This window comes from Kitasatospora sp. NPDC034533 (assembly GCF_055575155.1).
In genome coordinates, this window is the sequence record NZ_JBVITE010000036.1 from 1 (window position 1) to 85,544 (window position 85,544).

An 85,544-nucleotide genomic window follows, 5' to 3' on the forward strand; every position below is an offset into this window, starting at 1 on the left:
GAGCTGCAGTTGATCCTCGCCACCTGGGCTGGCCACTGTCCGACCTGCCACCGCGACATACCCACACCCATACGAACCTGACCAAGCCCTACTAGGGGTGTGGGCCCCGCGCCGTCGCGGCGAATTCCGGAGGGCCGCCGAGACCGAGACCGAGCCCAGACCGGCGCGGCGCGGGGCGGCGCGCTACGCCGCCGCGAACGCCGCGGCGGCGGCCGCGAAGGAGGACGCCAGCGCCGGCGCTCCCGCCCAGTGCAGGTGCAGGTAGGAGGCGTGCACGTTGCCGCCCGCGAAGCCCTCGGTGCGCGGGCCGGTCGGCAGGCGCCAGCCCCAGGCGGACAGTTCGCCGGCGCCCGGCTCGCAGACCGTGCGGTGGAACTCGTGGCCGCGCACCCTCGTCCCGGCCCGGGCCAGCGGCGAGTCGTGCAGGGCGACCGCCTCCCGGTAGCCGAGGGTGAGCCGCTCGGTCATCCGGGCGTCGGCGGGCAGCACGCCGCACATCGGCAGTCCGTCCAACTCCCGCCCCAGATAGAGCAGTCCGGCGCACTCGGCGGCGATCGGCCCGCCCGCGGCCGCGAACGAGGCGATGGCCGCGCGCAGCGGGCCGTTGCCGCTCAGCTCCCGCACGTACAGCTCCGGGAAGCCGCCGCCGATCACCAGGCCCGCCGTGCCCTCGGGCAGCGCCGAGGCGTGCAGCGGGTCGAACGGGACCACCTCGGCGCCCGCCGCGCCGAGCAGTTCGGCGTTCTCGGCGTACGAGAAGGAGAACGCGGCGCCCCCCGCCAGCGCGATCCGCGGCCGTCCGGCCACTGGCGCGACCTCGGTCGAGGGATCCCACGGCTCGGCGTCCAACTCCGGTGCCGTCCGCGCCAGTTCGAGCAGGGCGTCCAAGTCGACCGAGGAGGCGACCAGTTCGCCCATGTCGGCGACCGCCCGGAGGGCCTCCGCCGAGCGCTCCACCGCCGGGATCAGCCCGAGGTGGCGGGACGGGGTGGTGACCGCCGCCGAGCGCCGCAGCGCGCCCAGCACCGGTACGCCGGAGCCCTCCTCCAGGGCCTCGCGCAGGAGTTGCTCGTGCCGGTCGGAGGCGACCCGGTTGAGGATCACCCCGGCGAGGCGCACCTGAGGATCCCAGGAGGCGAAGCCGTGCACCAGCGCGGCCACCGAGCGGGACTGCGAGGAGCCGTCCACCACCAGCACCACCGGTGCCCGCAGCAGCTTGGCGACGTGCGCTGTGGAGGCCAGCTCGCCGCGCCCGGAAGCCCCGTCGAACAGGCCCATGACCCCCTCGACCACCGCGACGTCCGCCCCCGCCGCGCCGTGCAGGAACAGCGGCGCGACCCGCTCCGGCCCGCACAGGAAGGCGTCCAGGTTGCGGCCAGGGCGGCCGGAGGCGAGCGCGTGGTAGCCCGGGTCGATGTAGTCGGGGCCGACCTTGTGCGGCGACACCGCCAGTCCGCGCGCGGTGAGCGCCGCGATCAGGCCGGTGGCGACGGTGGTCTTGCCGGCGCCCGAGGAGGGCGCGGCGACGACGAGGCGGGGGACGGTGCTCAACGGCCTACCACTCGATACCGCGCTGGCCCTTGCGGCCCGCGTCCATGGGGTGCTTGACCTTGGTCATCTCGGTGACCAGGTCGGCGAACCCGGTCAGCGCCTCGGGCGCGTACCGCCCGGTGATGACCACGTGCTGGCTGCCCGGGCGGTCCCTGAGCACGGCCACCACCTCGTCCGGGTCGATCCACCCCCAGTGCATCGGGTAGGTGAACTCGTCGAGCACGTAGAAGCGGTAGGTCTCGGCCGCGAGGTCCCGCTTGACCTGCTCCCAGCCCTCCTTGGCCGCCTCCTCGCTGGACATCTCCTGCTCGGCGGAGCGCTGGATCCAGGACCAGCCGGAGCCCATCTTGTGCCAGTCGACGGTGCCGCCCTCGCCGGAGGCGCCGAGCACGCGCAGCGCGTTCTCCTCGCCCACCTTCCACTTGGCGGACTTCACGAACTGGAACACCCCGACCGGCCAGCCCTGGTTCCAGGCCCGCAGCGCCATGCCGAACGCGGCGGTGGACTTGCCCTTGCCCGGGCCGGTGTGCACGGCGGTGATCGGCAGCGTGCGGCGCTGACGGGTCGTCAGGCCGTCGTCGGGGACGCTCTCGGGGACTCCCTTGGGCATGTCGGTCAGGCCGCCTTTCGCATCGAAGTGGTGGTCGTACGGCCCCCGGAGCGGCTCCCGGAGCCGTGCGCGGAGCGGTTCGCGGAGCCGTGCGGGGAGCGAGCCCCGGAGCGGCTCTCGCGGACGAGCGAGGCGACGCCCTCGGCGCGCAGCTCGTCCAGGCTGACGGCGGTGCCGCCGAGCAGCCCGGCCAGCGTACGGGCCAGGCCCAGGCGGACCGGCCCGGACTCGCAGTCCAGCACCACGCTCGCGGTGCCCTGCGCCGCGAACAGCGCCGCCGCGCGCTGCGACCGGGCGAGCGCGTCCGGCCCGCCGGTGGCCCGGCCGTCGGTCACCACCACCAGCAGCGGGCGCCGGTTCGGGTCCCGCAGCCGCTCGACCCGCAGCACCTCGTGCGCCCGCAGCAGGCCCTCGGCCAGCGGCGTCCGCCCGCCGGTGGGCAGCGACTCCAGCCGGGCCGCGCCGACCTCCACCGAGGACGTGGGCGGCAGCGCCAGCTCGGCGCCCGCGGCCCGGAAGGTGATCATGCCGATCTTGTCGCGGCGCTGGTAGGCGTCCATCAGCAGCGACAGCACCGCGCCCTTGACGGCGGTCATCCGCTGCCGGGCCGCCATCGAACCGGAGGCGTCCACCACGAACAGCACCAGGTTGGACTCCCGTCCCTGACGCACCTGTTCGCGGAAGTCGTCCGTGTGCAGCACCAGCGCCCGCCCGCTGCGCCCGCGCGCCGCCTGGTGCGGTGCGGCGGCCTGGAGGGTCGCGGTCAGGTGCAGCCGGCCGAGCGCGCCCTGCGGGCGGCGGGCGCGGATGGTGTGCCCGCCGGTGGTCTCGGCGGGGGAGCGGCGCCCCTGGGCGCCGTGACCGGTGCCCCGCACGGTGAACAGCCGGGTCCGGTACGGGTCCGCGGCCGCGACCGGCGCCGACTCCTTCGCGGGGGCCGGGTGCTGGGCCGGTACGGGCTGCTGCCCGGGCTCCCCGGAGTCCGGGGAGCCCGGGGCTTGCGGGGCGGTGTCCGGGGCGGCCTCCGCGTGCGGACCGTCGGAGGGCTCGGGCGCGCCACCGCCGTCGGGGCCGCCGTCGGGCCCGCTACCGTCCGGACCACCCTCCGGTCCGTCGCCGTCGCCGTCGCCGTCGCCGTCCGGGCCGGGCCCGTCGTCCTCGGGCTCCGGGTCGTCCTGCCCGGCGTGTCCCTCCAGCGTCCGGTCCAGCTGCTCCTCGTCCAGCCCCGGCGCGTCGAAGGGGTTGCGGCGGCGCCGGTGCGGCAGCGCCAGCTGGGCGGCCTTGCGGACGTCCTCCTCCAGCACCTCGGCACGACCGTCCCAGGCGGCCAGCGCGACGGCCGTGCGGGCCATCACGATGTCCGCGCGCAGCCCGTCCACCTCGAACGCGGCGCACACGGCAGTGATCTGACGGAGCGCCACTTCGGTCAGCTCGACCTTGGGCAGCAACTCCCGTGCGGCGGTGATGCGTTCGGCGAGTGCCCGCTCGTCCTCCGCGAACCTGGCGGCGAACGAGGCCGGGTCCGCGTCGTACGCGAGCCGGCGCCGGACCACCTCGGCGCGCTCGGCCGGGTCCCGGGTGGCGGCGATCTCGACGGTCAGGCCGAACCGGTCGAGCAGCTGCGGCCGCAGCTCGCCCTCCTCCGGGTTCATCGTGCCGACCAGCAGGAACCGGGCCGCGTGGCGCACCGAGACGCCCTCGCGCTCGACGTAGGAGCGGCCCATCGCGGCGGCGTCCAGCAGCAGGTCCACCACGTGGTCCTGGAGCAGGTTCACCTCGTCGATGTAGAGCACGCCGCGGTGCGCCTTGGCGAGCAGCCCGGGCTCGTACGCCTTGACGCCCTCGGCCAGCGCCCGCTCCAGGTCGAGCGAGCCGACGATCCGGTCCTCGGCCACCCCGACCGGCAACTCGACCAGCTGGGAGGGCCGTTGGTGGCTCGTGGCGGCGTCGTGCGGCCCGTCCGGGCACTGCGGGTCGGGCGCGGCCGGGTCGCAGGCGAAGCGGCAGCCGTCGATCACGGCGATGTCCGGCAGCAGTCCGGCCAGCGCGCGCACCATGGTCGACTTCGCGGTGCCCTTCTCGCCGCGCACCAGCACGCCGCCCACGGCCGGGGAGACCGCGTTCAGCAGCAGCCCGAGCCGCAGGTCGGCCATGCCGACGATCGCGGTGAACGGATAGCGGACGTCACTCATGCCGTACCCCACTCCTGTCGTGTCCGGTCCTGCGCTCGTACCCGGCCCTGCGGTCGTACCCGGTCCTGCGCTCGTACCCTGCCCTGCGGCCGAACCCGGCTCATGCGTCCCTCCCGGCGGTACCGGGCGGGACGAACGGCAGCGATCCGGCCGCCGGCACCCCGCCCTCGATCAGCTTCCACAGCGCGTCCGTGTCGGCGTGCTCCTCGATCAGGTCGCCCAGCCGGTCCAGCCGGGCCTCGCGCGCGGCGGCGAAGGAGGTGTCCGGCGCCGGGACGAACGCCCGCCCGGCCGACTCCGCCACCTCGCGCAGGAGTTCGCGCCGGAACCCGTCGTTCTCCAGCGCGCCGTGCCAGGTGGTGCCCCACACCGGGCCCAGCCGGCAGCCGTCCAGGTGCCGCCCCGCGCCGTCGGAGAAGAACCCCTCGCCGCCGTCGACCGACACCACCCCGTGGTGGATCTCGTAGCCCTCGACGCGCTGCCCGAACGCCTCGCCGACCGGCCGGGCCAGCACCTTCCCCACGCCGAAGCGGACCCGGGTCGGCAGCAGCGCGAGCCCCTCGACCGCGCCCGCCTTCGACTCGACCTCGTCCACGATCGAGCGCGCCAGCATCTGGTAGCCGCCGCAGACGCCGAGGATCGGCAGCCCGGCCGCCGCCCGTGCCTTCAGGGCCGGCTCCAGGCCGCGCTCGCGCAGCCAGGCGAGGTCCGCGACGGTGGCCCGGGTGCCGGGCAGCACCACCAGGTCGGCGTCGGCCAGCTCCTCCGGCCTGGTCGCCCAGCGCACCAGCACGCCGGGCTCCTGGGCGAGCGCGTCCAGGTCGGTGAAGTTGGACAGCCGGGGGAAGCGCACCACCGTCACCCGCAGGACGTCGGCGCCGAGCGGCCCGCGACCGTCCGTCCGGTCGACGACGGTGGACAGGTCCAGCGAGTCCTCGGCGTCCAGCCAGAGCCCCGGCAGCATCGGCAGGGTGCCCAGCACCGGACGTCCGGTCAGCTCGTGCAGCATCTCCAGCCCGGGCGCGAGCAGCCGCGCGTCGCCGCGGAACTTGTTGACGAACCAGCCCGCCACGTGCCGCTGGTCCTCGGCGGACAGCAGCGCCAGCGTCCCGTACATCGCCGCGAACACCCCGCCGCGGTCGATGTCGCCGACCACCACCACCGGCAGGGCGGCGGCGGTGGCCAGACCCATGTTGGCGATGTCGCGGTCGCGCAGGTTGATCTCGGCCGGCGAGCCCGCGCCCTCGCAGACCACGACGTCGAAGCGGCGGCGCAGGTCGGCCAGGCACTCCAGGGCGCGCTCCAGCAGGACGGGCTTGCGCTCGCGGTAGTCCAGCGCGCCCACCTCGGCGACCGGCCTGCCCAGCAGCACCACCTGGCTGCGGCCGTCCGCGCCCGGCTTGAGCAGCACCGGGTTCATCGCCGCCTCCGGCTCCACCCGGGCGGCCTGCGCCTGCATCGCCTGGGCACGGCCGATCTCCGCGCCGTCGGCGGTGACGAAGGAGTTGAGCGACATGTTCTGCGCCTTGAACGGCGCGACCCGCACGCCCTGGCGGGCGAGCCAACGGCAGATCCCGGCCGTCACCACGCTCTTGCCCGCGTCCGAGGTCGTCCCCGCGACCAGCAGCGCGTTCGTCATGCCCTTCCCCTCTTCCCCAGGAGCGCGCGCAGCAGCACGTGCCCCGCGACCGTGGTACCCAGCGCCAGCGCGCCCACCCGCCGGGAGAGCGCGCAGGCGCGCTCGATGTCGTCCACCGTCACCGGCCGCAACTCCTCGCCCAGGACCGGCCGGTGCTCCACCCGCTCGCCGTACCGGAGGGTCCCGCCCAGCCGGACGCCCACCGCGCCGGCGAACGCCGCCTCCGCCTGGCCCGCGTTCGGGCTCGGGTGCGCGGAGCCGTCCCGCCGCCAGACCCGCCAGGCCGTCCGGGGCGCGGGCGCGGCGGCCACCGTCAGCAGCGCCGTCAGCCGGGCGCCCGGCCAGCCCGCCAGGTCGTCCAGCCGGGCCGAGGCCCAGCCGAAGCGGGCGTGGCGCGGCGAGCGGTGGCCCACCATGGCGTCCAGGGTGTTCACGGCGCGGAAGGCCAGCAGGCCGGGCGTGCCGGCCAGGGCGCCCCAGGTCAGCGCGTTCACCACGGCGTCGGCGGTGTTCTCGGCCACCGACTCGACCACCGCCCGGGCGATCTGCTGCCCGTCCAGGGCGCTCGGGTCCCGTCCGCACAGGTGCGGCAGCCGCTCCCGGGCCGCCGCGAGGTCGCCCGCTGCCAGCGAGCGGCCGATGGTGCGCGCCTCCCGGGTCAGCGAGGTGCCGCCCAGCACCGTCCAGGTCGCGGCCGCCGCCAGCGCCGCCCGGCCCAGCGGGCGCCGGCCCGCGGTGCGGTCCAGGGCGAGCGCGCCCGCCGCGACCGCCCCCACGCACAGCGCCGTGTAGCCGGCGCCGGCGGCCCGGTCGTCCCGCCACAGCCGCCGTTCCAGGCGGGTCGCGGCGCTGCCGAAGGCGGCCACCGGGTGACCGCGGCGCGGGTCGCCGAAGCGGGCGTCGGCGGCGTAGCCCACGAGGGCGCCGAGCGCGTAGGCGGCGGCACGGGCGGACGGGCGCGGCGTGGACGCGCGCTGCGTGGACGGAGGCGGCGGCGGAGGGGTCATCGGCCGCACGGCGGAAGGCAGCTCGGAGTCCGGCAGGGCGGGGCAGCCTGCATCGCGTGCGTGTCCTCACTCAGGGTCCGCGCCCTGGATCGACGTGACGGGGGCGAGAGTCTCCTGGCTTCCGGGTCAGACGCACCCCCGGAGCCTTCCAGCGGCCGTTCGACGGCCCGCCGTGGCGATGTTCCGAGCGTGCTCCCCGGTGACAGTGGCGGGACCGCGCCGGACTTCCACCGGCTTCCTCTCCATGCCTCCGTTTGGCCCCAGGATCCCATCACGGGCCCGAACCGGGAGTCAACCGAGGTCACGGAGGGGTTGGTCACACGCGGGCCCGGCTGACGGCTTGTGGGATCGCCGCCACTACACCTGTCGTCTCCGTCTCCTTCCGTCGTCTCCCGGCCGCCTCACGTCTCCTCCGGGCTCCTCCGGGCTCCTCCGGCACCCTCGACGGCGCGGGGCCGGCGCCCGTGTGACCCGAACGGCTCAGTCCGGTGGCCGGGTGGGCGGCGCGCCGGTGAACTGGTGCACGGACACCGTCCGGTGCGTGGGCGACAGATCCGTGGGCACGCGAGCAACAGAGCCGTGGGCGTCGGAGATCCGTGGGCCTCAGAGCAGAGCAAAAGAACAGGGGAGCGAGATGCGTTGGGGAACCGCCGCCGTCGTGGCGGCCGCCGCGGTCGGGGCAGCCGTGCTGGTGGTCGGTCGTCGGGCCTCCGAACGGATGGTCCGTCCGGTGACCGCCCTCCGGGAGTCCGGCCCGGTCCTGGTGCGGGAGCTGGCCCCCGGCCGGATCACCTTCACCCCCGGCCCGGAGAGCCTGCGCCGCGGCCGCTGGGCGGTCGAGTGGGGGGACGGCGGACACGCGGTCGTCGAGGAGATCCTGCACAGCGACGAACAGGGCGTCACCCGGCGGCTGGTCCGCGCCGACCGCGGCACCCTCACCCCCGGCACCGAGGTCCGCTTCACGCCCCGGGTCCTGCTCGGCGACCCGACCGAGGCGCTCGGCCTCGCCTTCACCGAGACCGCCGCCGACGGCGAGCTCGGTGCCCTGCCCGCCTGGCGGCTCGACGGCAAGCGCGGCACCTGGGTGATCCTGGTGCACGGCCCGGAAGCCGACCGCGGGCAGACCCTCCCGGTGCTCCCCCTCCTCCACCGGCTCGGCCTGCCCGTCCTCTCCGTCACCTACCGCGGCGACCGCGGCGCCCCCGCCTCCCCGGACGGACTGAGCCACTTCGGCGAGACCGAGTGGCGCGACGTCGAGTCGGCGGTGCGGCTGGCGCTGGACAGCGGTGCGGGCAAGGTGATCCTCTACGGCTGGTCCCTCGGGGCGACCATGGTCCTCCAGACGGCGGCCCGCTCGGCCTGGTCGCAGGCGATCCGGGGCCTGGTCCTCGACTCGCCGGTGCTCGACCTCCCGGCCTCGGCCCGCCGGGACGCCGCCCGGGCCGGTTTCCGGGGCGTCGCCGCCGAACTCGGCGCCCTCGCGGCCGAAGGGCGCACCGGCGTCGACCTCGCCGACTTCGGACGCATCGCCGACGGCACCGACCTGCGCGTCCCCACCCTGCTGCTGCACAGTCCCGAGGACCGGATCGCACCCTTCCGCACCGCCGAGAAACTGGAGGCCGTCCGCCACGACCTGGTCAGCCTCCGGCCCTTTCCCGGCGCCGACCACGCCACCCTCTGGAACACCGCCCCCGACCACTACACCGAACTCCTCCGCCGCTGGCTCACGCCGCTGCTTTAGGGAGATGCGCGCCCCCCGGTGGCGCGGGCGGTTTCGACCGGGCCCCGTCGGCAATTTCCGGCGGGCTTCCCCCCGTCCGTGCGTGAACGTTTCCCCATTCCGCCGTGCGGACGCGAGAAGTCGGACCCGCCGACTTCTCGTGCGGAAAGATCCCCCCGGTCCGCCCGGCATCCGTCCGGATTCGGGCTGGACAGCCTCGCCGGAAGTCGCGGGAGCGGTTTTCCCGGAGGTAAACCATCCTGTCGCCAGGGGTAAAAATGTGCCCGGCGCCCACGCCCCCACCCCTACCCACCGTGACCGATCGAGCATTCTGGGCTACCGGCGCATTCGAAGTGGCATGCTCAGATCACATGTTTCCGGCCAGGCGGTTTGCCGTTGTTGCCCGATCTTGCGGAGGTGCCACCGCCGGTCGCCCGGTCGTACGGACAACCGGATGTGACAGAAGGCCGGTACAAGGGGAAGACTGCTCGACGTGACGTCTCGGAACCCGCGCGACCGTGATGCCCCGCTCCCGCCGACGATCGGTACCGGTGCGACGGTGACCCGTCTCCCCGGAACGGCCCAACGGCCCGCCGGTGGCAGGCCGGGTGGGGTGGGTGTCCCCCGTAACGGAGTACCCCGGCGACGAGGACCCGCTCCGGCTCCCGGGCGAGGCCGGGTTCCCGTGCCGGAGGGATTCCCGGCACCTGCCGAGCTGGCACCGCTGGCCCGCCGGATGCTGGTGGACGCCGTCCGGATCGCCCGCTGGGCCGGTGAACTGGCCGAGGTCGACAAGCGTGGCGAGCTGCTCCCCGAGGACGCCCGCGCGGCGGGCCGGGCACTGGCCATGACGGTCGGCGCCGCCGCCAAGGCGTGGGGGCAGGCGCTGCTGGTGGGCCTGGTGGAGCCCCGGGACGGCGGGGCCGGCCCCGGCTGGCGCCTGCACGCCTGGGAGCACGACGACGAGGCCGTGATCCGCGGCTGGTCGGCGCTGTTCGACGCCTGGACCCTGCTCGCCCCCGTGCCGCCCGCCGCCCTGCGCGGTGTGTTCGCCGTGCTGGCCGGGCAGGCCGTGGACCAGGCGCCGCAGCTGCTCTCCTTCCTCCACCTGGTCGACGGGCCGGTCGCCGAGAGCGAGCTGCTGGAACTGCTGCGCCGAGGCCTGGACGAGCGCCGGGTCGGCGCCGGCCTCGGCGGGCCGGGACTGTCCCCGGTGCCGCACGCCGCCTCGGCCGTCTCCGCCGTCCGCGGGACCTGCCGCGAGCCGCAGATCGACACCCCGGCCGCGCCCTCGGACGTGGCCGCCGTCCTGGACTGGATGCTGGACGGCCTGGCGGCCGTCGGCGCCCTGACGCGCAGGAACGACGCCGCCGAGCTGTCGCCGCTCGGCCACTGGGCGGTGCGGGCGAAACTGGAGGAGATCTGCACGGTCGCCCAGACGGCGGCCGGGCACATCGAGCAGAGCGCCTACGAGCTGCTGAACGCCTGTGCGGACTACTCGCCGGGCCCGGCCCGCGCCGAGTTCCGCGCCTGGGTCGCGGCCCGGCCGGCGGACCGGGCGGTGGGCGAGCTGCTGGAGGCCGCCCAGGGCGACGACGCACTGGTGCGCGGACTGGCGTTCGAGGCGCTGCGGGTGGCCGGAGGCCCGGCCGAGCAGGCGGTGCGCGCGGCGGTGGACGAACCGGTGCTGCGCCCCTACGCACTGCTGTGGCTGGCGGAGCGCGCCGACGAGGGCGTCGCCCCGGCGGACGTGCTGGGCGCGGTGGACGCGGCCTGGCTCTGGGTGGACACCGCGGCCGCGGTGCTCGACCACGGGGAGACGGAGCTCCTGGTCGGCCATGTCGAGGGAGCCTCGGCCGGCGATCCGGTCCGGCTGTTCGCCCGGGCCCGGCAGTCCGGGCACCCGCGGGCGGCCTCGGTGCTGACGGCGGTCTCAAGCGTGCACCCGGACCCGGGCGTGGCCCGGGCGGCCCGTCGTTCGGCGTTCAGCGTGCACACGGGCGGCGCCTGAGTTTTATGACAATTGCGGGGAAGTTCGGAGTCCGCGGAGAGCCCGGCTCCGGCGCCCGCACCGGCGTCGCCCGGCCACCCGACCGCCTGGGGACCGCTCGCGACCCCGACCGCCCGGGCACCGCTCGCGACCGCCCGCAGCCCGGGCACCGCTCGACCGCCCGTCCCCGTGGCGTCCGCCGGTCGTCACACATGAGTCAGGGCCCGGAACCGAGAGGTTCCGGGCCCTGAGTTTTATGACAATTGCGGGACTCAGCCGATCCGCGACTCCGCCCGGCGGGCACGGACGTCGCCGACCTTCTGCCCCACCTTGCGGCGGATGACCAGCAGCGGCGCCATCGCGGCGAGCGTGATCTGGGCGAACGCGCCGACGTGCATCAGCGTGTTGCCGTTGGGCAGGCCGGTCGCCCAGGCGGCCAGGCAGCCGATGGAGACCACGATCCAGCAGAGCGTGGCGGTGGCCAGCAGCCCCTGCGGCTTCGGGTACTCGATCCGGCTGACCATCAGGTAGGCGGCGCCGAAGATGGCGAGCAGACCGGGCAGGAACGGCGGGTCGAGCAGCACGATGGCGATCACCGTCATCGCGCCCATCGGGCAGGGCATGCCCTGGAACACCCCGGGCCGCATCTTGACGGCCGAGAAGCGGGCCAGCCGCAGCACCACCGCGAGCAGCACCGTGATCGCGATGAGCGCCGACAGCTTGCTGTTGGAGCCCTGGGAGACCATGCCCCAGACCGCGACGAAGTAGGCCGGCGCGATGCCGAAGCTGATCAGGTCCGCCAGGTTGTCCAGTTCCGCTCCGAGGGCGGAGGAGCGCAGCTTGCGCGCCACCAGGCCGTCGAAGAGGTCGCACATCGAGCCGATCAGCAGCAGCGTCACGGCGGTGGCGGCGCTGTGCCGGTCCGGAGCGGCGTCCGGGTTGGTGATGTGCGGGACCAGGACCCCGGTGGTGATCGAGTAGATCGCCAGGAAGCCGCAGACGGCGTTGCCCAGGGTCAGGAAGTCGGCGGTCGACAGGTGCTGGGGAGAGCGCGGAGCGCGCAGCTCGCGGTCACGTGCCCAGCGGCGGCGGCGCAGGGCCGTCTCCTCGTCGTCCAGGCCGACGATTGTCTCAGGATCAGTCACGGTCAAGGCGCGTCACCCCGGCTGTGGTCTTCTGGCCGACCTCGACGCCGACCTCGACGCCGGCCGGCAGGTAGGTGTCGACCCGGGACCCGAACCGGATCAGACCGATCCGGTCGCCCTGCTCGACCTTGGTTCCGGCGTCCACGTACGGCATGATGCGGCGGGCCACGGCCCCCGCGATCTGGACCATCTCGATGTCGCCGAGCTCGGTGTCGAAGTGCCAGACGACCCGCTCGTTCTGGTCGCTGTCCTTGTTGAAGGCGGGGACGAAGCCGCCCGCGACGTGCTCGACCGACGTCACCGTGCCCGGCAGGGGCGCGCGGTTGACGTGGACGTTCAGCGGGCTCATGAAGATCGCGACCCGGGTGCGGCCGTCCGGCCAGGCGTCGATGCTCTGCACCACGCCGTCGGCGGGGGAGATCACTCTGCCCGTGCCGACCTCACGCTCGGGGTCGCGGAAGAACCACAGCATGCCCGCGCTGAGCGCGCAGGCGGGTACCGCAGCCAGGGCCCACTTGCCGCTGCGCCGGGTGAGGGCGGTGGTCACGGCGGCCGTGGCGAGGGTGGGGACGAACCAGGGGGTGGCTCCGCGCGCGATGGTCACGCGGGGTCGCCGACCGGCCGTCGGGGCTGCGAGGGCATCGCGGTCCGTGACGGAGGTGTGAGGGGACGGGCTGATGGGCATCGAAGACCTTTGTCGCGGGGGATCATGGCCGCTGGACGGGGGCCACCGCGGGATCGGTAATAGAGGGACGGCTTGCTGTCCCGGTGGATGCTATCGGGAGCACACGGTGGGTGGGCAACCCGCCTGCTCGTTCATGTGTCCGGTGGCGGCGCGTGCGCGCGTCCACCTCTACGACCGTAGCTCGCCCCGGTCCGGTTCCCAAGGGACCGGACGAGGCTGGTGACTCTTGTCTCAACGGGTCAGCCGACGGAACCCCGGCGCACGACACGGGCGTGGCGGCCGCGAGCGGGTGTGCGGAAGCGGCCGCAGGGCGCGTCGCCGCAGCTGTACGCCCTGTGGCCGCTTCCGGAGGGCCGTGCCGGACCCAGGCGGACCAGGCCGGGCCCGTGACGGGGCACGGCGCTCCGCCGGGACGGGCCCGCACGCCCGTCGATCGGCGGTTCGAGGGGGCCGCCCGGCGCGGTGACCGGTCGACGGGCGGCCCGGCGGTCAGTCGGCGATCCGGTACTCCTCCAGGAGCCGGCGCCCGACGATCATCTTCTGGATCTCCGCAGTACCTTCACCGATGAGCAGCATCGGGGCCTCGCGGTAGAGGCGCTCGATCTCGTACTCCTTGGAGAAGCCGTAGCCGCCGTGGATGCGGAACGCGTCCTCGACGACCTCCTTGCAGTACTCGGAGGCGAGGTACTTGGCCATGCCGGCCTCCAGGTCGTTGCGCTCGCCGCCGTCCTTCTTGCGGGCGGCCATGACCATCATCTGGTGGGCGGCCTCGACCTTGGTGGCCATCTCGGCGAGCTTGAACTGGATCGCCTGGTGCTCGGCGATCTTCTTGCCGAAGGTGGAGCGCTGCTGGGCGTAGGCGATGCCGAGCTCGAAGGCGCGGCGGGCGACGCCGCAGCCGCGGGCGGCGACGTTGACGCGGCCCACCTCGACGCCGTCCATCATCTGGTAGAAGCCCCGGCCCGGCACGCCGCCGAGGACGCGGTCGGCCGGGACGCGGACGTCCTGGAGGACCAGCTCGGTGGTGTCGACGCCCTTGTAGCCCATCTTCTCGATCTTGCCGGGCACGGTCAGGCCGGGAACCCGGGGGTTCGGGCCGAAACCGGCCTCCTTCTCGATCAGAAAGGTGGTCATGTTCTTGTACGGGGTGTCGCCGCCCTCGTCGGTCTTGCAGAGGACCGCGACCAGGGTGGAGGTGCCGCCGTTGGTGAGCCACATCTTCTGGCCGTTGAGGACGTAGGTGTCGCCGTCCTTGACGCCCTTGGTGGAGATGGCCGAAACGTCGGAGCCCAGGCCCGGCTCGGACATCGAGAACGCGCCGCGGATCTCTCCGGCCGCCATCCTCGGCAGGAAGTGGTCCTTCTGCTCCTGGGTGCCGTGGGCGTTGATCATGTGCGCCACGATGAAGTGGGTGTTCACGATGCCGGAGACGGACATCCAGCCGCGGGCGATCTCCTCGACCACCAGGGCGTAGGTGAGCAGCGACTCGCCGAGGCCGCCGTACTCCTCGGGGATGGTGAGGCCGAACAGGCCGAGCTGCTTCATGCCCTCGACGATGGCGGTCGGGTACTCGTCCTTGTGCTCCAGCTCGGTCGCGACCGGAATGATCTCCTTGTCGACGAAATCCCGCACGGTGGCGAGGATGTCCCGCTGGATCTCGGTGAGGCCGTCGGTCTGTGCGAGGCGTCCCATCGTGCGGCTCCGGAAGGTCTGAGGGTCTGCGGAAGGTCGGGGAATCCCCCGGGGGGGGATTGCGGGGGCCCTGCCGGCGTGGCTGCGGCAGCAGGGCCCCCGTACCGGGTGGGGCGTGGCCGATGACGGCGGCCTGCCCGTCCGGGGTCTTTCGAGGGGGCGGTCCGAAGCCGGAGGCCCCGTCGGAAGGGGGGAGTCCTCTTATAAAGGGGACAGGATCAGGAGAGCGGGGTCGGACGGCCGGGCTGCTCGCCGCCGCGCCGCTCGGTGTAGGTCCCGGTCGGCACCATCACCTTGCGGCGGAAGACGCAGACGACCGTGCCGTCCTGCTTGTAGCCCTTGGTCTCGACGTACACGATGCCCCGGTCGTCCTTGGACTTGGACGGCCACTTGTCGAGCACGGTCGTCTCGCCGTAGACGGTGTCGCCGTGGAAGGTCGGCGCGACGTGCCGCAGCGACTCGATCTCCAGGTTGGCGATCGCCTTGCCGGAGACGTCCGGGACGGACATGCCGAGCAGCAGCGAGTAGACGTAGTTGCCGACCACGACGTTCTTGCCGAAGTCGGTCGTCTTCTCCGCGTAGTTGGTGTCCATGTGGAGCGGGTGGTGGTTCATGGTGAGCAGGCAGAAGAGATGGTCGTCGTACTCGGTGACCGTCTTTCCGGGCCAGTGCTTGTAGACCGCGCCGACCTCGAACTCCTCGTAGGTGCGTCCGAACTGCATGGCCTCAGGCCTCCGGGATCTCGAACTTGGTGGTCCTCTGCATGCCCGCGGCGCGGCCCTTGCCGGCGACCACCAGCGCCATCTTGCGGCTGGCCTCGTCGATCATCTCGTCGCCGAGCATCGCGGAGCCCTTGGCGCCGCCCGCCTCGGAGGTGCAGTAGTCGTACGCGTCGAGGATCAGCTCGGCGTGGTCGTAGTCCTCCTGCGAGGGCGAGTAGATCTCGTTGGCGGCGGCGACCTGGTCCGGGTGCAGCACCCACTTGCCGTCGAAGCCGAGGGCGGCCGAGCGGCGGGCGACCTCGCGGTAGCCCTCCTGGTTGCGGATCTGGAGGTACGGGCCGTCGATCGCCTGGAGGTCGTTGGCGCGGGCGGCCATCAGGATGCGCATCAGGATGTAGTGGTAGGCGTCGGCGCCGTAGCCGGGCGGCTGCTCGCCGACGACCAGGGACTTCATGTTGATGGAGGCCATGAAGTCGGCGGGGCCGAAGATGATGGTCTCCAGCCGGGGCGAGGCCTCAGCGATGGCGTCGACGTTGATCAGGCCCTTGGCGTTCTCGATCTGCGCCTCGATGCCGATCTTGCCGACCTCGAAGCCCATGGTCTTCTCGATCTGGGTGAGCAGCAGGTCGAGCGCCTTGACCTGCCCGGCGTCCTGGACCTTGGGCAGCATGATGCAGTCGAGGTTGGGGCCGGCGCCCTCGACGACGGTGATCACGTCGCGGTACGTCCAGTGCGTCGTCCAGTCGTTGACCCGGACGACCTTGGTCTTGTCGCCCCAGTCGCCGTTGTTCAGCGCGTCGACGATGTTGTGGCGCGCGCTCTCCTTGACCAGCGGGGCGCAGGCGTCCTCCAGGTCGAGGAAGACCTGGTCGGCCGGCAGGCCCTGGGCCTTCTCCAGGAAGCGCGGGTTGCTGCCGGGCACCGCGAGGCAGGAGCGGCGCGGACGCAGACGGTTGGGCGCAGTCATAAGAATCGAGGGTTCCTTCCCAGTGGTCAGCTGGTCAGCTGGTCAGTTCGTGGCCGCGGTCGGTGCGGGCGTCCACGGCTGGAGCTTGTTGGCGAGCCGGATCTCGTCCACGATCCGGCCGATGATGGTCGTGATGCCGAAGTCCTTCGGGGTGAACACGGCGGCGACGCCGGCGGCCCGGAGGGCCTCGCCGTCCGCTGCCGGGATGATGCCACCTACGATCACCGGGACATCCTCCACCCCGGCGCGGCGCAGCCGCTTCAGGACGTCGGGCACCAGTTCGCCGTGCGCGCCGGAGAGGATGGACAGGCCCACGCAGTGCACGTCCTCCGCGACGGCGGCGGAGACGATCTGTTCCGGGGTCAGCCGGATGCCCTGGTAGACCACCTCGAACCCGGCGTCGCGGGCCCGGACGGCGATCTGTTCGGCGCCGTTGGAGTGCCCGTCCAGGCCGGGCTTGCCGACCAGCAGGCGCAGCTTGCCGGCTCCCAGCTCCTCGGCGGTGGCGGCGACGGCGGCGCGGACCTGCTCCAGCTCGCCGCCGGGCTCGGCGGCCACCGCGACGGGAGCGCCGCCCACGCCGGTGGGCGCGCGGTACTCGCCGAAGACCTCGCGCAGGGCGAAGGCCCACTCGCCGGTGGTGACGCCGGCCCGGGCGCAGGCGAGCGTGGCCGGCATCAGGTTGGCGTCGGTGGCGGCGACGGCCTTGAGGCCGGCCAGCGCCTCCTGGGCGGAGGCCTCGTCGCGCTCGGCGCGCCAGGCCTCCAGGGAGGCGAGCACGGACTGCTCGGAGGCCGGGTCGACGACCATGATCGCGGTGTCGAGATCGGCGGTGAGCGGGCTCGGCTCGGTGGTGTCGAAGCAGTTCACCCCGACGATCCGGTCCTCGCCGGACTCGATCCGGGCCCGGCGGGCGGCGTGCGAGGCGACCAGGTTGGACTTGAGGTAGCCGGACTCGACCGCCGGGATCACTCCGCCCATCTCCAGCACCTTGGCGATCTCCGCCTCGGCGCCGGCCAGCAGCTCGGCGGTCTTCGCCTCGACGACCTCGGAGCCGTTGAAGAGGTCGCCGTACTCCAGCAGGTCCGACTCGTAGGCCAGCACCTGCTGGATGCGCAGCGACCACTGCTGGTCCCACGGCCGCGGCAGTCCGAGCGCCTCGTTCCAGGCGGGCAGCTGCACGGCGCGGGCGCGGGCGTCCTTGGAGAGGGTGACGGCCAGCATCTCCAGGACGATCCGCTGGACGTTGTTCTCCGGCTGGGCCTCGGTGAGGCCGAGCGAGTTGACCTGGACGCCGTAGCGGAAGCGGCGCTGCTTGGGGTCGGTGACGCCGTAGCGCTCCCGGGTGACCTTCTCCCACAGCCGGGCGAAGGCGCGCATCTTGCACATCTCCTCGACGAAGCGCACCCCGGCGTTCACGAAGAAGGAGATCCGGGCGACCACCTCGCCCATCCGTTCGGCCGGCACCTGGCCGGAGTCGCGCACGGCGTCGAGCACCGAGACGGCGGTGCACATCGCGTAGGCGATCTCCTGGACGGGCGTGGCCCCGGCCTCCTGGAGGTGGTAACTACAGATGTTGATCGGGTTCCACTTGGGGATGTTGCCGACCGTGTAGGCGATCATGTCGGTGATCAGCCGCACCGACGGACCGGGCGGGAAAACGTGCGTCCCGCGCGACAGGTACTCCTTGACGATGTCGTTCTGGGTGGTGCCGGTGAGCGCGGCGATGTCCGCGCCCTGCTCCTCGGCGACCACCTGGTAGAGCGCCAGCAGCCACATCGCGGTGGCGTTGATCGTCATGGAGGTGTTGGTCCGTTCGAGCGGGATGCCGTCGAACAGGGCGCGCATGTCGCCGACGTGGCCGATCGGGACGCCGACCCGGCCGACCTCGCCGCGGGCGAGGACGTGGTCGGAGTCGTAGCCGGTCTGGGTCGGCAGGTCGAAGGCGACGGACAGTCCGGTCTGGCCCTTCGCCAGGTTCCGCCGGTAGAGCGCGTTGGAGTCGCTCGCGGTGGAGTGGCCGGCGTAGGTGCGCATCAGCCAGGGGCGGTCGCGCTTCCGGGGCTCGGTCATCAGACGTTCCTGAACCGGTTGATGGCGGGCAGGTGCCGCTCCCGCAGCTCGTGGTCGGTGACGCCCAGGCCCTCCTGCGGGGCCAGGCAGAGCACGCCGACCTTGCCCTGGTGCTTGTTGTGGTGCACGTCCAGGGCGGCCTGGCCGGTCTGCTCCAGGGAGTAGACCTTGGACAGGGTCGGGTGGATCCTGCCCTTGGCGATCAGGCGGTTGGCCTCGAAGGCCTCGCGGTAGTTGGCGAAGTGCGAGCCGATGATTCGCTTGAGCGACATCCACAGGTACCGGTTGTCGTACTGGTGCATGTACCCGGAGGTGGAGGCGCAGGTGACGATGGTGCCGCCCTTGCGGGTGACGTACACCGAGGCGCCGAAGGTCTCCCGGCCCGGGTGCTCGAAGACGATGTCCACGTCCTCGCCGCCGGTGAACTCGCGGATCTTCGAGCCGAGGCGCTTCCACTCGCGCGGGTCCTGGGTGTTCTCGTCCTTCCAGAACCGGTAGCCCTCGGCGGAGCGGTCGATGATCGCCTCGGCGCCCATGGCCCGGCAGATCTCGGCCTTCTCGTCGCTGGAGACCACGCAGATCGGGGTGGCGCCGCCGGCCAGCGCGTACTGGGTGGCGTACGAGCCGAGGCCGCCGCTGGCGCCCCAGATCAGCACGTTGTCGCCCTGCTTCATCCCCGCGCCGTTGCGCGAGACCAGCTGGCGGTAGGCGGTGGAGTTGACCAGGCCGGGGGAGGCGGCCTCCTCCCAGGTCAGGTGACGGGGCTTGGGCAGCAGCTGGTTGGTCTTCACCAGGGCCAGCTGGGCCAGGCCGCCGAAGTTGGTCTCGAAGCCCCAGATGCGCTGCTCCGGGTCCATCATCGTGTCGTTGTGGCCGTCCGCGGACTCCAGTTCGACCGACAGGCAGTGCGCGACGACCTCGTCGCCCGGCTTCCAGGCGTTGACCCCGGCGCCGGTGCGCAGCACCACGCCGGCGAGGTCGGAACCGACCACGTGGTACGGCAGGTCGTGGCGCTTGGTGAGCGGCGACAGCCGGCCGTAGCGCTCCAGGAAGCCGAAGGTGGAGACCGGTTCGAAGATCGAGCTCCAGACCGTGTTGTAGTTCACCGCGCTGGCCATGACGGCGACCAGGGCCTCGCCGGGGCCCAGCTCGGGCAGGGCCACCTCGTCGAGGTGAAGGGACTTGCGGGGGTCCTTGTCGCGGCTGTCGAGGCCCGCGAACATCTGCTCGTCGTCCTTGTGGAGCGTCACCGCTCGGTAGGACTCGGGGAGCTTGATCGCCGCGAAGTCCGCCGACGTGGTGTCGGGGCTGAGGATCGCGTCGAGGATTTCCTGCATGGCTGCCTCCGAAGGCGTACCTGTGTGAGGGGCACAGGGCGTCTGGGGGAGCCGGGAGCGGACACCGGCTTCGCTGAGGTGGGTGGTGGGCGGGTCAGGCTGGGCGCCCGGGGTGGGCCGGGCGGGTCTGGCTCTGCTCCCGGGGTGTGGGAACGCCGGACGACGGCGCGCCGGGTGGGGAGCCGCGGCGCCGCGACTGGTGGGTAACAAGGTAATGGCACCCTGTGCCACTCGTAAAGACACCGGGTGTCAGGAATTCCGGCGGCCGTCGAGGCCGTGTGACGCGCGTTGCGCGGGCATGCGAAGGGCCCGCGCCGACGCTTCGGCACGGGCCCTCGCTGCTGCTATGACCTGCGGAAATGCTGGGCTTACGGCTCGCGGGCGCCGCTCAGTGCCGCCCGGATGCTGTCCACCACGACCTCCAGTGGAGCGTCCGTCCGGGCGACTGTGATGAGCACCTCACCTCCGGGGCTGGCACTCAGTGCGCTCTCCGCCCAGGTGTCCCCGAGGGTCCCACTGGCACCCGGTGCCACCACCGATCCCCGGCGCCTGGCACCCGGCGCGCTGGACGCCCAGAAGGTCCGCCGGATCACCTCGAAGGAGTGGTCCAACTGCGCCTCCACGTCCCCCCGGCCGCCGGCCCGCAGCCAGCGCCGCAGCACGTGGTTGTGGGCCGCGACCACCGCCGCCGCCGAGACCTCCGCCAGCATCGAGTCGTCCTCGCCGCCCCGCTGCCAGCCGGACGGGATGGACTCGCCGGTGTCGAAGCGCCCCAGCAGGTAGCGGGTGAACAGCCGCTCGTACCGGGCCACCACGGCGATCTCCCGCTCGCGCAGCGCCGGGACCTGACGGATCAGCTGGTACCGCGCGACCGACACCCCCGGGGTGGAGGCGTACATCCGCAGCACCTCCTTGATGCCCCGGCAGACCACGTCCAGCGGGTGCTCCTCCGGCTCGGCGCTGGCCAGCAGGTCGGCCACCCGCACGAGGGTGTCGTCGTGGTCCGGGAAGATCGCCTCCTCCTTGGACCGGAAGTACCGGAAGAAGGTGCGCCGGGCCACCCCGGCGGCGGCCGCGATCTGGTCGACCGTGGTCTCCTCGTAGCCCTGCGAGGCGAACAGCTCCATCGCGGCCGTGGCCAGGTCCTGGCGCATCTGCTGGCGCTGCGCCGCCGCCCGGCGGCTGCCCGGCCCGCCGCCCTCCGGTCCGGCGCCCCCGGTCGAGGAGGCGGTCCGGTCGGCGCCGCCGTGCGGCCCGGCGGGGTGCTGCGGGGAGGTTGACTGAACCCGATCCATGTCCGGAACGCTACACGGCCCGGGCGGCGGGGCCACGGCCCTTCCCCGGTGCACCGGCGCGACCGGGCCGGTCACCGCCGGGCGGGGCCAGCGCGAGGACACCGTCCCGGGGCTCCAGCCGGGGCGCGCGGAGGGCCCGCCGGAGGGCGCGGAGCCGTACGGCTGCGGTCCGGTCCCGCGCGGTCCGGCCGGCGGCGGCCCGTACGGCGTCCCGTACCGGCCGCCCCCGGCCTGGGGGGTGGTCACCGGCGCGTGTGGTCGCGGAAACCGCGGCCGGTCTTGCGGCCCAGGCAGCCCGCCGCGACCAGGTGCTCCAGCAGCGGCGCGGCGGCCAGGCCCGGTTCGCGGAACTCCTGGTGCAGCACCTGCTCGATCGTCAGCGAGACGTCCAGGCCGACCACGTCCAGCAGCTCGAAGGGGCCCATCGGGTAGCCGCAGCCGAGCTTCATCGCGGTGTCGATGTCGTCCACCGTCGCGTAGTGCTCCTGGAGCATCCGCACCGCGTCGTTCAGGTAGGGGAAGAGCAGCGCGTTGACGATGAACCCGGCCCGGTCGCCGCACTCCACCGGGTGCTTGCCCACCTCGGCGGTCAGCTCCAGCACGGTCGCGGTGACGTCCGGCGAGGTCAGCACGGTGGAGACCACCTCGACCAGCTTCATGGCCGGCGCCGGGTTGAAGAAGTGCATGCCGACCACGTCCTGCGGCCGCGAGGTGGCGGTCGCGCAGCTGATCACCGGCAGCGAGGAGGTGGTGGTGGCGAGCACCGCGCCGGGCCTGACGACCTTGTCCAGCGTGGCGAACAGCTCCCGCTTGGCTTCCAGGTCCTCGGCGATCGCCTCGACCACCAGGTCCACCCCGGCCAGCTCGGAGTACTCGCCGACCGGGGTGACCAGCGCCAGCGCGGCGTCCCGGTGCTCCGCGCTCATCCGGCCCCTGGACACCGCGCGCCTGAGCGACTTCGCCAGCAGCGCCTTGGCGTTCTCGGCCTTCTCCGGGCTGCGGGCGGCCAGCAGCACCGGGTGCCCGGCCTTGGCGAACACCTCGGCGATCCCGACGGCCATCGTCCCCGAACCGCACACCCCGACGGTGCGCACCCCGCGGCCCGGCACCCGGGACAGGGCGGGCCCGGTGGCCGCGTCCACCACCCTGGAGGAGCCCGGCGACTCGTAGGTGTAGAAGCCGCGCCCGGACTTGCGGCCGAGCAGACCGGCCGAGACCAGCTGGCCGAGGATCGGGGCGGGCGCGTGCAGGCGGTCCCGGGACTGCTCGTACATCGCCTCCAGCACGGTGCGCGCGGTGTCGACGCCGATCAGGTCGAGCAGCGCCAGCGGGCCCATCGGCAGGCCGCAGCCGAGCCGCATCGCGGCGTCGATGTCCTCCCGCGAGGCGTACTTGGACTCGAACATCGCGGCGGCCTGGTTGAGGTAGGCGAACAGCAGGCCGTTCACCACGAAGCCGGCCCGGTCGCCGGCCGCCACCGGCTCCTTGCCGAGGTCGCGGGCGAAGACGGAGACGTCCTCGGCCGTCCCCGGGGAGGTCAGCACGGTGCGGACCACCTCGACCAGCTTCATGCCGTGCACCGGGTTGAAGAAGTGCAGGCCGAGCACCCGCTCCGGACGGGTGGTCGCGGCGGCTATCCGGGTCACCGACAGGGCGGTGGTGCCGGTGGCCAGCACGGTGGTCTCCGGGCAGATCCGGTCCAGCTCGGCGAACACCTCCCGCTTCAGCTCCAGCCGCTCGGGCACCTCCTCGATCACCAGGTCGGCCGCGGCGGCGGCCGCCAGCTCGTGGCCGACCGAGATCCGGTCCAGCAGGTCGGTGCGCTCCTCGGCGGTCAGCCGCTCGCGGTCCACCGCGCGCGCGGTGGCCTCCTCGATCCGGGCCAGCGCCCGGGCGGCCGAGTCCTCGGTGGCCTCGATGCCGATCACCCGGCGGCCGCTCTTGGCGACCGCCACCGCGACGCCGGCACCCATCGTGCCGAGGCCGACGACGGCGACGGTGGGGAAGGGACGCTCCATCTGTCCTGACTCCTAGTCATAAAGGGCCCGCGCGTGCTCCGGCGGGGCACGCCGCCGCGCCCGGACGCCGGGGGGCGGGTGCCGCCGGAGGAGGGTCCACCCGCGGGCTGGGGAGATGACGGGGTGCGGCACACCCGGGCAGCGGCCGGTCCGCTCCGGCCGAACTGCGGATGTGCCGTGGTGCTCAGGCGCTCGAAGGTGAAGGAAGCGGCTCTGATGAGGGGAGGAACCCGGCCCACCGCGGTTCGCGGCGCCGACCGGTGAAGGCGCACCCGCGCGGGCGCCCTGGAAACGGCGGCCGCGGCCTGCCGCCGGTGCGGCTCCCGAAGCCCGGCGGTGGTGCGTGTCCGGCCACTGTAGCGAAGCTACTGACGAGTAGGAAGGGGGAGATGGCGAAAATCCGTTCAGGACAGGGGTGGTTGACCGCCGGGCGGCCGACGCGGGGCGGCTCCGCAGCGTGTCTCCTTGCTCACTCATCATCAGCGGAATGAACCGGGCGCGCTCGATCTCCGTTCCCGCTTCGTCATGTTCATGGGGGAGACGCGGGGCGACGGGGGAGCGGCTGCGAACGATCCCGGCCGCGAACGCCCCGGCAGTGAACGACGCGGCCGTGAACGCCCCGGCCGTGAACGCCCCGGCCACGGACGAGTGAACAGATGGACGGGCCTCCGCTCGTACCACTCGATAGGGGAGTTACCGGTACCCGCTCCGCCGGGCAGCATGGCGACATGAGCACCGTCGCCGCCTCCCAGGCCGCCGAACCCGCCGAGCCGTCCGGCCCCGGCGCCCTCGCGGCCGCCGTGGCGCTGCCGCCGCGCGCCGAGCGCGCCGAGCGGGCCGAGGCCGCCGTCGACCGGCTGCGCACCGCCGCCGTCGAGGCGGTCGCCGTCACCTGGGTGGACAATGCGGGCATCACCCGGGTCAAGGCCGTGCCGCTCGGCGGCCTGGTGCACGCGGCCGAGTGGGGCGTCGGCACCGCGCCCTGCTTCGACGTGTTCCTCGCCGACGACGCCATCACTACCAGTCCGATCATCGGCGGCCCCACCGGGGACCTACGGCTCTACCCCGACGTCGACCGGCTCGTCCCGCTGGCCGCCCAGCCGGGCTGGGCCTGGGCCCCGGGGGACCGCCACACCCAGGCCGGCGGTCCGCACCCCGGCTGCCAGCGGCTGTTCGCCCGGCGGACGGAGGCCGCGGCCGCCGCCCGTGGACTCAGCCTCAAGGCCGGCATCGAGGTCGAGTGGGTGGTCGCCCTGGCCGGGCCCCCGAGCGAGCCGCCGCAGTACCCGACGCACGGCCCCGCGTACGGCATGCACCGGCTCACCGACCTCTCCGACTACCTGCGGGACGTCCTGCGCGCCCTCGCCGAGCAGGGGCTCGGCGTGCTGCAGATCCACCCCGAGTACGCCGCCGGGCAGTTCGAGGTCTCGGTCGCCGCCGAGGGGCCGGTCGCCGCCGCCGACACCTCCGTCCTGGTCCGGCACACCGTCCGCGCCGTCTCCGCCCGGCACGGCCTGCGGGTCTCCTTCGCCCCGGTGGTCGAGACCGACGGCGTCGGCAACGGCGGGCACCTGCACCTCAGCCTCTGGCGGGAGGGCCGCAACCTCGGCGACGGCGGCCCCGGCCCGCACGGCCTGACCGCCGAGGCCGAGGGCTTCCTCGCCGGGGTGCTCGACGCGCTGCCCGGACTCCTGGCGCTGGGCTGCTCCAGCCCCGCCGGGTACCTGCGGCTGGTGCCCTCGCACTGGGCCGGCGCCTACCAGTGCTGGGGCCTGGAGAACCGGGAGGCCGCTCTGCGCCTGGTGACGGGCTCCACCGGCGAGCGGTCCGTCGCCGCCAACGCCGAGGTCAAGTGCTTCGACGCGAGCGCCAATCCGTACCTGGCGGTCGGTGGGGCGATCGCGGCCGGCCTCGCCGGGCTGGACCAGCGCCGGGCGCTGCCACCGGAGTTCACCGGGGATCCGGCCGCCGCCGAGCCCGGCACGGTGCCCCGGCTGCCTTCGAGCCCGGCCGAGGCGATCGCCGCCTTCGAGCGTTCCGCGGTGTTGCGCGAGGCGCTCGGCGAGCCGCTGTACCAGGCGGTGCTGGCCGTGCGCCGGGCGGAGGGGGAGCGGTACGCCGCCGCCACCCCGGAGGAACTGGTCGCGGCCACCCGCTGGCGGTACTGAGCGGTGGCCGGGCCGGAGCAGCCCGCACCCGCCCGCCCGGAGCAGCCCGCGCCGGCCCCCCTGGAGGGGCTCCCACTGGTCGACCACCACTGCCACAGCGTGGTGGCGGCCGAACTCGCCGACGACGCCCTGGCGGGGCTGCTCACCGAGTCCGACCGTCCCCCCGCGCCCGGCTGCTCGCCCTTCGACAGCGCGCTGGGCCTGGCCGTGCGGCGCTGGTGCCCGCCCGCGCTCGGCCTTCCCGCGCACACCCCGGCCGCCGACTACCTGGCCCGGCGGCGGGAGTTGGGGGCGGCCGGGGCCACCGGGCGGCTGCTGGCGGCGGCCGGGCTGGACACCTGCCTGGTGGACACCGGACTCACCTCGGCCGCGGGCCACGACCTGCTGCCCCTGGCCGAACTCGCCGAGGCCACCGGGGCGTCGGTGCGCGAGGTGGTCCGGCTGGAGTCGGTGGCCGAGGCGGTGACGGCCGGTGCCGAGGACTGGCCGGAGGCCGTCGCGCAGGCACTCGCGTCGGCCGCCACCGGGGCCGTCGCGGTCAAGTCGGTGCTGGCCTACCGGCACGGCCTGGCCGCCCCGGCCCAACGCCCCGCCCGCACGGCCGTGGTGACCGCGGCCGGAGCCCATCTGCGCGGTGGCGGCGGCCGGTTGACCGATCCGGTCCTGCTGCACCACCTGCTCTGGACGGCCGTGGACGTCTGCGCCGAGCTCGGTCTGCCGCTCCAACTCCACACCGGCTTCGGTGATCCGGACCTCACCCTGCACCGGGCGGATCCGTCACTGCTGACGGACTTCGTGCGGGCCGCCGAGCCCAGCGGCGTCCCGCTGGTGCTGCTGCACGCCTATCCGTACCACCGGCAGGCCGCCTGGCTGGCCCAGGCCTTCCCGACGGTCCACACCGACCTCGGGCTGACGGCCTCCTACACCGGGCCGCGGGTGGCCGCGGTGCTGGGCGAGATGCTGGAGCTGGCCCCGTTCGGCAAATTGCTGTTCTCGACCGACGCCTACGGGCTGGCCGAACTGTATTTGGTCGGCACCTGTCAGTTCCGGTACGGACTGGGTTCGGTGCTCGCGGACTGGCGGGCCGGCGGCGCCTGTTCCGCGTCCGACGCCGAGCGGATCGCGCGGTCGGTCGCGGCCGGGAACGCACGTCGGTTGTACGCGTTGTAGCGGTGCGATCCGCACTGGTGGCCGACGGTCCGGTGAGGGCGGCCGCACGTCGGCGAACCGTCACTTTTTAACAATCTTGTTCTCTGTTGCCCCTGTTGACGCGCGGCCCGCTAACCGCATCGCGTTGGTCAACATGTGACGATTAGATGACTACCCCTTGCGCTTATAAGCAAATATTCATTAGCGTCCCGGTCATTCCCTGGCGCGCCTGCTCATCGCAGCTGCCGCCTGACGACTCGGGAGGCCAACCCTCATGCGTGTTCCTCGGATCAGCCGTACCCGGTACGCGGCCGTGGGCGTCGTGCTCGCCACCGCCGGCGCCCTCGCGGTGCCGGCCGGCACCGCCTTCGCGGCCCCCGCCGCCGACTCGACGACCGGTCCGCTGATGAGCTACGTCGTCAACACCAAGGCCAACCACGGTCAGGTGCAGAAGGTCGAGAAGGCCATCGCCGGCCTCGGCGGCAAGGTCGTCCAGTCGTACGAGCAGATCGGCGTCGTGGTCGCCCGCTCGAACGACACCAAGTTCGCCGAGAAGCTGCGCCTCGCCGGCGGTGTCGAGTCGGTCGGCGCCAGCCGCACCAAGGGCATCCAGGCCGCGGACCAGGCCAGGGCCGACGTCGCCGCCGAGCCCGCCGTGGCGGCCGCGCCGGGCGAGGACGCCTACGAGTCCAACCAGTGGGACATGCGTCAGATCGGTGCGGACAAGGCGCACAAGATCTCGCTCGGCAGCCGCAACGTCACCGTCGGCGTGCTGGACTCCGGCATCGACGCCACGCACGAGGACCTGGCCGCCAACGTGGACGCCTCGCAGTCGGTCTCCTGCATCGACGGCAAGCCGAACACCGACTGGAAGGCCTGGCAGCCGACCACCAGCGACCACGGCACCCACGTGGCCGGCACCATCGGCGCCGCCAAGAACGGCAAGGGCATCGTCGGCGTCGCGCCGAACGTCAAGCTCGCCGCCGTCAAGGTCGTCGACGACGGCGGGTTCATCTACCCGGAGAACGCGGTCTGCGGCTTCGTCTGGGCCGGCGAGCACGGCTTCAAGGTGACGAACAACAGCTACTTCGTCGACCCGTGGATGTTCAACTGCAAGACCGACAAGGACCAGGCCGCGATCTCGGACGCCGTCCGCAAGGCCGTCGCCTTCTCGCAGCGCAAGGGCGTCCTCAACGTCGCCGCCGCGGGCAACGAGAACATCGACCTGGCGCACAAGACCGTCGACGTGGCCAGCCCGGACGACACCACCCCCGGCTCCCGCCCGGTCACCAACGACTGCCTGTCGCTGCCGACCGAGCTGCCCGGCGTCGTCGCCGTCTCCGCGGTGGGCGCCAACGGCGTCAAGTCGTACTACTCCAGCTACGGCAAGGGCGTCGTGACCGTCACCGCTCCGGGTGGCGACCGCCGCTTCCAGATCCCGAACACCCCGGACAAGGACGGCCGCATCCTGTCCACCATCCCCGGTGGCAAGTACGGCTACATGCAGGGCACCTCGATGGCCACCCCGCACGTCACCGGCGTGGTCGCGCTGCTCGCCAGCACCTTCCCGTGGGCCAGCCCCGACGAGCTGACCGAGATGCTCACCACCCACGCCGAGTCCGTCCCGTGCCCGAAGGGCGAGTTCAACCCGGGCGGCACCGGCGACTGGAAGGCCACCTGCGAGGGCCGCACGAACGACAACGGCTTCTACGGCGCGGGCCTGGTCAACGCCGAGAAGGCGGTCCAGTGGTGGCGCTGACGCGCTGACCGCGGACACCTCTGAACAGTAGGGCCGGGGAGCGGGACCACGGGGTCCCGCTCCCCGCGCGCGTTCGGTCCGGCCGGCTCACCGACCGGACCGAACGCGCAACGGACCGAGCACTGACCGGACCGGACCGGACCGGACGGGACCGGATACCGGCCGAACCGGACCGGACGGCGTCCGACCCCGGGCGCGCCTAGTCCAGGCCGGACCGCTCCTCGTCGAAGTGGTGCTCCCAGACCGTCTCCACCGACGGCTTGCCGTGCAGGTCCGGCACCTCCCGCAGCCAGGCCGGACGCCCGGCCATGGTCCGGGCCGCCCGCCGCCGCTCCGCCTCGCGCAGCTGCTCGGGCGTGGCGAAGCCCTCCGGCAGCCACTGCGCGGAGAGCACCGCCCGGGCGGCCAGGTGGGTGACGTACGCGTGCCGGACGGCGTCCACCGAGTCGAAGCCGGGCTCGTCGGCCAGCCACTCGTCCGGGACCAGCGCCAGCACCTCCTCCAGCAGCGGCACGGTGACCAGCGGGCCGAGTTCCTCGTCGGCCAGCCGGACGTCCGGGGCCGAGCCCCCGAGCGCGTGCGCGCTGAGGTCGTACCGCTTGCCGACCGCCGCCTCGGCCCCCGCCCAGCGGTGGTGGAAGATCAGCGCGGCGCCGTTGTCGATCAGCCAGAGCCGCCCGTGCCAGACCACCAGGTTGGGGTTGTGCACGGTGCGGTCGACGTTGCCGGTCAGGGCGTCCAGCCAGACCACCCGGCCCGCCTCGGCCGAGTCCACCGTGATCATCCCCGGCCGGAAGTCCCGCGCGCCGGGCAGCAGGTCCATCCCGAGGTTGAGGCCGGCGCTGGCCTTGAGCATGTCCTGGATCTCGGTGTCCGGCTCCTGCGCGGCGACGGCCGGGTCGAAGTCCACCAGCCGCAGCTCGGGCACCCGCAGGCCCAGGCGCCGGGCCAGTTCCCCGACGATCACCTCGGCGATCAGCGCCTTGCGCCCCTGCGCGGCGCCGGTGAACTTGACCACGTACGTTCCCAGGTCGTCGGTCTCCACCACGCCGGGAACGGAGCCGCCGGCCCGCAGCGGGTCGACGTAGCGCACAGCAGTCACCAGATCGAGCACACCGGTCACCCTATCCCGCCGCGTCCCGGGCGCGACCCTGTGATTGGCTTGCCGGACAGAGCGGTACCCACCACACGAGGAGAGCAAGGTCATGGGACAGGTGCAGGCCACCACCGAGCGGGTCTACGACGCCGCGCCCGAGCGGGTGTACGAGGCGCTGGCCGACTACCAGGTGACCCGCCCGAAGCTGCTGCCCGCGCAGTACAGCGAGTACGAGGTGCGGGTCGGCGGCACCGGCGCCGGCACCCAGGTGCACTGGAAGCTCCAGGCCACCGAGAAGCGGGTGCGCGACTGCCTGTTCACCGTCTCGGCGCCCAAGCCCGACCAGCTGGTGGAGAAGGACGCCAACTCCAGCATGGTGATCACCTGGACCGTCGCCGCCGTCGGCGAGGACCGCTCCAAGGTCACCGTGTCCGCCACCTGGCAGGGCGCGACCGGCATCGGCGGCTTCTTCGAGCGCACCTTCGCCCCGAAGGGCCTGAACCGGATCCACGACCAGGTGCTGGCCAACCTCGCCGCCGAGGTCCGCTGAACCGCCGAGGTCCGCTGAACCGCCGACGGCCGCTGAAGCGCCGAGGTCCGCGGAACCACCGCGTTCCGCTGAGCCTCCGGGCCCGCCGAGCTCCACCGGAGCGCGGGAATCGCCCGGGATTTCGAGCGGCTCGGTCCCCCGTGCGAGCCGAAGGCCGTACGGGTGGCCGAACCGCCACCTGCGGGTGACGCGGGCCTCCCGGCACGGCGGGGCCACCCTAGGCTCGCCGCCGTGCATATGACGATCCTTCACATCTCACAGCCGGTGGACGGCGGAGTCGCCCGCGTCGTCACCGATCTGGTCCGGGGGCAGCGGGAGGCCGGCCACCGGGTGCTGGTCGCCTGCCCGGGCGGCGGGCGGCTGGCCGAGGAGAGCGCCGCCGCGGGCGCGCTGGTCCACGACTGGCCCGCCCGGCGCTCGCCCGGCCCGGGCACCCCGGCCGAGGCCTGGCGGCTGCGCCGGATCGTCCGGGCGGCCGCGCCCGACGTGGTCCACCTGCACAGCGCCAAGGCCGGACTGGCCGGCCGGCTCGCCGTACGGGGCGCGGTGCCGACCGTCTTCCAGCCCCACGCCTGGTCCTTCGCCGCCGTCGACGGCGCGCTCGCCGCCGCCACCCTGCGCTGGGAGCGCTTCGCCGCCCGCTGGTCGCACCGGGTGCTGTGCGTCAGCGTCCAGGAGCGGGCCGACGGCGTGGCGGCCGGGGTGCACGCCGACTGGGCGGTGGTGCCCAACGGCGTGGACGTGCGCCACTACGCGCCGGCCGACCGCCGCGCCGCCCGGATCGCGCTCGGCCTGGACCTGGACGCCCCGCTCGCGGTGTGCGTCGCGCGGCTGTGCCGGCAGAAGGGCCAGGACGTGCTGCTGGCCGCCTGGCCGCAGGTCCTGCGCCGGGTGCCGCGGGCCCGGCTGGCCCTGGTCGGCGGCGGCCCGGAGGAGCAGCGGATCGCGGAGCTGGTCCGGGGGAGCGCCGACCCGGCCCGGGTCCGGCTGGTCGGGGACGTGCCGGACCCGCGTCCGTGGCTGGCGGCGGCCGACCTGGTGGTGCTGCCCTCCCGCTGGGAGGGGATGGCGCTGGCCCCGCTGGAGGCGATGGCGGCGGCCCGTCCGGTGCTGCTGACCGACGTGCCCGGCGCCCGGGAGTGCCTGCCGCCGTCCGAACTCGCGCGCGCGGTGGTGGCACCCGAGGACCCGGCGGCCCTCGCCACTCGAATGGGGGAGGCGCTGTCCGATCCGATCGAATGCGAGCGGCGCGGCGCCCGGCTGCGCGACCACGTGGCCGACCGCCATGACGTGCGCACCGTGGTCGAACAGGTGGACGTCCTCTACCGCCACCTGCTGGGCGCCGGCCCGGCGGCGGGGCGGCGCCGGGCCCGTGTCCCGGAGCGGATCTGATCGTTTCACATGCCGTGAATGACCGCCGTTTCCGGTGCTGTCGTATTCGCGCCCTCGGCCGGATATGGGGCGAGGAGTCATATCCGAAATACCTATTAATGGGCGGCTGGAATGAAACGGCAAGTCAACTTCCGTCCCGTAAGTCCCGGTTCGGTATTGTCGGATTTTGCCTGCTTCGTTCGGATTCCATGTCGGAAATTCTCGGCTGAGCCCCTCGCGATCGATTCCCTCACGGCCGATTCCCTCGCGGCCGGTCCCGCCGCGATCAGCCCCGCCGGTGGATGTCCGAAAGCGACCAGCGGCAGCAGGTGCTGTCAGGACCGCGCCCATCGAGCCGGGACGGCCGCCCCGCGCCAACCGGTGCCGGGGCGGCGTCACCCCGGGCACACAGCAGGGGAGATCGTGCGCTGATGACCATTGACCACGACAGTGTGCCGCGAGCGGGCGGGCCCCTCTACGGCCCCCGTCGGCCCGGCACCGGGCTGCTCGACCGTCCGGCGGAGGCGGCGCGCTCCCGCGCGGTTCCGTCGCAGGGCCGGCCCCGTGGGACGGTCCGCGCCCGGCTGGCCCTGTCGCTCGCCCTGGTCCAGGCCGACACCATCGCACTGTGCTCCGCCGGCGGCATCGCCAACCGCGCCTTCGACCCGGCCGCCCCGCTCGACCCCCTGCTCGGCGTCCCCGCCGTCCTGCCCCTGCTGCTCCTGCTCAACCTCACCGGCGGCCTCTACCGCACCCGGCTCACCCTGTCCGTCCTGGACGAACTGCCCGCGCTGGCCGCCCGCGCCGTGGTCGCCACCGCGTTCGCCGTCACCCTGTCCGGCTGCCTCGGCGACCGCTGGCCCGACTGCGGCCCGGCCACCCCGGCCCGGCTCACCGCCCTGCTCGGCGCCCAGCTGCTGATCGCCGCCGTCGGCCGCGCCGTCCTCTACCACCTCGTCCGGCGGATCCGCCGCGGGCACCCCGGCGCCGTCCTGGTGCTCGGCGCCGGCCGGCTCGGCCGCCGGGTCGCCGCCGCCCTGCGCGAACGCCGCGAGTACGGAATGCGCCCGGTCGGCTTCCTCGACGCCGACCCGCCACTGCTGCCCGGAGACACCGACCTGCCCGTGCTCGGCGGACGCGAGGCACTGGAACGCGAGGTGCGCCGCCACCACGTCCAGCACGTGATCGCCACCGCCGGCGGCGCCGACGAGGCCGAGACCGCCGCCACCCTGCGCGATGCCGCCCGGCTCGGCTGCCAGGTCTGGCTGGTGCCCGCGCTGCGCGAGTACGGCTCGCTGCCCGCCACCCCCCTCGCCGGCGCCGACCACCTGTGGGGCTTCCCCTGCCTGCGGGTCGGCCGCCCGGCCAGGCGCCGCCCCGGCTGGGCCGTCAAGCGCGCCCTGGACGTCACCGCCGCGGCCGTCGGCCTGCTGCTGCTGGCCCCCGTGCTCGCGCTCTGCGCCCTCGCCGTCCGCTTCGACACCGGCCCCGGCGTGCTCTTCCGCCAGCAGCGCACCGGGCTGGACGGCCGGGTCTTCACCGTCCTCAAGTTCCGCACCCTGCGCCCGAACAACGAGCACGAGTCCGCCACCCGCTGGAACATCTCCCAGGACCACCGGATCGGCACCGTCGGACGGCTGCTGCGCAAGACCTCGCTGGACGAACTGCCGCAGCTGTGGAACGTCCTGCGCGGCGACATGAGCCTGGTCGGCCCCCGCCCCGAACGCCCGTACTTCGTCATGCGGTTCGGCCAGGCCTACCCCGAGTACGCCGACCGCCACCGCGTCCCCGTCGGCCTCACCGGCCTGGCCCAGGTCAACGGCCTGCGCGGGGACACCTCCATCGAGGACCGGGCCCGGTTCGACAACCGCTACATCGAGAGCTGGAGCCTCTGGCAGGACGTCAAGATCCTGTGCCGCACCGCGGCCCTGGTGCTCCGCCCGGACGGGAGCTGACCCCGCGTGGCCCTGACCCTCCCCGCCTTCCCCCGCCCCGCCTTACCGAAGGCCCTGGCCGCCCTCACGGACCGCACCAGCCCGCTGGCCGCCGCCACCGTCCTGCTGGTCTGCGTGCCCACCGGGGAGAAGGACGTCGCCGCCGCCGTCCACGTCACCGCCGCCGACCTCGCCTCGCTCGCCCTGGTCGCCCTGACCGCGCTCGCCCTGCTGCGCGGACGGCTGCCCGCGATCAGCCGCACCACCGCCGCGCTGTTCGGCGCCGTCGTGGTCGCCGCCGCCGTCGCCACCATCGGCTCGACCGACCCCGCGGCGAGCGTCACCGGCTTCGTCCGGCTCGTCCAGGTGTTCGTCCTGGTCCCCGCCGCCGTGCTCTGCTCCCTGCGCGACCGCACCGACCAGCGGCTGGTCCTCGGCTCCTTCGTCCTCGCCGCGCTGATCCAGGGCGCGGTCGGCGCCGAGCAGTACCTCACCCGCACCGGCGCCTCCTACACCGGCCAGCCGATCCGGGCCGTCGGCACCTTCGGCGCGCTGGACATCATGGCGATGTCCAGCGTGGTCAGCTACGGACTGCTCGCCGCCCTTGCCCTGGCCCTCGCCGAGCGCCGACCCGGCGGCGACGCCCGGCTGCGCCGCGCGATGCTCGCCTCCGCCGCCTTCCTCACCTTCCCGCTGGCCGTCTCCTTCAGCCGCGGCAGCTGGATCGCCACCGGCCTCGCCGCCACCGTCCTGCTGCTGCGCGCCGACGCCCGGCTGCTGCTGCGCGGCGCCGTCCTCGCCCTGGCCGCCGCGGTCGTCCTGGTCGGCGGCCTCGGCCTCGGCGGCTCCGGTGTCACCAAGCGGCTCAGCTCGATCGGCTCCGTCTCCGCCGCGCCCGACCAGTCCGTCTCCGACCGCTACGACCTGTGGGCCACCGCCGGACGGATCTGGCAGGACCACCCCGTCCACGGCGCCGGACCCAAGGCCTTCCAGCAACTGCGCGACAGCCACGCCCCCCTGCGGCTGTCCTCCGGCAGCGACGCCGCCGATGCCACCATCGGCTTCCAGCGCGAACCGCTGCTCTCCCCGCACAACATGTACTTCCTGGTCCTCAGCGAGCAGGGCCTGATCGGCATCACCGCGTACGCCGCGCTCTTCCTCGCCCTCCTGCTCGGCTGCCTGCGCCACCGCCGCGGCCCCGGGCTCGCCGCGCTCGCGCTGCTCACCTGGGTGCTGTTCGACTTCCTCTACGCCGACATCGGGGGCACCACCACCGTGCTGACCTCCGTCGTCCTCGGCCTCGCCGCCCGGGCGGCCGAGGATGGCCCCGGGAGTCCCGTCGTCCGGACGGCCGCCCACCGCCGCCCCGTCGTACACCGCCCCGGCCGCCCCGCCGACGAGCCGGCGCCCACCGGAGCGGCCCGGTGACCACCGACCAGCCGGCCGCCCTGGCCTCCTCCCTCCCGGCCCCGCGCGGCGCCGCTCCCGACGAAGGCCCGGCCACCGCGCCCCACCCGGCCCCCCGGCGCGGCTTCCTCGCCAAGGCCTTCGGCATCACCGCCGTCCTCAGCGCCGCCGGCTCCGGCCTCGGCCTGCTGCGCGACCTCCTCCTGGCCCGCTACTTCGGCGCCAACCAGGGCACCGACGCCTTCCTGGTCGCCTGGACCGTCCCCGAGACCGCCGCACCCCTGCTGATCGAGGACGCCATGTCCTTCCTCATGGTGCCCGCCTTCGCCCTCGCCCTTGTGTTGCGCGAAGAGGACCCGGACGCCCCCGACCCGGTCCGCCAACTGGTCCGCGCCACCCTGCCCTGGCTGCTGATGACACTCGGCTGCCTGGCCCTGGCCGCCGCCGTCGGCGCCCCGTACCTGGTCGGGCTCCTCGCCCCCGGCCTGCCCGATCCGGGCCTCGCCGTCACCTGCACCCGGATCACCGCGCTCACCGTGCTGCCCTTCGGCGTGGCCGGCTACCTGGCCGCCGCGCTGCGCGCCCACCACCGCTTCACCGCCCCGGCCGGCATCTACGTCGCCCACAACCTCGGCATCCTCGCCGTGCTGCTCTGCCTCCACTCCCTGCTCGGCGTGCGCTCCGCCGCCCTCGGTGTGGCGGCCGGCAGCCTGCTCATGGCCGGCCTGCTGGTCGGTCCGTTCCTGCGCCGGCTGCGCCAGGGCCCGCCCGGCACCGGCACCGGCACCGGCACTGCCTCCGGCACCGGCACTGCCACGGGCACCGGCCGGGGCCGCCGCTCGCGCCGGGCCCTGGTGCTGATGCCGCTGGCCCTCCTACCAGTGGCCGCCTTCACCCTCACCCGCCAGTCCCAGGTCTTCGTCGAGCGCTACCTCGGCTCCGAGCTGCCCCCCGGCACCATCTCGCACCTCAACTACGCCGCCAAGGTCTCCCAACTCGCCATGACCGCGGGCATCCTGATCTGCACCGTCACCTTCCCGCTGGTCGCCCGGGCCCTCGCCGCCGGAGACCTCACCGCCGCCCGCGACCGGGTGGAGAAGGACCTCGGCCAGGCGGCCGCCGTCGTCCTGCTCGGCACCGCCTGCCTGATGGCCTGCGCCCCCTCGGTCGTCTCGCTGCTGTTCGAACGCGGCGCCTTCGGCCCGCACGACACCGCCGCCACCGCCGAGGTCATCCGGGTGTACAGCTTCGGCCTGCCCGCCCAGGCACTGATCGGTGTGATGATCCGCCCGTACTTCTCGTTGCGCCCGGTGGTCCGCCGCGCCGACGACCCGGGCGGCGAGGACGGCCGCCGCCCGCTGCTGGACTGGTACCCGGTCGCCGCGATGCTGCTCGGCCTCGGCGTCACCGTCACCACCGGCCTGCTCGCCACGCCCCGCTTCGGCGCCCTCGGGCTCGCGGCCGGCAACGCGGCCGGCATCACCGCCGTCGCCGCCCTGCTGCTGCACGGCCTGGTGCTGCGCGGCATCCCGCTGCGGCTGCGCCGGGTGCTCGGCGGCCACGCCCGGCTGGTGGCCGCCGCCGCCGGGGCCACCCTGCTCGGCACCGCCACCGCCGCACTGGCCGCCGACCCGCTGCTCTCGACCCTCCTCGGAGGCCTCACCGTGGCGCTGGCCTTCGCCGCCCTCGGCACCGGGCTCGGCGCCCGCGAGGTGCGCGGCCCGGTCCTCGCCGTCGCCCGGGCCCTGAAGCCCGTCCGGAACCCGGCAACCGTCGCCGAAGAAGGGAAGCGTCCCCATGGACAATGAACGGGGCACCGTCCGTTCGGCCCGGGCGAGCGTCAGCGACGCGCCGCCGCACCGGGCACCACTGCCCGGCAGCCGCCGCCCGGCCGGTGAACCACCGGTCCCCGGCCCCGCCTCGCCGTGGATCCTGATGTACCACTCGGTGGCGGTCGAGAAGGAGGACCCCTACCGGCTCACCGTCAGCCCCGAGCGGTTCGCCGAGCAGATCGCCTGGCTGCACCGGCGCGGACGGCGCGGCGTCTCCGTCCGCGAGCTGATGCGGGCCCGCGCCCTCGGCCGGGACGACCGGCTGGTCGGGCTGACCTTCGACGACGGCTACGCCGACTTCGCCCGGTACGCGGTGCCGATCCTCCAGGCGTACGGCTTCACCGCCACCGCGTACGTCGTCGCCGACCTCCTCGGCCGGGACAACGACTGGGACGCCGAGGGCCCGCGCAAGAAGCTGCTCACCGTGCAGGAGGTGACCGAACTCGCCGCCGCCGGCTGGGAGATCGGCTCGCACGGCCTCGGCCACCAGGCGCTGCCGGGCCTGCCCGCCGAGGCCCTCGCCCGCCAGGCCCGGGAGAGCCGGCGCCTGCTGGAGGAGGCCGTCGGCGGCCCGGTCACCGGGTTCTGCTACCCCTACGGCGCCGTCGACCGGCCCGCCACCCTGGCCGTGCGTGACGCCGGGTACGACTACGCCTGCGCCATCGCCCACTCCCCGCTCACCGGCCGCTTCGCCCTGCCGCGCTGCTACGTCGGCGACCGCGACGGCGCCTGGCGGCTGCGCGCCAAGCAGGGCCGGCACCGGCTGCGCGACGCCGTCACCGGGCTGCGCCACGGGCGGGAGGGGCACCGGCCATGAGGGTGCTGCACATCGTCACCGGCCTGGCCTCCGGCGGCGCCGAGCGCCAACTCCAGCTGCTGCTGCGGCACCTGCCGGCGCACCAGCGGTGCGAGGTGCTCGCCCTGACCAACCCCGGCACGGTCGCCGACGCGCTGCGCGCCGACGGCGTCACCGTCCACCACCTCGGCATGCGCGGCAACCGGGACCTCGGCGCGCTGCCCCGGCTGGTCCGGCTGGTCCGGGCCGGCCGGTACGACCTGGTGCACACCCATCTCTACCGGGCGCAGCTGTACGGCCGGCTGGCCGCGCGGCTGGCCGGGGTGCGCGCGGTGGTCTCCACCGAGCACTCGCTGCACGACGGGGTGATCGAGGGCCGCCCGGTCACCCGCGGCGTCAAGGGCCTCTACCTGGCGGCCGAACGGCTCGGCAGCACCACCGTCGCGGTCTCCCGCCAGGTCGCCCAGACGCTGCGCTCCTGGGGCGTCCCGCCGGCCCGGATCGAGCTGATCCCGAACGGCCTCGACACCTCCCGCTACCTCCTGCCGCCCGCCGAACGGACCGCCGCCCGCGGCCGGCTGCGGGCCGAACTCGGCCTGCCGCAGCGCAGCTGGGTGGTCGGCGGGGTGGGCCGGCTGGTCCCCGGCAAGCGCTTCGAGGTGCTGGTCGAGGCGCTCGCCGACCTCGACCCGGCCACCCGGCTGGTGCTGGTGGGTGAGGGGCCGGAGCGCGCCGCGCTGGAGCGGCGGGCCGGCGAACTCGGCGTCCGGGACCGGCTGGTGCTCGCCGGCGAGCGCGACGACGTGCCCGAACTGCTCGCCGCGCTGGACGTGCTGGCCGCCCCCTCCGCCACGGAGACCTTCGGCCTCGGCGTCCTGGAGGGCCTCGCGGCCGGGCTGCCGGTACGGCACAGCGCCTGCCCGGCGCTCGACGAACTGCCGCCCAGCGCGGCCCCGCAGGCCCGCCGCATCCCCTCCGAGCCCGCCGCCTACGCCGCCGCGCTGCGCGACCTGCGGCCGCTCAGCGGGCACACCGCCGACCCGCTGCCGCACCCCCCGGCCGTCGGCCACTACGACATCGTCCGGGTCGCCGCCGACCTGGGCGCCCTCTACGACCGGCTGGCCCGCGCCTGACCGCCCGCCACCGCCGGAACGCCGTACCAGACCCAAGGAGCAACACCCATGACCACACCGCGCCGAAGCGCCCGCCGCCTGGTCCGCCGCTGGTGGCCGGTGGCGCTCGCGGTTCCGCTGGGCGCCGCGGCCGGCGCCGGGTACGCCGTCGTCGCGCCCCCCTCGTACGCCGCCAACGCCTACGTCCTCGTGGTCGCGCAGAACCCCGGGGAGGCCGCGCTCGCGACCAACTTCGCCCAGGCGTACGGCCGTCTGGCCGGCCGGCCGCAGGTGCTCGCCGTGGCGGCCGCCGAGACCGGCCACACCCGGTCCGAGCTGGAGTCCCTGGTGCACGGGACGACCTCCCCGGACGCCCCGATGATCGAGATCACCGGCACCGGGCGGCGCGCGGAGGAGGCCGCCCGGACCGCCGACGCGGTGGCCCGCTCGCTGGTCGCCTTCGCCAACACCAGCAGCAGGGACACCAACGTCCGGCTGGTGACCCTGGCCCCGGCCGCCGCGCCGGACAAGCCGACCACGCCCTCCGGCAAGCTGGACGTCGCGGTCGGCGCCGCGGCCGGGCTGCTGCTGGGTTCGCTCGCGATGATGGTCCGCCGCCGGGGCGCGGCCGGGGCTCCGGAGGACGCCGGGAGCGTCGACGCGGCGCGGACGCCGCCGGCAGCGCCGGCTCCGGGCGCCGCGGAGGAGGCCCCCGGTGCTCCGGCTACGGTCGCGAAGGCTCCCGCCGCTCCGACGTCCGCCAAGGCCCCGACGGCGCCGCGCCCGCGCAGCGGGGAGCCGGCCAGGGCCGAGGCCAAGGCCGGTCCCGGGACCGGGCCCAAGGCTGAGCCCGAGGCCGGTTCCGGGGCCGGGTCCAGGGGCAAGGCCGCGCCCGGGGCGGAGGCCCGGAGCGGGGTCGCGACCGAGCCCGGGGGCGCGAAGGCCGAGGAGAAGTCCGACAAGAAGACCGGCCCGAATACCGCTCCGAAGGCCGGCCGGAAGCCCGCCGCCGAGCCGGCCGCCGAGCCCTCCGCGACGGCCCAGCCCCCGGTGGCGGAGCAGGCCCCCGCCGAGGGGCGGTCCGTCGCCGAGCCGAAGCCCGCTCCGGCGCCGAAGCCCGCCACCAAGACCCGGCCCGCCGCGAAGACCCCGCCCGCCGCCCAGGAACAGCCCGCCGCCGGGAGCGGCCGATGAGCACCGAGACCCGCAGAGCGGACCTGCCCGCCCAGGCGACGGCCCCGGCCTGGACCACCGAACTGCGCGTCGAGGACGACACCCTGGACGTCCTCGCCGCCGAGTGGGACGACCTGGCGGCCCGCTGCCGGACGGCCACCTTCTTCCAGTACGCCGACTGGCAGCGCTCCTGGTGGCGCCACTACGGCAGCCCCGGCCGCCTGCTCGTGGTGCTGGTCCGCCGGGACGGACGGCTGGTCGGGGCGGGGGCCTTCCGGCGGCGCGGCGGCCCGTTCGGCGGCCTGACCGGCCTCGGCGGCGGGCTGGTCGACTACACCGACGTCCTGCTCGACGACGAGTGCGCCGACCGGGCCGCCGCCGAGTTCGCCGCGGCCCTCCCGCTCACCCGCCCCTGGCACTGGCTGGAACTGCGCGAGGTGCACCCCGAGGCGGCCGTGCAACGGGTGTACGAGCACTGGCGCGGCAGCCGCCGCCGCCACCAGGACTCGCTCTGCCAGTACCTGCCGGCCGTCCCGATGGATCGGCTGCTCAAGCGGGTGCCCGGCAAGACCGCCCAGCGCAGCCGGGTGAAGCTCCGCAAGATCGCGGAGGCCGGGGTGAAGGTCCGCTCGACCCCGGCGTCCGAGGTGCCGCAGGCGATGGAGGGGCTGCTGCGGCTGCACTTCCTGCAGTGGCAGGCGCGCGGCGTCACCCCCGAGCACCGCACCGAGCGGTTCGCCCGGCACCTGACCGAGTCCACCACGGGCCTGGTCGCCACCGGCAGGGCCGCCGTCCACCAGTTCCACCTGGACGGCCAGCTGGTGGCGGTGAACCTGCTGCTGCTCTGCCCGTCCTTCGGCGGGCTGTACCTGTACGGGGCGCACCCGGTGCTGCGCGAGCGGCTGGACATCGCCGGGCTGCTGTTCAGCGCGGCGCTGGACGAGACCGTCGGGGCGGGCATCCCGCTGCTCGGCCTGCTGCGCGGCCAGGAGCCGTACAAGCAGCGCTGGCGGCCGGACCGGCTGTCCAACCAGCGGCTGCTGCTCGGCCCGGCGGGGGCGGCACCGGCCGCGGCCGTCCGGTCCGCGGCGGTGCGCGCCCGGCAGGCGGCGGCGCAGCGGCTGCGCACCCGCTTCCCCCGTTTGAAGGAGGCGCTCCTGGCCCGCCGTCGGCGCCGGCCGCCCGGCTGACCGCTCGGCCGGCGCGGCGGCCGACCGAGCGGCGGACCGCTCAGTGCCGGGCGTGCTTCGGGCTCGCCGACCTGGCCGCCGCAGGCGGTGCCGCCGGTGGTGCCGCCGGCCGGGCCGACGGGCTCGCCGTCGCCCGGCCCGGCGCGGCGGGCGGCGGGCTGGGCGCGGCGGGCGGCGCGCTGGGCGGGCCCGGCGCCACCACCGCGCCGGCGGGCGCCGGGGGTACCTGCGCCGGCGCGGGCGCCCCCCGCGAGCCGGACATCAGCTGCTTGAACGCCGCCGCCGAGCGCGGATTGCGGTCGCACTGGAAGAAGCCGTGCGGGCAGTAGTCGGTGACGGTCTGGTAGACGGTGTCGTGGGTGCGGATCCAGTCGACCATCCGCCGCACGTACTCGGGGTTGTCGCCGTTGCGGAACAGCCCCCACTCCGGGTACGAGACCGGCTTGCCGTGCGTGGCGGCGAACTCCACCTGGTCCTGGAGGCCGTACGGCTCGTGCACGTAGTCGTCGAAGGTGCCCCCGGCGGGCTGGTCGTAGGTGTCCATGCCGAGGATGTCGACGACGTCGTCGCCGGGGTAGCACCTGGTCCACGGGATGGCGTCCAGACCGCGGCTGGGCGCGAAGTCGAAGCGGAACCGTTGCCCGGGCACCGAGCGCATCGCCTCGACGATCCGCCGCCAGTAGGTCTTCCAGGCGGACGGATCGGGCTTGCAGCGGTGGGTGTAGGTGGTGCCGTTCATCTCCCAGCCGAGGGTGAGCACGGTGTCCGGCGCGCCCAGCGCCACCAACCGGCGCGCGAGCTTGATGAAGTGCGCGTCGAAGTCCCCGCGCGCCCCCTCGGCGAGCAGCCCCGCGACCTCGCCGTCCGGCACGTCCGCCTCGCTCGGCACCAGCATCGGCACGCCGAGCACCAGCAGCCGGGACGGGTCCGCCTGCCGCCACTGCGACCACAGGCCGAGCACCATCGGCTCGCCCTCGATGTCGCTCCAGCCGTTGCCCGCCAGATAGGTGTGGCCGACCTGCATGTTGGCGTCGCCCAGCCACTGGGCGTACCGGCCGATCTGCGGGATGTGGTCGTCCCAGGAGCCGACGAAGGCGCCGAACGGCGGCTCGTGCTTCGGTCGCTGGACCGGCGGGCGGGGGGCCGCCCCGCGCGGCTCGATGGCCTCCGCGGAGAGGGCGTGCCGTTCGGTCTGGCTGAACGGCGTCCCGGCCGGGACGCTGGCCGTGGCCATCAGCAACAGGGTGGCGGCGGCCAGCGACAGGCGGCCGATTCGCATGGGTCTCTCCTCCGGACGTCGCGTGAGCGGGGCGTCACGGTCTCGGCGTGGACGGACCGTGACGCCCCGCTCGCCGACAGTAGGCCCGTCGGAGGAAGAAAATGCCGGATGTCACCCTAAAGTGGGCGGTCTTCGAACGCCGTGTGCCGCAGGGGCCGGAGAGCGGCGACCGGGTAACAGATCCGTAACGGTCCCTCCGGGCCGGTGCGGCCCGTTCCGGAGAGCCCGCCGGAACGGCCGGAGCCCCGACGGCGCAGGTGGGCGGGCGGTCTTACGGGCAGGGCGCGCGGGGACGGGCACGCGCTCGGCCGGACGGGGCGGCGGCGGAACCGGGCTGACTCCTGTGCCCGGCGAAAGGTACGCTCCGGCCGTGTCCTGGAAGCCGCTGCGTGCACTGTCCCCCCGCTCGATCCTGCCTGCCTCGGCGGTGATGCTGGTCCTTGCGGCGGGAGCGGCGGCGCACGCGAACAAGCCGGTGCCGTTCGGCGACCGGGTGGCGGGACCGGGCGACGCGGGGGCGACGCCGGTGAACTCCGAGTCCCTCAGCTCGACCGACCTCGACCTGCGGGTGGGCCCGGGCCTGGAGGCCTTCCACCGGCAGACCGGCGAGCAGGCCTGGTCCTACCGCCGCGAGGGCGCCGAAGCGCTCCACCTGGCGATGGCCGGGGACAACGCCATCGTGGTCTGGGACGACGGCCTCGTCACCTCGGTGCGCCCGGGCGACCACGAGGTGCGCTGGCACCGCGCGGTGCCGGGCCTGGCCGACTGGCTGCACGGCGACGGCGAGCCCGGAGCGGACAAGCGGACCGACGCCCAGCGCAAGGCGCTCGCCCAGCAGCGGGCCGCGGCCGCGCTGCACACCGTCCAGCGGGACGGCTCGCCCTGGCTGGCCCTGGTGACCCCGAACCTCACCATGGGCCTGCGCGACGCCGACGGCGACCTGCGCTACAACGACAAGCCCGCCGCCGGCTGCGTCTTCGACCCGCTGCGCACCGTCCACACCGACTACGCCGTGCTCGTCCCGCGCACCTGCGCCAACGGCAACGGGCAGCCCGCCTCCGGGGCGATCACCGGCTACCGGCTGGACAGCAAGGGCTGGGCGATGAACACCGGTCCGGCCGCCTCGGCCAAGGTGCTGGACCGCAGCCGGGTGGAGATCACCGACGGCCCGATCGTGCCGCCGAAGGTGTTCGACACCAAGGCGGCCGCGCCCGAGACGGCCTGCGGCACCGTGGACGCGCCGTTCGCGGCGGTCCGGCCCCAGGAGGGCTGCGCGGACCCGTCGGCGACCCCGGCCGCGGGCGACCCTGCGGCCCAGGCACCGCCTGCGGCACCCCAGGGCCCGGTGGCCGCGGACCCCGCTCCCGACTCCGCCGCCGCCCCGGACGCCCCGGCGGACGCCGGCGCTCCCGCCGGGGACCAGCCGGCCGCGCCGTAGCGACCGCCGCGACCGCTCCGCGGGCGCCGGCCGACGGGCGCCGGGCCGGCGATCGTCCGCGGACGGTACTCCATTGGGGGTGACGCGGGGCCCGGTAGACTTGCCGCCATGGCTCATTTCTCCGGGCAATAGCGGGCGGCGGCGCCACGAGGGCCGCGCCGACCGCCGATGAAGTCCCCTCACGCCGACCCCGGCCCCGGGTCCGTCCCACCCGGCCGCCCGCCCACGTCCCAGGAGTAGTCCCCAGCCATGATTTCCGCCAACGCCCTCGAACTGCGTGCCGGTGCCCGGATCCTGATCGAGTCCGCGAGCTTCAAGGTCGCCGCCGGCGACCGGATCGGACTGGTCGGCCGCAACGGCGCCGGCAAGACCACGCTCACCAAGGTGCTGGCCGGCGAGGGCCTGCCCGCCGCCGGCACCGTCACCCGTTCGGGCGAGGTCGGCTACCTCCCGCAGGACCCGCGCACCGGTGACCTGGACGTCCTCGCCAAGGACCGCATCCTGTCCGCCCGGGGCCTCGACACCGTGCTGAAGAAGATGCGCGAGAACGAGGACCGGATGGCGAACGGCAAGGGCGCCACCCGGGACAACGCGATGAAGAAGTACGCCCGGCTGGAGACCGAGTTCCTCACCAAGGGCGGGTACGCCGCCGAGGCCGAGGCCGCTACCATCGCCGCCGCGCTGGGCCTGCCGGACCGCATCCTCGGCCAGCCGCTGCACACCCTCTCGGGTGGTCAGCGCCGCCGCGTCGAGCTGGCCCGGATCCTCTTCTCGGACTCCGACGTGCTGCTGCTCGACGAGCCCACCAACCACCTGGACGCGGACTCCATCGTCTGGCTGCGGGACTTCCTGAAGACCTACAAGGGCGGCTTCATCGTCATCTCGCACGACGTCGACCTGGTCGAGACGGTCGTCAACAAGGTCTTCTACCTGGACGCCAACCGCTCCTGCATCGACGTCTACAACATGGGCTGGAAGCAGTACCAGCAGCAGCGCGAGGACGACGAGAAGCGCCGCAAGCGCGAGCGGGCCAACGCCGAGAAGAAGGCCGCGACCCTGAACGCGCAGGCCGACAAGATGCGCGCCAAGGCGACCAAGACGGTGGCCGCGCAGAACATGGCCCGCCGGGCCGACAAGCTGCTCTCCGGGCTGGAGCAGGTCCGGGTGAACGACAAGGTCGCCAAGCTGCGCTTCCCGGAGCCGGCCCCCTGTGGCAAGACCCCGCTGACCGCCAGCGGCCTGTCCAAGTCCTACGGCTCGCTGGAGATCTTCACCGACGTCGACCTGGCGATCGACCGGGGCTCGCGGGTCGTCGTGCTGGGCTTCAACGGCGCCGGAAAGACCACCCTGCTGCGGATGCTGGCCGGGGTGGAGCAGCCGGACACCGGTGAGGTGATCCCGGGCCACGGCCTGAAGATCGGCTACTACGCCCAGGAGCACGAGACCCTGGACCCGGACCGCAGCGTCCTGGAGAATATGCGCTCGGCCGCGCCGGACACCGACCTGGTGCAGATCCGCAAGATCCTCGGCTCCTTCCTGTTCTCCGGCGACGACGTCGACAAGCCGGCCGGGGTGCTCTCCGGTGGTGAGAAGACCCGTCTGGCGCTGGCCACCCTGGTGGTCTCCTCCGCCAACGTGCTGCTGCTGGACGAGCCCACCAACAACCTCGACCCGGCCAGCCGCGAGGAGATCCTGGGTGCGCTGCGCGAGTTCTCCGGGGCGGTCGTGCTGGTCACCCACGACGAGGGCGCGGTCGAGGCGCTGGACCCGGAGCGGATCATCCTGCTGCCGGACGGCGTGGAGGACCTCTGGAACCCGTCCTACGCCGATCTGGTCTCCCTGGCCTGACCTGAAGTAGACGCGAAGTCCGCTTTTCAGACGAGAATATCTAGTCCTTTCGGCGTATCCGGGAATGAAGTAGATCTGGATTCCGTTTAAGGACTTTCCGTCGGCCCGCCACACGATCGTGGTCGGGCCGACGCTGCTGATCAGCTCTTTCCCGGCGAATGGCGGTATCCGCCCGGGGGCGTGCACTCTGCGTGAGCGCCCTGATGCGCTCGGATCACCACCGGCGGACCACGCATTTGCGACATCGACCTTGTCGAATGGGTGGCCAGGAGGAGAGGGATGGGTGATCATGGGAATCTGACCGAGCAACGCTACGAGGAGGCACGGGTGGCCGAGACTCTGAAAAAGGGCAGCCGGGTGACCGGTGCCGCGCGTGAGAAGCTCGCGGCCGATCTCAAGAAGAAGTACGACTCCGGGGCGAGCATTCGCGCTCTCGCGGAGGAGACCGGTCGTTCGTACGGCTTCGTGCACCGGATGCTGAGCGAATCCGGAGTGATCCTCCGGGGCCGCGGTGGTGCCACGCGGGGCAAGAACAAGGCGACTGCCGGGGCCGGTTCCTGACGGTTCGTCAGCTCTTGGGCTGGATGGCGCGGCGGCAGGACGCCGGCCGAGGAGACGACAGTCGGTCATCGACTGGGCGTCCGCCCTCGGGTCGTGCGGGCCGGCCGCCGATCGTCATGCCCGGGGCGCCGCCCGCCCCCCGTTCGTTCTCCTTCCGTCCCTCGCCGGGCCGGCCGGGCCCGTCGATCTTTCCGGGCCGGGCCCCTGCCCCTGTGCGCCGAGTTTTGTTACTCTCCGGTAGCCAAGTCCCTCGCCACCGGAGGTCCCCGCATGACCGCCCCCGCCATCGACCCGCAGGCCCCGAGCTGGGAGCGGGACGGCGTCCGCCTGGAGGTCGAAGGCGAACTCGCCGTCGTCACCCTGTGTCAGCCCAAGCGGCGCAACGCCCAGTCGCCCGCGCTCTGGCGCGCCCTCGCCGACGCCGGCCGCGACCTGCCCGGCAGCGTCCGGGTGGTGCTGCTGCGCGCCGAGGGGGTCTCCTTCTCCGCCGGTCTGGACCGGGCCATGTTCACCCCCGAGGGAATCGCGGGCGAGCCCACCTTCCTCCAGCTCGCCGCCTCCACGGACCGCGAGCTGGACGACACCATCGCCTCGTACCAGGAGGCCTTCACCTGGTGGCGCCGTCCGGACCTGATCTCCATCGCGGCGGTCCAGGGCCACGCCGTCGGCGCGGGCTTCCAGCTGGCGCTCGGATGTGACCTGCGGGTGGTCGCCGAGGACGTCCGGTTCGCGATGAAGGAGACCTCGCTGGGCCTGGTCCCGGACCTGGCCGGGACCAAGCCGCTCACCGAACTCGTCGGCTACGCGCGGGCACTGGAGATCTGCGCGACCGGCCGCTGGGTGGGCGCCGAGGAGGCCACCGCGATCGGGCTGGCCAACCTGGCGGTCCCGGCAGAGGAACTGGACGGCGCCGCCCGCGACCTCGCGGCCGCCCTGCTGGCCGCTCCGCGCGGGGCGGTGATCGAGACCAAGGCCCTGTTGCAGGGCGCTTCCGGGCGCTCGTTCGACGAACAGCGCTCGGCCGAACGGGCGGCGCAGGCCCGCCGGCTGCGGGAGCTCGCCGGGATCGGCGACTGACCGGACGGCACCCGCGCGGGGCCCGGCCCGGGGGAATCCCCCCGGGGCCGGGCCCTTTGCGCTGCGCGGAGGTGGGCGGACGTCGTTCAAGGGGCAGGGATCGTGGCGGAATGCCAGAGTTGTGGAGGTCTGCGATATAGCTGGAGCCGTACGACGGGAGATGCGCCCATGCCTGACACTCCGACGCCCGCGACCATGCACAAGCACTCCGGCGGTGGCGGCGCGCCGACCCCCGGTCCGCCGCACGGATCCACCGGCGGTGCCACTCCGATGGCGGAGCGCGGCCGCACCGCGCTGGCCGTCGGTGTGGTGGAGAAGATCGCCGGGATGGCGGCGCGGGAGATCACCGGGATCCACGCGCTCGGCTCCGGGCTCGCCCGGACCTTCGGCGCGATGCGGGACCGGGTGCCGGGCGGCAAGCCCAGTGTCGGGCGGGGCATCAAGGCCGAGGTCGGGGAGAAGCAGACCGCGATCGACATCGCCCTGGTGGTGGAGTACGGCGTGGTCATCCCCGAACTCGCCCGCCAAGTACGGGAGAACATCATCCACGCGGTCGAGCGGATGACCGGCCTGGAGGTCGTCGAGGTCAACATCGCCGTCAACGACGTCCATCTTCCGGACGAACCTGAGTTCGAGGAGGAAGAGGAGCCGGTGCCGGCGCCCGGGCAGCGGCCGAGGCTCAAGTAGCGCGTTCGGCGGGTCGGCTGGGCGGGCACGGAGCGGGGCGGGCACGGAGCGGGGCAGGCGGGTGGCGGGGGAGGCGGGTCCGGACCGGAGAAGGCAGCGGGAGACGAGGGAGTAGCGGATGAACCTGGCCATCGTCGGCCTGGTGGTGGGAATGGCCCTCGGCTTCGCCGGGTACTTCGGCGGCTTCGCGGCGTTCCTCCTGGTGGCCGCGCTCGGGCTGGTCGGCTTCGTGGCCGGGCGCCTGCTTGAGGGCGACATCGAGCTGGGGGACCTGGGAGACCTGCTCTGCGGCCGCGACCGGCGCCGCTGATGGCGGCCCCGGTAGCCGGTCCGGTTTCCGCCGCGCTCCCCGCGCCGGGGCGCCGGGGGCGGCTGCGCGTCGCCGACCGGGTGTACGCGCGGATCGCCGCCAGGGCCGCCCGGGAGGTGCTGGCCGGCGCCTGGCCCGCGGGGCGGGCGACGGGGGCGCCGCCGCACGTCTCGGTGACCGTCCCGGGGAGCACGGTGACCGTCCGGGTCGCGGTCGAGCTGCCGTTCCCGTCGGACGTCGCGGCGCTGGCCGGGGCGGTACGGGAGCGGATCGCCGAACGGGTGGCGGGGCTGACCGGGACCAAGGTGTCGAGGGTGGTCGTCGTGGTCGAGAAGCTGGTGACGGGGAGCGCCTCGTGACGGCGCGGGACTCCGAGGCGGGGGACTCCGAGCTGCGGGACTCGGGGGCGCGGGACTCCGAGGCGGGGGGCCCAGACGTGCGGGACTCCGAGGCGGGGGACGAGCCGCAGCAGGTGGCGGACCTTCGGCGGGGGAAGGCCCGCGGGCCGCGGGCGCCCCGTACGGCCGCGGCGGCGGTGGTGGCCACGGGGGTGCTGGTGGTGGCGGGGGCGCTGCTGTACGACGTGGTCGCGGTGCGGGTGGGGCAGCCGGCCCGGCGGTGGCGGGCGCAGATCGCGGACGAGCTCGCGACGCGGCACCTGGACGACCTGGGGGTCCTGGTGGGGGCCGGGGCGGCGACCGTGCTCGGCGGGTGGCTGCTGTGGCTGGCCGTCGCGCCCGGGCTGCGGCGGTGGCTGGTGCTGCGGCCGTACGGCGGGACGACCGCGGCCGTCGACCGGGCCGGGATCGGGCACCTGCTGGTGGACCGGGCGGCGGGGCTGGACGGGATCGACCACCTGAGGGTCCGGGTCGGACGGCGGCGGGTGCGGGTCTCGCTGGCGGGCCCGGCGGACCCGGCGCTGGTGCAGCGGCAGTTGCGCGACGAGTTGGCGCGGGTGGGGCTGGCACGGCCGCTGCGGCTGGACGTGCGGACGGCGAGGGGAGCCGGGGCCGTGGCGCGGGACGGCGCGGGGCCGGGACCGGAGGCGGCGGGATGAGGCGGACGGTCGTCAACCGGGTGCTGCTCGGCGTGGCGGGGGCGGCGCTGCTGGGGGCCGGGTTGCTGGTGCTGGCGGGCGGACTCGACCTGTACCGGCGGCTGGGCGCGCACCCCCCGGGGTGGTGGCCGCTCACCTCGCCGGACCAGCCGGTGGTGAGCGCGCGCTCGCGCGGGAGGTGGGTGGCGTCCTCGTGGTGGTGGCCGACGGTGATCGGCGGGCTGGCCGTGCTGGTGGCGGGGACGGCGTGGTGGCTGGTGGCGCAGCTGAGGCGCACCGGGCTGGCGAGCATCGCGGTGCCGACGCCGGGGGTGAGCGGGCTTCGGCTGCGGGTCGGTGCGCGGGCGCTGGAGGAGGCGCTGGAGGACCTGACGGTGGCGCTGCCGGAGGTCGAGCGGGCCGGGGTGCGGCTGGTGCGGGCGCCGGGGCATCCGCGGTTGCGCGGTGCGGTGCGGTTGAGACCGGGTGGGGATCCGGCCGCGCTGGTGGAGCACTTCGAGGACGGGCCCCGGACGGACGCCCGCGCGAGCCTGCGACTGGCCGAACTGCCGGCCGACCTGCGGATCCGGGTCCTCCAGGCGGTCCCCGCCGAGCCCCGGCGGGGACAGGGTCGGCGGGGTCGGCGGCCGTCGAGGGTGGAGTAGCGCGGGCCGGGGCGCCGGGCCCGGCCGGTGGCGGGTCGGCCGGGCGGACCGGTTCGCGGGGGAGGGATCAGAGCGGGCGCAGGGCGCCGCCGTCGACGGGGACCATGACGCCGGTCAGGTACGAGGCGGCGGGGGAGAGCAGGAAGGCGGCGACCTTGCCGAACTCCTCGGGGGTGCCGTAGCGGCGCAGCGGGATGCCGGCCGCGGCCTGGGCGCGGGCGGCGTCGGGGTCGGCGGCGAGGGCGTCGAGCTCGCGGACGCGGTCGGTGTCGATCCGGCCCGGGAGCAGGCCGACCACCCGGATGCCGCGGGGGCCGAGTTCGTCGGCGAGGGACTTGGCGGCCATGGCGAGACCGGGGCGCAGGCCGTTGGAGATGCCGAGGCCGGGGATCGGCTGGCGGACCGAGCTGGAGAGCACGAAGGCGATCACGCCGCCGTCGGAGAGCGCGGCGGCGGTGGTGCGGGCGAGTCGCAGGGCGCCGAGGAAGACGGTCTCGAAGGCGTCGCGCCACGCCTCCTCGGGGGCGGTCTCGACCGGGCCGGCCTTGGGGCCGCCGACGCTGATCAGGATGCCGTCGAGACGGCCGAAGTGCCGCCGGGCCTCGGCGACGAGGCGCTCGGGGGTGTCGGGGGCGGCGTTGTCGGCGACGAGGCCCCGGGCGGTGCCGAGGGTTTCGAGTTCGGCGACGGCGGCGTCGACGGCCTGCGCGGTGCGGCCGCTGACGAGCACCCGGGCGCCGTCGGCGGCGAGCTCACGGGCGCCGGCGAGGCCGAGGCCCCGAGTGGCGCCGGTGACGATGTAGGCCTTGTCTTTCAGTCCGAGATCCATGGGGGACATCTTGCCGGGTGGGGGAGCGGGGAGGACGGCAGGGGATCCGTCCCGCGCGCCCGCCGGACGGGGCTGGCGTTGACGCCGGGGGGAAGGTTTACCGTCGTGGACGGATGTGCGGGAGGAGTGGTTCGGCGTGCGGATCGGGGAGTTGGCGGAGCGGGCGGGGACGACCACGCGGGCGTTGCGGTACTACGAGCAGTTGGGACTGCTGCCGGCCCGGCGGGCGGGCAACGGGTACCGGGCGTACGACGAGGGCGATCTGCGGCTGCTGCGGGAGATCCGGATGCTGCAGGACTTCGGGTTCGGGCTGGAGGAGACCAGGCCGTTCGTGGAGTGCCTGCGGGCGGGACACCCGGAGGGTGACTCGTGCCCGGCCTCTCTGGAGGTGTACCGCCGGAAGCTGGGGGAGCTGGACGAGTGCATCGCCCGGCTCCAGGACGTGCGGGCGCGGGTGGCGGGGCAGTTCGAGCGGGCGGTGAAGGCCCGGGACGAGTTGGCCGCCGCCGAGCAACCGCCCTTGTGTGAACTGGTGAGGGAGTAGTCGTGGTGGAGATCGCGGGCGTGCCGGCGGTGACGGACGAGACGTTCGACACGGAGGTGCTGGCGGCGCGGGGGCCGGTGCTGGTGGACTTCACGGCGGACTGGTGCCCGCCGTGCCGGATGATGGCGCCGGTGCTGGCGGACATCGCGCGGGAGGAGGCGCACCGGCTGCGGGTGGTGAGCGTGGACGTGGACCGCAACCCGCGGACGCAGGCGGCGTACGGGGTGCTCTCGATGCCGACGCTGATGGTGTTCCGGGACGGGCAGCCGGTGCGGTCGGTGGTGGGGGCGCGGGCGAAGGCGCGGTTGCTGCGGGAGCTGGCCGACGTGCTCCAGCCGGTGGGGCCGACGCCGGCCGCGCCGTGAGACGGGCTGCTAGGCGGGGACGGCGTCGAGCGGGACCTCGGCTTCGGCCGCCCGCTTGGCTCGGTCCCTGGCCTCCCGGCGGGCGAGGACCCAGACGCCGACCGGGATCATCGCGGTGAACAGCCACCACTGGACGGCGTAGGCCATGTGCGGGCCGATGTCGGAGTGGTTGGGCTCGGGGATCAGCTGGGGCTGGTCGGCCGGGGCCGGGGTGGTGCCGGTGAGTTCGAGGTAGCCGCCGAGGAGCGGGGCGCCGGTCCGCTTGGCCTGTTCGTCGGTGTTGATCAGGTTGAACTGGCGGTCGGGCAGGCCGGTGCGGTCCTTGATGCCGCTGGCGCCGTAGGTCTCCTCGGCGCGCAGGCGGCCGCTGAGGGTGACCTCGCCGGCCGGGGCGGCCGGGACGGGCGGGTAGTCGGCGGCCCCGGCGCCGGAGGCGACCCAGCCGCGGTTGACCAGGACGGTGCCCTTGCCGTCGGAGAGCCGCAACGGGGTCACCACGAAGTAGCCGATGGTCCCGCTGGAGTCGGTCCGCTTGCGGACCACGAACTCGTGCGCCGGGTCGTACTGTCCGGTGGCGGTCACCGAGCGCCAGGTGAGGTCCTTGGGGACCGCGAACCCCGGCGTCGGCGACAGGGTGTCGAACGGGACCGGCGCGTCCGTGAGGGCCTTGCCGATCAACTCGTTCCGGGCCACCCGCGCCTCGTGGCGGTGCAGCTGCCAGAAACCCAGCTTGATCGTCGCGGGGATCAGCAGCAGCGCGATCAGGATGGTGATCAGCCACTGCCGGGTCAGCAGAAAACGGTACACACGGGAACGGTACGCCGACCTCACAACGGGCTCACGCACCGGGGTGCGGGGCGACCTCGCGCAACAGTTGGAGGAAGGCGTCCTCGCCGACCACCGGGGTGCCGACCTCGCGGGCCTTGCGGGCCTTGCCGCTCCAGCTGTCCGGGTCGTTGGTGACGAGCAGGCTGGTGAGGCGGCTCACCGAGGTGGCGATGTGCAGGCCGGCCTCGACCGCGCGGTCCTCCAGGACCTCGCGGTCGGTGGCGGTGTCGCCGCTGATGGCCACCCGCATGCCCTGCACCAGCGGCTTGCCGTCCTCCCAGCGCCCCGGGTTGGGGTACGGGCAGGGCGGGCGCTTCTTGGTCTGGCGGTACGTGGCGCCGGTCCAGGTGCTGCGGCCGGGGGTGGGGGACTCGTCCTCACCGAGGTCGGTGACCGCGACGCAGTTCTGGAGCGGCAGCGGCACGCCGCCGTCGCGGGCCAGGTGCAGGCTGGGGCGGAAGGCCTCGGCGAGCACCCGGGCGTCGTCCAGGGCGTTGTGGGCGTGGCGCTGGCGGACACCGAAGTGGGCGGCGAGCGAGGACAGCTTGCCGTTGGGCAGCGGCAGGCGCAGGTCGCGGGAGAGGACCATGGTGCACAGCCGCTGCTCGACCGGGGCGCGCCGGCCGGCCCGGGAGAACTCACGGGAGATCATGTTCCAGTCGAAGAGCGCGTTGTGCGCGACCAGGATGCGGTTCTCCAGCCGCGCGGCGAACTCGTCGGCGATCTGCGGGAAGGTCGGGGCGCAGGAGAGCAACTCGGCGGTGAGGCCGTGGATCCAGACCGGGCCGGGGTCCCGCTCGGGGTTGACCAGGGTGTACCAGTGGTCGGTGACGTCGCCGTCCGGGTCCAGCTGGTAGACGCCCGCCGAGATGACGCGGTCGGAGCGGCCGAGACCGGTGGTCTCGACGTCGACGACCGCGAAGCCCCCGGCGGGGGCGGCGGAGCGCTGGGCGGGGACCGGGGCGGTCCGCCGCACTCCGTACGTCTCGGGCTGGATCGGTTGCATGGTCCAACAGGATAAGGGGCCTGGCGAGGGGCTCCGGCCGGAACGTTCCGACCGACCGGCCGGAATAGAGTGGTCGGCGGGGGCGTCGTACAACTGATCGAGATCGTTCTCAGCTAAGGAACAGCCATGCGTGCCACCGTGATCCACGGCCCCAGTGACATCCGGATCGAGGAGGTGCCGGACCCGGTGGTCCAGCGGCCGACGGACGCGGTGCTGCGGGTGGTCAACGCCTGCATCTGCGGCAGCGACCTGTGGGCCTACCGCGGGGTGGCGCAGCGGGTGGCCGGGCAGCGGATCGGGCACGAGTTCCTGGGCGTGGTCGAGGAGGTCGGCGCCGAGGTGCGCGGCTTCGCCAAGGGCGACCTGGTGGTGGCGCCGTTCGTCTGGTCGGACGGGACGTGTGACTTCTGTCTCGAAGGCCTCCAGACCTCCTGCCCGCACGGCGGGTTCTGGGGGCAGGTCGGCTCGGACGGCGGCCAGGGCGAGGCGGTGCGGGTGCCGTTCGCGGACGGGACGCTGGTGAAGCTGCCGAAGGAGGCGGCGGGTGACGAGAAGCTGCTGCCCGGGCTGCTGGCGCTGTCCGACGTGATGGCGACCGGGCACCACGCCGCGGTCTCGGCGCGGGTGCGCCCCGGCGCGACGGTGGCGGTGGTCGGCGACGGCGCGGTCGGGCTGTGCGGTGTGCTGGCGGCGCACCGGCTGGGCGCGGGCCGGATCATCGCGCTGGGCCGGCACGCGGCCCGTACCGAACTGGCCCGCCGCTTCGGTGCGACGGACGTGGTGGCGGAGCGCGGCGAGGCCGCCGTCGAGGCGGTGAAGGAGCTGACCGCCGGTCAGGGCGCGCACGCGGTGCTGGAGGCGGTGGGCACCGAGGAGTCGATGCGCACGGCCCTCTCGATCGCCCGGGACGGCGGCGCGGTGGGCTACGTCGGAGTGCCGCACGGCGGCAGCGCAGGGGTCGACATCGGCCAGATGTTCGGCCGGAACGTCGCGTTGAACGGCGGCGTCGCCCCGGCCCGCGCGTACATCCCCGAGCTGCTGCCGGACGTGCTCTCGGGAGCGATCGAGCCGGGCCTGGTGTTCGACCGCACCGTCGACCTCGACGGCGTTCCGGACGGCTACCGCGCGATGGACGACCGCTCGGCCCTGAAGGTGCGGATCACCTTCTGAGTCATCCGGGACACGGTCTCCCGGCAACCGGCCCGTGCCGCCCCGCGTGGGGTGCGGCACGGGCCGGTGCCGTTCTCCGGCGCTGTTCTCCCGCGCTTTTCCCGGGTTTCTCCGGGGCTCCCCGGGGTCCTTCGGGGTCTTCCGGGGGCCTCTCCGGAGCCGGGAGGCGGCGGGCGGATCCCGGTCGTGGACGGTGTGATCGCCGCGATGGGCTGCTTTTCGGCCAATCGGATGGTCCGAGAGGGTGAACGGTCGACTGATCGCGGTCAACCCCTTTCGGGGCGGGCAGGACGCTCCTAGCATTGCGCGGCGCGCACCAGGCCTGTGACGACCCTCACGTTCGACCGTCCCCGTGTGACACATACGCCGAGGAGAGAGAGTGGATTCGCCGCCGATCACCAACGCCGCCACGGACGCCCGACTCATCGACGACAGCGAGGAGTTCCGCAGGCTGCGGCGCTCGTTCCGCAGCTTCGCCTTCCCGGTCACCATCGGCTTCGTGCTCTGGTACCTGCTCTACGTCCTGCTCTCCTGCTACGCCCCCGCGCTGATGCGCACCAAGGTCGTCGGGCACGTCAACGTGGCCCTGGTGCTCGGGCTGCTCCAGTTCGCGACCACCTTCGTCATCGCCGCCTGGTACGCCCGCTACGCGGACCGGCGGATCGACCCGGCCGCCGCGGCGATCCGCGAGGCGCACGGCGCCGTCGTCCACGCTCCCCGGGAGTCCGCCGAATGACCCTGCTCGCCAGCTCCGCCACCGAGCACCGCGGCCTGACGATGGCCCTGTTCGGCGTGTTCGTCCTGGCCACCCTCGCCATCACGGTCTGGGCCGGGCGGCAGACCAGGAGCGCCGCCGACTTCTACGCCGGCGGCCGGGGCTTCACCGGCTTCCAGAACGGCCTGGCCATCTCCGGCGACTACATGTCCGCCGCCTCCTTCCTCGGCATCGCCGGGACCATCGCGCTCAGCGGCTACGACGGCTTCCTCTACTCGATCGGCTTCCTGGTCGCCTGGCTGGTCGCGCTGCTGCTGATCGCCGAACCGCTGCGCAACTCCGGGCGCTTCACGATGGCGGACGTGCTCGCGTTCCGGATGCGCCAGCGCCCGGTGCGCACCGCGGCGGGCGTCTCCACCATCGTGGTGTCGATCTTCTACCTGCTCGCCCAGATGGTCGGCGCCGGCACCCTGGTGGCCCTGCTGCTGGGGGCCGAGGGGAACGCGGCCAAGCGCTGGACCATCGTCGGGGTCGGCGCGCTGATGATCATCTATGTGGTCATAGGCGGCATGAAGGGCACCACCTGGGTTCAGATCGTCAAGGCGGTGCTGCTGATCGCCGGTGCCGCGCTGATGACCGTCCTGGTGCTGGCCAAGTACCACTTCAACCCCTCCGAGCTGCTCGGCGCGGCGGCGAGCGCCAGCGGCAAGGGCGAGGCCTTCCTCCAACCGGGGCAGAAGTACGGCAGCGGCACCGCCAAGCTCGACTTCATCAGCCTCGGCGTCGCGCTGGTCCTCGGCACCGCCGGTCTGCCGCACATCCTGGTCCGCTTCTACACCGTCCCCACCGCCAAGGCGGCCCGCAAGTCGGTGCTCTGGGCGATCGGCATCATCGGCGTCTTCTACCTGATGACCCTGGCGCTGGGCTTCGGCGCGACCGCGCTGGTCGGCCCCAAGGCCATCAAGGCGGCGAACGCGGCGGGCAACACCGCCGCCCCGCAGCTGGCCGAGGCGCTCGGCGGGGGCGCCGGGACCACCGGCGGCGCGATCCTGCTCGCGGTGATCTCGGCGGTCGCCTTCGCCACCATCCTCGCCGTGGTCGCCGGGCTCACGCTGGCCTCCTCCGCCTCCTTCGCACACGACCTCTACGCCAACGTGATCCGGCGCGGAAAGGTGTCCGAGAAGCAGGAGGTGTCGTCGGCGAAGTGGGCCGCGGTCGCGATCGGAGCGGTGGCGATCGTGCTCAGCCTCTTCGCGGACAAGCTCAACACCGCCGCCCTGGTCGCCCTGGCCTTCGCGGTCGCCGCCTCGGCGAACCTGCCCACCCTGCTCTACTCGCTGTTCTGGAAGCGCTTCACCACCGTCGGCGCGGTCAGCTCCGTCTACGCCGGGCTGCTCACCTCGGTGACGCTGGTGGTCTTCTCCCCGGTGGTCTCCGGCGCGAAGACCTCGCTCTTCCCGCACTCCGACTTCCACTGGTTCCCGCTGGAGAACCCCGGCCTGATCTCGATCCCCGTCGGCTTCCTGGCCGGCTGGCTCGGCACGCTGCTGTCCAGGGAACGTTCCGACCCGGCGAAGTACGCTGAACTGGAGGTCCGCTCGCTGAGCGGGTTGGGCGCCCACTGATCGTCCCTCGATGACTATGCTGGCCCGGCCCGCCGTGACGGTGGCCGGGCCGGCCGCATCTCGGGGAAGGACGCACGTGCTGCTCGACACGTTCGGACGACAGGCCGTCGACCTGAGGGTCTCCCTCACCGACCGGTGCAACCTCCGCTGCACCTACTGCATGCCGGAGGAAGGCCTCCAGTGGCTGGCCAAGCCGGACCTGCTGACCGACGAGGAGGTCGTCCGGCTGGTCACCGTCGCGGTGCGCGACCTCGGCGTGCGCGAGGTCCGCTTCACCGGCGGCGAGCCGCTGCTGCGCCCCGGGCTGGTCGCCGTCGTGGCCGCCTGCTCCGAACTGGAACCGCGCCCGGAGCTCTCGCTGACCACCAACGGCATCGGGCTGGCCCGCACCGCGACCGCGCTGCGCGAGGCCGGACTCGACCGGATCAACGTCTCGCTGGACACGCTCGATCCCGAGGTGTTCCACACCCTCACCCGCCGCCACCGCCACCAGGACGTGCTGGACGGGCTGGCCGCCGCCGAGGCCGCCGGGCTGGCCCCGGTGAAGCTGAACACGGTGCTGATGCGCGGGGTCAACGACCACGAGGCGGCCGACCTGCTGGCCTGGTGCCTGGAGCGGGGTTACGAACTGCGCTTCATCGAGCAGATGCCGCTCGACGCCCAGCACGGCTGGGACCGCACGTCGATGGTCACCGCCGCGGAGATCCTGGACCTGCTGCGGGCCCGCTTCACGCTCACGCCGGAGCCGTCCGCGCGGCGGGGCGCGGCACCCGCCGAGCGCTGGCTGGTGGACGGCGGCCCGGGTCGGGTGGGTGTGATCGCCTCCGTCACCCGCCCGTTCTGCCGGGCCTGCGACCGCACCCGGCTGACCGCCGACGGCCAGGTGCGCAACTGCCTGTTCGCGACCGGTGAGACCGATCTGCGCACCGCGCTGCGCTCGGGCGCGGACGACGCCGAGCTGGCCGCGTCGTGGCGGGCGGCGATGTGGGGCAAGAAGGCCGGGGCCGGGATAGACGACCCGGAGTTCCTCCAGCCCGAGCGGCCGATGTCCGCGATCGGCGGCTAGCCGGCCGGAGCGGCTGCGCGCGGGCCGGAGCGGCTCCGCGCCGGTTACTGCGCGGCCTCGGGGGTCCAGTCGGCGAAGGCGACGACCTCCTTGAGGAAGCCACGCACCCCGAGGAACCGGGACAGGTGCTCGCGGTGCTCGTCGCAGGCGAGCCAGGTCTTGCGGCGGTCCGGGGTGTGCAGCTTGGGGTTGTTCCACACCAGCACCCAGCCGGCGTCCGCCCGGCAGCCCTTGGCGGAGCAGATCGGCGTCTGCGGGGTGTCCATCGGGCCGTCCTCAACGATTGGCGGGGGAGTCTGCACCGCCAGTCTGTCACGACCGCTCAGGGTGATCGGAGCCGGGCATGGCGACGCCGGGCAGCCACGGGGGGAGCCGCCCGGCGTCGGTCCGTCGCTCCGACGGGGGATGCGGAGCGCGTACGCAGTATGTCACGCCCCGACCCTCGGATGGGGAGGTCTTGCATGATTAATCTGAGCTTCTTTTGAGCTTTCGCCGAGCCAGACCGGGGCGAACTGGCCTGAAAGGGACGGTCAGTTCACGTCCTGTGAAGGATCGGTGGCCGCGGCCTTTGCCTCTCCTGTACCAGAGTTCGCACCCGCCCCACCCGTCCCACCGGGGCCGAGCATCAGCGGGGTGTCGAACGGGATGTCGAAGGTGCTCGGCAGCCCCGGGGCCCGCTCGCGGCCCGCGTTGGCGATCAGCACCGCGAAGTACGGGAGCAGCACGCCGCCCGCCAGGGCCGCGAACGCCAGTACCCGCTGGACGTCCCACAGCACCACCGCGAGCAGCACGCAGGCCGTACGCACCAGCATCGAGATGACGTAGCGGCGCTGGCGCCCCCGGACGTCCTCGGTGAGGCTGCTGCGCGCTCCCGTGATCCGGAAGACCTGCCCGCCGTCGGCGCTCTTGCCCATGTGTCCTACCGCCCTCGTCGCGCACCCGCGCGCCTGGCCGCGCGGCCTCCTCACGGTACGCCCGGGCGCGGGCCGCGACGAGACCGGGTGCGCCGCACCCACCCGGTCGGGTACGCGAAGGGCCTGTCCGGCGCAGCGGACAGGCCCTTCGGCCGCGGGCGTCCGCGGCGGCCCGGCGACCGGGCCGGGTCTAGGAGCGCCGGGAGAGGTACCGCGGCGGCACGGCGTCGGTGAGCCAGACGCCGTTCTCGCTGAGCCGGAACTCGTGGCCGGCCGCCGTCATCGCCGCCGCGTGGACGGTCAGCACCACCGGACGGCCGTGCCGGGCGCCGACCCGGGTGGCCGTCTCGGTGTCCGCCGAGAGGTGGACGTCCCGGCGGGCCATCGGGAGCAGTCCCTCGCGGAAGATCGCCGCCAGGTGCCGGTCGGCGGTGCCGTGGTAGAGCACCGGCGGCGGCGCGGCGGCGGCCAGAGCGAGGTCGACCGCCACCGTGTGGCCCTGGTTGGCGCGGATCGAGAGACCGTCCGGCGAGTAGCCGAAGCGGCGCTTGTCGTTGGTCGCGACGATGTGGTCCAGCTCGGCCCGGGTGAGGGGTCTGCCCCGTGCGGCGAGCCCGGCGAGCAGCTCGTCGACCCGGACCCAGCCGGCCCCGTCCAGCGTCACCCCGACCAGCGCGGGCTCGTGCCGCAGGACGCGCGACAGCATCCTGCTCGACCTGACCAGGCGTTTCTCGTCCATCATGTCTCTCGTATCCCCCGTCGGTCGGCGGCTAAGAGGCCCGGCTGACCGAACTCATGTTGAAGTCCGCGACACGCACCGGGGGCATCGCGGTGCGGGTGACGTAGTCGTTCCACTCGCGGGGCAGGCAGCGCTCGGTGCGGCCCACCTCGGTGATCCGGCCCAGCAGGTCCACCGGGGACTCGTTGAACCGGAAGTTGTTGACCTCGCCGACGACCTCGCCGTTCTCCACCAGGTAGACGCCGTCCCGGGTGAGACCGGTGAGCAGGAGCGTCGCCGGGTCCACCTCGCGGATGTACCAGAGGCAGGTGAGCAGCAGGCCGCGCCCGGTGCGGGCGATCATCTCCTCCAGGGTCGGCGCGGACTCCTGGTCCGCCGTCTCCAGCACGAGGTTGTCGATCGCCGGGCGCAGCGGCAGGCCGGTGAGAGCGGCCGCGTGGCGGGTGGTGACCAGGTCGTTCAGCACGCCCTGGCGGATCCACTCGGTGGCGTCGATCGGCTGGCCGTTGTCGAAGACGGAGAACTCCGCCCCGGTGGAGTGGGCCAGCACGAACGGCGCCGCCTCCAGACCGGGCTCGCGCGGATCGGAGCGCAGCGTCAGCGGCAGGCCGCTGAGCTCGTCGCCGAGCCGGGTGCCGCCGCCGGGCCTGGAGAAGACCGTCCGGCCCTCGTGGGCGTCCCGGCCGCCGGAGGACCAGTTCAGGACGATCATCAGGTCGGCGACGGCCGAGGGCGACAGCAGCGTCTCGTACCGCCCGGCCGGCAGGTCCACCTTGCGGGCGCCCCAGCCGAGCCGCCTGGTCAGCTCGCGGTGCAGGGCGGCGACGTCGACGTCGGCGAAGTCCCGGGTGCCGGCGCCGACCCAGGCCGAACCGGACAGGTCGGCGGTCTTGGCGTTGATCTCGACCATGCCGGTGGGCTGGTCGTGGCGCAGCCGCAGACCGGTGGAGGTGCCCAGGTAGCTGGACGTCACCTCGTGCCGGGCGAAGCCGTACAGCAGTTCACCCTGGGCCCCGGCGCGGGCGAAGGCCTCGCCGAGGGCCGGACCGAAGGCGTCGAACACCTCGATGGAGGTCAGCGTGGGCGGCTCGGTGAAGTCCGGCGAGGAGGGCCGGTCGGCGATCAGCGGCTGGGCGTCCTCGGCCGGGCCGGCCGCGCGGGCGGCCTCCTCGGCGGCCCGCACCAGCCCCTCCACCTCCCGCGCGGTGACGGCCGAACGGGAGACCACGCCGGAGGCGGTGCCCCGGGCGCCGGCCACGGTGGCGATCACGGTGAGGCTGCTGCCGCGGGTCACGCCGTTGGTGGTCAGCGCGTTGCCCGCCCAGCGCAGGTTGGCGGTCGACGCCTCGTCGGCGATCACCACGCAGCCGTCGGCGCGGGAGAGGCCGAGCGCCAGCTCGACGAGTTCGTGGGGCTGCTTCGCGGTCATCAGTGACCCGCCTCCTGCTGGGTGTTGAGCACGTTGACGTTCCGGAACAGCGCCGACGGGCAGCCGTGGCTGACCGCCGCGATCTGGCCGGGCTGCGCCTTGCCGCAGTTGAAGGCGCCGCCGAGGCGGTAGGTCCGCGGGCCGCCGACCGCGGCCATCGAGCCCCAGAAGTCGGTGGTGGTGGCCTGGTAGGCGAAGTCCCTGACCTGTCCGGCGAGCTCGCCGTTCTTGATGGCGTAGGCGCGTTGCCCGGTGAACTGGAAGTTGTAGCGCTGCTGGTCGATCGACCAGGAGCGGTCGCCCACGATGTACAGGCCGTTGTCCACACCGGCGAACAGGCCCTCGGTGTCCGGGCCGTCGGCGGCGGGCCGCAACGAGACGTTGGCCATCCGCTGCACCGGGACGTGCGAGGGGGAGTCCGCGAACGCGCAGCCGTTGGAGCGCTCGAAGCCCTTCAGCGCGGCCATGCCGCGGTCGAGCTGGTAGCCGACCAGTACGCCGTCCTTGACCAGGTCCCAGGACTGGGTGGCCACGCCCTCGTCGTCGTAGCCGATGGTGGACAGGCCGTGCTCGGCGGTGCGGTCGCCGGTGACGTGCATCAGTTCGGAGCCGTACTTCAGCGAGCCGAGTTGGTCGAAGGTGGCGAAGGAGGTGCCGGCGTAGGCGGCCTCGTAGCCGAGCGCGCGGTCCAGTTCGGTGGCGTGGCCGATCGACTCGTGGATGGTCAGCCAGAGGTTGGTCGGGTCGATGACCAGGTCGTAGCGGCCGGCCTCGACGCTCGGCGCCTTCATCTTCTCGGCCAGCAGGACGGGCAGTTCGGCGATCTCGGCGTCCCAGTCCCAGCCGTCGGCGCACGCGCCCCGGGCCCCCGCGACGAACTCGTAGCCGCGGCCCACCGGCGGGGCCAGGGTGCGCATCGAGTCGAAGGCGCCGGTGCGCTCGTCGACCGAGGTCGCCTCCAGCTCGGAGTGGACCCGGATCCGCTGCTGGGTGGTCGTCGTGCCCGCGGTGTCCGCGTAGAACTTGTTCTCCTGGACGGTCTCCAGGAACGCCTGGACGTGCGAGACGCCCGCGGCCGCGAGCAGCCGGGAGCTGCGCTCGGCGAGCAGCGCCGTCTTCTCGGCGTCCGGCACCTCGAAGGGGTTGAGCTCGTAGGAGGAGACCCAGGTGGCGTCCGGGTACACCGGCTCGTCGGCCAGTTCGACCCGCTCGGTGGAGCCGGCCGCCCGGCTGATCCCGCCGGAGAGCCGGGCCACCGCGACGGCCTGCTCGGCGACCAGGGCCGCCCCGCCGGAGGTGAGGTCGACACCGGCGGCGAAGCCCCAGGCGCCGTCCAGCAGCACCCGGACGGCGAAACCGAGCCGCACGCTGTCGGAGGTGCCGGCCGGACGGGCGTCGCGCAGCCGCCAGGAGGCGCTGCGGATCCGCTCCAGGCGGAAGTCGGCGTGGCTCGCGCCCAGTTCGCGGGCCCGGGTGAGGGCGGCGTCGGCGAGGGAGCGCAGCGGCAGGGCGAGGAACAACGGGTCGACGGCGCGCCCGTGCGGGGCGCCGGAGCTGTCGGCCGGAGGGATCGGAGGCAATCGGGCTCCCAGGTCGCGGAGGGTGGGGTGCGGGCGCACGGGGGCCCCCCCACCGCATCATTTCCCGTCCACCGGGTTTCCGGCCAGAGCATTTCGACCGGCGCGCTGCGGCTTTGGCGGGAGCGTTCGTGTGCCGACCGGCTCCCCTGCGTCCGCTTCCTCCTCCTTCGGGCGGTGGAGCGGCGCGTCAGCCGACGGTCTCCCACCAGCCGTCCGGCTCCGGCGGGTTGTCCACGTCCACCCGCTCGCCGGGGCGCGGCACCGCCAGCGGGACGGCCTCGTCCTTGGCCGCCTTCACCAGCCGTTCGATCGGCTCGGACCACGGGTGCAGGCCGAGGTTGAAGGTGCACCAGTGGACGGGCACCAGCAGGCCGGCCGCCAGGTCCCGGTGCGCGAGCACGGCGTCCTCGGGCGTCATGTGGATGTCCGCCCAGGCCGCGTCGTAGGCGCCGATCTGGACCAGGGCGGCGTCGAACGGCCCGTGCCGCTCGCCGATCCGGGCGTAGCCCTCGAAGTACCCGGAGTCACCGGTGTAGAAGACCTTGCGGCGCGGGCCGGCGATCACCCAGGAGCCCCACAGGGTGGTGTTGCGGGTCAGCCCGCGGCCGGAGAAGTGGTGCGCGGCGGTCAGGGTGAGCACCAGGTCGCCCAGGGTGCAGGTCTCGTCCCAGTCCAGCTCGATGATCCGGTGCTCGGGCACGCCCCAGCGGCGCAGGTGGGCGCCGATGCCGAGCGGCACCGCGAACGGCGCGGACTGGCTGCGCACCAGGCGCTTGACCGTCGCCATGTCCAGGTGGTCGTAGTGGTCGTGCGAGATCAGCACCGCGTCGACCGGCGGCAGTTCCTCCAGCTCCACCGGCACCGGGTGCAGCCGCTTGGGGCCGACGTGTGCGGCGGGGGAGCAGCGCTCGCTCCAGATGGGGTCCAGCAGGACCCGGAAGCCCTCGACCTCCACCAGCGCGGAGGCGTGCCCGTACCAGGTGATCTCCACGCCCTCGGCGGCCGGACCGGGCGGGGTGGCGGGGCGGACGGTCGGCACCGGGTGGGCGGGGACGCGGCCGGCCCGCTCGAACAGCATCCGGCGGGCGGTGGCGCCGTCGAAGCCGGGAGCTCCCGCGGTGCGGGCGAGCGCGGAGGGCGCGTTGTGGAAGACGCCGTCGCGGTACTGCGGGGAGTTGCGCACCCGCTCCTCGCGCTCGCCGTCCGGCCGCCGCCCGAACGCCGCCGGCAGGTCGCGCAGCGACCACGCGGCCGCGCCCAGGCCGGCCGCCAGGGCGGTGAGGACCAGCAGTCGTCCGCGTCGGTGGGTGCTCCCGGGCCGTGCCTTGGTCATCCGCTCTGCCTTCGTCGCTCGCCGGGATGGTCGGGAATCGGTACGGCCGATCCCGGGCCGGCCAGCACCACGGGGGCAACGGGTGCGCCGGTGCGTGTGGTTCCCGTACAGTCGCCCCGATCCGGGCAACGCCCGGGCCTGGGCGATGTCCGCCACAGGGACGGCCCGGACGGGTACGGATTTGTCGGATTGCGACAGATCCGCCGGGGCGGACCTGTGGGAGCCCGATGCGCCGCCGCCGCCGACCGCCCGATAGCGTCACACTGCGTACGCGATCCTGCGTACGTGCTCACACACGGAGAGAGGTGGATCGTTGAGCCGCTCGGTTCTCGTCACCGGAGGAAACCGGGGCATCGGCCTCGCGATCGCCCAGGCCTTCGCCGAAGCGGGCGACAAGGTGGCCATCACCAGCCGCTCGGGCGAGGTGCCGGAGGCGCTGGCCAAGTACGACGTCCTCGCGGTCCGCTGCGACATCACGGACGCCGCGCAGGTCGACGCCGCCTTCACGGAGATCGAGCAGAAGCAGGGCGCGGTCGAGGTGCTGGTCGCCAACGCGGGCATCACCAAGGACACCCTGATGCTGCGGATGTCCGAGGAGGACTTCACCTCCGTCCTGGACACCAACCTGACCGGCACCTTCCGGGTGGTCAAGCGCGCCTCCAAGCTGATGATGCGCGCCAAGAAGGGCCGCGTCGTGCTGATCTCCTCCGTGGTGGGCCTGTCCGGCTCCCCGGGCCAGGCCAACTACGCCGCCTCCAAGGCCGGCCTGGTCGGCTTCGCCCGGTCGCTGGCCCGCGAGCTCGGCCCGCGCAACATCACCGTCAACGTGGTCGCCCCCGGCTTCGTCGACACCGACATGACCGCCGTGCTCAGTGACGAGCGCCGCGCGGAGATCGTCGCCGGCGTGCCGCTGGGCCGCTACGCGGCGCCCGCCGAGGTCGCCTCCACCGTGCGGTTCCTCTCGTCGGACGAGGCCGCGTACATCACCGGAGCCGTCATTCCCGTCGACGGCGGATTGGGCATGGGTCACTGATCATGAGTGGAATCCTCGAAGGCAAGCGGATCCTGATCACCGGTGTGCTGATGGAGTCCTCCATCGCCTTCCACACCGCCAAGCTCGCGCAGGAGCAGGGCGCGGAGATCATCCTCACCGCCTTCCCGCGCCCGAGCCTGACCGAGCGGATCGCCAAGAAGCTGCCGCACCCGGTCAAGGTGCTGGAGCTGGACGTGTCCAACGCGGAGCAGCTGGCCGGCATCGCCGACCAGGTCCGCGAGCACCTGCCGACCCTGGACGGCATCGTCCACTCCATCGGCTTCGCGCCGCAGGACGCGCTGGGCGGCAGCTTCCTGGACACCCCGTGGGAGTCCGTGGCCACCGCGATGCACGTCTCGGCGTACTCGCTGAAGTCGCTCACCACGGCGCTGCTGCCGCTGATGCAGGACGGCGGGTCGGTGGTCGGCCTGACCTTCGACGCCCAGTTCGCCTGGCCGCAGTACGACTGGATGGGCCCGGCCAAGGCCGCCCTGGAGTCGACCAACCGCTACCTGGCGCGCTACCTGGGCGAGCGGAACATCCGCTGCAACCTGGTCTCGGCCGGTCCGATCGGCTCGATGGCCGCCAAGTCCATCCCGGGCTTCGGCGAGCTGGCCGACACCTGGAACCACCGCTCCCCGCTGAAGTGGGACCTGAGCGACCCGGAGCCGGCCGGTCGCGGTATCGTCGCGCTGCTGTCGGACTGGTTCCCGAAGACCACCGGTGAGATCGTCCACGTCGACGGCGGTCTGCACGCCATCGGCGCCTGACACCCCGCCCGTACACCGCTGCCCCGGCGCTCCCTTCTGGGAGGGCCGGGGCAGCGGTGTTTCCGTGAGCGGGGCCGTTGGCGTGAGCGGGCCCGGGCCCGGGCGGGGGCTCGGGTGGGTGCGGCCCCGGGGCGAGGCCGGAGCCGGGGCGAGCGAGTCAGACCTCGGCGGTGGCGCAGGCGCCGATCGCCCGGCCGGCCTCGACCGCGGCGCGGTGGGCGTCGCCGGCCCGGATGGCCTCCAGGATGGTGTGGTGGCCGATGTAGCGCTCGGCGATCAGCTCCGGGCCGACGTCGTGCCGCAGGTGCTCGCGGGTGACCTCGCCGAGGTCGGCGTAGACGGCGAGCAGGACGTCGTTGTGGGCGGCGGCCACCACGGCCTGGTGGAAGGCGGCGTCGGCCTGGATGAAGTCCTCGGCGTCGCCGGAGTGCCAGGCGGCCTCCCGGCGGGCCAGCGAGCCGTCCAGCATCTCCAGGTCGCGCGCGGTGCGGCGGTGGGCGGCGAGGCCGGCCGCGGAGGTCTCCAGCGCCGCCCTCAGCTCGGCGACCTGTGCCTTGTCGGCGTCGGCGAAACGGCGGTGCATCACTCCGGCCAGCTCGCTGGTGGCCAGCACGTACGTGCCGGAGCCCTGGCGGATGTCGAGCAGGCCGTTGTGGGCGAGAGCGCGGACGGCCTCCCGGACGGTGTTGCGGGCGACCCCGAGCTGCTCGACCAGCGCGGCCTCGGTGGGGATGCGGGAGCCGACCGGCCACTCCCCGGACGTGATCTGGGCACGCAGTTGTGCGATCACCTGATCGGACAGCGGGGTGCGCCTCGGCGAGGACAGCGCCACGGGGGACTCCTTGCGACTACGGCTCGGGTGGGGGCCTGGGTGGGAGGTGGCCGGGGAGAGCGGTCGGCACATCATGCCAATTCCAGGGTGCATCAATTCATCCCATCATTCTATGATGACCCTCATGCCCGCAGCTGACACCACACCTTCCGCCTCCCGGACCGAGACCCCGCCACCGCGGACCGGGCGACCCGCCTCCGGCTCCGCCAAGTACCTGGGCGCGCTGTTCGCCGTCGCGATCGCCGCCGCCGCCATGAACCTGCGTCCCGTGGTCACCAGCCTCGGTCCGATGCTCGACCCGGTCCGCGCCAGCCTCGGAATGAACCCGACGCTCGCCGGGCTGCTCACCGCCGTCCCCTCGCTCTGCTTCGCGCTGTTCGGCTTCGCCGCCCCCGCCGCGGCCCGCCGGATCGGCCCGATCGCCGTGATCACGGCCGGCATGGGCGCGATCACCGCGGGCGTGCTGGCCCGCTCCTTCGCCGGCGGCACCGCGGTCTTCCTGCTCTTCACCGCGCTCGCGCTGGCCGGCGTGGCGGTCTCCAACGTGCTGCTGCCGGTGGTGATCAAGCGGTACTTCCCGGAGAAGGTCGGTCCGATGATCGGCCTGTACTCCATGGCGCTGTCCGCCGGCACCGCGCTGGCCGCCCTCGTCAGCGTGCCGCTGACCAACGCCCTCGGTGGCGACTGGCGCTACGGCCTGGGCGTCTGGGCCGGACTGGGCGCGCTCGCCCTGCTGCTCTGGCTGCCGCTGCTGATCGCCAAGCGCGAGCGCGGCGAGCGCGCCGGCGGTGCCGCGGTCCCCGCCAGGCTGCCGATCACCCGCAGCCGTACGGCCTGGGCGCTGGCCTGCTTCTTCGGCCTCCAGGCCACCGGCGCGTACGTGGTGATGGGCTGGCTGCCGAAGATCTTCCAGGACTCGGGCATCGACAAGGGCACCTCCGGGGTGCTGCTCGCGGTCACCATGGTGATCGGCGTGCCGGTCTCCTTCATCCTGCCCAACCTGGCCGCCCGGCGCGGCGACCAGCGGCTGTTCGTCGTCGTGCTGGCCGCCTGCGGCATCGCCGGGTACGCCGGACTGGCACTCGCCCCGGCCGGGGCGCCGTGGGTCTGGGTGGTCCTGGTGGGCCTGTCCAACTGTGCCTTCCCGTTGGTGCTGACGATGATCGGGCTGCGCGCCCGGACCGCGGGCGGCGTGGCGCAGCTGTCCGTCTTCGCCCAGGGCGTCGGCTACCTGATCTCCGTGCCGGGCCCGATCCTGATCGGCCGGATGTACCAGGCCACCGGCGAGTGGTACTGGCCGCTGGGCTTCCTCGCGCTGCTGCTGGTGCCGCAGATGCTGTTCGGCCTGCGCGCGGCGCGGGCCCGGCACATCGAGGACGAGGCGGTGCACCCGGTGGAGCCGGCCAAGGCATGATGCCGACGGGCGGAGCGCGGTGGTGAGGGGCACGGCCATGACGAGGGCCGGGGCCTGACGGCGAGGGCCGCGACCGGATGACGTGGGCCGTGGCCTGACGGCGAGGGCCGACGGCCGGGGCCTGACGGTGAAGGTCAAGGCCCGGCCAAGGCGGCGGGGCCGACGGACGGCGGGCGTGTTCGGGGTGGGAGAATCCCGGACATGCCCGTTCTCGATCCCAACCCCACCGACGGCCGCAAGCAGCTCGGCCGCATCGCCCTCGCCATCGTCGCCATCGCGGTGCTGGTCTCGATCATCGCCACCGTCGCCTCCTCGATGGGCTGACGGCGCCCGTACGCACCGGGCCCGTTACGCCGGGCCCGTACACCGGGCCCGTGCGCACCCGGCCCCTGCGCGCCGGGCCTGTACGCGTCGGGCCGTACGCGCCGCCTGACGTCCTGCCGGAGCGGGGCGTGGTGGCACTCGTCGCCCCTCGGAGTGGCGCCATCCGGGAGCATCGCGCTCCCGGGCCGCTTTTCTGCCAAGCTTGCTGGGTATGAGCGCCGACACACCCCGCAGGATCATCGTTCTCCGCCATGCCAAGGCCGACTGGCCGAACGGGGTGGACGACCACGAGCGGCCGCTGGCCGACCGGGGCCGCCACCAGGCCCCGGACGCCGGCCGCTGGCTGGCCGACTCCGGCATCAACCCCGACTACGTGCTCTGCTCCACCGCGCTGCGCACCCGCGAGACCTGGAAGCTGGCGGTGCACGAGCTGCCCAAGCGGGCCCGCAAGACGGTGTACGAGGACCGGGTCTACGAGGCCAGCCCCGGCGAGATCATCGCCGTGCTCCAGGAGACCCCGGAGGAGTACTCGGACCTGGTGCTGGTCGGCCACAACCCGGGTGTGCTGGGTCTGACCCAGGTGCTGGCCGGGGACGCCGGCGACCGGGACGCGCTGGAGCGGCTGCGGCTCGGGGGCTTCCCGACGGCGGCGATCGCCGTGCTCACCTTCAACGGTTCCTGGAAGGGCGTCGAGCCGGGCGTGGCCGAGCTGGTCTCGTACCACACGCCGCAGGACTGAGCCCGGCGACGTCCGAGAGGAGCGGGCCCGGAAGCGTCCGCGAGGGCCCGGGCACATCCATGAGGGGCGCGCGGATTTGATCCGCGCGCCCCTCGGGTGCGTCCGCAGGCCCTCTGCTCGGGAGGGCCTCACTCCGTCGGCCCTGGCCTGGGCGGGCTCCTTCGGGAGGGGGCCCGCCTCGACCGGGCTCTACTCGGTCGGGGTGCCGTGCAGGGCGTCGGCCGCCTCGACCTCCTCGCGGGTGATGCCCAGCAGGTACAGCACGGTGTCCAGGAACGGCACGTTCACCGCGGTGTCGGCGGCTTCGCGCACCACCGGCTTGGCGTTGAACGCCACCCCGAGCCCGGCCGCGTTCAGCATGTCCAGGTCGTTGGCGCCGTCCCCGATCGCCACCGTCTGCTCCAGAGGCACCTTCGCCTGCTCGGCGAAGCGGGCCAGCCAGCGGGCCTTGCCCGCCCGGTCCACGATCTCGCCGACCACCCGGCCGGTGAACCTGCCGTCCACCACCTCCAGGGTGTTCGCGGCCGCGAAGTCCAGCCCCAGCTGCTCCACCAGGTGATCGGTGACCTGGGTGAACCCGCCGGACACCACCGCGACCTGGTAGCCGAGGCGCTGGAGCGTACGGATCAGGGTGCGCGCGCCCGGCGTGAAGCGGACCTCGGCGCGCACCTTCTCGGTCACCGAGGCGTCCAGCCCCGCCAGCAGCGCCACCCGGGCCCGCAGCGACTCGGCGAAGTCCAGCTCACCGCGCATCGCCGCCGCCGTCACCTCGGCGACCTTCTCCTCGCAGCCCGCGTGGGCGGCGAACAGCTCGATCACCTCGTCCTGGATGAGCGTGGAGTCGACGTCCATGACCACCAGGCGCTTGGCCCGGCGCTCCAGCCCGGCGGCGACCACCGCGACGTCCACCCGCTGGGTGGCCGCCTCCTGGGCCAGCGCGGCCCGCAGCTCGTCGGTGGCCACACCGGAGACGGCCAGCTCGACCGCCGTGACCGGGTACTTGGCGAGCCGGAAGACACGGTCGATGTTGCCGCCGGAAGCGGTGATCCGGGAGGTGAGAGCGCAGACGGCGGCGGCGGTCAGCGGGTTGCCGAGCACCGTGACGTGCGAGCGGCCCTCGCGACGCGGCCGGTTGTCGCCGATGCCGGAGAGGATCTCGGCCTGGAGCTTCTGCTCGTCGGCCCAGCGGTGGACGGTGGCGCGCAGCCCACCCTCGGCGCCGGGTGAGGGGGGAGGGGTGACCAGGGCGCACAGCGTGATGCGGCCACGGGTGACGACCTGCTCGATGTCGATGACGTCGACGCCGAAGCCGGCCAGCGTCGCGAAGAGGCCGGCAGTGATGCCGGGGCGGTCCTTGCCGAACACCTTGACGAGCAGGGTGCGCTCGTCCGCGGTCCGGTGCTGGGCGGCGGGGAGGGGCTCAGCGGCCAGGGGCGATGCGTTCATGGTGCCTCCCACGCTACCGGGCCCCCGGCGGCCCGGGAGCACCCGTCCCACCTCGCGGGATGCGGGGGCTCAGGGGTCGGTAGCAGCCTGGTCACAGTCACCCGGGGTGACTTTCACCGGCGGTCGGCAGGCTGGAATGATTCCCCCCGTCAGTCAGAGGAACAGCGCACCCCCGGCCGGGGGCCACAATTCGGGGGAACCGAGAGAGCGGGGCAGGCGAGCAGTGCCGCAACTCGTCATAGAGATCAACGGACAGCAGCGGACCCTGGAGCCCGGGCGGTCCTACAGCATCGGGCGCAACCCGCAGTCGGACTTCCCGTTCGACGATGCCAGGGTCTCCTGGCAGCACGGGACCATCAGCTTCAACGGCAGCGGTTGGCAGCTGGACGACCACGGCAGCACCAACGGAACGTACGTGGCCGGCGCCCGCACCATGCAGGCCCAGCTGTACCCCGGTGCCGTGGTCAACCTCGGCAACCCGGAGAACGGCCCCCGGCTCGGCTTCTCCGCCGCCCCGCACACCGCCGCCCCGCATGCCGGTGCTCCGTACGCCGGTGCTCCGCAGGCCACCCCGATGCACGAGGCCGTCACCAGCCGCGGCCCGGCGCCCACGCCCCAGCCACCCGCCCCGCAGCAGGGCTGGCCGCAGCACGACCCGTACCGGCAGCAGCCACCGCAGCAGCAGGCGTGGCAGGGGCAGCCGCAGGCCCAGCCGGCCCTCCCGCAGCAGCAGTACGCGCCGCCGCAGGCCCAGCCGGTGCCGCAGCAGCCCCAGCACGGCGGTTTCCCGCAGCAGGGCTTCCCGGCGCCGCCGCAGCACGGTGAGGGTGGGGGGCCGCAGCCGACCGTCATCCGCAACCTGACGTCGGCCATGCGCACCGTCCGGATCGGCCGTGCGCTCGACAACGACATCGTGGTGTCCGACCTCCAGGTCTCCCGCCACCACGCCGAGCTGCGCCAGCTCCCGGACGGCCGCTACGAGATCGTCGACCTCGGCAGCCACAACGGCATCTTCCTCAACGGCCAGCGGGTGCAGCGCCAGCTGATGGGCCCGCAGGACCGGCTGACCGTCGGCCACTCCGGCTTCGTCCTGGTCGGCGACCAGCTCCAGGAGTTCGTCGACACCGGCGCGGTCTCCTTCTCCGCCCGCCACCTGACCGTCGAGGTCGAGCACAAGGGCGGCAAGAAGATCCTGCTCAACGACGTGAGCTTCGGCGTCCCCGAGAAGTCCCTGGTCGCGGTCATCGGCCCGTCCGGCTCCGGCAAGTCCACGCTCCTGCGCGCCCTCACCGGCTACCGCCCGGCCGACCGCGGCGAGGTCCTCTACGACGGCCGCAACCTCTACAAGCAGTTCGCCGAGCTCCGCTCGCGCATCGGGCTGGTGCCGCAGTCCGAGATCCTGCACCGCGAACTCACCGTCCGCAAGGGCCTCAAGTACGCGGCCCAGCTGCGCTTCCCCGGCGACACCGAAGCCCGCGAGCGCGAGGCCCGGATCGACGAGGTGCTGTACGAGCTGCGCCTGGACAAGCGCGCCGACAACAAGATCACCGCGCTCTCCGGCGGCCAGCAGAAGCGCGTCTCGGTCGCCCTGGAACTGCTCACCAAGCCCTCGCTGATCTTCCTGGACGAGCCCACCTCGGGCCTCGACCCGGGCATGGACCGCGAGGTCATGCAGATGCTGCGCGGCCTCGCCGACGACGGCCGCACGATCCTGGTCGTCACCCACTCGGTGGCCGAACTCGCACTCTGCGACCGGCTGCTGGTGATGGCTCCGGGCGGCTCGGTGGCCTACTTCGGTCCGCCCGACGAGGCACTGCACTTCTTCGGGTACGAGACCTGGGCGGATGTCTTCCAGGCCTTCGAGAACTACCCGGACCACGACTGGGCCGGCCGCTACCGGGGCTCCGTGCACTACCAGCAGTACTCCGCGCCGACCGTGGAGGCGGGCGAGGTGCAGCACGTCCAGGTCGCCCAGGAGGCCGTCAAGCCGCCGAAGCCGCAGAGCTGGGGCTCGCAGTTGTGGACGCTGATGCGCCGCTACATGTCGGTGCTCGCCTCGGACCGCGGCTTCCTCGCGCTGTCCGTGCTGCTGCCCGCTGTCATCGGCGCGGTCAGCGTGCTGGTGCCGAACGAGGCGGGGCTCGCGGCCAACCCGAAGACTCAGCTCCATCTCAACAGCGGGGCCGCGACGATCATCATGATCCTCGCGATCGGCGCCTGTTTCTCCGGAGCGGCCAACTCGGTCCGAGAACTGATCAAGGAACGGGCGATCTACGAACGGGAACGGGCCACCGGGCTCTCCCGCTCGGCGTACATGATGTCCAAGGTCATCGTGCTGGGCTTCTTCAGCGTGATCCAGGGCGCCATCATCTCCGCCGTCGGCTTCCTGCCGCGCAAGCTCCCCGACACCGGCCTGATCGTGAAGAACCTGCCGGTCATCGAGATGACCATCGGCATGATCCTGCTCAGCTTCACCGCGATGATGTTCGGCCTGATGATCTCGGCCCTGGTGAAGACCGCCGAGAAGACCATGCCGCTGCTGGTCATGTTCGCCATCATCCAGGTCGTCTTCACCGGCTGCCTCTTCCAGATCTTCAGCAAGCCCGGGCTGGAACAGGGCGCCTGGCTGATGCCGGCCCGTTGGGGCACCGGCATCGTCGCCACCACGCTCGACCTCTCCAAGCTCATGGGACCGTGGAACAAGGACTTCCAGAACCCCAACTACGACCCGCTCTGGGAGCACAGCGTCGCCCAGTGGGCGATCGACGCGGGCGTGCTGGTCGTCATCTCGGTCGTCATCGGCGTCGTCGTGACCCGGCTCCAGCGCCGGCACGAACCCGAGGTCATGCAGAAGGGCTGAGCCCTTCCCCGGCGGTCCGATGGGCGGCCCTCCCTGCCGGGGAGGGCCGCCCATCGGCGCTCCGGGCGGTCCCGCAGCGTTCCCGGCGGGGCCCTGCGGCCTAGGTCTCCGGACCTGGGCCCGGGGCGGCCGCGGACGGACGCGGCACTCCTCACGACGGCGGTAGTTTGGCGGTATGTCCAGCACCACCGGAGACCACCGGGCCCACCAGGGCCCGCTGCCCGCCTGCGAATCCTGCCTGTCCGGAATCGAGGCCGTCAGTCAGGCGCTGCTCGCCATGAGCCGGCACCTGGAGGTCCGCGAAGTGCTACGCCGCATCACCGCCTCCGCCCGCAGCCTGCTCGGCGCCGAGTACGCGGCGCTGGGCGTGCCCGACGACCACGGCGGCTTCGCGCAGTTCGTGGTGGACGGTGTCACCGACGAGCAGTGGCGGGCGATCGGCCCACTGCCCCGGCAGCACGGAGTGCTCGCCGCGATGCTGCACGAGACCGGACCCACCCGGCTCGTGGACGTTCGCAAGGCACCCGCCTTCGAAGGGTGGCCCACGGCCCACCCGGACATGGACGCCTTCCTCGGCATGCCGATCCTGGACACCGACGCGGCCGAGGACGAGCCGCAGGTGATGGGTGTCATCTTCCTCGCCAACAAGCGTGGCGGCGGCCTCTTCACCGACCACGACGAAGAGCTGCTGCGGATCCTCGCCGCGCACGCCGCTCTCGCCCTGTCCAACGCCCGGCTGTACGAACGCAGCCGCGAACTCACACTGGCCGGCGAGCGCGCCCGGATCGCCCACGACCTGCACGACGCCGTCTCTCAGAAGCTCTTCTCGCTCCGGCTCACCGCCAAGGCCGCGGCGAAGCTCGTCGACCGCGACCCGGCCAGGGCACGTGCCGAACTCGCCGAAGTCGCCCGGCTGGCTGCCGAGGCGGCCGACGAACTGCGTGCCGTCGTCGTCGAGCTGCGTCCCGCCGCCCTGGAGGAGGACGGGCTGAGTGCCACCCTCGCCTCCCAGGTCCAGGTCCTCGACCGGGCGCACGCCGCCGATGTCACCTTCACCGCCGACGGCGTCCGGGCGCTGCCACCCGCCCAGGAGGCCGCACTGCTGCGGGTCGCGCAGGAGGCGCTGCACAACGCGCTGCGCCACTCCGACGCCCGACGGGTCATCGTCACCCTGGCCGGGACACCCGCGCGCGGCGCGGTGCTGCGGGTACACGACGACGGGCGTGGCTTCGATCCGGAGTCCGTCCGTCGAGCCGGCCGCCATCTGGGCCTGGCCTCGATGCGCGACCGCGCGGCCGCCGTCGGCGGCACGCTCACCCTGGAGTCGGCCCCCGGCCGGGGGACACTCGTCGAGATGGAGGTCCCCGGTGCCTGAGAGCACACCGTCGATCCGCGTCCTACTGGTCGACGACCACCAGGTGGTCCGGCGCGGGCTGCGCACCTTCCTGGAGGTCCAGGACGACATCGAGGTGGTCGGGGAGGCAGCCGACGGGGCAGAGGGCGTCGAGCGGGCGCGTGAACTCGACCCCGATGTCGTATTGATGGACCTCAAGATGCCCGGTGTCGACGGCATCGAGGCGCTGCGCACGCTCAAAGGAGAAGGCAGCCGGGCCCGGATCCTGATCGTCACCAGCTTCACCGAGCACCGCACGATGGTCCCCGCGCTGCGGGCCGGTGCGGCCGGTTACGTCTACAAGGACGTGGACCCGGAAGCGCTGGCCGGGGCGATCCGCTCGGTTCACGCCGGCCACGTCCTGCTCCAGCCCGAACTGGCCGAAGCCCTGCTCTCCGACGAGGGCCCACGCGCCCCGCAGGGCCGCGGTGGCACTCTCACCGAGCGTGAGCGAGAGGTGCTCGGTCACATCGCGGACGGCCGCTCCAACCGGGAGATCGCGCGCAGTCTGCACCTCTCCGAGAAGACGGTGAAGACCCATGTGTCCAACATCCTCATGAAGTTGGACCTGGCCGACCGAACCCAGGCGGCGCTCTGGGCTGTTCGCCACGGGGAGACCCGCGAGGGGTAGTGCGCCGGGGGCGCGAGAAACCGGTGCGCACTCTTTGCCGATCGTCAGGTTTCCGGCCGCGGTAGGCGTCAAACCGCAGTCCGGCATATGTCTTTCGGTAGGGTTGGTTCGAATTGTGGTGATGCGTTGTCACTCGGCTGTGCCAGGCTGACTGCCGACACCGATCCCGAGGGAGGGCCGAGTGAACGCGATGCGCAGTGAGTGCGGGCCCGCCGTACTGGCCGACGAGCTTGAGCTGACGTGCCGACTGTTCGACGAAGCCCTGGTGTCCGTGCCCGGCCCGAATGCTCCTACCGGGGGCGGAGGGCAGGGGCCTCACGACGCCTTGCCCGGCTGCCGGAATGCGAGAACCGATGTCCGCGCGGCGGAGGCCGTCGAGTGTCGGGCGGGATCGACTGGGGAGACGGTCCGAGACCGGGAGTCCTACGGACCCGAGCTGTTGAGGCGCCGACTGCGGATGCGGCGTTGGCAGTTCGACCTGGCGAGGGAACGTGAGCTGATCCCCGAGCCGGACCTCGGCAGCGGTGCGTGGTCTGCCCTTGTGGAGGCCCAGTTGAACGTTCGTGCCGAGGAGATCATTCGCGCGCTGGGCACGGTCCCGCCGGTGGGCGCGGCCAAAGCGGCCACCGTACTGGCCCACACCACCGGCTTGTTGGTGATCGCCGAGGACGTCAGGCGGCTCGCCACCGCAGGAGAACTCCGCCCCTGCGGTGGATACCGCGGCTGGCCGACGTACAGCCGGGAGGCCCTCGCCGCGGTTCCGTACGCCGCAGTGGAGCAGGTCGTGCTGGAGCGTTTGCGCAAGGCCGCGGCGACGGCACGGGCCGCGGCCGAGGCTCTGGAATGCCGACTTGCGGAGAGCTACTCGGCGGAGGAGACAGCCGTCGCCCTGGGGTGGCCCCGGTGCCGGCTGTCGGCCGCCACGGCGCAGGGCGACCTGACCGCCGGGCCCGACGGCAGGTACGAGCGCGCGGAGGTCATCGCGCTCGCCATCGCCCCTGGGCCCCAGCAGCTCTCAGCGGTCGTCTCGCTCGTCGACGAGGGCGTTGTAGGCGGCCACCTGTGCGCGTCGGGCGGTGCGCTGCAGCGGGGCCAGGACGGATTGGCGGGCCGCCATCTCGGAGGCGCTCACGGCGGCTCCGTGCCCGTCGGAGGCGATCGACAGCAAGGCGGACACCTGACGGGCGGACTCCAGGACGCGAACGGCCCGGGGCGGGTAGCCGGGGGCGAGCAGCTCGCTGTGACCTCGGCGGCGGTAGGCGTCGAGGGCGCGGAGGGCCTCGGGCCCGGCGCCGGCCACGTCGAGACGGGACAGCATGACGGTTGCTTCCCGCAGACCGTCCGCAAGCTCACGTTCGGCCTCGTGCAGCGACGGCACGTCGGCCGGCGGTGCGTCGTTGACCTCGGAACAGCGCCACAGCACGGTGGCCGAGCGATCGCCGGCCGGGCCGTACACCTCCACCTCCGGCACCAGACCGAGCGGTGCGCCCACGGCCAGGACGGCCTCGCCCGCACTCATGGCCTGGTCGTTGAAGGCCCTCGGCCCGGTCAGTCCGAGCGGATGCCCGGCTGAGGGGAGCGCGAGGCGCAGGCCCTTCACACCGAGCACCCGAAGCCGCCCCAGCGCCCAGGTCAGCCCATGCCGCTCGCCGGGCTCGTCGCCCGGCAGATCGGTCACCCGGTGGGACTCGTCCCCACCCAAGACGGCCGCAGCGGCGTCGTCCGGAGGCACCAGGCCTGCCAGCAGGGCGTTGCCCCATGCGGTGAGCCGCCCCGAACGGGGCTCTTCGTACGGATTGTCGGCAGGAGTCGCGAGCATCCGGCCAGCCTACGGAATCGGCGGTCATCCGCGTGGCGTAGGTTTGCCCATGCGTGTGCGGCGCACCCACCCCGTGCCCACCGGCTGCCGGAGTAGGCTCGCCGCCCGCACCGACGGCCGAGAATCTTGTTTTTGGGGAAGGCATAGGCATGAGCGACGTGCTGGAGCTGGTGGACGTATCCGTGGTCCGAGAGGGGCGCGCGCTGGTCGACCAGGTCTCGTGGTCCATCTCCGAAGGCGAGCGCTGGGTCATCCTGGGCCCGAACGGCGCAGGCAAGACCACGCTGCTGCAGATCGCCTCGTCGTACCTCTTCCCGACCTCGGGCAAGGTCACGGTCCTGGGTGAGAAGCTCGGCGAGATCGACGTCTTCGAACTGCGTTCCCGGATCGGTCTGGCCGGCGCCGCCATGTTCGACAAGTTGCCGGCCGAGCAGACGGTGCTCCAGACCGTGCTCACCGCCGCGTACGGCATGACGGTCAGCTGGCAGGAGAGCTACGAGCAGTCGGACGAGGCCCGCGCCCTCGCTCTGCTCGACCGCCTTGGTATGGCCAATCTCACTGGCCGCAAGTTCGGCACCCTCTCCGAGGGCGAGCGCAAGCGCACCCTGATCGCCCGCGCCCTGATGACCGACCCCGAGCTGCTGCTGCTCGACGAGCCCGCCGCCGGTCTGGATCTCGGCGGCCGTGAGGACCTGGTCCGCCGGCTCGGCGCGCTCGCCCAGGACGAGTTCGCCCCGGCGATGGCGATGGTCACCCACCATGTCGAGGAGATCGCGCCGGGCTTCACCCACGTTCTGATGATCCGTCAGGGGAAGGTGCTCACGGCCGGTCCCATCGACACCGAGCTGACCGCCCGGAATCTCTCCAAGTGCTTCGGCCTGCCGCTCACCCTGGAGCGGCACGGAGACCGCTGGTCGGCCCAGGGCCTGCCGCTGGGCTGAGGTCCTGTCTGTCCGTCATCCGGAAGGCTGTCGGAAACCGGTCGCACGCGCGACCGGTTTCCACCCCTCGACCTGCGGGAACTGTCCGCTTCGAAGGCCTTCGCTCCCTAGGATGGACGTGTGGACAGCTGGATTTGGTGGCTCTTGGCCGCCGCAGCGCTTGGCATACCGCTGGTGCTCACCGCGGTGCCCGAGTTCGCCATGTTCGCGGTCGGCGCTCTGGTCGCCGCCGGCGTGGCGGCGCTGGGCGGCGGAGTGGTCGTGGAGACCCTGACCTTCGTCGCGGTCTCGGTCGCCATGGTGGTCTTCGTGCGTCCGATCGCCCGACGCCAGCTGCAGAAGGGTCCGCAGGTCAAGATGGGCATCGAGGCGCTCCAGGGCGCCACCGCGGTCGTCGCGGAAACCGTCGACGGGGAGGGCGGGCGGATCAAGCTGAACGGCGAGATCTGGTCAGCCCGTGCACTCCACCCGGGCCAGGTGTACGAGCCTGGGCAGCAGGTCGACGTCGTCGAAATCCAGGGCGCGACCGCCCTGGTCGTCTAGGGGAGAGTCCGTGGAACCCGTCCTTATCGTTTTGGTCGTCCTGGTCGTGGTGGCCTTCATCGCGCTGATCAAGACGATCCAGGTCATCCCGCAGGCCAGCGCCGCGATCGTGGAGCGCTTCGGCCGCTACACCCGGACGCTCAACGCAGGGCTGAACATCGTCGTCCCGTTCATCGACCGCGTCCGCAACCGGATCGACCTGCGCGAGCAGGTCGTGCCGTTCCCGCCGCAGCCGGTGATCACCCAGGACAACCTGGTCGTCAATATCGACACCGTCATCTACTACCAGGTGACCGACGCCCGCGCCGCGACGTACGAGGTCGCCAGCTACATCCAGGCGATCGAGCAGCTGACCGTCACCACCCTGCGCAACATCATCGGCTCGATGGACCTCGAGTCCACCCTGACCTCGCGCGAGGTCATCAACGCCGGCCTGCGCGGCGTCCTGGACGAGGCCACCGGCAAGTGGGGCATCCGGGTCAACCGCGTCGAGCTGAAGGCGATCGAGCCGCCGACCTCCATCCAGGACTCGATGGAGAAGCAGATGCGCGCCGACCGGGACAAGCGCGCCGCGATCCTCACCGCCGAGGGCCAGCGCCAGGCCCAGATCCTCAAGGCCGAGGGTGAGAAGCAGGCCGAAGTGCTCAAGGCCGAAGGTGAGGCCCAGGCCGCGGTCCTGCGCGCGGACGGTGAGGCGGCCGCGATCCGTACGGTCTTCGAGGCCATCCACGACGGCGACGCCGACCAGAAGCTGCTTGCCTACCAGTACCTCCAGACCCTGCCCGAGCTGGCCAAGGGAGACTCCAACAAGCTCTGGATCATTCCCAGCGAGGTCGGCGACGCGCTCAAGGGCCTCGGTGGCGCCTTCACCGGCCTGACCGGCAACGGCGGGATGAACGGCGGCGCGGTCGCGGCGCCCAGTGTTCCGCAGACGGCCCCGGCGGCCACCCAGGTGCCGCTCGACCCGGCATCCGGCCCGCGGCCGGTGGACACCGAGAAGGGCGCCGCCCGCCCCCGGGTGGACCCGGTGCGAGAGTACCCGAAGATCGACCTGGAGTGATCGTTCGGATCATGCTTCGCCGAGGGCCCGTCGCCGAGAGGTGGCGGGCCCTCGGCCCTTCGGCGGCGCCGACGCGGCGCCGAAGCGTGCGCACCGGGGCGCGGGAGGCTGTGGCGTGCGTCCCGAATCGTGGGCGACTCTGGTAGGCCCGCGAGGTGGTCCGGCATGATCCCCTCGGACAGGACCGAGAGGAGAGGTGACACATGACGCTCTGGGAGTCGATCGCCGTTCTGGTGGCCGGCGTCGGCGCCGGGATGATCAATGTGATCGTCGGCTCCGGCACTCTGATCACCTTCCCCGTCCTGCTCGCCGTGGGCATCCCGCCGATCACCGCCAACGTCTCCAACTCCTTCGGCCTCGTGCCAGGTTCGCTCAGCGGTGTGATCGGCTACCGCCGTGAACTCGCCGGCCAGGGCCGCCGCGTGCTGCGCATGGGCAGCGCGTCGCTGCTCGGGGGCCTGGTCGGGGCGCTGCTGCTGATCAAGTTGCCGAGCGGCGCCTTCGACGCGATCGTCCCGGTGCTGATCCTGCTCGCGCTCGTCCTGGTGGTGATCCAGCCCCGGGTGGCCAAGGCCGTCGCAGCCCGTCGCCGTCCCGGCGGGGACCCGGACGGCAGCCCGGTGCTGCTGTTCGGGGTGTTCCTCACCGGCATCTACGGCGGCTACTTCGGTGCCGCGCAGGGCGTCCTGCTGATGGCGCTGATGGGCATGCTGCTCCAGGAGGACCTCCAGCGGATCAACGCGGTGAAGAACGCCCTGGCGATGATCGTCAATGCTGTGGCCGCGCTCTTCTTCCTGTTCACGTCGACCGTGAACTGGGCGGCGGCCGGGCTGATCGCGGCGGGCTCGCTGGTCGGCGGCCTGGTCGGCGCCAAGGTCGGCCGCCGCCTCGCACCGGCCGCGTTGCGCGCTGTCATCGTGGTGGTCGGTCTCGCTGCCGTCACCAAACTGCTGATGAAGTGAGCAGTCGTCAGCCTGAATGAGAGTCGGAGGAATGCGTCATGGCTCTGGAGATGCGTGAGACCTGCGAACGCTGCGCGGTGTCGCTCACTGCCGACGGCCCCGCCTCGATATGTTCCTACGAGTGCACCTTCTGCTCGGACTGTACCGAGGCCATGGCCGCCACCTGCCCCAACTGCGGAGGCGAGCTGGTGGCCCGTCCGCGTCGGAAGGCCGCCTGACCCAGGGATCCCGAGCACCCCGGAGTCCTGGCACCCGGACCGACGAGCCACCAGGAGCGCGGAGATGAGCAGCAGGGCACGGCTGAACGAGGACGAGGTCACGACGGCCCTGGCGGCACTGCCGCAGTGGACCCGGGAGGGCGACAGCATCGCCCGTAGCGCCGACGCCCCGGACTTCCCGGCGGCGATCCGGGTGGTCGTCGCCGTCGCCGAGCAGGCCGAGGCACTCGACCACCATCCCGACATCGACATCCGCTGGCGCACGCTCCGATTCGTCCTCTCAACCCACAGCGCCGGCGGTCTCACCGGTCTGGACTTCACTCTCGCCGCCCGGATCGACGAGGCCCTGCGCGCGGAGTCGGCGGCCTGACGCGGGTCGACGGAGGGTTCCAAACCGTACGGTGGAGGCCCGGGACCGTGCCCTCGGGCGGGCGTGAGATGCTGACTGCCGCATCGGCAGGCGGACGGGCACGGGAGGGACGGAACGGATGGCGCAGGAGCCCTTCGGAGACGCCCCCTCCCAGCAGCCGTGGCAGCCCCAGGGGCACCCGTACTGGCAGCACGGTGGGCACGGCGGACACTCCGAGCAAGAGCTGCCACCGCAGCAGTCGTCGCCGTGGCAGCAGCAGTCGGTCTACGGCTCGGTCGAGTACGGGCAGCAGCAGCCGCAGTACGGCCAGGACGTCCAGGCGCACGGGTACACCGGCTATGACCAGGGCGGCTACGTCGAGAGCGGATACGGGCGGACGGCCTGCGTCGAAGGCGGCCACGCCCAGAGCCAGTACGTCGGCCAGGAGCAGTACCAGCCGTACCCGCAATACCCGGACCACGGCCAGCAGTTCCAGCCCTACGGGTCGTACGCCGACTCCGGGCAGCCGGTCGGGGAGAGCCTGTACGTCCCGGAGGGCGCGGAGTACTCGGCGGACGGCTATGTGCGCATCGAGGAGCCCGAGGCAGCTCCCGACCCGCAGGAGCCCGAGAAGACTTCTCCGGAGCAGCCCTCCGAACTCCAGGCCGAGCCCGCCGCTCCGTCGCGGGCCGCGGCCCGGCGAGGTGCCGGGGGCGGTGCCCGCTCGCGCTCCGGTTCCGACACCGGCTCCCGGTCCGGCTCATCGCTCTCGGCCACGGCCCGGAAGGCCGCCGGCGCGGTGCTGACCGGCGAGCACATGCCCAGCCGCCGGGCCCTGCTGGTGCGGACCGGCGCGGGCGTGGCCGCGCTGGGCGTGCTGGTGGGGACGGGGCTGATGGTCGGCGCCGAGAGCGGAGGCAGCGCGGCGGCCAGCAGTGGCGGCGAGCCGGGTTTCGCGGTGGCGCACAACCGGGCGTGGGCCGCGCAGCCCGCCGCGGCCGGGGCATCGGCGGGCGACGACACGCTGATCGGCAGCTGGCTGCTGGCCGACGCCGTGGTGCGGGCCGACGGCTCCGGGGTGCACGCGTACGACCGGGCGGGCGGCAAGCCGACCTGGTCGGTGGAGCCGCCGGTCGCCGGGGCGGTGCCGTGCGGGCTGTCGGCGGGGGTGAACCAGGCGGGCCTGGGAGCGGTGCTGTTCCGTCCGCAGGCCGATCCGAAGAGCCCCTGCACGCTGCTGGCCGCCGTGGACACCAAGAACGGCAAGACCGCCTGGACCAAGACCCTCTCGGACACGAAGGGCACCTACTCCGCCCGGGTGGGCGTCACCGAGGACAAGATGGTCGCCGTAGGCGACGACCGGGCGCTGGCCTGGGAGTCGACGGACGGGAAGGACGTCTGGCAGTACACCGGACAGGGCAGGTTCTGCACCCTCTCCGGGGGCGTCAGCGGCAAGACCGTGCTCGTCGCCTCCTCCTGCGCCGATTCGACCCCCGCCGACCAGGCCGTCGCGCTGAACGTCGCGGACGGCAAGGTCAGCTGGTGGCGGGGTCTGAACAACCAGCCGAAGACCGTGACCGTGCTCTCCGCCGAACCGCCCGTGGTGCTCACCACCGGGGAGAAGCCCGAGAACGACCGGGTGTTCGCCTGGGGCACGGCCGGCGACCCGGCCGCGGAGATTCCGGTGTCCGTCGACGGCGGTCGGCTGGACGTCGCCCACGGTGCGTTCTCGGCCACTCCGGGCGTGTACTTCGAGGGCCGCACGATGGTCACCACCATCGCTCCGCCGAACGTCGGCGGGCCGGTGTCCGCGGTCGGCTACGACCTGGACACCGGCAAGCAGCGCTGGAAGGCGCCGACGGCCGCCAAGGGCGCCACCCGAGCGGTCGGCATCGACGGCGGATCGCTGGTGCTCGCCGCCGACGAGCGCCGCGACCAGCCCGCCCGCCTCAGCCGGTTCCCCCTGGCCGGCGGCGAGGAGGCGCCCGGCGGCAACTTTCCGCCGGGCACCGGTTCGCTGCTGATCTCCGGACGGGTGCTGATCGGCGGCGGACAGGTGGTCGTGGTGCCCGAGCACTCGGCCAACTACGGCACGGCGGCGGGCTACCAGGCGAAGGGCTGAGACCTTCTCCTGCCCTTATAACCGCCCTTCTCGTACCCCGGTTTCCCGCCCGTCCCGCCACGAGGGAGCCTTCGCGTCGAGAGCGCTCTCGATCCCGGTGGAGCCTGAGGCGAGGCGATCCCGCTGGAGATGTCAGGCCTCAGGCCGCGGAGACGGGCCGGCCCGGTACGGCCGGCAGCCAGTCGGCGAGGTCCCGGACCTCCGAGCCGCGCAGTCCGAGCGCCAGCATCAGGCTGGCCTGCGGCGTCGGGACGAACGGGCGACGCAGCAGTTTCATCCCGGCCTGCTCCGGTGTGCGGTCCGCCTTGCGCTGGTTGTCCTCCGCGCACGCGGCCACGGTGTTCATCCAGCTGTCCGCGCCACCGCGCGACCTGGGCTGGAGGTGGTCCACCGTGGTGGCCCGCCGACCGCAGTACGCGCACAGGTGCTGGTCCCTGGCCAGGACGCCCCGCCTCGACCACGGAGCCTGTTGTCGGAACGGCACCCGTACGTACCGTTGCAGTCTGATCACCCGTGGCACCGGGACGGTCACGCCCGTCCCCCGGATCGAGCGCAGCGGGTGCGCCTGCTCCACCACTGCCTTGTCCTGGAGCACCAGGACGACGGCGCGCTGGAGCGACACCGTCGTCAAGGGCTCGTAGCTCGCGTTCAGAACCAGCGTGTTGCGCACTCGGCACACCCTTCCCGCGGGCGTGCCACGGCGGCACGACCGTCTCCACACACGTCACTGCCGCCGCACGGCGGTGGAACCACTCTGAATGGGCCCGCAGCCGTCGAACAACGGAATTTCCGGTATCGGAGAGGGGATCCGGGGGAGCGGACCGGTGCCCGGCGGGGCACGTCGCGGGCGCGGCGCGGGCGCCCCGGAGGCGCCGCTCGGGTGCCTCGGGGAAAACTCGCTGGCAGGAACCGCGTAGGCTCTATCAGGCTGGAGTCGTACCGACCCGGGGCCCGATCGAACCGGGCCGTCGCCGGGCGGACGCCCGATCGAAGGAGAAGCGTGACCGTGACGGACATCGTCGACGAGCTGCGGTGGCGTGGGCTGATCGCCCTGTCCACTGACGAGGACGCACTGCGCAAGGCGTTCGCGGACGGCCCGGTCACGTTCTATTGCGGCTTCGACCCGACGGCCCCCAGCCTGCACCTCGGCAACCTGGTGCAGATCCTCACCATGCGCCGCATCCAGCAGGCGGGGAACCTCCCGCTCGGCCTGGTCGGCGGCGCCACGGGCCTGATTGGTGACCCGAAGCCCACCGCCGAACGCGTGCTCAACGATCCCGAGACGGTGGCCGGCTGGGTCGAGCGCCTGCGTGGCCAGATCTCGCGGTTCCTCGACTTCGAGGGCCCGTACGCGGCCCGCATGGTCAACAACCTGGACTGGACGTCCGGGATGTCGGCGATCAGCCTGCTGCGCGACGTGGGCAAGTACTTCCGGGTCAACAACATGATCGCGAAGGAGGCCGTCGCCCGACGGCTCAACTCCGATGCCGGCATCAGCTACACCGAGTTCAGCTACCAGATCCTCCAGGGCATGGACTACCTGGAGCTGAACCGCCGCTACGGCTGCGTCCTGCAGACCGGCGGTAGCGACCAGTGGGGCAACCTGACCGCCGGTACGGACCTGATCCGCAAGGCCGACGGCAAGTCCGTCCACGCGCTCGCCACTCCGCTGATCGTCAAGGCCGACGGCACCAAGTTCGGCAAGACCGAGTCCGGAACGGTCTGGCTCGACCCCGAGCTGACCACCCCGTACGCCTTCTACCAGTTCTGGCTGAACGCGGACGACCGGGACATCCCCACCTTCCTGCGGATCTTCAGCTTCCGCTCGAAGGAGGAGATCGAGGAGCTGGAGCGCGAGACCACCGAGCGCCCCGCCGCCCGCCTCGCCCAGCGCGCCCTCGCCGAGGAGCTCACCACGCTGGTCCACGGTGCGGAGCAGTACGAGCGCGCGGTCGCCGCGTCCAAGGCGCTGTTCGGCCAGGGAGACCTCGCCGATCTGGAGGCTCCCACTCTGGCAGCCGCCCTGGCCGAGGTCCCGAAGGCCGAGGTGTCGGAACTCCAGTCGGTGGTCGACCTGCTGGTCGCCGTGGGTCTCTCTCCGAGCCGCTCGGCCGCCCGCCGGACGATCAAGGAGGGCGGGGCCTACCTCAACAACGTCAAGGTGGCGGACGAGGAGGCGGCGCCGACCGAGGCCGACCTGCTGCACGGTCGCTGGCTCGTGCTGCGACGGGGCAAGCGGAACCTGGCGGCGGTGGAACTGGTCGCCGCCGGCTGACCGGTCGACGAACCGGCCGGGCTGAGGGCTGGCTGAAAGTGCACCTGCTCTGACCTGCGATTCAGAGCGTCGAGGGCCGGATCTGGACAGATCCGGCCCTCGACGTTTGACGACGTCGTCCGGGTGGCCTAGTGTTGAACGAGTCGCTGGAGCGGCCATCCCATTCAGCACGACCCACTCTCACTCTGATCCCATGAAGATGGGTTCGTTGGCGTTGCCGCCAACGAGGGCCGGGAGTGAATTTCGAGTGAAACTCGGAATGCGCTAATGTGATGGACGTCGCGAAAGTGACCCCGGCCAGTTCGGGAGTCAGGTGAATGAAACTCCGGAAAACGGAGCGGAAAACGTCTGATAAGCTGGAAACACGAAAGAACGAAGCCCGGAGGGCCTGCCGGAAGGCGGTCCGAAGGAAGCGTCCGTTCCTTGAGAACTCAACAGCGTGCCAAAAGTCAACGCCAGATATGTTGACATCCCCGGCCTCGGTCATTGTGACTGGGGTTGGAGATTCCTTTTGAAATAACACTAGCGAGGACGCAGTGCGCGGGGCCGCCTTATTCCGGTGGTTGCCGTGCCGCTCAACGCGAGTGTG

Annotated in this window: 74 protein-coding genes and 1 riboswitch; of the genes, 45 read left to right on the forward strand and 29 right to left on the reverse strand. The window is 73.3% G+C overall.

The genetic code is table 11. From position 1 onward, the window contains the following. Positions 1-183: 183 nt before the first annotated feature. From ACZ55U_RS23405 to ACZ55U_RS23425, 5 genes are all read right to left on the reverse strand, one after another. Positions 184-1,551: a cobyrinate a,c-diamide synthase gene (locus ACZ55U_RS23405; protein WP_465528568.1), complete on the reverse strand. Its 1,368-nt coding sequence runs from the start codon at positions 1,549-1,551 to the stop codon at positions 184-186. Positions 1,552-1,555: 4 nt separating this feature from the next. Further along, complete coding sequence (gene cobO / locus ACZ55U_RS23410) at positions 1,556-2,161, reverse strand: cob(I)yrinic acid a,c-diamide adenosyltransferase (protein WP_465528570.1); 606 nt, start codon at positions 2,159-2,161, stop codon at positions 1,556-1,558. A 5-nt stretch (positions 2,162-2,166) separates the two neighbouring features. Beyond that, positions 2,167-4,353 carry a putative cobaltochelatase gene (locus ACZ55U_RS23415; RefSeq protein ID WP_465528572.1) on the reverse strand — a complete coding sequence of 729 codons (2,187 nt, stop codon included), beginning with the start codon at positions 4,351-4,353 and terminating at the stop codon, positions 2,167-2,169. Between the two features lie 100 nt (positions 4,354-4,453). Beyond that, positions 4,454-5,992, reverse strand: a complete 1,539-nt coding sequence (locus ACZ55U_RS23420; protein WP_465528574.1) for a cobyric acid synthase — start codon at positions 5,990-5,992, stop codon at positions 4,454-4,456. Next, the gene (locus tag ACZ55U_RS23425; RefSeq protein ID WP_465528576.1) at positions 5,989-6,999 is read right to left on the reverse strand and encodes a cobalamin biosynthesis protein; all 1,011 of its coding nucleotides are present in this window, start codon (positions 6,997-6,999) and stop codon (positions 5,989-5,991) included. The genes ACZ55U_RS23420 and ACZ55U_RS23425 overlap by 4 nt, the downstream gene beginning before the upstream one ends. Positions 7,000-7,107: 108 nt before the next feature. Beyond that, positions 7,108-7,239, reverse strand: a riboswitch (cobalamin riboswitch). Positions 7,240-7,633: 394 nt separating this feature from the next. On the opposite strand from ACZ55U_RS23425, the gene ACZ55U_RS23430 reads away from it, so the two are divergent. Further along, entirely contained in the window at positions 7,634-8,740 is a 1,107-nt protein-coding gene (locus ACZ55U_RS23430; RefSeq protein WP_465528578.1) for an alpha/beta hydrolase family protein, read from the forward strand. Between the two features lie 664 nt (positions 8,741-9,404). Beyond that, complete coding sequence (locus ACZ55U_RS23435) at positions 9,405-10,730, forward strand: hypothetical protein (protein ID WP_465528580.1); 1,326 nt, start codon at positions 9,405-9,407, stop codon at positions 10,728-10,730. 251 nt (positions 10,731-10,981) lie between these two features. Here the strand turns inward: ACZ55U_RS23435 and ACZ55U_RS23440 are convergent, their stop codons facing one another. The 9 genes from ACZ55U_RS23440 to ACZ55U_RS23480 all read right to left on the reverse strand — a co-directional run bounded on the left by ACZ55U_RS23440 (position 10,982) and on the right by ACZ55U_RS23480 (position 22,643). Further along, a complete protein-coding gene (locus ACZ55U_RS23440; RefSeq protein ID WP_465528582.1) occupies positions 10,982-11,860 on the reverse strand; it encodes a CDP-alcohol phosphatidyltransferase family protein in 879 nt (292 codons plus the stop codon). Further along, positions 11,847-12,539 carry a phosphatidylserine decarboxylase gene (locus ACZ55U_RS23445; RefSeq protein WP_465528584.1) on the reverse strand — a complete coding sequence of 231 codons (693 nt, stop codon included), beginning with the start codon at positions 12,537-12,539 and terminating at the stop codon, positions 11,847-11,849. The genes ACZ55U_RS23440 and ACZ55U_RS23445 overlap by 14 nt, the downstream gene beginning before the upstream one ends. A gap of 489 nt (positions 12,540-13,028) precedes the next feature. Further along, the gene (locus tag ACZ55U_RS23450) at positions 13,029-14,231 is read right to left on the reverse strand and encodes an acyl-CoA dehydrogenase family protein (protein ID WP_465528586.1); all 1,203 of its coding nucleotides are present in this window, start codon (positions 14,229-14,231) and stop codon (positions 13,029-13,031) included. 218 nt (positions 14,232-14,449) lie between these two features. Then, positions 14,450-14,953 carry a MaoC family dehydratase gene (locus tag ACZ55U_RS23455; RefSeq protein ID WP_465528588.1) on the reverse strand — a complete coding sequence of 168 codons (504 nt, stop codon included), beginning with the start codon at positions 14,951-14,953 and terminating at the stop codon, positions 14,450-14,452. A gap of 4 nt (positions 14,954-14,957) precedes the next feature. Then, positions 14,958-15,920: an HpcH/HpaI aldolase/citrate lyase family protein gene (locus ACZ55U_RS23460; RefSeq protein ID WP_465528590.1), complete on the reverse strand. Its 963-nt coding sequence runs from the start codon at positions 15,918-15,920 to the stop codon at positions 14,958-14,960. 42 nt (positions 15,921-15,962) lie between these two features. Then, positions 15,963-17,993 carry a protein meaA gene (locus ACZ55U_RS23465; protein ID WP_465528592.1) on the reverse strand — a complete coding sequence of 677 codons (2,031 nt, stop codon included), beginning with the start codon at positions 17,991-17,993 and terminating at the stop codon, positions 15,963-15,965. Next, positions 17,993-19,330: a crotonyl-CoA carboxylase/reductase gene (ccrA, locus tag ACZ55U_RS23470; RefSeq protein WP_465528594.1), complete on the reverse strand. Its 1,338-nt coding sequence runs from the start codon at positions 19,328-19,330 to the stop codon at positions 17,993-17,995. The genes ACZ55U_RS23465 and ccrA overlap by 1 nt, the downstream gene beginning before the upstream one ends. Positions 19,331-19,698: 368 nt before the next feature. Further along, positions 19,699-20,625: a TetR family transcriptional regulator gene (locus ACZ55U_RS23475; protein WP_465528596.1), complete on the reverse strand. Its 927-nt coding sequence runs from the start codon at positions 20,623-20,625 to the stop codon at positions 19,699-19,701. A gap of 242 nt (positions 20,626-20,867) precedes the next feature. Next, a complete protein-coding gene (locus ACZ55U_RS23480; RefSeq protein ID WP_465528598.1) occupies positions 20,868-22,643 on the reverse strand; it encodes a 3-hydroxyacyl-CoA dehydrogenase family protein in 1,776 nt (591 codons plus the stop codon). A 728-nt stretch (positions 22,644-23,371) separates the two neighbouring features. Between ACZ55U_RS23480 and ACZ55U_RS23485 the strand changes: the two genes are divergently transcribed. The 3 genes from ACZ55U_RS23485 (at position 23,372) to ACZ55U_RS23495 (ending at position 27,719) form a co-directional block, all read left to right on the forward strand. Further along, positions 23,372-24,811 carry a type I glutamate--ammonia ligase gene (locus ACZ55U_RS23485; protein ID WP_465528600.1) on the forward strand — a complete coding sequence of 480 codons (1,440 nt, stop codon included), beginning with the start codon at positions 23,372-23,374 and terminating at the stop codon, positions 24,809-24,811. A 3-nt stretch (positions 24,812-24,814) separates the two neighbouring features. Further along, positions 24,815-25,981: an amidohydrolase family protein gene (locus tag ACZ55U_RS23490; protein WP_465528602.1), complete on the forward strand. Its 1,167-nt coding sequence runs from the start codon at positions 24,815-24,817 to the stop codon at positions 25,979-25,981. 253 nt (positions 25,982-26,234) lie between these two features. Further along, positions 26,235-27,719, forward strand: coding sequence for a S8 family peptidase (locus ACZ55U_RS23495; RefSeq protein ID WP_465528604.1), 1,485 nt, complete (start codon positions 26,235-26,237; stop codon positions 27,717-27,719). A gap of 199 nt (positions 27,720-27,918) precedes the next feature. Here the strand turns inward: ACZ55U_RS23495 and ACZ55U_RS23500 are convergent, their stop codons facing one another. Beyond that, positions 27,919-28,833: a HipA family kinase gene (locus ACZ55U_RS23500; protein WP_465528605.1), complete on the reverse strand. Its 915-nt coding sequence runs from the start codon at positions 28,831-28,833 to the stop codon at positions 27,919-27,921. A 91-nt stretch (positions 28,834-28,924) separates the two neighbouring features. Between ACZ55U_RS23500 and ACZ55U_RS23505 the strand changes: the two genes are divergently transcribed. The 9 genes from ACZ55U_RS23505 (at position 28,925) to ACZ55U_RS23545 (ending at position 40,180) form a co-directional block, all read left to right on the forward strand. Next, positions 28,925-29,365 carry an SRPBCC family protein gene (locus tag ACZ55U_RS23505; protein WP_465528607.1) on the forward strand — a complete coding sequence of 147 codons (441 nt, stop codon included), beginning with the start codon at positions 28,925-28,927 and terminating at the stop codon, positions 29,363-29,365. 237 nt (positions 29,366-29,602) lie between these two features. After that, entirely contained in the window at positions 29,603-30,757 is a 1,155-nt protein-coding gene (locus tag ACZ55U_RS23510) for a glycosyltransferase (protein WP_465528609.1), read from the forward strand. A gap of 410 nt (positions 30,758-31,167) precedes the next feature. After that, positions 31,168-32,691 (forward strand): sugar transferase, encoded by a 1,524-nt coding sequence (locus tag ACZ55U_RS23515; RefSeq protein ID WP_465528611.1) that lies wholly within the window; start codon positions 31,168-31,170, stop codon positions 32,689-32,691. Between the two features lie 6 nt (positions 32,692-32,697). Beyond that, positions 32,698-34,098: an O-antigen ligase family protein gene (locus ACZ55U_RS23520; RefSeq protein WP_465528613.1), complete on the forward strand. Its 1,401-nt coding sequence runs from the start codon at positions 32,698-32,700 to the stop codon at positions 34,096-34,098. Next, positions 34,095-35,885 (forward strand): lipid II flippase MurJ, encoded by a 1,791-nt coding sequence (locus ACZ55U_RS23525; RefSeq protein ID WP_465528615.1) that lies wholly within the window; start codon positions 34,095-34,097, stop codon positions 35,883-35,885. Before ACZ55U_RS23520 ends, ACZ55U_RS23525 begins: the two co-directional genes overlap by 4 nt. Then, a complete protein-coding gene (locus ACZ55U_RS23530; protein ID WP_465528617.1) occupies positions 35,875-36,726 on the forward strand; it encodes a polysaccharide deacetylase family protein in 852 nt (283 codons plus the stop codon). Before ACZ55U_RS23525 ends, ACZ55U_RS23530 begins: the two co-directional genes overlap by 11 nt. After that, positions 36,723-37,838 (forward strand): glycosyltransferase, encoded by a 1,116-nt coding sequence (locus ACZ55U_RS23535; protein ID WP_465528619.1) that lies wholly within the window; start codon positions 36,723-36,725, stop codon positions 37,836-37,838. The genes ACZ55U_RS23530 and ACZ55U_RS23535 overlap by 4 nt, the downstream gene beginning before the upstream one ends. A gap of 48 nt (positions 37,839-37,886) precedes the next feature. After that, positions 37,887-39,011, forward strand: a complete 1,125-nt coding sequence (locus tag ACZ55U_RS23540) for a Wzz/FepE/Etk N-terminal domain-containing protein (RefSeq protein WP_465528621.1) — start codon at positions 37,887-37,889, stop codon at positions 39,009-39,011. Continuing rightward, positions 39,008-40,180 (forward strand): GNAT family N-acetyltransferase, encoded by a 1,173-nt coding sequence (locus ACZ55U_RS23545; RefSeq protein ID WP_465528623.1) that lies wholly within the window; start codon positions 39,008-39,010, stop codon positions 40,178-40,180. Before ACZ55U_RS23540 ends, ACZ55U_RS23545 begins: the two co-directional genes overlap by 4 nt. 40 nt (positions 40,181-40,220) lie before the next feature. Here the strand turns inward: ACZ55U_RS23545 and ACZ55U_RS23550 are convergent, their stop codons facing one another. Then, the gene (locus ACZ55U_RS23550; protein ID WP_465528625.1) at positions 40,221-41,459 is read right to left on the reverse strand and encodes a glycoside hydrolase family 26 protein; all 1,239 of its coding nucleotides are present in this window, start codon (positions 41,457-41,459) and stop codon (positions 40,221-40,223) included. Between the two features lie 370 nt (positions 41,460-41,829). On the opposite strand from ACZ55U_RS23550, the gene ACZ55U_RS23555 reads away from it, so the two are divergent. The 9 genes from ACZ55U_RS23555 to ACZ55U_RS23595 all read left to right on the forward strand — a co-directional run bounded on the left by ACZ55U_RS23555 (position 41,830) and on the right by ACZ55U_RS23595 (position 49,081). Further along, positions 41,830-42,897: a hypothetical protein gene (locus ACZ55U_RS23555; protein WP_465528627.1), complete on the forward strand. Its 1,068-nt coding sequence runs from the start codon at positions 41,830-41,832 to the stop codon at positions 42,895-42,897. 249 nt (positions 42,898-43,146) lie between these two features. Continuing rightward, positions 43,147-44,745: an ABC-F family ATP-binding cassette domain-containing protein gene (locus tag ACZ55U_RS23560; RefSeq protein ID WP_465528629.1), complete on the forward strand. Its 1,599-nt coding sequence runs from the start codon at positions 43,147-43,149 to the stop codon at positions 44,743-44,745. A 327-nt stretch (positions 44,746-45,072) separates the two neighbouring features. Further along, complete coding sequence (locus ACZ55U_RS23565; RefSeq protein ID WP_030059940.1) at positions 45,073-45,306, forward strand: helix-turn-helix domain-containing protein; 234 nt, start codon at positions 45,073-45,075, stop codon at positions 45,304-45,306. Between the two features lie 270 nt (positions 45,307-45,576). Next, positions 45,577-46,383 (forward strand): enoyl-CoA hydratase/isomerase family protein, encoded by an 807-nt coding sequence (locus ACZ55U_RS23570; RefSeq protein WP_465528631.1) that lies wholly within the window; start codon positions 45,577-45,579, stop codon positions 46,381-46,383. Positions 46,384-46,551: 168 nt separating this feature from the next. Beyond that, the gene (locus ACZ55U_RS23575) at positions 46,552-47,070 is read left to right on the forward strand and encodes an Asp23/Gls24 family envelope stress response protein (RefSeq protein WP_465528633.1); all 519 of its coding nucleotides are present in this window, start codon (positions 46,552-46,554) and stop codon (positions 47,068-47,070) included. Between the two features lie 118 nt (positions 47,071-47,188). Beyond that, complete coding sequence (locus ACZ55U_RS23580; protein ID WP_465528635.1) at positions 47,189-47,380, forward strand: hypothetical protein; 192 nt, start codon at positions 47,189-47,191, stop codon at positions 47,378-47,380. Beyond that, positions 47,380-47,739 (forward strand): hypothetical protein, encoded by a 360-nt coding sequence (locus tag ACZ55U_RS23585; RefSeq protein ID WP_465528637.1) that lies wholly within the window; start codon positions 47,380-47,382, stop codon positions 47,737-47,739. Before ACZ55U_RS23580 ends, ACZ55U_RS23585 begins: the two co-directional genes overlap by 1 nt. Further along, positions 47,736-48,437, forward strand: a complete 702-nt coding sequence (locus tag ACZ55U_RS23590) for a DUF6286 domain-containing protein (protein ID WP_465528639.1) — start codon at positions 47,736-47,738, stop codon at positions 48,435-48,437. The genes ACZ55U_RS23585 and ACZ55U_RS23590 overlap by 4 nt, the downstream gene beginning before the upstream one ends. Continuing rightward, positions 48,434-49,081, forward strand: coding sequence for an alkaline shock response membrane anchor protein AmaP (locus tag ACZ55U_RS23595; protein ID WP_465528641.1), 648 nt, complete (start codon positions 48,434-48,436; stop codon positions 49,079-49,081). Before ACZ55U_RS23590 ends, ACZ55U_RS23595 begins: the two co-directional genes overlap by 4 nt. Positions 49,082-49,148: 67 nt before the next feature. On the opposite strand, the gene ACZ55U_RS23600 is transcribed toward ACZ55U_RS23595, so the two are convergent. Then, positions 49,149-49,910 (reverse strand): SDR family oxidoreductase, encoded by a 762-nt coding sequence (locus tag ACZ55U_RS23600; RefSeq protein ID WP_465528643.1) that lies wholly within the window; start codon positions 49,908-49,910, stop codon positions 49,149-49,151. Between the two features lie 136 nt (positions 49,911-50,046). Between ACZ55U_RS23600 and ACZ55U_RS23605 the strand changes: the two genes are divergently transcribed. Further along, positions 50,047-50,454 carry a MerR family transcriptional regulator gene (locus ACZ55U_RS23605; RefSeq protein ID WP_465528645.1) on the forward strand — a complete coding sequence of 136 codons (408 nt, stop codon included), beginning with the start codon at positions 50,047-50,049 and terminating at the stop codon, positions 50,452-50,454. 2 nt (positions 50,455-50,456) lie between these two features. Then, positions 50,457-50,819: a thioredoxin gene (gene trxA / locus ACZ55U_RS23610; RefSeq protein WP_465528647.1), complete on the forward strand. Its 363-nt coding sequence runs from the start codon at positions 50,457-50,459 to the stop codon at positions 50,817-50,819. A 9-nt stretch (positions 50,820-50,828) separates the two neighbouring features. Here trxA and ACZ55U_RS23615 read toward each other — a convergent pair whose 3' ends face one another. Both ACZ55U_RS23615 and ACZ55U_RS23620 read right to left on the reverse strand, forming a co-directional pair. Continuing rightward, on the reverse strand, positions 50,829-51,626 hold the full coding sequence (locus ACZ55U_RS23615; RefSeq protein ID WP_465528649.1) for an SURF1 family cytochrome oxidase biogenesis protein: 798 nt from the start codon (positions 51,624-51,626) through the stop codon (positions 50,829-50,831). A 31-nt stretch (positions 51,627-51,657) separates the two neighbouring features. Continuing rightward, positions 51,658-52,653 (reverse strand): DEDDh family exonuclease, encoded by a 996-nt coding sequence (locus tag ACZ55U_RS23620; protein WP_465528651.1) that lies wholly within the window; start codon positions 52,651-52,653, stop codon positions 51,658-51,660. A 126-nt stretch (positions 52,654-52,779) separates the two neighbouring features. Between ACZ55U_RS23620 and ACZ55U_RS23625 the strand changes: the two genes are divergently transcribed. From ACZ55U_RS23625 to moaA, 4 genes are all read left to right on the forward strand, one after another. Then, on the forward strand, positions 52,780-53,823 hold the full coding sequence (locus ACZ55U_RS23625; RefSeq protein ID WP_465528653.1) for a zinc-dependent alcohol dehydrogenase family protein: 1,044 nt from the start codon (positions 52,780-52,782) through the stop codon (positions 53,821-53,823). A gap of 379 nt (positions 53,824-54,202) precedes the next feature. After that, positions 54,203-54,559, forward strand: coding sequence for a DUF485 domain-containing protein (locus ACZ55U_RS23630; protein ID WP_465528655.1), 357 nt, complete (start codon positions 54,203-54,205; stop codon positions 54,557-54,559). Then, positions 54,556-56,163, forward strand: a complete 1,608-nt coding sequence (locus ACZ55U_RS23635) for a solute symporter family protein (RefSeq protein WP_465528657.1) — start codon at positions 54,556-54,558, stop codon at positions 56,161-56,163. The genes ACZ55U_RS23630 and ACZ55U_RS23635 overlap by 4 nt, the downstream gene beginning before the upstream one ends. Positions 56,164-56,239: 76 nt before the next feature. Then, on the forward strand, positions 56,240-57,229 hold the full coding sequence (moaA, locus tag ACZ55U_RS23640; protein ID WP_465528659.1) for a GTP 3',8-cyclase MoaA: 990 nt from the start codon (positions 56,240-56,242) through the stop codon (positions 57,227-57,229). Positions 57,230-57,273: 44 nt separating this feature from the next. On the opposite strand, the gene ACZ55U_RS23645 is transcribed toward moaA, so the two are convergent. The 6 genes from ACZ55U_RS23645 to ACZ55U_RS23670 form a co-directional block, all read right to left on the reverse strand. After that, a complete protein-coding gene (locus ACZ55U_RS23645) occupies positions 57,274-57,495 on the reverse strand; it encodes a hypothetical protein (RefSeq protein WP_465528661.1) in 222 nt (73 codons plus the stop codon). Positions 57,496-57,759: 264 nt separating this feature from the next. Then, the gene (locus tag ACZ55U_RS23650) at positions 57,760-58,143 is read right to left on the reverse strand and encodes a DUF3099 domain-containing protein (protein ID WP_465528663.1); all 384 of its coding nucleotides are present in this window, start codon (positions 58,141-58,143) and stop codon (positions 57,760-57,762) included. Between the two features lie 190 nt (positions 58,144-58,333). Further along, positions 58,334-58,882, reverse strand: a complete 549-nt coding sequence (locus ACZ55U_RS23655; RefSeq protein ID WP_465528665.1) for an RNA 2'-phosphotransferase — start codon at positions 58,880-58,882, stop codon at positions 58,334-58,336. A 31-nt stretch (positions 58,883-58,913) separates the two neighbouring features. Continuing rightward, complete coding sequence (locus ACZ55U_RS23660; protein ID WP_465528667.1) at positions 58,914-60,311, reverse strand: metallopeptidase TldD-related protein; 1,398 nt, start codon at positions 60,309-60,311, stop codon at positions 58,914-58,916. Further along, on the reverse strand, positions 60,311-61,891 hold the full coding sequence (locus ACZ55U_RS23665; protein ID WP_465528669.1) for a TldD/PmbA family protein: 1,581 nt from the start codon (positions 61,889-61,891) through the stop codon (positions 60,311-60,313). Before ACZ55U_RS23665 ends, ACZ55U_RS23660 begins: the two co-directional genes overlap by 1 nt. A gap of 187 nt (positions 61,892-62,078) precedes the next feature. Next, the gene (locus ACZ55U_RS23670) at positions 62,079-63,224 is read right to left on the reverse strand and encodes an MBL fold metallo-hydrolase (RefSeq protein WP_465528671.1); all 1,146 of its coding nucleotides are present in this window, start codon (positions 63,222-63,224) and stop codon (positions 62,079-62,081) included. 313 nt (positions 63,225-63,537) lie between these two features. Between ACZ55U_RS23670 and fabG the strand changes: the two genes are divergently transcribed. Together fabG and fabI are read left to right on the forward strand one after the other, a co-directional pair. Next, positions 63,538-64,257 carry a 3-oxoacyl-[acyl-carrier-protein] reductase gene (fabG, locus tag ACZ55U_RS23675; protein ID WP_465528673.1) on the forward strand — a complete coding sequence of 240 codons (720 nt, stop codon included), beginning with the start codon at positions 63,538-63,540 and terminating at the stop codon, positions 64,255-64,257. Positions 64,258-64,259: 2 nt separating this feature from the next. Next, positions 64,260-65,027 (forward strand): enoyl-ACP reductase FabI, encoded by a 768-nt coding sequence (gene fabI, locus ACZ55U_RS23680; RefSeq protein WP_380694267.1) that lies wholly within the window; start codon positions 64,260-64,262, stop codon positions 65,025-65,027. Positions 65,028-65,184: 157 nt separating this feature from the next. On the opposite strand, the gene ACZ55U_RS23685 is transcribed toward fabI, so the two are convergent. Then, the gene (locus tag ACZ55U_RS23685) at positions 65,185-65,859 is read right to left on the reverse strand and encodes a FadR/GntR family transcriptional regulator (RefSeq protein WP_465528675.1); all 675 of its coding nucleotides are present in this window, start codon (positions 65,857-65,859) and stop codon (positions 65,185-65,187) included. 124 nt (positions 65,860-65,983) lie between these two features. Here ACZ55U_RS23685 and ACZ55U_RS23690 point away from each other — a divergent pair, with 124 nt between their 5' ends. The 3 genes from ACZ55U_RS23690 to ACZ55U_RS23700 all read left to right on the forward strand — a co-directional run bounded on the left by ACZ55U_RS23690 (position 65,984) and on the right by ACZ55U_RS23700 (position 68,336). Continuing rightward, entirely contained in the window at positions 65,984-67,273 is a 1,290-nt protein-coding gene (locus ACZ55U_RS23690; protein ID WP_465528677.1) for a CynX/NimT family MFS transporter, read from the forward strand. A gap of 201 nt (positions 67,274-67,474) precedes the next feature. Further along, positions 67,475-67,597 carry an SGM_5486 family transporter-associated protein gene (locus tag ACZ55U_RS23695; RefSeq protein WP_465528679.1) on the forward strand — a complete coding sequence of 41 codons (123 nt, stop codon included), beginning with the start codon at positions 67,475-67,477 and terminating at the stop codon, positions 67,595-67,597. A gap of 211 nt (positions 67,598-67,808) precedes the next feature. Beyond that, on the forward strand, positions 67,809-68,336 hold the full coding sequence (locus ACZ55U_RS23700) for a SixA phosphatase family protein (RefSeq protein WP_465528681.1): 528 nt from the start codon (positions 67,809-67,811) through the stop codon (positions 68,334-68,336). 189 nt (positions 68,337-68,525) lie between these two features. On the opposite strand, the gene serB is transcribed toward ACZ55U_RS23700, so the two are convergent. Then, positions 68,526-69,782: a phosphoserine phosphatase SerB gene (gene serB / locus ACZ55U_RS23705; protein ID WP_465528683.1), complete on the reverse strand. Its 1,257-nt coding sequence runs from the start codon at positions 69,780-69,782 to the stop codon at positions 68,526-68,528. 223 nt (positions 69,783-70,005) lie between these two features. Here serB and ACZ55U_RS23710 point away from each other — a divergent pair, with 223 nt between their 5' ends. The 3 genes from ACZ55U_RS23710 (at position 70,006) to ACZ55U_RS23720 (ending at position 74,666) form a co-directional block, all read left to right on the forward strand. Beyond that, positions 70,006-72,642 carry an FHA domain-containing protein gene (locus ACZ55U_RS23710; protein WP_465528685.1) on the forward strand — a complete coding sequence of 879 codons (2,637 nt, stop codon included), beginning with the start codon at positions 70,006-70,008 and terminating at the stop codon, positions 72,640-72,642. A 277-nt stretch (positions 72,643-72,919) separates the two neighbouring features. After that, the gene (locus ACZ55U_RS23715; protein WP_465528705.1) at positions 72,920-74,017 is read left to right on the forward strand and encodes a GAF domain-containing sensor histidine kinase; all 1,098 of its coding nucleotides are present in this window, start codon (positions 72,920-72,922) and stop codon (positions 74,015-74,017) included. Beyond that, positions 74,010-74,666, forward strand: a complete 657-nt coding sequence (locus ACZ55U_RS23720) for a response regulator (protein WP_465528687.1) — start codon at positions 74,010-74,012, stop codon at positions 74,664-74,666. Before ACZ55U_RS23715 ends, ACZ55U_RS23720 begins: the two co-directional genes overlap by 8 nt. 1,015 nt (positions 74,667-75,681) lie before the next feature. Here the strand turns inward: ACZ55U_RS23720 and ACZ55U_RS23725 are convergent. Beyond that, entirely contained in the window at positions 75,682-76,485 is an 804-nt protein-coding gene (locus ACZ55U_RS23725) for a hypothetical protein (protein WP_465528689.1), read from the reverse strand. 149 nt (positions 76,486-76,634) lie between these two features. Here ACZ55U_RS23725 and ACZ55U_RS23730 point away from each other — a divergent pair, with 149 nt between their 5' ends. The 7 genes from ACZ55U_RS23730 to ACZ55U_RS23760 all read left to right on the forward strand — a co-directional run bounded on the left by ACZ55U_RS23730 (position 76,635) and on the right by ACZ55U_RS23760 (position 82,680). Beyond that, on the forward strand, positions 76,635-77,426 hold the full coding sequence (locus ACZ55U_RS23730; protein ID WP_316526946.1) for an ABC transporter ATP-binding protein: 792 nt from the start codon (positions 76,635-76,637) through the stop codon (positions 77,424-77,426). 120 nt (positions 77,427-77,546) lie between these two features. Continuing rightward, a complete protein-coding gene (locus ACZ55U_RS23735) occupies positions 77,547-77,969 on the forward strand; it encodes an NfeD family protein (protein WP_465528691.1) in 423 nt (140 codons plus the stop codon). 10 nt (positions 77,970-77,979) lie between these two features. Further along, the gene (locus ACZ55U_RS23740; protein ID WP_465528693.1) at positions 77,980-79,029 is read left to right on the forward strand and encodes an SPFH domain-containing protein; all 1,050 of its coding nucleotides are present in this window, start codon (positions 77,980-77,982) and stop codon (positions 79,027-79,029) included. Positions 79,030-79,232: 203 nt separating this feature from the next. Beyond that, the gene (locus ACZ55U_RS23745; protein WP_465528695.1) at positions 79,233-79,991 is read left to right on the forward strand and encodes a sulfite exporter TauE/SafE family protein; all 759 of its coding nucleotides are present in this window, start codon (positions 79,233-79,235) and stop codon (positions 79,989-79,991) included. Positions 79,992-80,029: 38 nt separating this feature from the next. Continuing rightward, positions 80,030-80,209 (forward strand): DUF1272 domain-containing protein, encoded by a 180-nt coding sequence (locus ACZ55U_RS23750; RefSeq protein ID WP_465528697.1) that lies wholly within the window; start codon positions 80,030-80,032, stop codon positions 80,207-80,209. Between the two features lie 64 nt (positions 80,210-80,273). After that, the gene (locus ACZ55U_RS23755) at positions 80,274-80,579 is read left to right on the forward strand and encodes a 4a-hydroxytetrahydrobiopterin dehydratase (protein ID WP_465528699.1); all 306 of its coding nucleotides are present in this window, start codon (positions 80,274-80,276) and stop codon (positions 80,577-80,579) included. A gap of 118 nt (positions 80,580-80,697) precedes the next feature. Beyond that, positions 80,698-82,680: an outer membrane protein assembly factor BamB family protein gene (locus tag ACZ55U_RS23760; RefSeq protein WP_465528701.1), complete on the forward strand. Its 1,983-nt coding sequence runs from the start codon at positions 80,698-80,700 to the stop codon at positions 82,678-82,680. 139 nt (positions 82,681-82,819) lie between these two features. On the opposite strand, the gene ACZ55U_RS23765 is transcribed toward ACZ55U_RS23760, so the two are convergent. Next, positions 82,820-83,350: an HNH endonuclease gene (locus tag ACZ55U_RS23765; RefSeq protein WP_465528703.1), complete on the reverse strand. Its 531-nt coding sequence runs from the start codon at positions 83,348-83,350 to the stop codon at positions 82,820-82,822. A 336-nt stretch (positions 83,351-83,686) separates the two neighbouring features. Between ACZ55U_RS23765 and tyrS the strand changes: the two genes are divergently transcribed. Beyond that, a complete protein-coding gene (tyrS, locus tag ACZ55U_RS23770; RefSeq protein WP_465528707.1) occupies positions 83,687-84,955 on the forward strand; it encodes a tyrosine--tRNA ligase in 1,269 nt (422 codons plus the stop codon). The last annotated feature ends 589 nt before the right edge of the window (positions 84,956-85,544 follow it).

Bases quoted from the DNA above. Each gene is read 5' to 3' on its own strand.
- ACZ55U_RS23465 (WP_465528592.1), bottom strand. From the start codon at position 17,993: ATGACCGAGCCCCGGAAGCGCGACCGCCCCTGGCTGATGCGCACCTAC.
- ACZ55U_RS23700 (WP_465528681.1), top strand. From the start codon at position 67,809: ATGAGCGCCGACACACCCCGCAGGATCATCGTTCTCCGCCATGCCAAG.
- ACZ55U_RS23635 (WP_465528657.1), top strand. From the start codon at position 54,556: ATGACCCTGCTCGCCAGCTCCGCCACCGAGCACCGCGGCCTGACGATG.
- ACZ55U_RS23595 (WP_465528641.1), top strand. From the start codon at position 48,434: ATGAGGCGGACGGTCGTCAACCGGGTGCTGCTCGGCGTGGCGGGGGCG.
- ACZ55U_RS23495 (WP_465528604.1), top strand. From the start codon at position 26,235: ATGCGTGTTCCTCGGATCAGCCGTACCCGGTACGCGGCCGTGGGCGTC.
- serB (WP_465528683.1), bottom strand. From the start codon at position 69,782: ATGAACGCATCGCCCCTGGCCGCTGAGCCCCTCCCCGCCGCCCAGCAC.
- ACZ55U_RS23450 (WP_465528586.1), bottom strand. From the start codon at position 14,231: ATGGGACGCCTCGCACAGACCGACGGCCTCACCGAGATCCAGCGGGAC.
- ACZ55U_RS23580 (WP_465528635.1), top strand. From the start codon at position 47,189: ATGAACCTGGCCATCGTCGGCCTGGTGGTGGGAATGGCCCTCGGCTTC.
- ACZ55U_RS23755 (WP_465528699.1), top strand. From the start codon at position 80,274: ATGAGCAGCAGGGCACGGCTGAACGAGGACGAGGTCACGACGGCCCTG.
- fabI (WP_380694267.1), top strand. From the start codon at position 64,260: ATGAGTGGAATCCTCGAAGGCAAGCGGATCCTGATCACCGGTGTGCTG.
- ACZ55U_RS23745 (WP_465528695.1), top strand. From the start codon at position 79,233: ATGACGCTCTGGGAGTCGATCGCCGTTCTGGTGGCCGGCGTCGGCGCC.
- ACZ55U_RS23655 (WP_465528665.1), bottom strand. From the start codon at position 58,882: ATGGACGAGAAACGCCTGGTCAGGTCGAGCAGGATGCTGTCGCGCGTC.
- ACZ55U_RS23620 (WP_465528651.1), bottom strand. From the start codon at position 52,653: ATGCAACCGATCCAGCCCGAGACGTACGGAGTGCGGCGGACCGCCCCG.
- ACZ55U_RS23660 (WP_465528667.1), bottom strand. From the start codon at position 60,311: ATGACCGCGAAGCAGCCCCACGAACTCGTCGAGCTGGCGCTCGGCCTC.
- ACZ55U_RS23600 (WP_465528643.1), bottom strand. From the start codon at position 49,910: ATGGATCTCGGACTGAAAGACAAGGCCTACATCGTCACCGGCGCCACT.
- ACZ55U_RS23530 (WP_465528617.1), top strand. From the start codon at position 35,875: ATGGACAATGAACGGGGCACCGTCCGTTCGGCCCGGGCGAGCGTCAGC.
- ACZ55U_RS23725 (WP_465528689.1), bottom strand. From the start codon at position 76,485: ATGCTCGCGACTCCTGCCGACAATCCGTACGAAGAGCCCCGTTCGGGG.
- ACZ55U_RS23415 (WP_465528572.1), bottom strand. From the start codon at position 4,353: ATGAGTGACGTCCGCTATCCGTTCACCGCGATCGTCGGCATGGCCGAC.
- ACZ55U_RS23510 (WP_465528609.1), top strand. From the start codon at position 29,603: ATGACGATCCTTCACATCTCACAGCCGGTGGACGGCGGAGTCGCCCGC.
- ACZ55U_RS23445 (WP_465528584.1), bottom strand. From the start codon at position 12,539: ATGCCCATCAGCCCGTCCCCTCACACCTCCGTCACGGACCGCGATGCC.
- ACZ55U_RS23750 (WP_465528697.1), top strand. From the start codon at position 80,030: ATGGCTCTGGAGATGCGTGAGACCTGCGAACGCTGCGCGGTGTCGCTC.
- ACZ55U_RS23695 (WP_465528679.1), top strand. From the start codon at position 67,475: ATGCCCGTTCTCGATCCCAACCCCACCGACGGCCGCAAGCAGCTCGGC.
- ACZ55U_RS23460 (WP_465528590.1), bottom strand. From the start codon at position 15,920: ATGACTGCGCCCAACCGTCTGCGTCCGCGCCGCTCCTGCCTCGCGGTG.
- ACZ55U_RS23480 (WP_465528598.1), bottom strand. From the start codon at position 22,643: ATGGAGCGTCCCTTCCCCACCGTCGCCGTCGTCGGCCTCGGCACGATG.
- ACZ55U_RS23425 (WP_465528576.1), bottom strand. From the start codon at position 6,999: ATGACCCCTCCGCCGCCGCCTCCGTCCACGCAGCGCGCGTCCACGCCG.
- ACZ55U_RS23540 (WP_465528621.1), top strand. From the start codon at position 37,887: ATGACCACACCGCGCCGAAGCGCCCGCCGCCTGGTCCGCCGCTGGTGG.
- ACZ55U_RS23550 (WP_465528625.1), bottom strand. From the start codon at position 41,459: ATGCGAATCGGCCGCCTGTCGCTGGCCGCCGCCACCCTGTTGCTGATG.
- cobO (WP_465528570.1), bottom strand. From the start codon at position 2,161: ATGCCCAAGGGAGTCCCCGAGAGCGTCCCCGACGACGGCCTGACGACC.
- ACZ55U_RS23585 (WP_465528637.1), top strand. From the start codon at position 47,380: ATGGCGGCCCCGGTAGCCGGTCCGGTTTCCGCCGCGCTCCCCGCGCCG.
- ACZ55U_RS23670 (WP_465528671.1), bottom strand. From the start codon at position 63,224: ATGACCAAGGCACGGCCCGGGAGCACCCACCGACGCGGACGACTGCTG.
- ACZ55U_RS23430 (WP_465528578.1), top strand. From the start codon at position 7,634: ATGCGTTGGGGAACCGCCGCCGTCGTGGCGGCCGCCGCGGTCGGGGCA.
- ACZ55U_RS23570 (WP_465528631.1), top strand. From the start codon at position 45,577: ATGACCGCCCCCGCCATCGACCCGCAGGCCCCGAGCTGGGAGCGGGAC.
- ACZ55U_RS23760 (WP_465528701.1), top strand. From the start codon at position 80,698: ATGGCGCAGGAGCCCTTCGGAGACGCCCCCTCCCAGCAGCCGTGGCAG.
- ACZ55U_RS23715 (WP_465528705.1), top strand. From the start codon at position 72,920: ATGAGCCGGCACCTGGAGGTCCGCGAAGTGCTACGCCGCATCACCGCC.
- ACZ55U_RS23690 (WP_465528677.1), top strand. From the start codon at position 65,984: ATGCCCGCAGCTGACACCACACCTTCCGCCTCCCGGACCGAGACCCCG.
- ACZ55U_RS23475 (WP_465528596.1), bottom strand. From the start codon at position 20,625: ATGGATCGGGTTCAGTCAACCTCCCCGCAGCACCCCGCCGGGCCGCAC.
- ACZ55U_RS23645 (WP_465528661.1), bottom strand. From the start codon at position 57,495: ATGGACACCCCGCAGACGCCGATCTGCTCCGCCAAGGGCTGCCGGGCG.
- ACZ55U_RS23515 (WP_465528611.1), top strand. From the start codon at position 31,168: ATGACCATTGACCACGACAGTGTGCCGCGAGCGGGCGGGCCCCTCTAC.
- ACZ55U_RS23560 (WP_465528629.1), top strand. From the start codon at position 43,147: ATGATTTCCGCCAACGCCCTCGAACTGCGTGCCGGTGCCCGGATCCTG.
- ACZ55U_RS23650 (WP_465528663.1), bottom strand. From the start codon at position 58,143: ATGGGCAAGAGCGCCGACGGCGGGCAGGTCTTCCGGATCACGGGAGCG.
- ACZ55U_RS23625 (WP_465528653.1), top strand. From the start codon at position 52,780: ATGCGTGCCACCGTGATCCACGGCCCCAGTGACATCCGGATCGAGGAG.
- ACZ55U_RS23545 (WP_465528623.1), top strand. From the start codon at position 39,008: ATGAGCACCGAGACCCGCAGAGCGGACCTGCCCGCCCAGGCGACGGCC.
- ACZ55U_RS23730 (WP_316526946.1), top strand. From the start codon at position 76,635: ATGAGCGACGTGCTGGAGCTGGTGGACGTATCCGTGGTCCGAGAGGGG.
- ACZ55U_RS23535 (WP_465528619.1), top strand. From the start codon at position 36,723: ATGAGGGTGCTGCACATCGTCACCGGCCTGGCCTCCGGCGGCGCCGAG.
- ACZ55U_RS23575 (WP_465528633.1), top strand. From the start codon at position 46,552: ATGCCTGACACTCCGACGCCCGCGACCATGCACAAGCACTCCGGCGGT.
- ACZ55U_RS23420 (WP_465528574.1), bottom strand. From the start codon at position 5,992: ATGACGAACGCGCTGCTGGTCGCGGGGACGACCTCGGACGCGGGCAAG.
- ACZ55U_RS23455 (WP_465528588.1), bottom strand. From the start codon at position 14,953: ATGCAGTTCGGACGCACCTACGAGGAGTTCGAGGTCGGCGCGGTCTAC.
- ACZ55U_RS23485 (WP_465528600.1), top strand. From the start codon at position 23,372: ATGAGCACCGTCGCCGCCTCCCAGGCCGCCGAACCCGCCGAGCCGTCC.
- ccrA (WP_465528594.1), bottom strand. From the start codon at position 19,330: ATGCAGGAAATCCTCGACGCGATCCTCAGCCCCGACACCACGTCGGCG.
- ACZ55U_RS23505 (WP_465528607.1), top strand. From the start codon at position 28,925: ATGGGACAGGTGCAGGCCACCACCGAGCGGGTCTACGACGCCGCGCCC.